Raw genomic sequence first — 110,502 nt, forward strand, 5'->3', positions numbered from 1 at the left:
AGGTGAGCTCGGCGACGGGGTTGAGGGTCTGGATGCGGCGCACCGGCGGCCCGACGGGAGCGGTCAGCCGCGTCAGGTCGAGTTCCTGTTCGGTCACCCCTGCCCAGGTGCGGTCGTCGAAGCCTGGCGATGACCAGCCGCGGTGTTCGTTTCGGGCGTCGTGGCGTTCGCCTTCGTACAGGCCGGTGGCGGTGATGGGGCTGGTGGTGCTGCGCCAGTTCCGGTCGGTGGCCACGACGGTGGTGGTGCCGTCGGGGTGGTGCAGTTCGAGTTGGGCCAGCAGCGCGGTGCGGGTGCCGTAGTGGTCGCGGGTGCCGCCGTTGAATCCGACCAGTCCCCGGTACCAGCCGTCGGCAAGCCACGCCCCGATCGTGTTGGCGCCATCGTGGAGCAGGTCGGTGACGTCGAAGGTCTGGTAGCGCAGCCGGTCGGGGTAGCTGGTCCAGCCCGGGGCCAGGACGTGGTCGCCGGCCCGCCGGCCGTTGATCTCCATTTCGTAGAGGCCGTGGGCGGTGGCGTACAGCCGGGCGGCGGTCACCGGTGCGGTGGCGGTGAAGTCGCGGCGCAGCAGCATCGCCGGACGCGGCAGCGGCCCTGCCGCGTCCGGGTGCGGGCTGATCGCCGTGGCCTGCCAGTCGTGCGGGTGCAGTAGTCCGGTCTCGATGACGGCTGGTGTGCTCCACTCCGACGGGTCGGGTCTGTCTGCGGACCAGGCCCGGACCCGTACGTGGCGGCGCTGCCGGGAGGTCAGCGGCGGCGCGGGCCAGGGTCGCAGGCTGCTGTCGGTGTCGTCGATGCGGCCGGTGGTGTACGGCTGCAGTCCGCCGTCGACGGCGATCTCGTAGGCGACCTGGTCGGTGCTGGTGTGCCAGGACAGCCGCGGCGTGGTGCGGTGAGTCCCGAGCGCTTCGCCGAGGTGCTCGAAGCGCAGGTGGTGCGTGTGCATGTCAGCCCTTCACCGATCCGGCCGTCAGGCCCTTCATGACCTTCTGGTTGAGGGCCAGGTACAGCAGCAGGGTCGGTACTACGGTCAGGCAGATGGAGGCGAAGGTGGGTCCCCACTGGCGCTGGCCGTACTGGCCGACGAAGTTGAGCAGGCCGGTCTGCACGGTGCGCAGGCTGTCGTCGCTGATGAATGTCAGTGACAGCAGCAGGTCGTTCCAGATGAAGAAGAACTGCACCAGGGCGATGGTGAGGATGGCGTTGCGGACCATGGGCAGCACGACGGTGGCGAAGGTCCGGAAGATGCCGGCGCCGTCGAGGAACGACGCTTCCAGGACCTCGGGTGGGATGGCGCGGAAGTACCCGGCCATGAGGAACACCGTCAGCGGCAGCCCGAACGCGGTGTAGGTGATGATCAGCGACCACAGCGAGTTGATGAGCTGGGCTTTGAAGTAGATGGTGAACAGCGGCAGCAGCACCATCTGCATCGGGACCATGATCCCGCCGAGGAACGCCAGCAGGACGGTGTTGCGCCCGCGCCAGACCATGACCTGCAGTGCGAATCCGGCGGCAACGCCGAACACGATGATCGCGGCCAGGGACGGGACAGTGGCCAGCAGGCTGTTGCGCAGGTAGCCGGACATGTTGCCGGTCGTCCACGCTTCGCTGTAGTTGGCCCAGTCGAAGCCTTCGGGTAGCGCCCAGACGGGTTTGAGGGAGAATTCGTCTTCCCGCTTGAGCGAGGACAGCATGAGCCAGACGAGCGGGTAGATCTCGATGACCAGCAGCAGCGCGACCGCGGCGCGCAGCGGTGTGCGGCGCAGCGTCTGCCCGAGGCTGAAGCGGCGCGGCCGGGGTTCGCGCTCGGGGGTTTCGGGGCGGGCGGCGTGCGCGGGCCGGGTTGCGGTGTGCGTGCTCATCGGTTCTGGTCCTTGCGCGAGTAGCGGAAGATCATCAGGGTGACGAGGAGGCTGAGCAGGGTCAGCTGCATGGCGATGGTGGAGCCGTAGCCGTAGTCGCCGAAGCTGAACGCGGTCTTGTACATGTACAGCGTCAGCGGGCTGGTGGTGTCGCCCGGCCCGCCGCCGGTCAGCGCCATGATCGAGTCGAAGACTTTGAGGGTGCCGTTGATGCTGAAGATCACTGACGAGAGCAGGATCGGTGTGAGCATCGGCAGGATGATGTGCCGGACCAGCCGCCAGCCCTGCGCGCCGTCCAGGCGGGCGCCTTCGACGATGTCGTCGGGGATGTCGACCAGCCCGGCGTAGAGCAGCACGGCGTAGAAGCCCATGGACCGCCACACGTCCATGAGGACCAGGACGATGAACGCGCTGCCGGAGTCGGCGAACCAGTCGCGGTCGCCGGACAGGCCCAGCATCGAGGCGATGGAGTTGACCAGGCCGGGCTGCGGGGCGACGGCGAACAGCTTGGTGAACATGGCAGCGACTGCGACCGTCGGCAGGACGACGGGGAAGAACGCCAGGGTGCGCACGAGCGCGGAGGCGCGCTTGAGGTAGAAGGTGTACAGCAGGGCCAGCAGCAGCCCGAATCCGACCTGCCCGATGGTGACGGCTGCGCCGTACTTGACGGTGAACCACGTCGAGTCCCAGAACGCCTGGTCGTCGAGCAGCTGCCGGTAGTTGTCCAGTCCGGTGTATGTGAACCCGCCGATGACGCTGCCGTCGAAGAAGGTGTAGCCCAGCGACCACACGATCGGGACGATCATGACGAGGGTGTAGACGAGCAGTGCGGGTCCGACGAACACGGCGATCGCCCGCTTGTCCCCGAGCATCGAGCGCACGGGAGTCCTCCTACGGATGGGGTGGTGGGACTTTGTGGGTGGGGCTGCCGCACCGGGTGCGGCAGCCCCGGGGCGGGTCAGCCCTGGTCGATGGCCTTCTGCAGGGTGCTCATGTAGTCGGCGGGCGACATGTCGCCGGTGACCAGTCGGGTCACGTTCTTGGTGGCGGTGTCGGTGGCCTTGGTGGTGAACTGGGCCTCGAACCACAGCAGCGGCTGCTTGGTGGCGCCGATCTGGGCGACGACGCCCTTGGTCAGGGCGCCGGCGTCGGCGGGCGGGTTGGCCGTGAAGCCGCTTACCAGCCCGATCTCGGCCAGGGCCCGGTCGCCGTAGTTGGTCACGATGTACTTGAGCCAGGCGCCGACTTCGGCGTTGTAGGCCTTCTTCGACACGACGGTGGTCAGGCCGGCGTTCATCGGGGTCTGGTCGGCGGTGCCGGCGCCGCCGGCGACGGTCGGGAACGGCAGGAACCCGATGTTGTCGGCGCCGATCTTGTTGGTCTGCGGGTTGCCGAAGTCACGCACCGCCCAGCTGCCCATGTAGAACATCGCGGCCTTGCCCTGCAGGAACAGGTCCTGGGCGGTGGCGTAGTCGAGGCTGCCGACGCCCTTGCCGAAGTAGCCCTTGGTGCCCAGGTCGGCCACCGCCTGCGCGGCGGCGACGTACTGCGGGTCGGTGAGCTTGGCCTTGCCGTCCTTGATGTCGGCCAGGGCGTTGGGGCCGACGGTGCGGAACAGGTGGTTGCCGATCAGGCGGGTCAGCGGCCAGCCCTGCTGCCCGGACGCGGCGAACGGCTGCACGCCCTTGGCCTGCAGCGCCGCAGCGGCGGCGGACAGCTGGTCCCAGGTGGTGGGGGCGGTGATGCCGTTGTCGGCGAACAGCTTCTTGTTGTACCAGATGCCTTCGATGTTCAGTTCGAGCGGCAGGCCGAGCAGCTTGCCGCCCTGGGTCTTCTTGACCAGCTCGACGGCGGCGGGGTTGAGCTTGTCGAAGACGCCGAGGTCCTTGAGGGTCGCCTCGAGGTCGAGGATCTGCCCGGCGTCGTACATCTGCTGCAGCAACTCGTTGCTGTTGGGGGCGTTGAAGATGGTGGGCAGGTTGTTCTGGCTGGCCAGCAGCTGCAGCTTCTGGTCCAGGTCGGCCTGCGGGGCGACCTCGACCTTCAGGGTGGTGCCGGGCTTGGTCTTGGCGTAGTCGTCGGTGAGCTTGCCGAACACCAGCGGCCAGCCCTCGGTGGGCTGCTGCACGGAGTAGTACTTGACCTCCAGCGGGCCGGTGGCGGCTGCGGGGTCGTCGGTGCCGGAGCTGCACGCGGCCAGGGCGAGCATGGCCGCCGCGGCGATCGCGACGCTGCGAAGCTTCACGCTGTTCTCCTCGAATGCGGGTGGGATGTGATGTGGTGTCGCCGGCCGAGCGCCGGCGAGGCAATGTGCTTTGTTGCGGTGGTGTGGCATACCGGTTTCGGCTGTGTCCGAAATGATGGTCGGCGGCCTGACCTGGGGCGTAGCCCGCAATGAACCGCCTGTAGCACGAAATTGACCTGTCGTGCGGTCAGCTCGTGCCGGTGAGTTCCCGCAGGAGCGGGTGGCCGTGCGGGCGTGGCGCGGTCAGCTGCTGGTGGGTGCGCAGCCGGCCGCTGTCGTGCCGGAACCGCTCCCGGTAGGCGCTGGCGGGCAGGCCGAAGTGGGCTTTGAAGCGACGGGCGAAGTAGTTCTGGTCCGGCCAGCCGATCGTGTCGGCGATGTGGCTGATCGGGTCGTCGGTGTACAGCAGCATCGCGGCGGCGTGCTCGACGCGCTGCCGCGACAGGTACGCCATCGGCGGCAGGCCGGTGGCGGCTTTGAACAGCCGCACCAGGTAGCCGGGGGCCAGGTGCAGTGCTTCGGCCAGCTCGTCGAGGGTCCACCGGTGGGCGATGTCCTGCTCGAGCAGCCGCATGGCCTGGATGACCGCCGGGTGGGTGGGCCCGGTCGGTTCGTAGCCCGATCCGGTGGTGTCGACGACGGCTCGGGCCAGCGCACCCAGGACCAGCGCCAGCCGGGCGAGGGTGTCGGCGCGGTAGCGGTCGGCGGGCCTGGCCCGCAGTTCGTCGAGTGCCTGCAGGTGCTGCAGACACTCCTCGAGCACCGCGGGGGGCAGGGTGGCGGCGAGGATGCCGCGGCGCTGCTGGGCGTGGGGTCCGGTCCACAGCAGGTAGCTCAGGAGCGGGTCGTGGCGCATCCAGCCGAGTTCGTTGCGCAGGATCTCCATGCTGATGCAGCAGTTGACCAGGTCGAGCTGGTGGCAGTCTTCGTAGCCGTGCCAGACGCCGGGGCGCAGCAGCACCACGTCGCCGCGGTGCATCGTGTGGCGTCCGGTGGCTGCGTGGTGGGTGCCGTGTCCGGCGACGGCGAACGCGATCTCCATGAAGCTGTGGGTGTGGACGCCGAAGTCGCCGTCGTGCCGGTATCCGCCGGCGTAGATCAGCGACCCGTCGGCGAAGTACATGCGGTTGTCGGTGTTGCCGACGGGGTGGCCTTCGAGCCGGTCGGGAAGGGTCGCGGTCATGCGGCCTGCCGGGTGAAGCGGTCGCTGATCCAGTCGGCGATGTAGGTGCTGACCAGTGGCAGGTTGTCCAGGCCGATGTGCTCGTTGCCGCCGTCGCGGGCGGTGTACACGGTCAGGTGCCGGTCGGGGCTGTTGACGGCCTGGTCGTAGGACTGGTGGGCGTATTCGAGGGGGATCTGGCGGTCGTTCTCGCCGTGCACGACCAGGAACGGGACGGTGATCTTGTCGACGACGCCGTCGAGGGTTACCTGCTGCGCGGTAGAGATGAAGTCGTCGATGGTTTGGCTGCCCCAGACCCACATGACGTGGTCCCAGTAGTGCGGGACGGGGTGTTCGCCTTCGCGCTGCAGGCGCCGTTGCTGCATCTGGCCCCAGTTGTGGTTGGCGCCCCAGGCCACGCACAGGCTGAACCGCGGCTCGAACGCCGCTGCGCGCGGGGCGTAGTAGCCGCCCAGCGACCAGCCCACGACGCCGATACGCGCCGGGTCGACCTCACCGGTGGCCAGCAGCCAGTCGACGCAGGCGCCCGCGGGCCGTTCGGTGTCGGCGACGGCGGTCACGCCGCGCAGGCGCAGGGCCTCGCCGGTGCCGGGGCCGTCGACCATGAGAGTGGAGATGCCGCGGGCGGCCAGCTCATGGCCGAACCCGGACTGGTACATCATCTCCTTGGTGCTGTCCAAACCGTTCCACAGCACGATGCACGGTGCAGGCCCGTCGACGCCCGCAGCCTTCACGTAGTAGGCGGGCAGGGACCCGTCGCCGTAGTGGATCTCCACGCGGGTGCAGTTGTCGCGGCCGATGGCAGTGGCGCGGGCGAACAGATCCAGGGCACGTTCGTAGGCCTTCTGCCGGGGAGCCCAGTGCCGGCTCTGCAGCCGTTCGGCGACCTGCACGTACAGAGCGGCGCGGTGCAGTTTCTGGCCGGCGCTGCGCCACCAGCCGCGGACCTGGTCCTGCCCGGCGAGTTCTTCCAGACGGTCGGCCACCGCGGTCCAGGAGGCGAAGAACTCCTCGGTACCGGCGTCGGCGCCGCGGGCCGCGGCTTCCCGTAGCGGCCGGCAGGCCCGGTCGACCTCGTCGATCAGCGCGCCGCTGTTGAGCGCGCCGATGACAGCGAGGTTCCACACGTAGTTGCCGGGAAAGTACTCGAACACGTCAGGCTCCTTGATCAGCCGGGTGGGTGGGGTGGTGCGCGGGCCGGCGGCGCGACGGTGTCCGCGCGGCGGGGATCGGGTGCGGGTCGCGGCCCGCCACGACGCGGTTGGCGATGGTGCCGATGCCGTCGACGGTCATCGACACGACGTCGCCGGGCCGCAACGGCGGCGGATCGGCGGTGCCGCTGCGGCCCCACAGTTCGGCCAGGCAGCCGCCGTTGCCGCACGTGCCCGAGCCGAGCACGTCACCGGACCGGACCTGCGTGCCGCGGGAGGCGTAGGCGACCAGGGCCTCGAACGGCCAGCCCATGTTCGACAGCAGGTCCACGCCGACGGTGCGGCCGTTGACGGCCACGCTCATACCGAGCGCCAGATGCCCGTCGGGGTCGCGCCACGGGTCGAGCTCGTCGGCGGTGACCAGCCACGGCCCGAGAGTGGTCGCGAAATCCTTGCCCTTGGCCGGGCCGAGCTGCACCTGCATCTCAGCGCGCTGCAGGTCGCGGGCCGACCAGTCGTTGAAGATCGTGTACCCGAAGATGTGGTCACGGGCCTGTTCGACCGTCAGGTCCGCGCCCGGTCTGCCGATGACCGCGGCGACTTCGAGTTCGAAGTCCAGGACCTGGCAGCCGGGAGGCACGGCGACATCGTCGTGGGCGCCGATCATCGCGTAGGGGTTGGTGAAGTAGAACGTCGGCGCGGCATACCACTGCTGCGGCACAGTGGCCGTGCCGCCGACAGACCGGACGACTCCTTCGACGTGCTCCTCGAACGCGACGAAGTCCCGGACCGTCGGTGGTTGCAGCGGCGGCAGCAGCCGCACCTCCGCGACGGGGATCTGCGGCCCGGCCGTGTCGGCGGGGTGGCCGGCGACTACGTCGGCGACGGTGAGGCCGCCGGCCAGCGGCTGGATCAGCTCGCCGACGACGACACCGGCTTTGACCTCGCCGCGGTGGCCGAAGGTGGCGAGTTTCATGCCGGAGTGCTGACCAATGCGGCGATGCGGCCCATCAGCGCGGGCACGTCGGCGTCGCGGCGGCCTTCCAGCAGCCACTGCCCCAGCTTCAGCGATGCGGCGACTACCTGTCCGGCGCGGTCGTGGCGGCGGTCCATGAACGATTCCCACAACCGGTCGTCGACCCGATCGGCGGCGACCAGGAGTTCGGCCAGCACAGCGGCGTCTTCCAGAGCCATAGCGGCGCCCTGAGCCAGGGTCGGCGGGCAGGCGTGGGCGGCGTCGCCGATGAGCACGACCCGGCCGCGGTGCCAGGGCCGGTCCAGCAGATGGGCCTCGAACCAGGTGTAGTTGACCTGGTCCGGGTCGGTGAGCCGGTCGCGGATCGCATCGAAGGGCCCGTGGTAGGCCGACGCCAGTTCCAGCATCGTGTCCAGGCGCTGCTGCGCCGACAGGCCGCTGCGGTCCTGGGCCTTTTCCACGATGTAGGCGTAGAGGCTGTCCGGGCCGGTCGGGCAGTACCCGGCGATGTAGCTGGGGCCGCCATAGAACAGGTCGGTTCGGGTGACCTGCTGCGGGCGCGGGGTGAACGACCGCCAGATGCCCATCCCGGTGGGTTCGGGCTTCAGGTCGATGCCGAGCAGGGACCGGGTGTGCGAGCGCAGCCCGTCGGCGCCGACGACCAGGTCGTAGCGACCCATGGCGCCGCCGGTCAACACGACGTCAACGCCGTCGTCATCGCTGGTCAACTGCTCGACGCTCGTCGCGGGCAGGATCCGTACTCCGGCTTGCCGGGCCCGGTCGTGCATGATCCGGGCCAGGTCGGGCCGGTACATGCCGACGGTCGCGGGCAGGTCACTTCCGCCGGTACGGTGGTCGGGCAGCTCGGCCAGCAGGGTGCCGTGCGGGTCGGGTGCACGCAGCCCGAGGGTGTCGAAGGCGTACCCGAACGCTTGGACCTGAGTCCAGACGCCGAGCTGGCGCAGCACCCGCAGCGCGTTGCCCTGCAAGGTGATGCCGGAGCCGAGCGCTGCGGCATCGGGTTTGATCTCGGCGAGGTCGACGGTGACGCCACCGTCGGCAAGCAGGATCGCGGTTGCGGCGCCGGCCAGGCCGCCACCGACAACCAGGACATGGTTCACTGCGGGCATCGTTGCCTCATTTCACGGCGATGGGGTTGACGGGGGCGCCCACAGCTCCGGTGACGGGGATGGGGGCGGCGGTGAGCCAGAAGTCGTAGACACCGTCGGCGGCGCAGTCGTCGGCAAGGGCGTCGAGATCCCACATCTCGCCGATGAACAGGCCCATGTGCGGGATGGCCACCTGGTGCAGGGGCTGGAACGCTTCGTCGAACTCGTTGGGCCGCACCTCGAAGCCCCACGTGTCGGTGGCGATCGCGGCGATCTCACGGCCGTACAGCCAGCCGGCGGTCGTGAACGACAGGCCCGGGGCCGGGCCGCCGGCGTACTCGCCCCAGCCGTCGCGGCGGGCGCGGGTCAGCTGCCCGGTCCGTACGACGACGATGTCGCCGCTGCCGACCTGCGAGCTGGGGCCTTGGGCGGCGATGGTGGCGTTGAGGTGCGCGGTGGTGATCGCGAACCCGTCGGGCAGTTCGCCGCCGCCGACGGCACGGCCGACGTCGAGCAGCACTGCTCGTCCGGCGATGACGGCAGCGACGGTTTCGATACCGGTGACCTGGTCGCCTGCGGAGGTGACGACGTCGCAGGCGCGGCGGCCGTTGTAGGCCATTCCATGGTCGAAGATGTGCCCGAGCCCGTCCCACTGGGTCGAGCACTGCAGCGGCATGAACACCACGTCGTCGGCGCCGCCGAGCCCATGCGGGAAGCCCTGGCCGCGTTCGGCGTCCAAGCCGGTGTCGAGCATGGTGTGCACCGGGTTGGTCCGCCGACGCCAGCCGCGCTGGGGCCCGTCGGTGTCGAACCGCTGCGCCAGGGAGAACGACACACCGCGGCGTACCAGCGCTGCGCCCTGCCGGCGTTTAGCCTCGGTCAAGAAGTTCATCGTGCCGAGCACATCGTGCTCGCCCCATCGGCCGCGGTTGGAGTACGCCTGCGCGGCTGCGGCGATGGCACCGGCAGGATCGGCGCGGTCCGGCATGGGCGGCGTCGCTGTTTCCATGAGGTTCCCTGCTGGTGACGGCGGTGTGACTTGACACACTCTGCGGGCCGCCGCACTATCCGGGAAGGCGATTGTGCCTATGGCCGTTATTCGCGACACGGATGGAAGGGCTGGTCGGGTGCCCCGCAACGCGGACCTGAACCTGCTGCTGCCGCTGCAGGCGCTGCTGGCCGAACGCAGCGTCACGCGCGCCGCAGAGCGCCTCGGCCTCAGCCAGCCGGCCACCAGCGCGGCTTTGGCGAAACTGCGCCGCCACTTCGGCGACGACCTGCTGATCCGCGTGGGCAACAGCTACCAGCTCACCCCGCTAGCCGTACAGCTGTATGAACGCGTCACCACCGCCGTGGCCGCCACCGATCGGGTGTTCGCCAGCGAACCCGATTTCGACCCGGCCACCTCCGACCGGCAGTTCACCGTCCTGATGTCCGACTACGCCCTGTCGATCCTCGGCCCTGCGGTCTCCGCGCTGCTCGACACCCTGGCCCCGAAGGTGAGGCTGTACGTCCAGCCCACCACCCGAGAGAACGTCGACGCTGCGCATGAAACGCTGCGTACCACCGACCTGCTGGTTCTCCCCCACGGCTTCGTCACTGACCTGCCCCACCAGGACCTGTACTCCGACGAGTGGATGTGCCTGGTCAGCGCCGACAACCCCAACGTCGGCGATTCCCTGAGCCTCGACCAGCTTGCCGCGATGCCGTGGGTGCTGACGTATCACCGCGGCACCGCCTTCACCACCGCAGCCCACGAGTTGCGCCGGCTCGGCGTCGAGCTCGACGTGCGGATGGTCGCCGAGAGCTACGCCCTGCTCCCCGCCATGATCATCGGTACTCGGCGGGTGGCTCTCGTCCAACGTCAGCTCGGACTGCAGCTCAGCACCACAGGTCAGGTCCGGGCCGTACCGTGCCCGTTCGAAGCCGCACCGCTGATCGAGGCGATGTGGTGGCACCCCATGCACGACAGCGACGCAGGCCACCAGTGGCTACGCCAGCGCTTCGCCGAAGCGGCACACCTCGTCCAGCACTGAGTTTCCAGGCATCCATGGCACGGATAGGCGCTATCGGCACATTCGCCTTCCCCGCCGCAGCCCCATCGGCCGACAGTGGGCTTCCGCCCCGCCGCCCGAGGAGGCCCCGTGACCCGACGACTCATCACCCACCTGCGCCACGTCGACCTGGCCGTACCCGACTTCGCCCGCCAACAGGCGTTCTACACCGCCATGTGGGGTCTGACCGAGGTCGCCGCCGACACCGGCATCACGTTCCTGGCCGCCGAGGGCTCACCCGAGCAGTACGTCGTGCGCATCCGCCAAGCCGCTGACAAGCGCCTGGACCTGATCGCCTTCGGCGCGGCCACCCCCGCCGACGTCGACACCCTCGCCGGCCGCCTCGCCCACGACGGCGTCGCCCTCATCACCGAGCCCGCCGCCATGGACACCCCCGGCGGCGGTTACGGCTTCCGGTTCTTCGACATCGATGGACGCACGGTCGAGATCTCCGCCGACGTGCAGACCCGCACCCACCGCCGCGTCGAGCAACGCGAGTCCATCCCGGTCCGGCTGTCGCACGTCGTGGTCAACTCCCCCGACCCGACCGCGACCGTCGCGTTCTACGACAAGCATCTCGCGTTCGCGCTGTCCGACACCCTCACCCACCCACATCTCGGCGACGTCATGTGGTTCATGCGCTGCAACACCTGGCACCACAGCCTGGCGATCGCCCGCGGCCCGCACGTCGCCCTGCACCACGCGTCGTTCGAGCTGCGCGGCATCGACGAGTTCATGCGCGGATCCGGACGGCTGCTGCGCGCCGGTGTCGAGAAGGTCTGGGGACCCGGGCGCCACACCGCCGGCGACAACACCTTCAGCTACTTCATCGACCCGCACGGCAACACCGTCGAGTACACCACCGAACTCGAACAGCTCGACGAAGACACCTGGCACCCCCACCTGTACGACTTCAGCGACCCGTCCGTAGCCGATCAGTGGGGCACCGCCAACCCCATGAACGAGTTCGTCGCCAAGCAGTCGTTCAACGACCCCGACCGAGGCCTCTTCATCGCGCCGCCTTGCTGACCGGCGAACAGCCACACGATCTGGATCACAGCGCCGAACCATCCGGTCGAGTACAGGGCTCCATCAACGCTGTACACGTTAGAGAGTGCGAAGACAGACGTTCCCAGTCCGGGGAAGAGGGAGGCGAGCGCTATCCGATGTCCCTGCCACCGTCGGTCGGCGCAAGGCGTGCCCGGTCTTGGCCGTGGTCAGCGGTGAGTTGGTGGGCTTGTCTTCGCGCCCAGAGCCTTTCGACGTGCACGCCATGCCAGCCGTCGGGCATGACGACGCGGTGACGCGGCCAGGTGTCCGGGTCTCCTGGGCCGACTTGCAGGCCGGTGAGGCCGTAGAGGCAACTGGTGAGGAAGCCTGCGAGGTTGGCGGTGAACGGTCCGGCCTTCGGCTGTTCGGGAAAAACGTCGGGGGCGTATTCCAGGGTGATGCGGAACGGGTCGGTGACGAAGTCGGCGTAGCCGCGCTCGAACATCTCCAGCGCCGCGCCGCGGTCGCCCAGCCGGGCCCCGTACACGCCCAGAAGCGCCGACAGCATCGGCGCCCCAGCGTATTTGTCGCCGAGGTCGAGGTAGTAACGCAGGGTCGCCTCGGCCACTTTCGGGTCCGGCTCCCAGCCCAACGGGAACAGCGCCGCAGCCGCCTCCGGCGTTTCGCCCTTCTCCTGGTCGGGGTGGTAGCCGTCATGGTTGGCGATCACGTCGCTGTCCTCGATCATGGGGATGAGGAGATGGTCGGCAATTTCACGCCAGTGGCTGGGCACGTGCTCGTGCAGTGCCTGGCCGAGGGCGGCTGCTTCGCGTAGGGCGAGGATCGCGGCGATGTTGGTGAAGGCGTCGTTGTTGTGCGGGGTGGCGGTCTCGGCGATGCCGGTGACGCGGCGGATCTCGTAGCCGCGGTCGCTGCGCTCGACCCGGCTGCTCACCCACTGCGCCACCCCGGACATCACGGGCCACGCGTGGTGGCGGGCGAAGCCCATGTCGCCTGTGGCGTGCACGTAGCGGGCGAACGCCAGGGCGATGTCGGGTCCGACGTGGTGTTCCAGCGAGGTCGCCGCGCCGATGCCCGGGCCGGCTTCGGCGCCGGTGCTGATGCTGCTTTCCCAGGGGAACTGCAGCCCGCGGTAGCCGTTCAGCGCGGCGTTGGCCGCGGCGGTGTCGGCTCGCACAGCGCGGTAGCGCAGGATCGTGGAGGCGGCTTCGGGGTAGGTCAGCAGCAGCGGCGGGACCGCGAACGCCTCGATGTCCCACATAACGTGGCCGCGGTAGTAGTGGTAGTCCGGCCAGTACGCCAGCCCGAAGATCGATGTGCTGGCCGGCGAGGATGGATGCACGGAGCTGTGCAGGTAGTAGAACGCCGCGTCGGCCATCGCCTGCCAGCGGGTGGGAGCGCCGTCCAGGACGATCCGGCCCTGCCACAGCTGGTCCCAGGCCTGGCGGTTCAGTTTGCGCAGGGTGTCGAAGCCGCGGATCTGCGCGCCGCGCAACAGCCGCCCGGCCTGCAGGTGCGGCTGCGAATGCAGCGTTTCAGCGACCAGGCTGGATATCTGTCGTAGCCGGTAGGAGGTCTTGGGCCGGGCGGTGAAGGTGTAGTCGGTGCGCAGCGCGGCCACGGGGCTGCGTTCGAGGTCGCGGCGCACGTCGTCGGTGCCGTCGAAGGAGGTCAGGTACGCCGCGCCGCAGCTGCTCAGCTGCCCGTAGCTGCGCCAGCGCAGCATCCCGTCGCAGCCGTCAGCGATCGTCTCGACTTCGCCCAGATGCCGGTCGGCCCACTCCCCCGCCACGCCCGCCGGGTCGATCCCCGCCGAGATGGTGATCTCGCACGGGCGCTCGGCCCGCAGGTGCGTCTCCTGCAGGATCAGCGTCGGATGGGTACGGCTGCAGAACGTCGTGACCTGCACATGCACGGGATGATCGCCGGGATCGAACACGAAACGGCTGTGCAGTTCTCCGCATGCGAAGTCGTAGCGCTGGCCGACGAAGGTGGCACGTTCGGGGGCGTAGTCCAGTGACTTGCCGTCCACCCGGATGTCACCGGAGAGCGGGTACGGGGCGCGGGCGAAGGTCTCCACCGCCGCGGCCGGATCCACCCCGTCGAACCCGCTGACGATGGCCACACCGTTCAGATAGGGAATGTGGCGCACCCGCAGCCCGACAAGCCCGTTGGACAGATACGGCGGAAGATCCCCGGCTCGCCACGTGTCGATCGGATCAGGGCTGATGGGATCACTGGCCATAGCGCGCAAATACCCTGAACTCGACTTTTCGAATCTCGCCGAGACTCACGGTAGGCCGGCTCGTTCGTAACCGTGTGGTGCCGCAACCGCGGCTGGCACCCGGCTGGTGCTTGGGACCGGGGGTGCCGGCTCTTCGGCGGCGGCGTCGCGGGCGATGCCGTAGGCCAGCTGCAGGAAATCGGAGCCCGCGACCGCTGACAACGCCGTGGCGACCAGACGGGTGAAGCGAGGCGCCAACACCAGACCGGCGGTCAGGGTGGTCGCGGTCCACACCGACACGCAGAACGGGCAGCTGACAAGTTCACCCACGGCATGTCTGACCTGCCCGCCGTCCTCGTGGACCTGCTCGCAGACCTCACCCTCTCCGGCAGGTTTCTCGTAGCGCGTGAACGGCGCTCGCAGCGGGCTTGTCACGGCGTCCTTCGTGATCAGCCTGCTCGCTTTGTGCGTGGCGACCGCGAGCAGGGCGACATCGCCCAGGGTGGGCTCGGGAAGCCGCCGGCCGGTGGCGCGCACGAACACAGTCAGGCCCGCGACAACGCTGCCGTAGGCCGCCAGCAGGGTCAGATAGCCTCTGAGGGGCCGGCGGTGTCCGGCTGCATAGTCATCGCGTAGTTCTTCGAGTTGCCTGGACATGAAACCTCCTCTGGTGCTGCCGCGGGCGACTGTCGACGCGACGGAAGCCGGTTGGCGGTCTACTAGACGCTGACGGGACAAGGTGGCACCGGCCCGCTACTGCATCACGGACCGCGGAAGACTCGTTGGCACAGCGGTCGTCACGGACCAGTGCTCGACGATCATGGCCAGGTCGAGGCGGTAGAGGTCGTAGAACACTGCGGGCTCGTCGTGCACGCCGCCCGTGCACACGGTCAGCACGAATTCGCCTTCGGCGACGGTCAGCAGGCGGTTGTGGTAGCACATGAGCCGGTTGGCCAGCACTGCGCACAGAGGAGCAATGCCGTCACCCAGTCCCGGCGCGTGGTGGGCAAGATCGGTGACGATGAATCGGCTGATGTGCGGCAGGTTCCCGCCGATCAGCACGTTGTCGGTGTAGTAGTCGACCAGTCGGCGGCTGAGCCGGGTCTGCTCGGGATGTTCCGCGTGGTCGGGCGCGTCCGTTTGCGTCGGCAGGCCGATCGCGGGTTGTAGAGCCAACCAGCGTTCGGCGACTTCATCGCCGCACAGTCTGATGATTTCGAACCCGGTGAAGTCCCCGCTCGCGGCGTGGCCAGGAAAATCGGCGTGGATTACCACCATGTCGTCGGCGGCTATCATCCGACGGCACCGCCCGCTGCTTTGTAGACCGAGAGCGCGTAAGCGTTGGTACGCGTCGCAGTCGACCCGGCTCCTCGTATCAGTGACCAAGTCAAGCATGATCAGTCCTCGACACTTGGCGACAAGATCATTAGGAGTACCCGGCCCGTACCCTCGCCAAACAGACGGTGTTCACCTCCGCCCTGCCCTTGGGCGGGCCCCGCCGGACGCCAAGGCCGCGGGCAGTGAACAGCTCGCTATGGTCAAGCGCTCGACGGCATCGCGAACTTCAAGAACAAAACCGTGACGAGATCTGTGCCGTTGTCTCTGCATGAGCACCAAGTGGGAGGCGCAGCACCGACCAGTACTGGTTCGGGTGGTCACTGCGCAGACAGCGGAGTCTGCGGCATCGACGTCATCGGCATTGCTACCGCCTTGCGGTTGAGCCCCCAGCAGGTCCATGAGTCGCTCGGCGCGCTCAACGACGGGGGGGTGATCGCGGTACACCACCGGCTCGACGCCGCGGGGGCGGCGATCACCGAGGTGTCATCGGTGTCCCCGATGGCGAGGACCATTCATGGTGCCGCCGGCAGGCAGGCTCCCGAAGCGTCGCGGGCGAACTCGTCCGGACACCCGCCCGGGGACATATTCGAAGAGGTCGTGCTACGCGCCACCACAGGTCCCTGATACCTGCCAGCCCACTTTCACGCGGGCCTGCCCGATCGCCCCCTATCCCGCCGCTGTGACCCGCCCCCTCCCAGACCCAGCCGCCTTGCCGCCGCTCGCCACCTTCGGGCCGTGGACTCGCACGTATTTGATCTTCAATTTTGCGTGATCAGGTTGTTTGGGCAGGTCATGCGGGAGGAACAGAACAAGAAAGGATCCGTGCGAGAAAGGAACCCAGCCTGATCGGCGTCTCGCCGGCCATCCACCAGCACGACAACGGGGGTACGAGATGAGCGTGGACGTTCAACGCAGCCAGAACGGCAGCATGCAGATCGAAGACAAGGTGCAGACCTTACAGAAGGAGCAGGCCGTTCAAGCGGCGACTCAGGCCGGAGAGCAGGCCACTCAAGCTGCCGCGCAAGCCGGGGCCCAGGCCACTCAGGCTGCGGCACAGGCGGGCCAAGCGGCGACGATGGGAGCCTCGATCACCGGACTGGCCGCCGCGGTGGCCTCCGGCGCAGCCGGGCTGATCATCGGAATCTTCCTGGGCATGTCGATCGCCCGGGGACGCAGCGAGAACTGGCGGTAAGCACGGCCGGTCACACCATAGCCACCGGCCGCCGACCTGGATTGGCATGAGGGACGGGGCGTCGGCCAGAGCATCTCGTCGGCGCCCCGTTGGTCCGTTGCCGTCAGCGGCCTGCTACCGCCGCGCCTGGAGCGACCACGGCTACCCAAGTCATGCGTCGTTTCGACCACGCCAGAATCTTCGTGTCCACCGCCGGCACCTATATGCCGCCCGTGTGTCCTACTGCTCGGCCAGGCAAAACGACATCCTGCTGATGATCAATCCGGGCCGGCGATCTGGCCGGGTTCAGCGCGTCGATGATCTGGCCGGGTTCAGCGCGTCGATGATCCGACCGGGCGACGCACCCCGATCGAAATTCGTTTGCTCTATCTGACACAGATCGGCGGCCGTAGCAATCCTGCCGGTGTCGCCCGGGTAGGCGGATTGGTCACTGGTCCTGATGGCTATCGGCGGGGTGGTCCACAGCGTCGGCGCCGCCCTGGTCGCCTACGCCGCCCTGACCCCGTCCGGGCCGTCTTCGGCCACCACGAGATCTTCCATGCCTGCACGCTGATCGCCGCTATGCCATCACGTCGCCATCTCTCGCCGTCTTCGCCAGCCCAGCACACCCCGCCAACGCGCCGCGAGAGCCCCCTCCAGGTCAGCGGCTCGACAGCTCGGGAATGCTGGACAAGTCGGTGGTGATGGTATGGGCGACCTCGCCCAGGCGCAGGTTGTTGCTCCGGCAGTAGGCGCGGATCAGGGTGAAGGCCTCGTCCACGCTGACGCCGCGTGCCTGCGCGATGGCTCCCTTGGCCTGCTCGATGACGATGCGGCTGTTCAGCGCGCCCTGCAGCTGCTCACCGAGGCGCTCTCCGCGGATGATGGCCCGCTCCTGCAGCAGACCGATCGAAGCGACGTCGGCCAGCGCCTGGACGATCTCCACATCGGTGTCGGCCAGGCGCCCACCGACCTGAGCACTGAACACGTTCATCGCCCCGATGCGCTCAGCGCGCAGCCGCAGCGGGAACGCGTGCACCGAACGGAACCCGGCCTGCACCGCCCGGGGCGCGAACAGCGGCCACCGGTCGGCGGCCCGGCTCAGGTCCGCGTTGACCACCGGCGTGCCGGTGCGGAATGCGTCTAGGCATGGCCCTTCGCGATTCTGCACCTGGAACAGCTCGAGGAGTTTGGCGTTCTCGTCGGAGGCCGCCATGAACTCCAGCCGTCCGTGCTGGTCGGCCAGCAGCAGCCCGACGGGCGAGGCGTCCAGCAGGTCTGCGGTGCGTCCGGCGAGCAGCTGCAGGAACTCGATGAGGTCGAACTCGTCGACGAGGGTGTCGGCGATCTCGACGAACACTCGAGCGAGCCGTTGCGCGGATACGGTCGGGGTGGTCATGGTTGGCTGCCCGCTTCCCTTCCCGGGATATCTGGTGCTCTCACGACTATGTGTCGAACCTGAGGCGGCGTGCCACCACGTCGGCGGCGACCTCGTAGAGGCGGCGGTCCTGGACATAGGCGTGGGCACGCATCCGCACCATCGCCTCGGCCAGGCTCACCCCGAGCTGGACCATGACCATCCCCTGGGCCTGGAAGAGCTCGGCCCGCGAACCCAGCGGGTCGTCCAGCCAGCCATCGGCCGGGCCTGTGCCGGTGTTGTCGTGCCCGTCGAGCAGGGTCGCGACCGCGACCTCGGCGAATGTCAACGCCAGGGTGTATTCGTCGGGCGACAGCATCCCCGTGTCGGCCCGGAACACGTCCATCACGCCGAGGCGCGCCGCGCCGACCTGCAGAGGGAACGCGAATACCGCCCGCACTCCGCGGGTGTGCACAGCCGGGACATAGACGGGCCAGCGAGACGGGGCTCCGTCCGTGACATCAGGGACCAGCACCGGGGACATGGACTCGAATGAGTCGATGCAGGGCCCCTCGCCGAGGGTGAGCTGGAGCTCCTCCAGGCGTTCGGTGGCCGCGTCGGAGGCGGCTGTCACGCCTCGTTGGCCGCCTTCGGCCATCACGGTCAGGCCGGTTCCTGACGCTGACAGCGCTCGTCCGGCGGCCGAGCACAGGCGCTGCATGCCGGCTGCCACGCCCCGCTCCGCACCGGAAGAGGGTTCTTGTCTAACGAGCGCTTCCACCTGGGCGTAGCGATCTGTCACGTCGTCACCCCAGTCCCGTGATGGCAAGATCATAAGAGAAGGGTGTTACGTATGCCTCGAAGCAAGCTGTCGTCGGCTGCAGCATCCGCCCCTCCTGGGCTTTTGCCACCTAGGGCCAGGGCAGCTTTATCGCCATGTACGACATCCGGGCGGCGTACCAGCCACAAGAACACCTTTCACACGGGTACCCACGCCGCGCCCGATACGAAACCTGAATATCGCAGCGGGGTTGCTGCAGGCGATACCGAACGGCTCCTACAGCCGCTCGTTGGCGCAACTTCTTACCGCGGTTCGATCTGCGCAGTCGCCCAGATGCTTCAGAGCCCTCGGCGCCGCTCGGTTCGTCGAAGTTGGGCCGACCGCGTCTGCACCCGTGTCACGGTTGCAGCAGCACCTTGATGTAGCCGTCCTTCTTCTCCTGGAACTGCTGGTATGCCGCGGGCGCGTCGGCCAGCGGCAGCCGGTGGCTGGCGAAGCCGGACACGCCGAGCGGGTCGGCGTCGGTGAGCAGGGGCAGGATGTCGTCGACCCAGCGGCGTACGTTGGCCTGGCCCATCCGGATCTGGATCTGCTTGTCGAACAGGGTCATCATCGGCAGCGGGTCGGTCATGCCGCCGTACACGCCGATGATCGAGATGGTGCCGCCGCGGCGGACCGCTTCGATGGCCAGGTTCAGCGCCGCGAGGCGGTCGATGCCGGCGTTCTCCATGAGCTTGGCGGCCCAGGCGTCCGGCAGGACGCCGGTCATCTGCTGCATCGCCTTGGCGATCGGCGAGCCGTGGGCCTCCATGCCGACCGCGTCGATCACCGCGTCGGGGCCGCGGCCGCCGGTCATGTCCCGGATGCGGGCGACCATGGTGTCCTGGTCCTCCAGGTCGAGGACCTCCACACCGCGGGCCATGGCCCGGTCGCGCCGCTCCGCCACGGGGTCGACGCCAATGACCCGGCCGGCACCGCGGTGCAACGCGATCCGGCAGGACATGTCCCCGATCGGGCCCAGGCCGAGGACCAGCAGTGTGCCGCCCTGCGGCACGGCCGCGTACTCGACCGCCTGCCACGAGGTCGGCAGCACGTCGGACAGGTACACGAACCGGTCGTCAGGCGGACCGGGCGGCACGGTGATCGGCCCGTACTGCGCCTGCGGAACCCGCAGGTACTCCGCCTGCCCACCTGGAACCCGTCCGTAGAGGCGGGTGTAACCGAACAGCGCCGCGCCCATCCCCTCGGCGCGCACCTGGGTCGTCTCGCACTGGGTCTGCAGGTTCTGATCGCACATGAAGCAGGAGCCGCAGGCGATCTGGAACGGCACCACCACCCGGTCGCCGGGCTTGAGCCGGGTGACCTGCGAGCCGACCTCCTCCACGATGCCCATCGGCTCGTGGCCGATGATGTCGCCCTCGGTCATGAACGGCGCCAGCACCTCGTACAGGTGCAGGTCGGAGCCGCAGATACCGGTGGAGGTCACCTTGATGACCGCATCGGTGGGTTCCTGGATCACCGGGTCGGCGACCGTGTCCACACGTACGTCACGCTTGCCGTGCCACACCACTGCCTTCATCGCGATTCCCCCTTCGTGCCCATCAGCCGCTGCCGCCAGCCTGCGGGCGACCAATTGTCATGTATGTCCGTTCCCTGATGGACCGACGGCAAACCAGCAGGCCAATCCGTTTGCGGGCTGGCGCCAGACGGGTAGTTGATCGGAATCGAATGCGAGCCACGAAGGGGGCTGAGCACAATGAGGTTCTGGAGACGGACGGCAGTCCTGCTGGCCGGTGCGGCCATGGCGCTCACGGCGAGCACCACCGCGGCACCAGCGGCTGTCGTACAGCCGTCAGAGCAGGACACCGCCTGGATGATCGCGGCGCACCAGGCCAATCTCGCCGAGATCGCGACCGGCAAGATGGCACAGGACAAAGGCAGTTCCGCCGAGGTCAAAGGCCTCGGCCAGCGGTTCGTCACCGACCACACCAAACTCGACGCATCGCTGACAGCCTTGGCGCAGAAGCTCAACGTGACCCTGCCGGCCGAGCCGAACGCCGAGCAGAAAGCCGTGGCCGACAAGCTTCAGGCCGCCGCGGCAGGAGACGCGTTCGACAAGATGTGGATCGAGCAGCAGCTCGCGGCACATACCAAGTCCATGAAGGCGACTCAGCAGGAAATCGACAAGGGCGAGGCCGCGCAGGTCAAGCAGGCCGCTGAGGCGGCGATGCCGGTCATCACCGCACACCATGAGGCCCTGATGAAGGCTGCGCCCGACTTTGGGGTGAAGCCGCAGTGACCTCGGCAATCACTGTCAAGCGCTGCCCCGTGCCCGCGACCCGCGCACGGGGCAGTGATCGGAGGTGGTGTGGTTTCACAGCACCCACATCGGGTAAACAAGACTATTACGGTAATAGGCGGCTATCGCCTCGTCCCGCTGCTGCGTCACGGCCGGTAGAAGTCGAGTAGCGCGTAGGGCGGTGGCCGATGTGAACTTGCTGACCCAACCTTTCGACCCACCTCCCGCTGGCGTTCCAGTGCTCATTTTCGATGCTGCCGGCGGCCTCAGCCGAGTACGGACATTCGGACGCTCCTCCGAATCGCCTGGCGGGTGGGGACTGAGGATCGCCGACGAGGTATGCGACCGGGTCGACCTCTACAGCCGACCGGGAACGAACGTATGGCGATTGGTACTACACCTGAACTGCTGCGCCCCCGCCGTCAACGCCTGAATCAGGCTCAACCGTCTATCAGCCCTGACGACGGCTTTCTGCCGCAGCGACAAACATCGACCTTCTTACGTGGCCGGTTGCGGCCTGACTGGTGTCGCCCGGTCCACGACCAGCCGCCGGTCGAGGGCAGGCGGCGTCTTGGCCGACGCCCAGTCCTGCGGCAGGGTGTCGCACATGGCGGCAAGGCGGTCCAGGCCCGCGATTTCGAGGACCTGGCGGGTGATCGCCGACGATCCGCACAGCGTTATCGGCACGTCCGGTAGCTGCTCCGACATGTTGTAGAGGTAGTGAATCAAGCCAGATCCGCCGAAGGTGACGCTGGCAAGATCCACGTACAGAATGTCGCAGGACATGCCGACCAGTTGACGTTGAGCGACGTCCACGTCGACGGGGTCGACCAAGTCGACGTCGCCAGCTATGGACATGCAGGCCACTCGCCCTTCGGGGCTGCGAGCGACGCTGATGCTCATGGGGTGCTTGTCCACGTCCTCACCTCTGGCTCGTCGAACACGCCTGCCGAGGTCTGGGGCAGTGGATGATCAATCAGTCAACACGAAATATTCTACTCGTACGGCCGGGATGTGTACCCCTGTCGATCGACCCCGTATGCGGTTTCTGACCCTCGTTTGACGCGCCCATGAGCCCCGGCGGCTACCGCGTCCCCGACGGCGGCCGGCCGCGGCGGCTTGGTTCGCAAGGCACCCCTATCAGCGCCTCGACCTGCCGTTTGAAGGCCGTCATATCTGGTAACGATCTTTCGGACATATTCGGCGGGAGGCCCGTGATGAGCACGGTGACAGAGTCGGTGGACGTCCATGTACCAGTCCGCACGGCCTACAACCAATGGACCCGGGTCGAGTCTTTCCCGAATTTCATGAAGGGTGTCGAGTCTGTCGAGCAGGTCGACGCCACGCACAGCCACTGGGTCGTCAACATGGCCGGGGCGGTCCGGGAATTCGACACCGAGATCACTGACCAGCACCCGGATGAGCGGATCGCCTGGAAGAGCACGAGCGGTCAGACCGAGCACGCCGGATTTGTCACCTTCCACAGGCTCGGCGAGTCCGACACGCGGGTGACGGTGCACCTGGATTGGAAGCCCGAAGGCTTCTTGGAAAATCTCGGCTGCGCAATCGGGGCCGACCGGCGCCAGGTCAAAGCCGACGCTCAACGGTTCAAGAAGTTCATCGAAGAACGCGGCAGCGATACGAGGGCCGGGCGAGGCGAGGTCGAGACTCCGAACAAGCGCGTCTGAAATCGCCACGCCACGGCCGGATGCAGCACGGGTGTGCGAGTTGCTCGCGTGCCGCGGTGAAGCTCGCTCGCGTGGTGCCTACTGGGCGTCGAAGACGAAGAGCGGCTTGGCACCATGGGCGGGCGACTCGGCAAGCACGAGGGCTTCGCCGAAGCGCTCGAGCGGGAAAGGCTGGCCTTCGGGGATGCTCAGCACGCCCTCGGCGACGAGGCTGCGCACCTCAGACAGCGCGCGCAGTGCATCCTCGGGCGAGGTGGCGCCGAACCAGCGGTTGAGCCAGAAGCCACGGACGGCTTTGGTCTCGTAGATGACCGACCGCGCCTGCAGCGGGATCGTCAGCGCCGCCGGGTCGGTCTGCCGATGGGTGGACAGTGCTCCATAGACCACCAGCTGTCCTCCCGGAGCCAGCGCCTGCGACACCTGGGCGCCCACGACACCCGCGACGCAGTCGACAGCCTTGCGCACGCCGTCCGGGCCTGCTATCTCGGCCACGCGGCGCAGCAGGTCCTCGTCCTCGGTGCAGATGACCTCGTCCCCGCCGAGTGCTTTGATCTCCGCAACGGCCTCGCGCCGCCGCACGACGTTGACGGTACGAATGCCAAGATGTTTGGACAGCGCGATGACCAGCCGCCCGACGGTGGAACCGGCAGCCGTCTGCAAGAGCCATTCACCCGGCTGTACGTCGAGTTCGCGCGTCACGAGCAGCAGTGCGGTCAGCGGGTTGACGGCGAGTTGGCAGGCGCTGTAGTCGCTCAGCTGGCTGGGGACCGGCAGGAGCCTTCGGGTATCGGCGACGAGGTATTCCTGCCAGGTGCCTGCCACAGAGGGTCCGGGCACTGCCGGGATGGCGACGGCGACCACGCGCTCGCCGATCTTGAAGCCGTCGGTGTCCGGGCCCAGGGCCTCGATATGGCCCACGCATTCCATGTGACCACCGACGGTGGGGAACTCGGGGGTGAACCCGTAGCGGCCGCGCAGTACGTGCAGATCGCTGGCGTGGATCGGCGTCGCCTTCACCCGGATCAGCGCCTGACCGGTTCGTGGCGCGGGGACAGGGCGGGATTCCAGTCGCAGGACGTCGGCAGGCTCACCGACCTTGCCGGCTACGAGCGCGCGCATGGTTTGAGGCATGACCGGCCTTTCGTCTCTCAGCAGTGTTCGCCTTGAACGATCCGTGGACCCAGTACGGGCTCCCGCCGACGACGACTCTGTTCGCCCCGGTTACGAGCCTGAGGAACCCCTGCGGGGCCGCCCACGCCGCCGCTGGGCCGCCTCCACGGTCACGGCATTTCCCGGTCAGCCGATGCCTGCTCTGTCTGAGGCACGAACGTTGGAGTGGTTTGGCGCAATAACCCACGTTATGCCGCGTAGCTTCTATCTCGGGATGTTACGCGATCCAGCGCGGGGTGGAACATGATCGAGCCGGGCACTGCACCGCTGTCGTACGAGGTGTTCGTATCCGAGCAGGTCCCCACGACCGCCACGCTGCCCAGCGGTGCTCCGCTGATGTGGTCGCCGATCTCGACCACCCTCGTCTCCGGCGCCACCGACGCAGTTCTGGTCGACCCGCCGCTGACTGCCGAGCAGGCCCGGCGGGTCGGTGACTGGGTCGAACGCTCCGGCAAGCGGCTGACCCACGTCTACATCACCCACGGCCACGGCGACCACTGGTTCGGCCTGTCGCCGCTGGCAGATCGGTTTCCCGGTACGACAGTCCACGCCACCGAGGGCACGATCCGCCGCATGCGCGCCATGGCCGCCGGCCGGGCGGCGACCTGGGACCAGATGCTGCCCGGCCAGATCGCCGACACCCCCGTGACCGCCCAGCCGGTCCCCGCCGACGGCCTCACCCTGGAGGGACACCCACTGCACCCGATCGAAGTCGGCCACAGCGACACCGACGACACGACCGTGCTGCACGTGCCGGCGCTGGGGCTGGTCATCGCCGGCGACGTCGCCTACAACAACGTGCACCAGTACCTCGCCGACGGCGGCTTCGACGGCGGGATCGACGCCTGGCTGCAGGCCATCGACATCGTGCGCACACTACAGCCGACAGCCGTGGTCGCCGGACACAAGGACCCCAGCCGCAGCGACGACCCCGCCATCCTCGACGAGACCGCCGAATACCTGCACACCGCCCGCCAGGTGATCGCCGGCAAGCCCACAGCGCGCGAGTTCTTCGATGAGATGACCCGGCGCTACCCCGATCGCGTCAACCCAGGCACCGTCTGGCTCAGCGCCCGACAGCTGCCATGAAGCATCGGGGATTGTGGCGAACTCAAGCCTGGTCGGAAGCGGTTGCTGGACCACGGTCCCGGGGCGAACAGCCCCGTGACCGCTCAGCTGGCATTGAACGATCCGACGTCGGCGAAGATCGCCTCCGGTTCGCAGCTGCGCCACGCGCGGTCAGGACATCGTCAGCACCATGCGGAAGCGTGCGGCGCCGCTCATCATGCGGTCGTAGGCCGCGGCGGCGTCGGTGAACGGCACCTGCTCGATCATCGCCGAGATGCCCTGATCGGCGGTGAAGCGCAGGTTGTCCTCGTTCTCGATCGCGGAACCGGTGAGCAGGCCGAGCACCCGCGCCTGGCCCATGATCAGCGCCAGTGGCGGGATCTCGATCGGCTCGTGGGAAGCGCCCAGGACCATCAGCGTGCCGGGCTTGGCCAGGCCGGGGATCAACCGCGTCATCGAGGCGCCACTGGCGGCCGTGGCCACGATCAGGTCCGCTCCGCCGAGATTCTGCAACTGCGCGCCGACGTCGGCGGCGACGCTGTCGATGTAATGGTGGGCGCCCAAGCGCCTGGCGAGTTCGGCCTTGTCGGTGCCGCGGGCGACGGCCACGACGCGGGCTCCCATCCGGCGCGCGTACTGCACGCCAAGGTGCCCCAGGCCGCCGATGCCCTGCACCGCGACGAGCGCGTCCGGTCGCACGGGCGCTTTGACCAGCCCGTTGTAGGTAGTGAAGCCGGCGCACAGCAGCGGCGCGGCTTCCTCGAATGACAGGCCGTCGGGTATCGCGACCAGCGCCGACTGGCGGGCGTAGGCGTACTCGGCGTAGCCGCCGTCGATGGTCACTCCGGTCATCGGCTGGTCGGTGCAGCTCGTGAAGTTGCCGCGCCGGCACTGGTCGCACACCGCGCAGTGTCCGCCGAGGAAACCGACGCCGACCCGGTCGCCGAGCGACCACCGGGTCACACCCTCGCCGACCGCGTCGATGCGACCGGCCAGTCCGTGTCCAGGCACGACGGCAGGCTCGCCGGGTTCGTGGGGATGGACGGCGAGGCTGTCGCTGTGGCAGATGCCGCAGGCCGCCGCACCTCGCACGTGTCTAACACGCATCTGCTGCACCCTCCCCCGTTTCGCACCTGCTCCAGCCGACTCGGTCCCGCCGTCGCTTGAGTCGGCCGTGGCGTAAGCGCCTGCCCTGACCACCCTGCCATCGATGATCGAAACGGTCGTCGGCTACAGCCTCAGTACCCCTTTGAAGAACCAGGACAGGTGGGTGATTCCGCCCTGAGGGCGCCAGGCGGCAGTAACCACGATCCGTCGAACGGTTCCAGCCGAGGTAACTGTTATCGGAGCGGCCAGCCGAAAGTGTTCTTCCCCAAGCTGGCCGAGTTGGTCTCCCACCACCACTTAAGGACCTTCGCTGCGCTCCAGGTCTGCCGATCGGTGTTCGACGTCGACCCGAACCCAGGGGTCAACGCTTCGTACTGGAACGGGCAGAACCCCTGGGTGCGGGTCCTAGAATGCTCACGAACGCTCAAGGGTTGACGAATGAGCTGGTCCGCAAGGATCAGGTGGTCGATCGTGGGAACCGTCGGGGCGCAGTGGATCGTGAGCCGCGGCGCTCCTGTTCCGGCGAACATCGCCCGACACGGCAGCAAATACCCCGCAAGCACGCCGTGTGCCTATAGCGTCACTTTCCGTATGGCTGACTGGGTACTGCGGGTGTTCCGCGGTCATCACCTACGGGGGTAGTTCATGTCCGTATCCAGAATCGCGCGATGGGCCGTCACCGTGGCCGCGGTCGCAGCAGCGGCAGTGGCCGGGTCGGCGGGAGCCGCATCGGCCGCTAAGCCCGGCGACAAGCCCAGCGAGCCGCCGACGGGACCGGTGAGCAGGTTCGAGGTGCCGCTGACCGGCCAGGCAACCTTCGCCGACCTGGGCACGCTCACCTTCGCTGGCAAGGTCCTGCTCGCCGTGCCGCCGAACCCGATCAGCCCGCAGGGCTTCCAGATCATCCACACCAGGCTCGTCGACGGCCTGGGCACCGGCACCGAGGTGTCCTGCGCCGCGCGGGGCAGCCAGCACTTCCGGCTCGCATCGGCGAGCACGCTGGAGTTCACCGGCACGTACAACATGGTGCCGCCGAACCCGATCCAGCCCGGCGACCCGGCTGAGGCCTGCTGGGGCAAGCGGCTGGACGTCGAGTTCACGGTGAACCTGGACGCCGCGGGCAACGTGGTGGGTCTGCCGACGGCGGTCGCGGTCGGTTCGCCGGAGCAGCCGCAGCCCTGAGTGGTTTCGGGTGGCGGGGCCGCACGGTCGGAGTGTCCGGCTGGTGCGGCCTCGCTGCCGTATGCGGCAGAATCGGCTGGTGATCTACCCTTGTCGGCAGGACGGTCACCGGATCCGGGTTGGCTGAGGTCCGGCGGGCGGCCGACGCGGTGGGCGCCGGGGCCGCGGTCGTGGCGATGGTCGATGTGCTGCCGTTCACCGCCGCGCTGACCGTCGCGGCGGACCGGGGCATCGAGGTGTTCCCGCACCTGTGGAGGGACGCGAGCGCGGTCGACCTCCGTCGCCGCAGCCGGCCACAGTGACGCCGCGGTCGCGTCGCGGCTACATCGGCTGCACCGTGGGGGCGCGCCAGGTGTGGTTCAGGTTGCGCGTGGCGAAGCGGTCGCTCGCCTCGATCAGGTGGTGCAGGATGCCGGGCTGGTCGAAGGCGTGTCCCGCGTCGTCGACGATGAACAGTTCGCTGTCGGGAAGGGCGCGATGCAGGTCCCACGCTGTGCGGGCGGGGCAGACGGCGTCATACCGTCCCTGCACCAGCACCACTGGGATGCCGGAGAGCTTGGCCGCCTCGTTGATCAGCTGCCCCTCCTCGAGGAAGGCCCCCTGCACGAAGTAGTGGTTCTCGATGCGGGCGATCGCGGCGGCGTAGTCGTCCTGCGAGAAGGTCTGCACCAGCTCCGGGTCGGGCAGCAACGTGAGGATCGTGCCCTCCCACCGGCCCCAGGCCACGGCCGCCTCGATCCGGGTGTCGCGGTCCGGGTGCGACAGGCGGCGCTGGTAGGCGCCGAGGAGATCGTGCCGCTCGTCCAGCGGGATCGGCGCGACGAAGTCTTCCCAGTGGTCCGGGAAGAGCCAGCTGGCGCCTTCCTGGAAAGCCCACAGGAGCTCGGCGCGACGAGCGGTGAAGATGCCGCGGAGGATCATCTCCGTGACCCGGTCAGGATGCTTCTGGGCATAGGCCAGCGCCAGGGTGACACCCCACGATCCGCCGGCGACCATCCAGCGCTCGATGCCCAGGCTCTCGCGCAGCCTCTCGATGTCGGCGACCAGGTGCCAGGTCGTGTTGGCGCTGAGGTCCACGCCGGCTTCACTGGCGTGCGGCACGCTCTGTCCGCAGTTTCTCTGGTCGAAGAGGATCACCGAATAGAAGCGTGGGTCGAACAGTCGCCGATACTCCGGCTTGGAGCCGGCTCCGGGCCCGCCGTGAAGGAATACCACGGGCTTTCCGGTGGGATTTCCGGAGATCTCCCAGTGTAGGGAATTGCCGTCTCCGACATCGAGGAAACCCTCCATGTATGGATTGGTCTCCGGATAGAACGTGCGCATGCTTGCCTCCCCGCAGGCGGTCGCGTGTCGTGCGTGCCAGACGTCCGAGAGTAGCCGAAGCCGCCGTGTCGTCAAGCGAGCAAAGTGGACAATCGGCTTTTGCAGAGGCCAGGACAAGGTAGTCGGATGATGCCAACATACCTGTTCAGGCCCTATCGCCAACAGCCGTCAAAGGTGCCACACCAAAGAGACCCGGGAGCGCGTCATCGACGTTGTGCTATGTGACGACGCTCACATGTCCTGTGTGGACAGTGCAGTGATAAGCATGGATTCATCGACAATCGTCATCCCCAAAGCGTTGCGGGCATAGATCGGCGTTTGGTAGCGTTCCCCCCGGCAACCGACCGGGGGAGGTTTCGGCGACGATCATTCGCGCCGATTCTCAGCCATGGTGTGGCACTGGGCCGCCCGATGCATTCCCCGATCTGCTGTCGATCGGTCAAGTAGGGGCCGAGTCCGCTCCAGAATGCGATAGAACTGAAACGGGGTTCTCTTGTCATGTCCGTTGACTCGACTCAATTAATCGTGTTCGTGAATGCCGCCGACACCTCAAGACACACCTCCAGCGCCAACGCCTCCATCTACCCCAATCTCGGCCTGTTGACGTTGATGAGCGCCCTGCGGGAGCAGCTCGGCGACGGGCCGGTGCGGGTGGCCTATTTCGACGGCACGGTGCACGGGAACCAGAAGCTGGCCGACTTCATCGACGGCAACGCCCACCGCATCCACGCGATGTGCTTCAGCGTGCTGACCGCCAACTACGGCGCATCGGTCGAGCTGGCCGCGCGGGCCAAGCGACGCAACCCCGCAGTCACCACGGTGTTCGGCAACGACCACTTCTCCGCCCTCTACGACAACGCGATGCGCAGCCAGCCCGCGATCGACTTCGGGTTCTACGGCAACGACGTCGTCACCGGGTTCGCCGACTTCATGCGCGACGGCGTCGCCGGATCGCGCGGGCCGCTGTCGGGGTACGCGGGGCTGGTGTACCGTGCCGCGGACGGCACCGTGCTGCGCAATCCCGAGCGCCCTGCGGAGTACGGTTCGCTGCCGCTGGTCGACTACTCCCTGGCGGACACCCTCTTCCCGCACCAGGAGCACTACCTGCGCGGGCAGCAGGACGTCTACTTCTTCATGCGGGATCGGGAGCTGCGCAGCCAGGTGGTCGACATCGGCCGCGGCTGCATCAAGTTCGCCGGCGAGCGGCTCGACGGCATCCCCCTGAACGCCTGCGACTTCTGCGGGATCATCCCCGGCAGCAGGGAGATCATCGCGCCGGAGGCCGACCGGGCCTGGCGCATCCTCGAGAACGTGTACCGGCAGGGCTTCAACTACTTCTACGTCACCGCCGACGAGCTGCCGCTGACGCTGTGGCGCATGCTGCGCGGCATGGCCGAGCACGTGCCGCCGTGGTTCGCCGAGCTGCCCCCGCACGAGCGGCCGAAGATGTTCGGGTACACCCGCGCGGAGGCCTTCGCCACCGTGCCGGACCGGGTGGCGACGCTGATCAACGTGCTCGGCTTCGACCACTTCTTCATCGGGTTCGACGGGCTGTCCGACATCTCCCTGCGGGTCATGAACAAGCAGTCGGCGGGCGGCAAGGGCCGCAAGGACGCGCCGATGGACCACAACCTGCGCGCGCTGGACAGCGTGGTCAGCCAGGGCGGCATGGTCACGGCGGGCCTGGTGCTGACCCACCTCGGCATCACGCCGAACCTGATGGCGGAGAACCTGGCGGTGCTGACCCGGATCGTCGAGAGCCACCCGAAGACGTTCGCGGCCCTGGACTTCGGCCCGCTGTGCCCGATCCCGGGATCGCAGTCCTTCCGCTACCTCACCCACCCCGAGCACGCCGAGAGCAGGGCGAAGGAGTTCGGGTTGCGGGTGGACCGCGACTACCTGGAGTCGGTCAAGGAGAAGTACCGCACCGGCGACCTGTTCGACATGGACGAGCTGATCAAGGACTTCATCCGCGGCTGCTGCCCGGACATCACCACCGACGCCGTCGACGAGCACGTCGACCAGATCTCGGCGCTGGCGAACAAGTACGAGATCGTCATCGGGGGCGGTGTGTGATGGCGGCGAAGCGGGACATGCTCGACGACCTCGCCGACGTGCGCTACACGCCGGCGGAGCCGGACGGCGAGCTGCTGGACGCGGCGGCGTACGCCACCGAGTCGCTGGTCAAGCTGGGGGTCAGTTTCACCGGCTCCGAGCGGGACAAGGCGCCGTGGCTCGTGGCGGCCCGGCCGTTCGCGCTGGGCGACGACCTGTGGGAGCGGCTGGAGCGGCTCGGCGCCGCGGTGTTCGCACTGGTCGACGCCGCACAGGACCTCTACCGGGAGGGCGACGCGGCGGTGCGCGGACACCTGGACACCGGTGTCCCGGAGGACCTGCGCGGCTTCGACCTGGCACGCTACATCGAGATGTTCCGGCTGGACGTCGTGGTGAGCGGGGGCAGGCCGCTGCTCACCGAGGTCGAGGAGATCTTCGGCAACGCCGGCAAGGCGCACGCGTTCGAGCGGGCGTACGGGGTGTCGGCGGCACCGCTGTTCGACACGTTCCGCCGGCTGGGGTTCGCCCACATCTGGCTCGACGACGGCTACCCGATGTACCGCTCGGAAAACGAGCTCGTCGCGCAGCGGATGGGCGAGGACTTCGGCATGGACGTCGACGTCGAGCCGTTCTCCCGGTTCCGCGACGACGGCCGGATCGGGTGGCGCTTCTGCTACGTCAAGGAGTTCCGCCAGTACGACGCCAGGCTCCGGGCGGAGATCCTCGGCAGCGCCGAGCAGCTGGTCAACCCGCTGTTCCACGGGTACGGCACGAAGGGGCTGCTGTCGCTGTCGTGGGACGAGCGGCTCGAGGACGAGCTCGCGGCGCGGATGGGCGCTGCGCAGCTGTCGGTGCTGCGTGAGGGCGTCCCCCGTTCGGCGCTCATGCCGAAGGATCCGACGCCGGAGTTCCTGGCCGACCTCAAGGCGCACGGCCGCCGCAAGGTGCTCAAGGTGGTGGACTCCGACGGCGTCGAGTTCACCTGGGGCAGCCGGGGCGTCTACTTCGGCGACCAGTCCGCGAGCCGGTGGCACGCCGCCGTGGACGCCGCGGCCGCCGGGCACATCCCCGGGCATCCCGAGCACGCAGACACAAGTTTCCTGATCAGCGACCTGGCGGACAGCGACCGCTTCGACGTGCAGTTCCTGCATCCGCACTCCGGTCAGCTGTGCCTGATGCCCCGGGCCCGGCTGCGGCTGACCCCGATCTTCACCCGGGCCGGCACCGGAAGCAGCATGCTCGGCGGCCACGCGACGTTCGTCAACACCAGCCGCAAGGTCCACCTCGGCAGGCATGCCGTCTGCACACCCTTCACCAAATGAGGAGCTCGGCAATGATGAGGCACAGGTCGTCGCGGTGGACAGCGGTGCTGGTCGCGGCCGGGCTGATCCTGTCCGGATGCGGCAACGGGCTGCTGGGCGATCCTGGCGGCGCGGCGTCCGACGACGGCCCGATCCGGCTGGGCATGCTCGCTCCGCGGACGGGCAGTGAGGCCGCGATCGGTCCCTACATGCAGAACGGCGCGCAGCTGGCGATCGACGAGATCAACGCCAAGGGCGGCGTGGACGGCCGCATGCTGGAGCTGGTCGTCGAGGACGACGCGTGCGACCCCAAGACGGCGGTCGCGGGCGCGAACAAGCTCATCGCCGCGGGCGTGCACGTGTCGGTGGGCGGCTACTGCTCCGGCGCGACGCTGCCGACCCTGCCGGTGTTCCACCGCGTCAAAATCCCGATGATCATCCCGGCGGCCAACTCGTACGAGCTGGTCGAGCAGAAGCTCGACAACGTCTTCCTGATCAACGGCACCGGCGACCAGCAGGCCGCGGCGGCGGCGACGTGGATCGGCAAGCAGCGCGCGGCCTCGGTCGTGGTGATGCACGACAACACCAGCGCCCCCCGGGACATGGCGGTGCGTACGCAGAGCCGCCTGGCCTCGACGGGAGTGAAGGTCGCGGTGGAGATCGTGACTCCGAAGGAGAGCGACTACTCCGCGAACGTGGCCGTCGCGCTGCGCGCCAAACCGGACCTCATCTACTGGACCGGCTATTTCCAGGAGGGCGGGCTCATCATCCGCCAGCTGCGCCACGCCGGCTACCGCGGCGCGATCATGGTGGGCGACGGCGCGGTGTCGGCCAAGCTCGTCGAGATCGCCGGTGCGACCGAGGCCGCAGGGGTGTTCGCCACCATGACCCAGACACCGGACACGCTGCCCGGGGCGCAGGGCTGGCTGTCGGCCTACAAGACCAAGTTCGGCCAGGAGCCGGGCCCCTACTCCAACCAGAGCTACGACGCGGTGCGGCTCGCGGCCGAGGCCGTCCGGGCGGCGGGCGGCACCGACGGCGCCAAGGTCATCGCGGCGCTGGCCAAGGTCGACGGGTTCCCGATGTTCTCCGGCCCGCTGCGGTTCACCCCGGAGCACACCCTCAGCAGCGGCGGCTTCCAGATCCTCGTCGTCAAGGACGGCAGGTTCACGCTGGCCGACCCGCTGACGTAGGGGGGCCCATGCTGCAGGTGCTCTGGAACGGGATCTTCGTCGGCTCCTTCTACGCGCTCGTCGCGCTCGGCTACGGGATGGTCTACGGCGTCATCAGGCTGCTCAACTTCGCCCACGGCGACCTCTACATGGTCGGCGCGTTCGTCGGCTTCATCTCGCTCAGCGCGCTGGGCGTACGCACCGGCGGTGTCGGCATCCCGCTGCTGATCCTCACGCTGGTGGCCACGATGCTGGTCACGGGGCTGCTCGGCGTGGCGCTCGAACGGCTCGCCTACCGGCCGCTGCGCGGGTCGTCACGGCTGTCACTGCTGATCACCGCGGTGGGAGCGTCGTTCGCGCTGGAGTACGGCGTCCGGATCGTGGCCGGCGCCGACCCGCAGGTCTACCCGGTGCGCTTCGACCTGGCGGCGCTCGAGGTGCTCGGTGTGCGCCTGTCCGGGCAGCAGCTGGCGCTCATCGGGTTCGCGCTGGCGCTGATGGTCGCGCTGCACCTGCTGGTGTCGCGGACCAGGCGGGGGCGGGCGATGCGCGCCATCGCGCTCGATCCGCGTGCCAGCGCGCTCATGGGCATCGACGTGAACGCGGTGGTGTCCCAGACGTTCTTCATCGGGTCGGCGCTGGCGGGCGCGGCCGGGTTCATGGCCGGCGCGTACTACGGCAAGATCGATTTCTTGATGGGGTTCGTCATCGGCCTCAAGGCGTTCACCGCAGCCGTCATCGGCGGCATCGGCAACATCTACGGCACCATGGCCGGCGGGATCCTGCTCGGCCTCGTCGAGTCGGTGGGCACCTCGGTGCTGGGCGGGCAATGGCGTGACGTGCTCACCTTCGGCGTGCTGATCCTGTTCCTCTCGATCCGGCCCACCGGGTTGTGGGGCGCCCCGGTCGCGGAGCGTGCCTGATGTCGCTGCCCGCGGTGCTCAACGCCAGATGGATCGGCTGGCTCGGCTTCGCCGCCGCGCTGCTGGCGCCGTTCGTCATCGCCACGCCGTACGCGATGTCCATCATGACCAGTGCCGCCGTGTTCGTGATGCTCGCGACCGGGCTGAACATCGTCGTCGGATACTGCGGGCTGCTCGACCTGGGCTACGCGGCGTTCTTCGCCGTGGGCGCGTACACGGCCGGCATCATGTCCACGCGGCTGGACCTGCCGCTGCTGGCCACGGTGCCGGCGGTGGTGCTGGTGACGGCGGGCGCCGGGGTCCTGATCGGGCTGCCCACCCTGCGGCTGCGCAGCGACTACCTGGCCATCGTCACCCTCGGGTTCGGCGAGATCATCCGGGTCACCGCCGGAAACCTCGACTTCACCGGCGGCCCGTCGGGGATCTACGGCATCCCGGGGCTGGCGGTGGGAGGCCTGGACCTGAGCGATCCGGTGGTCTTCTACTACGCGGTCGTCGTCGTGGTCTCGGTGGCCGTCGTGGGCGCCGCCCGGCTGTCCTCGTCGCGGCTGGGCCGGGCCTGGCGGTTCATCCGGGAGGACGAGGACGCGGCCGAGGCGTGCGGCATCGACACGTACCGGACCAAGCTCGCGGCGTACGTCGCGGGAGCGGTCTGGGGCGGACTGGCGGGGGTGCTGTTCGCGGCTCAGCTGTCGGCCATCTCTCCGGCGAGCTTCACCTTTCTGCAGTCGGTGCTCGTGCTGGTCGCGGTGGTGCTCGGCGGGCAGGGCGTCTCGCGCGGCGTGGTCGTCGGCGCGGTGTTCATCGCGCTCGGCCCCGAACTGCTGCGCGACGTGGCCGACTACCAGTACGCGGCCTTCGGCGTGCTCCTGATCGTGATCATGATCCTCCGGCCACGGGGGCTCTGGCCCGGCAGGGCGGGCCTCGGGAGGCGCGATGCTTGAGATCGACCAGGTGCGCCTGTCGTTCGGCGGCGTGCACGCCCTCGACGGGGTCTCGCTCACCCTCGGCCCGGCCGAGGTGTGGTCGATGGTCGGCCCGAACGGCGCCGGCAAGACCGCCCTGTTCAACTGCGTGACCGGGTTCGCACGGCCGCAGCAGGGCGCCATCCGCTTCCACGGGAGCGACCTGGTGGGGCTGCGCCCCTCGGCGATCGTGGCGCGGGGGGTGGCCCGCACGTTCCAGCACCTGCGCCTGTTCGGCGAGCTGTCGGTGCTGGAGAACGTACGCGCCGGCACCCACCGCGGCACCGGCCAGCACGTGCTCGACGCGCTGCTGCACACCCGCCGGTTCCGGCGTTCGGAACGCGACAGCACCGTCGAGGCCGAGCGGTGGCTGGACTTCGTCGGACTCCACGCCGATCGGGGCAGGGCGGCCGGCACGCTGTCCTACGGCAACCGGCGCATGGTCGAGATCGCCCGGGCGCTGGCGTGCCGGCCCCGCCTGCTGCTGCTGGACGAGCCCGCCGCCGGGCTCAACCACAGCGAGAAGGGCGCCCTCGCCGACCTGATCGCGCGCATCCGCGACCTGGGCACCGCCGTGCTCCTCATCGAACACGACATGTCGCTGGTCATGGACATCTCCGACCAGGTCGTGGTGCTGAACTTCGGCCGGCGGATCGCGCAGGGCACACCCGAGGACGTCAGCCAGGACCCGGTCGTGGTGGAGGCCTACCTGGGCCGCGAGCGCGATGACGAGACGGACGGTGAGCCTGGTGCTTGAGATCACAGGCCTGGAAGTCGGCTACGACGGGGTGCGGGCGGTCGCCGGCCTGTCCCTGGCCGTCCGCGAAGGAGAGATCGTCACCCTGCTGGGGGCCAACGGGGCCGGGAAGACCACCACCCTGCTGGCGGTGTCGGGGCTGGTCCGCCCGTCGGCGGGCACTGTCTGCTGGCAGGGGCGCGACATCACCCGCGCGCACCCCAAGGACATCGTCGCGGCCGGCATCGTGCACGTGCCGGAAGGACGCCGGGTCTTCAGCACGATGAGCGTGCACGAGAACCTCCAGCTCGGCGGGCACCTGGTCGCCCGCAACACGGCCGCCGAGCGGATCGCGCACGTCTACGAGCTGCTGCCGCGGCTGCGGGAGCGGCGCGCGCAGGCGGCCGGCACCCTGTCCGGCGGCGAGCAGCAGTTGCTGGCCATCGGGCGGGCGATGGTCGCCGGTCCGAAGCTGCTGCTGCTGGACGAGCCGTCGATGGGGCTGGCACCCCTCATGGTCGACCTGGTCATGGGCATCATCGACCGGCTGCGGGGCGAGGGTGTCTCGGTGCTGCTCGTGGAGCAGAACGCCCGCGCGGCGCTGCGTATCGCCGACTCGGGTGTGGTCATCGAGAACGGCGTGGCGACGACGTCCGGATCGGCTCGTGACCTTTTGGCCGACGAAGCCGTCGTCAAGGCGTACCTGGGACGTGCCAGAAAATCAACTCGTTTGGCATGAAACGTCACGCTTACGATGTCAGCCGTACCAGTCGACACCACAGTGAGGTTTGACATGTCCGACGCCGTCGCCCGAACCACCGCCGCCCTTCGCGACCTCAACGTCGCGGGCGAGATCCGCACCTTCATCGAGCCCGTCCCCACCGCCGCGGCGGCCGCGGCCCAGCTCGGCTGCGAGGTCGGCGCGATCGCCAACAGCCTCGTCTTCGACGCCGACGGGGAACCGCTGCTGATCCTGGCCAGCGGGGCACACCGCGTCAACACCGCCAAGGTGGCCGCGCTGCTGGGCGCCGCCCGGATCCGCCGGGCCACGCCCGCGTTCGTGCTGGCCGCCACGGGTCAGGAGGTCGGCGGCGTCGCGCCGGTCGGGCACCCGGCGGCGATCCGCACCGTAGTGGACACCTGGCTGGGCCGCTACGAGCAGGTGTGGGCCGGAGCAGGCGACGAGATGACGATGTTCTGCACCTCGCTCAGGGAACTGGAACGCATCACCGGCGGCAAGGTCGCCGACATCGAATGACGCACCCCTCGGGGCGTCGGAGAGGATGACTATGGCCACCAGCGCGGAGAACGCGATCACGCGACGTTTCCTGCACGAGTCGCGGGGAGACGGCCGGGTCGCGTCCGTCAGGTTCGCCGACTTCCCCGACTTCATGACCTACGGCAGCGACCGGAACTTCAACCGGCCGTTCTTCCTGGACGCCGGGCAGTACGCCGGGATCCGGGCCGATCTCGCCGCCATGTTCGCGCTGATGTGCTCCCTGCCGGACCGCCTGTTCGGCGGGAGCATCCAGGCGCTGGCCGACGCGACGGGCACGCCCGCGCTGCAGGCCGAGGCGATCCTGCGCACGGCGACCGACGAGCCGGTGTGCATCGGCCGGGCCGACCTATACCAGGAGCAGACCGGCTTCCGGATGCTGGAGTACAACCTCACCAGCGGGCTCGGCGGCTGGCACGGCACCCTGCTCAACCGGGTGATGCTGCACGACGATCACCTGCGCGCGTTCGTGGCCGACGAGTCCCTCGGATACGGCGACAGCCTGCGTGGGCTGGTGGACACGATGCTGGCCACCAGCCTGCCGAAGGACGCCCCGTCGCGCCCGTTCGTGGCGGTGACCGACTGGCCGACCAGCTTCCCCATCGAGGAGCAGCGCATGCGCACGATGGCGACGCTCATGGGCCCGATGGGCGTGGATGCCGAGGCGTGCCACATGGGACAGCTGGAGTACCGCCAGGGCGGCGTGTACCTCGCCGGGCGCCGCGTCGACGTCGTCTACCGCATGTACCTGCTGGACCACCTGCTGGAGGGCCCGCAGCCGGCGGAGCTGCTGCGCCCCCTGCTGGAGGCGGTCGAGCGCGGCGCGGTGGGGCTGTGCGCCCCGTTCGACATCGAGCTCTACGGGAACAAGGCGTGCATGGCGCTGCTCAGCGACGAGCGCCACCGCGGCGCTTTCGAGCCGCACGAACTCGACCTGGTCGAGCGGATGCTGCCGTGGACCCGGCAGGTGCGCCGGGAACGGGTCCGCGCCGACGGCGAGGAGGTCGACCTGCTCGACTACGCCCTGGCCCACCGCAGCGAACTGGTCCTCAAACCGAACTGCGCCTACGACGGCCACGGGGTGACCGCCGGTTGGACCGTCGACGACGAGCAGTGGGCCGACCTGGTGAAGGCGGCCGTCGACGGGTCGTACATCGTGCAGCGCCGCGTCGTGCCCGTACGGGAACGGGTGGTGGATCCGACCGCACCGGACGGCTACGCCCGCGCCATCCTCAACTGGGGGATCTTCGTCGGCGTCTCCCCCGCCGACGCGGGCGCCTACGTGAAGGGCACCACCGACCACGACGCGGGGGTCGTCAGCGTCGACCGGGGCGCCCGCTTCGGCTGCGTGTTCCACCACGCCGGGCAGCGATGAGGATCGGGCAGGCCCGGACCGCAACAGCCGCCGACTTCACCAAGCTGTGGTTCGGCGAGAGCGTATCCCTCGTCGGGGCGCAGGTCGCGCTGCTGGCCCTGCCGCTCACCGTGCTGGAGGTCCTGCACGCGTCGGTCCGCGAGGTCGGGCTGCTCAACGCCCTGAGCTTCGTCCCGTTCACCGGGGCGCTGCTGGTCGGGGTGTGGATCGACCGGGTGCGCCGCAGGCACGCGATGATCGGCAGCAACATCATCCGCGCCGGGGTGCTGCTCACGCTGCCGCTGCTCGCCTGGACGGGCCAGCTTCGCCTGGAGATCGTGTACGGCGCGGCGCTCGTCCTCGGCGCTTGCTCGGTGATCTTCGATGTGGCCTACCAGTCGTACCTGCCCGCGCTGGTCGCTCCGACGGAACTGGTGCGCGCCAACAGCCGGATGGAGGGCAGCGCGGCGCTGGCCCAGGTCGCCGGTCCGGGGGCGGCCGGAATCCTCGTAGACCTGCTGACGGCGCCGATCGCGCTGGTCGCCAACGGCCTGTCCTACCTGGTCTCGCTGTGGTCGCTGCTGCTGATCCGCCGCCCTGAGGTTCCGCCCGCCCCGCGGCGCGAGCGCGGCAGCCTCTGGCGCGACATCGGCGACGGCCTGCGGCTGACCTTCTCCAACAACCTGCTCCGCGCCTGCCTGGGCCAGGCCGCCACGTACAACATGTGCTGGCTGGCGCAGCAGACGGTGTTCCTGCCCTACGCGACCGAGCGGCTCGGCATGTCGCCGAGCCTGCTGGGACTGGTCATGGGCAGCGGCGCGGTCGGCTCGGTCGGCGGGGCCGTGGTGGCGGGCAGGCTCGCGCGCCGGCGGGGACACGGGCCCGCGATCCTCATCGCGACCCTGCTGAGCGGCGCGGCCCCGGCGCTGCTTCCGGTCGTGCACGACCAGCGGCCGGTGGGCCTGGCGTTGCTGGTCGTCTCGTTCTTCCTCGGCGGAGCGGGTCTCAGCATCGCCAACGTGCACATGGTCAGCCTGCGCCAGGCAGTGACGCCGCCGGACACGCTCGGGCGGGTCAACGCCAGCTACCGGTTCGTCGCCTGGGGGGTGATGCCCCTCGGGGCGCTGGCGGGCGGGTTCCTCGCCGACGCGGCCGGCCTGCGGGTCGCGCTGGTGGTGATCGCCGCGGTGTTCCTGTCTGCTCCGATGTGGATCCTCTTCTCGAAGGTCCCCGAACTCCGTTCCCTCGACGCGGCAACGCGGCCGAGCCGGCCGGATCCGGTCGAATCCGGCATGGTGTACACGGCCCGCGCGCCATACGACGACCAGCCCGGCAGCTGAGCGGGGTGCGATTGACAAAGCCGTGGCCCGCCGCGAACGGCCCGTCTCCGGCTGACGGGCCGACGTCGGGTTCGAACAGGGCGTCAGCTACCTCGGCGGCGTGACCGGGCAGACCTCAGCGGCCTGGGGGCAATTCATACGAGCCGGGTTCACCCGCGGGCGGCGCGCCAGGTCCACCCGTCACGCCGGGCGCGACCGGGCAGCTCGCCGCGGCCGGTGCACCACAGCAGAACCTCGGCGGGCTCGCCATCGGGGGCTTCCGGGAACAGCCGGGCCACGATCAGCGCAGCCTGGTCGGCGGGCGGGCGCCAAGCCGGGTCCAGGGTGCGGGTGATGTCGTGGGTGTGCAGCAGGGTCTCCGCCATACCCATGGCAGCGAAGCCGCTCGGGTCGCAGGGGCCCCAGTGCCAGGCGCGCAGGTCCGGGTCGGCGGCGGCGAGCGCGGTGGCCAGCAGCCCGCCCGCCGCGGTGATGATCTGCAGGAGCTGCGCGTTGGTGGCCTCGGGGCGCACCGTCAGGTCGCAGGGCAGGTAGGCGTCGTCGGGGGCGGCGGCGAGCTGGCCGGCGTACGCGGTGAGGTCGTGGGCGATGTGGGCGGCGGTGTCGCGGCAGCTCCAGTCGAGTGTGCCGGCGGGCGCGCCCCAGTCGGCCGCGAGGTGCGGGGCGAGGGCGGTTTGCAGGGCTTGCAGGGCCTGCCTGACGTCGTCGTGACCGGGATCGCGCATCGGTGCACTGTGTCACGTTCGGTGGGGGCGGCGACACCCGTTTCGCCGAGCTGCTGAAACTGTTAGCAAGGTCTGCCAATTGATTTCAGTAGATCACCAGGCTGTGAACGGCGTCACGCATGCATATTGTGGTGTTTTTACGGTTTTGTGGACGCCGTTTGGTAACGGGGCTGCAAGAAAAGGCGCAAGGACTTTCTGAATCAGAAACTTCTTGCTAACGTCGCGCGCTGGAAGGACAGGCATACCCCCGAGGAGCGAATAATGCGTCGCACCGCCAGAGGGATCGCCGTTCTTGCCTCCGCTGCCATCGCACTTGCGGTGACGGCCTGTGGCAACGACGCGACCGAGGCACCCACCACCAAGACCGACCCCGCGGCCCTGTCGGCCGAGCTGACGTGGTGGGACACGTCGGACCCCGCCAACGAGGGTCCGGCATACAAGGAGCTCATCACCGAGTTCAACAAGACCTACCCGAACGTGAAGATCAACTACCAGTCGGTCCCGTTCGGCGAGGCGCAGAACAAGTTCAAGACCGCCGCCGCGGCCAACTCCGGCGCTCCGGACGTGCTGCGCGCCGAGGTGGCGTGGGTGCCGGAGTTCGCGTCCCTGGGCTACCTGTACAACCTCGACGGCAGCGAGCTGCTGGCCGACGAGTCCGACTTCTTCGCCACCCCGATGTCGGCGAACAAGTTCGACGGCAAGACCTACGGTGTTCCGCAGGTCACCGACTCGCTCGCGCTGATGTACAACAAGAAGATCTTCACCGATGCGGGTATCACCGAGGCGCCCAAGACCTGGGCCGACGTGAAGACCGCCGCCGCGGCGATCAAGGCCAAGACCAAGAAGGACGGCCTGTTCATCAACGCCGGTGGCTACTTCCTGCTGCCGTTCATCTACGGCGAGGGCGGCGACCTGGTCGACACCGCCGCCAAGAAGATCACCGTGAACTCCGCGGCCAACGTCGCGGGCATCCAGGTTGCCGCCGACCTGGTCAAGTCGGGCGCCGCGGTCAAGCCGCCGGCGAACGACTCGTACGGCACCATGATGACCCTGTTCAAGGAGCAGAAGGTCGCCATGATCATCAACGGCCCGTGGGAGGTCAACAACCTCCGCAACGCCCCGACCTTCGGCGGCATCGACAACCTCGGCGTCGCCGCGGTTCCGGCGGGCTCGGCGAAGGCCGGCGCACCGGTCGGCGGCCACAACTACGTGCTGTACTCCGGCATGGCGCAGGACAAGGCCGCCGCGGCCATCGCGTTCGTGAAGTTCATGTCCTCGGCGTCCTCGCAGGCGTTCCTGGCCGACAAGCTGGGCACCCTGCCCACCCGCAAGTCGGCGTACGAGATCGACAAGGTGAAGAACAACGCGATCATCGCGGCGTTCCAGCCGGTCGTGGCCGCCGCCGTGGCCCGCCCGTGGATCCCCGAGGGCGGCCAGTTCTTCGGCCCGCTCGACACGATGGCCACCGAGGTCCTGATCCAGGGCAAGGACCCGAAGACCTCCCTCGACGGGGTCGCGAACAAGTACAAGACCGAGGTCGTCACCGCCTACACGGCGTCCTGACCCTCACCTGAGGCCGGTCCCCCGCGCGGGGGCCGGCCTCAGGCCCATCCCCCGCGCCCCGCTTTCACCCCTCGGAGCACGCCCGTGAGCACAGACACCGCCACGCCGGCCCGGACCAGCCCCCCGCCGCGTGAGACCCGACGACCCGGCCGGCTGCGGCGCAGCTGGGACAAGCACTGGTACGCCTGGGTGATGGTCGCCCCCGTCGTGCTGGTACTCGGCGTCCTGATCTTCTATCCGCTCGGCCGCGGCATCCTGCTGTCGTTCACCAACCTCACCGAGGCGAACCAGCTCGCCGAGATCTGCAGCAAGTCGATCACCGGCAGCGAGGTGTGCAAGCCCAACCCGAACGCGTGGGAGATCGTCGGCGTCGACAACTACGTCAACCTGCTCACCGGCAAGGTCGGCGAGTTCTGGCGGCAGTTCGGCGTCACGCTCATCTGGACGGTCACCTGCGTGGTGTTCCACTACGGCCTGGGACTGGGCCTGGCCGTGCTGCTCAACCGGCCGATGCGCGGCCGTGGCCTCTACCGGATGCTGCTGATCCTGCCGTGGGCGGTGCCCGCGTTCGTGTCGGCGTTCGCGTGGCGGTTCATGTTCAACGAGCAGTTCGGCCTAATCAACTCGCTGTTCGAGTCCGTCGGCCTGGACCGCGTCGAGTGGTTCGCCGACTGGAAGACCGCGCTGCTCACGGCGATCATTGCCAACATCTGGCTGGGCGTGCCGTTCATGATGGTCACCCTGCTCGGCGGGATGCAGACCATCCCCGGCGAGCAGTACGAGGCCGCCGAGATCGACGGAGCCACCCCGTGGCAGCGGTTCGTCAACATCACGCTGCCCGGCCTGCGCTCGGTCAGCATGACCGTCCTGCTGCTGGGCTTCATCTGGACGTTCAACATGTTCCCGATCATCTTCCTGGTCACCGGCGGCGAGCCGGCCGGGCAGACCGAGATCCTGGTGACCGGCGCGTTCCGGTCGGCGTTCGAGGGCATCCGCAACTACTCGCTGTCCTCGACGTACGGCGTGCTGATCCTGTCCATCCTGCTCGTCTTCTCCGTGTTCTACCGGCGGGCGCTGCGCAAGCAAGGCGAGGTGTGGTGACATGACGATGACCATGGCCCCCGGCACGACGGCCGGGCAGTCCGCGCCCACCCCGCAGACCAACAAGCAGAGCCGGGCCAAGCGCAGCCCGCTGGCTTCGCTCGGGCTGCACGCCACGCTGATCGGCGCGTCGCTGATCGCGGTGTTCCCGATCGCGTGGGTGGTGCTGAGCTCGTTCAAGCCCAAGCAGTGGGTGCAGAGCAGCGAGCTGTCGCTGGTCAAGGAACCAACCCTGGGCAACTACGAGTACGTGCTGTTCGAGACGAACTTCCCGACCTGGATGCTCAACTCGGTGATCATCGCGCTGTGCACGATGGTGATCGGCATCCTGATGTCGGCGACCACCGGGTACGCGCTGTCGCGGTTCAACTTCCCGGGGCGGCGCAAGCTGATGATGGTGTTCCTGGTGACGCAGATGTTCCCGGTCGCCATCCTGATCGTGCCGATTTACCAGATCATGGCGACGTTGGGGCTGATCAACACGCATGCGTCGCTGGTGATCGCGTACCTGACGATCGCGGTGCCGTTCTGTTCGTGGATGTTGAAGGGGTACTTCGACTCGATTCCGACGTCGCTGGACGAGGCGGCGTCGATCGACGGGTGCGGGCCGTTCCAGACGTTCTGGCGGGTGATCATGCCGCTGGCGCGGCCGGGTATCGCGGTGACGGCGTTCTACACGTTCCTGACGGCGTGGGGCGAGGTCGCGTACGCGTCGGCGTTCATCCAGACCGACGACCGGTTCACGCTGGCGTACGGCATGCAGCAGTTCGTGCCGCAGTTCAACGCGCAGTGGGAGTACCTGACCGCCGCGGCGGTGCTGGTGACGGTGCCCGCCGGGCTGGTCTTCCTGTACGCCCAGCGCCACCTGGTGTCCGGCCTGACCGCCGGTGGAACGAAGGGCTGAGGTGGGTACGCAGACGCGGGCACGCCTGGCCGACATCGCCGCACAGGCGCAGGTCAGCCAGGCGACCGTGTCCCGGGTGCTCAACGACCGGCCGGGGGCGTCGGCGAGCACGCGGCAGGCGGTGCTGACGGCGCTGGACGTGCTGGGCTACGAGCGGCCGGGTCATCTGCACCGGACCGGGGCGGGGCTGGTCGGGCTGATCCTGCCGGAGCTGGACAACCCGATCTTTCCGGCGTTCGCGCAGATCGCCGAGTCGACGCTGGCCCAGCAGGGGTACACGTCGATGCTGTGCACGCAGACGCCGGGCACGGTCAGCGAGGACGAGTACGTCGACATGATGCGTGAGCGGGATGTCGCCGGGATCGTGTTCATGTCGGGTATGCACGCGGCGGCTGACGGCGATCCTGCGCGTTATCACCGGCTGACCACTGACGGGGTGCCGTTCGTGCTGGTCAACGGGTTTCTGCCGGGGGTCGCGGCGCCGTTCGTGTCGTGTGACGAGCACGGGGCGGCGGAGCTGGCCGTCGCGCATCTGGCGTCGCTGGGGCATCGGCGGATCGGGCTGCTCTGCGGGCCGCGGCGGTACACCCCGACGCGGCGCAAGGTGGCCGGGTACGCCGCGGCGATGGCCGGGTTGTACGACGGGGACCTGGAGGAGCTGATCGAGATCGCGCCGTTCGGCGTCGAGGGCGGGCACGGGGCGGCGCTGCGGCTGCTGGAGCGCGGCGTGACGGCGATGCTGTGCGGGTCGGACCTGATGGCGCTGGGCGCGATCCGGGCGGTGCGGGCCAACGGGCTGTCCGTGCCGGGGGACGTGTCGGTGGTCGGGTTCGACGACTCGCTGCTGATGGCGTACACCGATCCGCCGCTGACCACGCTGCGCCAGCCGGTGCGGGCGATGGCCCAGGCGGCGGTGCGGGCGCTGCTCGACGAGATCGGCGGGTACGCGGCCCCGCACAGCGAGTACATGTTCCGGCCGGAACTGGTCGTGCGGGGGTCGACGGCGGCGCTGCGCTGACAACGTTCTCCGGGCCCCGCCTAGGATGGCTTCATGACCTTGAGCAAACCGACTGTGGAATTCCCCGGGGGCGAGGCCCCGACCGACCTGGTGATCACCGACCTGGTGGTCGGCACCGGCGACGAGGCCGTACCCGGCCGCCAGGTCGTCGTGCACTACGTGGGTGTGACCTTCGACGGCGGCGAGGAGTTCGACGCGTCCTGGAACCGCGGCTCTCCGTTCACGTTCCCGCTCGGCGGCGGGCGTGTCATCGAGGGCTGGGACAAGGGCGTGGCCGGCATGAAGGTCGGCGGCCGCCGCCAGCTGATCATCCCGGCCAAGCTCGCGTACGGCAACCGCGGCGCCGGCGGCATGATCAAGCCCGGCGACACCCTGGTCTTCGTCGTAGACCTCCTCGAGGTCCGCTGACCCACTCCCCCGACGATCTTGCGCGTACGGTGGGGACGACACACTCGTTCCGGGCGTATCGCCAACAGTTCGCGCAAGATCGTCGGGATCATAGCGGGGCCACGGCGAGGGATCTTGCGGGTTAGACTCGCGCGGTGCCCGTTTTGACCGTCGATGATCTGCTGCCGTGGGAGCCGCGGCGTGTCCTGGTCACGGGCACGTCCGGGGCGGGGAAGACCACGCTGAGCAGGGAGATCGCCGCGGCTTTGGCGATGCCGCGGGTCGAGCTGGACGCGCTGCACCACGGGGCCGGCTGGGTGCCGAGGGCCGCGTTCGCCGACGAGGTCGGCGTCTTCGCCGCGCAGCCGCGCTGGGTGACCGAGTGGCAGTACACGGACAAGCTGGGCGACCTGCTGTCCGGCCGCGCCGACACGGTCGTCTGGTTGGACCATCCGCGCCCGCTGGTGATGTGGCAGGTCACCCGGCGCACGGTGCGCCGCAGGTGGCAGCGCGAGCAGCTGTGGAACGGCAACGTCGAGGGGCCGCTGTACACGATCCTCACCGACCCCGAGCACGTGATCCGCTGGGCGTGGCGTACCCACGGCAAGCCCGCCGGGCGGGTGGCGGCGCTGCTGGAGCAGCGCGGCGAGCAGGTCGCGGTGGTCCGGCTGCGCGGCCGGGCCCAGGTCCAGCGGTGGGTACGACGGTTGCGGGAAGGTTCTCTGCTCGGCTAGCGGTCAGCCCTGGCCGGGGGTGACGATCACCGGCTCGTGGCGTACCGGGAAGTTCACCGAGTTGGCGATGAAGCAGGCCCGGTGCGCGTCGTGGTGCAGGGCGAGCGCCCGCTCGGTCATCGCGGCGTCGGCGACGGTGACGTGGGGGCGCAGGACCGCCTCGGTGAAGCGGCCGCCGCCGTCGTCCTCGGTCATCGTCGCCTGCGGCTGGTCGGTGTAGCCGGTGACGACGACGCCGTCGACCGCGCACAGGTGCAGGTACCAGAGCAGGTGGCATTGGGACAGCGACGCCAGGAGCAGCTGTTCGGGGTTCCAGCGGCCGGGGTCGCCGCGGAACGCCGGGTCCGACGAGCCGGGCAGGGTCGGCAGGCCGGGCGCGCTGACCTCGTGGGTACGCCGGTAGGTGCGGTAGCTGTCGGTGCCGGTGCCCTCGTTGCCGGTCCATTCGACGGTCAGCTCGTACCGGTGCTCGCGCATGGCGGCAGCCTAGTGCACGCGGTAGAGGTCACGTATGCGGTCAAAGCGACCTAAACTCGGCCTATGGAGCTCTCGCTGGCCGAGCAGCTGGTCCTGCTCAGTTATGACGATGTGACCGGCAGGGCGCTGGTGCCCATCAACCATCTGGACTGCGGCATCGAGGGTGCGGTCCTGCTCAGCCTGGCCAACGCCGGGCGGATCGCGATACGCCGCGGGCATGTGGAGGTCGTGGACCACACGCTCACCGGCGACCCGTCACAGGACGCCGCGCTCATGGAGATCAGCGACGACGCCAAGGGCCACGCGCCCGACTGGTGGATCTACCACCTGGCATCCCCGCACCACCGCCAGCGGCTGCTGGACAACCTCGTGGCCAAGGGCGTGCTGCGGCACGAGGACCACCGGGTGGTCGGCGTCTTCCACCGGCCCCGCTATCCGCTGGCCGACCAGGCGGTCAAGAAGGAACTGGTGGACCGGCTGCGCAACGTGGTCAACCGGATCGCCGAGCCCGACCGCGACTCGGTCAGCCTGCTCGCGCTCACCCACACCATGATGCTGGACCGCCACTACTACCCCGAGGTCAACCACGACGACATGCGCCACCGCGTCATGGAGCTGGCCGAGGGCGAGTGGGCAGCCCCGGCCCTCGGCAAGGTGATCTACGCGATGAACATGGCCGTCATGGCCGCGGTCACCGGCGGCATCGCGTCGTCGTCCACCGCCGCGGTCTCCGGCAGCTGACAGCCGGCGCGTGTCATGTTGATCACGATGCGCCGCGGCGGGTAGGCGGCCTACCGTACCGACATGCACGGCATCCCCCGTACCGATGAGGACCTGGCCCACACCTACCGCGACTTCGCACTGCGGGAGGCGGCCGGAAGGTCTCCGGCCTACGAGCGGCTGTGTCTCGGGGTGGCCGCCGACGCCGAGGTGCTCGGCCTCGTCGGCGCGCTGCCGCTGGCCAAACGCCAGCCGAACCTGCTGCTGGGCGCGGTCCGGCTGCTCGGCGGGCCGGTCGGCGACTACGCAGCGTTCCGGGACTGGGTGGTCGCGCACTGGGCCGCGGTACGCGAGCAGCTGCTGGCCCGCAGCACGCAGACCAACGAGGCCGCACGGTGCGCGACACTGCTGCCGGTGCTCGCCGCGCTGCCGCAGCCGCTCGCACTGATCGAGGTCGGCGCGTCCGCGGGGCTGTGCCTGTACCCGGACCGGTACCGCTACCGGTATGGCGACCGCGCGCCGCTCGGGCCGGCCGGTGCGCCGCTGCTGGAGTGCTCCGTCGACGGGTCGGTGCCCGTGCCGGACCGGCTGCCGCAGGTCGTGTGGCGTACGGGCATCGACCTGAACCCGCTCGACGTCACCGACCCTGACGACGTGCGCTGGCTGCAGAGCCTGATCTGGCCGGAGCACACCGAACGCCGCGAGCGGCTGACCGCGGCCGCGGCGATCGCCGCCGCCGAACCGCCACTGCTGGTCCGCGGCGACCTCAACGAGTCCCTGGCACGGCTGGCCGAGCAGGCCCCCGCCGAGGCGACGCTGGTCGTGTTCCACACCGCGGTGCTCGCCTACCTCGACGCGGCGGGCGTGGATCGGTTCGCGGCGCAGATGGGCGAGCTGGCTGGGCGGCGGCCGGGCACGGTGTGGCTGAGCAACGAGGCACCCGGAGTGGTGCCGCAGGTGGCCGCGCGGTTGCCCGGCGAGGCTCCACCGGGCCGGTTCGTCCTCGCCGTGGACGGGCGGCCGGTCGCCTTCACCATGCCGCATGGCCAGGGCGTCGCATGGCTCTGAGCCGCACCGTCCAATCTCTACATGACCTGCGGCCGCGTCGGCCATAGAGTGTTGCCGTCGAAGGGACAGCGATGGCGCAGCACGACGGTGGCCCGGCGGGGCGGACCGAGAAGGACAACACGGCGCTCGACGTCGCCGCCAGTTCGGTCGCAGGGCTTGGCCTGCTGGTGGGGGCGCTGGGCGCGGCCGGGCTGGTGCTCGTGCTGTGCACCAATTCGCTGGCCGGGGTCGGTCTGACCCTGGTCAACATCGCGGTCCCGGCGATCGCGTTCGGGTACGCGCTGCTCGACGCCGCCCCGCGCGGCTCGGCCCGGCCGCGGCGGATCGGGGCGATCACGCTGGCCGTGCTCATCGCGGCGGGCGCGACCGGGCTCAGCTGGGGGCTGTCCGGGGTGGCGATGCGCCAGTTCGCACCCGCGGACTACATCGGCCGCTACGGCGAGCGCGTGCAGGTGACCGTCATGGACGCCGACTGCCGCCACGGGACCATCTGGCGGCGCGGGCCGCGGGCCGACTTCTACTGCGAGGGCGCGACGTGGCGGGCCGGCGGCCGGGACGAGCGCGGCCGGTTGACCCTGTTCTACCAGGAGATGGAGCCGCGTTCGCAGAGCCGCTCGATCGACGCGTACGTGCTCGGCAACGAGGGGTACAGCGTGGAGCGGGTCGGCGAGGTCGAGTCCTGGGCGTGGTGGGCCGGGCGTCCGCTGTGGCTGCTGCTGGGCCTGCCGGTGCTGGCCCTCGGCGTGCTGCTGCGACGGGATCTGGTCGCCCCGCGGGCCTGACCGAATGGGCGCGAACCCGCCCGGCGGCCGCGGCACCGACCCTGCGGTGAGTTCCGCGGCGGGACCGTCGGCCACGTCGAGATGTTCCTTCTACAGGTCCAGGTACTGGTCCTGGCCGAGGAGGCGTCCGCCGCGCTCGCGCGCGACCGACGGGAGCGGGTTCACCGTGCGCTCGGGCGGCCCGAGTGGGAAGCTGTCTCGATGGCGCGTATCCGATCGATCGTCCTGAAGGTGAACGACATCCCCAGAGCGGCCGCATTCTGGACCCGGGCGCTGGGCTACGAGGCCTCACCGGCCGACCCGGCGTTCCTCGTCCCGCCGGACGGCGACGGCCCCAGGCTGCACCTCGACGCCGACGACCGGACCCACCTCGACCTGTGGGCGGCGAGCGCCGCCGAGCAGCAGGCCGAGGTCGAGCGCCTGGTCGCGCTCGGCGCGGTGCAGGTCGACTGGGACTATCCCGAGGACGCGGACTTCGTGGTGCTCGCCGACCCGGAGGGCAACCTGTTCTGCGTGGTGAACACCGCCGCTTGACCGGCGCGCTACCGTGCGGGTCGTGATCAGACCGGTCTCCGCCCCATACCGTGTCACGGCCACCGTCGTGGCGCTGCTCGGGCTGTCCGCCGCCGCGCCTTTCCTGTACCGGACCGGGCCGGTCGGGTACGCCGCGCTGCTGGTTCCGCTGGGGCTGCTGCTGGCGCTGGCGTGGGCGGTGCGGCTCGGGCAGTGGATGCTGGCGGCCGGTGCTCCTCCGTGGCCGGCCCGGCTGACCCTGCATCTGGCGCAGGGCGCGCAGGCGGGGCAGCGGGGGCGGGCGGTCCGGGTCGCCGACGCGGTCGCCCGCGCGGGGGACGCGGACGTCACGCCGGCCGGGTACGCGGTGTGGGCGGTGCTGCGTCGTGGCAGCGCCCCGCAGCTGCACCAGCGGGTGGTGTGGGAGCGGTGGCTGCGTGAGCTGACCGGTGAGCAGCGGGTGCTGGTGCGCCGCCGCGCGGGGGTGGCCGTGCTCGACGTCGAGGGCCAGGGCCGGATCTGGCCGTCGAGCTTCACGCTGCGCCGTCGACCCTGGGGTGTGGTGCTGACACCGCTGGGCGGCACGTCGGCGTCCGGCGACCTGTCGGTGTGGCGGCTGCTGACGGTGCTCGTCATGGTGGTGGCGCTGCTGGCCGGTCCGGCACTGGGACGCCGGGACTACCTGGACGCGGTGTGGGCGACCGCTTACATCGTCGTGCTCGCATTCGCCGTCGGGCAGTGGTTCGGGGTGATGCCGCCGGGGCGGCAGAGCCGGGAGCGGCCTGCCAGCACACGAATCCCCGGGGCGCGCACCAAAGCCGCCAAGCCACACCGCGGCGGCCGCTTCAGCGGCACATCGAAGACCCGTAAGCGTTAGAAAGGTCACCTTCTACATCGCATGCCATGTAGAGGGAAGGAAGAGAAAGGGGTGCCCTTCCTTCCCTACCGTTACCTTCAGTGTGCTCTAGTGAGCGCGCTGTTGGCAGTCCCGCCTTGCGGTGGGACGGTCCCGGTGTTACCGGCTGATGCCGTGCCGGGTTGACGTTTCACGGCCTCCTGCCCGCTGGTGCGGGTCTTCTGGATGGCTCCACGTCCTGCCACCGGGCTACTCCCGGCGGGGTCGATCTCGGCCACGAGGGCGGCCAGGTTCCGGGCGGCGTTGAGGTCGCGGTCGATGACCAGGCCGCACGCCTTGCAGTCGTATACGCGCTTGGACAGGGCGAGTTTGGTTTTCACCGCGCCGCAGCCCGAGCAGGTTTTCGAGGATGGATACCAGCGGTCGGCCACGTGTAGCCGGCCACCGTTCCAGGTGGTCTTGTAGGTGAGCTCACGGCGCAGCTCGCCGAACCCGGCGTCGGCGATGTGCCGGGCCAGTTTGCGGTTGCGCAGCATGCCGGACACGTTGAGGTCCTCGACCACGAGTGTGCCGTGTTCGCGGGCCAGGCGGGTGGTGAGTTTGTGCAGGCCGTCGCGGCGTAGGTTCGCCACCCGGGCGTGGGCGCGGGCGATACGGACTCGGGCGCGCTGCCACCGGTTCGACGGGTGCGCGCCGGTGCGCCGGTCCGGGCCGCTCTTGCGGGACAGGGCGCGGCCGAGTGCCCGCAGCCTGTGCTGCGCCTGGTTCAGGTGGCGCGGGTTGGGCACGAACTTGCCGGTCGACAGGACGGCCAGGTGCGTGATCCCGACGTCCACGCCGATGATCGAGTCGGGGCGGGCCGGGGTGCGTACGGTGCGTTCGATCTCGACGGTGAACGCGACATGCCACCGGCCGCCGTCGCGGCGCACCGTGGCCGACATGATCCGCGCAGTGCCCGCTTCCAGGCGGCGGGCGAGTTTGCGGGCGGACTCGTGCAGTTTCAGCCGGCCCAGCCGGGGCAGTACGACGTGCTTGCGGTCGGGCTCGACCCGGATCGTGCCGGTCGTGAACCGCACCGAGGGTGTCGATCGGCGGCGGGACTTGAACCGCGGGAACCCGACCGGGTGCCCGGCTCGCTTGCCCGTGCGGGAGTCCGACCAGTTCTTCAGAGCGCGGGCGAGCGCGTCCAGGCCGGTATTGAACGCCTCCTTCGAGCACTCGTTCCACCACGGCGCGACGTCGGGCTTTGCGGCGTTCCACGCCTTGCGCAGGGCAGGCAGCGACCATGACACCGACGCAGTGAGCTGCTCGTGCGGCACGCCGTATGTGCGCTCAGCCGCCCGCTGGTCCATAACCGCCTTCACCCGGGCCAGTGCCCAGTTGTGCGCGAGCCTGGCCGCCCCGGCGTGGGCGAGTACGTCACGTTCCTGGGCGGGGGTGAGGTCGAGGGCGAACCGGTACGCCTGGATCTTCTTCATGCCGGGCTGTCCTGCATGGCGGCTTCGACCGCGCGCCGGGCGCGGTCGGCCGCCGCACGGGCACCGTACAGGCGGGCGCACAGCGCCGTCAGGATCTCGGTAACGTCACGCACCAGGTCGTCGTCCACCTCGGCCGGGTCGACCACCAGCAGCCGACGGCCCTGCGCGGCGAGGGCGGCTTCGACGTACTCGGCGCCGAAGCGGGCGAACCGGTCGCGGTGCTCGACCACGATCGTCGTAACGGCCGGGTCACGCAGTAGGGCGAGGAACTCCTTGCGGTGCCCATCGAGCGCCGAGCTGACCTCGGTCACCACGCGCGACACCGAATGCCGCTGACTCGTGGCCCACACGGTGACCCGGGCGACCTGCCGGTCCAGGTCCGCTTTCTGATCCGACGAACAGACGCCGGCGTACACCACGACCTGCCCGGCGCCAGCTTTCGCCCCGGTCACCGGCTCGCCGACCATAATGAGCCGGCCCAGCCGGTACGTGGGAACGGGCAGCGTCCCCGCCTCATAGCGCCGCCGCGCGGTCGCGTACGAGATACCGGTGGCCGCTGCCCACCCCTTCAAGTTCACGCGTCACTTTAGCAAACTAGAGAGCACTAAAGCAGATCGATGCTGCCGCCAACTGTCCCTAGGGAAGGAATGCTTGCGGCGGTTCGGTCAGGTGGTGGTGTTGCGGCGGCGGCGACGGCGCACCGGGCCGTCGTCGGCGATGAAGGTGCGGGTGAGGGCCATCGCGATGATGATGCCGATGACCGCGCAGGCCACCTGCACCAGCAGCTCGGACCAGCTCCAGGTGAAGTGCCAGCCTGCCCAGTTCCAGTCCAGGCGGGCCGGCCACATGGTCTCCCAGCCCATCTGGCGCGAGACCCAGGTGCCCAGCAGTGCGGCCAGAATGCCTACCACGAAGGTAGCGATGATTCCGATGTCCTGGCGGCCGGGGAGAACCAGCCGGCCGAGGGTGCCGATCACGATTCCGATAAGGATTGCGCTCAGGATTCCGGTCGCCGTCATGGCGGGCGACTACCCATCCGCTCGGCCTTTAATCCTCGCCGCGATACCGGTTCCGTGCGGCCCGGGACAGGCCTATCCCGACGGTGCCGCAACGGCTGTCAGGACCAGGGTTTTTCCAGCTGGATGGTGGTGACCGAGTCGACGATGACGGTGTAGCGCTCGGGGCGGTCGGTGAGGATGTAGGCGTCGGTGCGCACCGCGAGCATGGTCAGGTCGGAGTCGGCGAGCTCGTGCAGGCGGTCCGGGCCGGGGCGGGTGAGGTCCATGAACCTGCCCAGGCTGCGCCAGTCGGCGGTGGACTCGACCACGACGCAGTTGTCGTTGGTGCGCAGCACGTCGACCAGGTGGGCGTCGGCGCCGCGGGCGAGTGCCTCGGCCAGCGACGCCGAGGTGACGGCGAAGAGCTCGCCCTCGTCGTCGAACTCGCCGATGATCTCGCCGACGGTCTCGTGTGCGCCGAACGCGCAGATCGCTGAGGCGTCGAGGATGAGGCGGATCGGCGGGATGCCGATCTCGCCGTCGCCGGTTTCGGTCACGCCGCCCAGCCCATGCGCCGGCGCAGTTCGTCACGGTCGGCGCTGCCGTGCTCGGCGCGCCGGGCGGCGTCGTCGAGCTGCTCGCGGGCCCACAGGCGGGCGCGGCGGCGGCGTTCCTCGGTCAGCGGCTCGCCGTGGTGGCGCTGGTAGGCCTCCGCCTCCGCGTCCTGGGCGATCTTGCGCCGGACCAGGCGGTTCACCTCGGCGGAGGCGTTCTCGTGCGTCTTGAGGTACGCGACGACGTCGTCGGCCAGGTAGAAGCTTTTGGTCTCACCCATGTCCAATAGAGTAGCGCGCATTCTCTGATAGGGCCATGCGGTGGTAATCCATTGGCTCCGGCGGGCGTGGGACGGCTACAACATACGGCGTGATCGTGAAGTATCCGCGGACGCCGCATCTGGCCGGATCGCGCCTGCAGCCGGGTGACGAGGACCTGGCCCAGGTGCCGTTCGCGCGTATCCGCGGCCGCCACGTGGTCGCCGAGGAGAAGCTCGACGGGGCGAACGCCGGGATCAGCTTCACCGCCGACGGCGCGCTGCGGCTGCAGTCGCGCGGGCACCACCTGTCCGGCGGGCCGCGCGAACGGCAGTTCGCGGTGCTCAAGTCGTGGGCGGCGACGATAGCCCCGCTGCTGTGGGAGCGGCTGGGCGACCGCTACGTCTGCTACGGCGAGTGGATGTACGCCAAGCACACCGTCTTCTACGACGCGCTGCCGCACTACTTCTGCGAGTTCGATGTGCTGGACACGGCGACGGGCGAGTTCCTGGACACGCCGCGGCGGCGTGAGCTGCTGGACGGGCTGCCGGTGCGCAGCGTGCCGGTGCTGGCGGCGGGGCCGTTCGAGCGGCTGGAGCAGTTGACGGCGCTGGTGGGGCCGTCGGTGTGCCGTACGCCTGGGTGGCGTGACGGGCTCGCGGCGGCCGCGGTGGAGGCCGGGGTCGACCCGGCGCGGGCCGCGGCGGAGAGCGACCGGGCCGACGAGATGGAGGGGCTCTACCTCAAGGTCGAGGAGGGCGGGCGGGTCGTCGAGCGGTACAAGTGGGTGCGGCACAGCTTCCTGACCGCGGTGCTGGACTCGGGTTCGCACTGGGCGGACCGGCCGATCGTGGCCAACCGCCTGGCCGACCCGGAGGTGCTCTATGCAGGTCTTTGAGCGGCTGTGCCCGGCCGGGCCGGGCTGGGTGCTGGACTGGGCCGCGGTCGAGCAGGCGTTCGCCTGGGTGCGGCGGCTGGCCGGGGTGCCGCAGGATGCGGTGCATCATGCCGAGGGCGACGTGCTGACGCATACCCGGATGGCGGCCGAGGTGCTGGTGTCGCTGGCGCAGTGGCGGGACCGGCCGCGCGACGAGCAGGTGCGGCTGTTCGCGGCGGTGCTGCTGCACGACGTGGCCAAGCCCGACTGCACCCGGCACGAAGACGGGCGGATCACCGCGCACGGGCACTCGCGGCGCGGCGAGCTGACCGCCCGGCGGGTGCTGTGGGAGCTGGGCGCGCCGATCGAGTGGCGCGAGCACGTGGCGGCGCTGGTGCGCCACCATCAGGTGCCGTTCTGTGCCCTGGAGCGTCCCGATCTGGAGCAGATCGTGCTGCGGGTGTCGCTGACGGCGCGCAACGACGACCTGGCGCTGCTGGCCACCGCCGACATTCTCGGCCGGGTCTGCGCCGATGCGGACACGGTGCTGGAGAACGTCGGGCTGTTCCGGGAGTACTGCGCGGACCTGGGGGTGCTGGACCGGCCGTGGGAGTTCGCGTCGGACCATGCGCGGTTCGTGTACTTCCGTACGCCGGGGCGCGATCCGCGCTATGCCGCGTTCGACGACACCCGGCTGACCGTGACGGTGCTGTCGGGGCTGCCGGGCGCGGGAAAGGACACCTGGCTGGCGGCGAACCGGCCCGAGTTGCCGGTGGTCAGTCTGGACGCGATCCGGGCGCAGTCGGGGGTGGACCCGGCCGGTGACCAGCGGGCGGTCGCCGCGGCGGCGCACGAGCTGGCACGCGGGCACCTGCGGGCGGGGCGCTCGTTCGTGTGGAACGCGACGAACGTGTCGCGCCAGCACCGGGAGATCTGCATCGGGCTGGCGGCGGCGTACCGGGCGCGGGTCGAGGTGGTGGCGCTGGAAGCCCCTGGTCCGGTGCTGCGGGCGCGCAACGCGGGCAGGCCGGTGCCGGTGCCGAACGCGGTGATCGATAAGCTGATCGGCAAGTGGGAGACCCCGGACGTCACCGAGTCGCACACCCTACACCGGCTGGACACGAATGATCGTGCACTTCACGTGATCACACGGTCACGGATGGCCTAGAGTAGGCAAGTGATCGAATCGCAGAGCGTCACTGACGCACTACGTATAGCAGCCGAAAGACGTCAAAACTGCGGTTTCTTCTTCGACTTCGACGGAACCCTGTCCGAGATCCGCGACGACCCCGCCGGGGTCGAGCCGGTGCCGGGCGTCGTCGCGGCCATCGCCGAGATCGCCGAGCACATCCGCACCGTCGCGGTCGTGTCGGGACGCCCCGTCGAATTCCTGCGCAAGCACTTCGGCGGCCTGCCGGTGCGGCTGTACGGCCTCTACGGCATGGAGTCCCTCGACGAGAACGGCACCCTGTGGACCGACCCGGAGGTCGTGCCATGGATCTCCGCGGTCGCCGACGTGGCCAAGCGGGCCGTCACCGAGCTGGACCCCGACGTGCTGGTCGAGGACAAACGGCTGTCGGTCGCCCTGCACTACCGCACCGCACCGCACCTGCGCGCCCAGGTCGAACGCTGGGGCGGCGACCGGGCCGCCGAATACGGCCTGGCGCCGCTGCCCGGCCGCATGGTCCTCGAACTCAAACCGCCGATCCGGCGCGACAAGGGCGGCGTCATGCACAGCGCCACCCGCGACCTCGACTGCGTCTGGTACTTCGGCGACGACCTCGGCGACCTGCCCGCGCTCACCGCGCTGGCCGACCGCGCCAAGGCCGACCCGGACTTCGCGGTGTTCCGGGTCGGGGTGTCCAACCCCGAGACCGGCGACCAGGTCGCCGCCATGATGGACGTCATCGTCGGCTCGCCGCGTGACCTGCTGCCGCTGCTGCGCCAGGCCGGGCAGGCCTTCACCCCCTCGCACACCTGACCGGCCCTCCGGCGGCGCAGGATTGAGTTCCGCGCCGCCGGGGTAAGCGCTGATCATGCCCGAATCAGTCATGGTGTTCTCACCGTCCCCGCAGCTCACCGTCACCATCGAGCAGGTCGGCGACGAGGAGGAGATCCATCTTCACGCCGGCGGGCAGGGCGTCTGGGTCGCCCGCATGATCAAATCCTTGGGCGTACGCGTCGTGCTGTGCTCCGCGTTCGGCGACGAGACCGGCCACGTGGTGCGCACCCTCATCCTCGACGAGGGCCTGGAGGTCGGCGCGATCGACGTGGCGGCCCGCAACGGCGCGTACGTGCACGACCGCCGCGACGGCACCCGCAACGAGATCGCGCAGGCCCCCGGGCAGCCGCTGAGCCGCCACGACCAGGACGAGCTCTACAATGTCGCGCTCGCCGAGGGCCTGCGCGCCGAGGTCGCGATGCTGGCCGGGGTGGCCGACCCGCAGGTGCTGCCGCCTGACATGTACCGGCGGCTGGCGGGCGATCTGCGCCGCAACGGCACCAAGGTCGTCGCGGACCTGTCCGGCGAATACCTCAACGCCGTCCTGGAGGGCGGCGTCGACGTGCTCAAGGTGTCCCACGAGGAGGTGCTGCGCGACGGCCGGGCCACCGAGGAGACCATCCCCGGCCTGGTCGCGGCAATGTACCGGCTGCGGGAGGAGGGGGCGGCGAACGTCGTGCTCAGCCGCGCCGAGCACCCGGCGCTCGTGCTCATCGGCGACGAGGTGCGCCAGGTCGAGCTGCCCCGCCTGGAGCCGGCCGACCACCGCGGCGCGGGGGACTCGATGACCGCGGGCGTCGCCGCCATGCTGGCCCGGGGCCGCGACCTGGAGGAGGCCGTACGCACCGGTGCGGCCGCGGGCGCGCTCAACGTCACCCGGCACGGGCTGGGCACCGGCCGTGCCGACGTGATCAGCCAGTTCACCACCCGAGTGAAGCTGACGGCGCTGCCGGGCGCCAGCTCCGGCGCTCCCCCGCCCGCGTCCGGCGCCGCCAGAAGCGGCGGTCACACGTCCCCTGAACAGCTCGCAGATGAGGTGAAGCGGTCATGACCCGGGTTCTGGTCACCAACGACGACGGCATCGAGGCCCCCGGCCTGCACCGGCTCGCGCTGGCCGCGGCCAAGGCGGGCTACGACGTGGTGGTGGCGGCCCCGGCCCGCGACTCCAGCGGCGCGAGCGCCGCCATCAGCGCCGTCGCCCAGGACGGGCGCGTCGTCGTCGAGGAGCGCAAGCTGCCGGGCCTGGACGGGGTGCCCGCGTATGCGGTCACCGGCACGCCGGCGCTGGCCGCGCTGATCGCCACCCGGGGCGCGTTCGGCGACCCGCCCGACGTGGTGCTGTCGGGCATCAACCGGGGCGCGAACGCCGGACCGGCTGTGCTGCACTCCGGCACCGTCGGCGCGGCGCTGACCGGGGCCACGTACGGCTGCAAGGGCCTGGCCGTGTCGCTGAACCTGGCCGACGGGGACCTCACCGACGACGACCGGTACTGGGACACCGCCGCGCTGTACGCGGTCGCGCTGCTGTCGCTGCTGGATGGGCTGCCGAAGGAGACCGTGCTCAACCTGAACGTGCCCGACCTGCCCGCCGACCAGGTGCGCGGGCTGTGCCGGGCCCGGTTCGGCCGGTTCGGCCAGGTGCAGATGCGTATCGCCGAGCGCGGCAGCGGCTTCGTGCGCACCGCGCTGGAGGACACCGGGGCGCGGCTGGAGCCGGGCACCGACATGGCGCTGCTGGCCGACGGGTACGCCACGGTCACGCCGCTGCAGCCCCTCGGTGAGGCCGCCGTCGACCTGCCCGACCTGTCCGGCGTGCTCACCGCGGCCTGAACGGCCGCCCCCGCCCGGGTCGATCATGAAGTTGAGGGTGTCGACACGCGTCGAACCCCATGAGGTCATGATCGACCCGGGCGGGGCGGCGCGCTACGGGGTGTTGGAGAGGCTGGCGAGCAGGGCGCTGCCGCCGCAGCAGACCAGCAGGATCGCCGGCAGGACGACGAGCATGATGGCGTAGTTGGACCACATGCCGAACGTGGTGACGTCGTTGCCCTGGCCGTCGTGGACGCGGTTGCGCCAGCCGCCGAACCGGAACGCGAGCTGGTGGCCGGCACCGGGATGCACGGTCAGCTTCGTCTTGATCATCGGCATGCCGAACGGGTCGGTCACCTTCACCTCGTGCGGCCCCGCGGGGACCACGACGTGGTAGGTGCCCTCGCCGCCGAACGGCACCTGCCGACCGTCGACCTTGAGCTTGGAGGTGGACGCCGCCGAGACGAGGTACGGGCCGCGGTTGAAGCTCACGACCAGCACACCATGGCCCTCCGGCACGGGCACGGGCATCGGGTACGCGGTGAAGGGCATGACAGGGCCGGGGTGGAAGGGCTGCACCATGCGGGAGATCATGCCAGAACGTGCCGAACCTGCGCGACCATCCACATACGACAAAGCATCCGTCGCCGGATGCCTGTCGTATGGGGCTTTGGCTCAGTGCGCCGGGTTCGCGGTGTGCGGTTTGCGGCCGAGCTGGCGCCAGCCGGTCTCGGCGACGTCGACGCCGTAGTGTCCGGCGGCAGCCAGCAGGTTGGCGAAGGCGAGGTCTCGTTCGTCGTCGTTGACGTCCTTGACCTGGTCGAAGCGGGCCAGCGCGTTACGGACGTGATCGGCGTCGGTCAGCGGCAGCTTGCGCTTGTCGGGAAACGCGAACACCGACTCGGGCAGGCGGTTCTTGTCCGCCGTGCTGAGCTCGCCGTCGACCTCGTGCGCCCGCCACGTGGCTTTGGTCTTGGTTGTCATGATTGGTGATTACCCGGTGCTGGACAGGGGCCAAACGTCACATCATGAGCTGGTCGATGGTCATGGGCAGGTCGCGCAGGCGGCGGCCGGTGGCGTGGAAGACGGCGTTGCCGATCGCCGCCGCGATGCCGACCAGGCCGATCTCCCCGATGCCCTTGGTTCCCGACGGGGTGTAGCGGTCCGGCTCGCCGACGAAGACGGCCTCGATCTCGGGCACGTCGGCGTTGACGGCCACCAGGTAGTCGCCGAAGGTGCCGTTGGCGACCCGGCCCGTGCCGGGGTCGGTCAGGGTGTCCTCGAACAGGGCCTGGCCGATGCCGCCGACGGTCGCGCCGAGGATCTGGCTGCGGGCCAGCTTCTGGTTGAGGATGCGCCCGCCGTCGGTGACGCTGACGACCCGGCGCACCCGCAGCCGGCCGATCATCGGGTCGATGGCGACCTCGACGAACCGGGCCCCGTACGCGCCCGCGTGGACCATGCCCGCGGCGGCCGCGTCCGGTGGCCGCAGGCGGCCGTCGCCGGACGCCTCGACCAGGCTCTGCCCGGCGAGCAGGTCGGCGATCGGCACCCGCACCGACAGGTCGTCCCGGCGGCACAGCGCGCCGTCGCGGCAGACCACGTCGTCGGGGCCCAGACCGTGCAGCGGAGAGTCCTCGGCGGCCAGGTCGAGCAGTGCGCCCTGCAGGTGCGACACGGCGTCGATGACGGCGTTGGACAGTGACGAGGCCAGCCCGGAGCCGCCGGAGTGGGCCGAGGCGGGCAGGTCGCTGTCGCCGAGCTGGAAGTCGACCTGCTGCGGGTGCAGGCCGAGCAGGTCGGCGGTGAGCTGCGTGATGATCGTGTAGGTGCCGGTGCCGATGTCGGTGGCGGCGGACCGGACCGCGGCGGTGCCATCGGCGTACACGGTGACCCGCGCCTGGGACATGGGCATGTAGGCGAAGAAGCCCGCGGTGGCCATGCCCCAGCCGATGAGCAGGTCGCCCTCGCGCATCGACGACGGCCGCGGATCGCGCCGCGACCAGCCGAACAGCTCCGCGCCGACCCGGCAGCACTCGATCACGGCGTTGGACGACCAGGGCTTGCCCGTGGCCGGGTCGAGTTCGGTGGCGAGGTTGTGCAGCCGCAGTTCGAGCGGATCCATGCCCAGCTCGTGCGCGAGCTCGTCCATGGCGGTCTCGATCGCCCAGTTGCCCTCGGCCTCGCCGGGCGCGCGCATGGACGTCGGGTAGCGGCGGTTGAGGCGTACGGTGCGTTCCACCGTCGCGACGTTCGGGCACTGGTAGAGGTGCGGTGTGCCGCTGGTGAGCAGCCCGACCGCCGGGAAGTCGATCGACGACAGGCAGGTCGCCCGGTGCTCGATCATGGTGAGCGTGCCGTCGCGGGCGGCGCCTATACGCACCTGGTGCTCGCTGCTGGGCCGGTGCCCGACCAGCTTGAACATCTGCGGGCGGGTCAGCATGAGCTTGACGGGGCGGCCGAGTTCCCGGGCGGCACCGGCGGCCAGCAGCTTGTACGGCCACTGGTTGAGCCCGGCGCCGAAGCCGCCGCCGAGGTAGGGCACGTGTACGCGTACGCCCGACTCGGGCACGCCGAACATGACGGCCAGGGTCGTCCGCAGCGCGTTGGTGCCCTGCGTGCTGTCGTGGATCTCCAGGTGGTCGCCGTCCCACGCGGCGACGCAGCCCATCAGGCCGAGCGGGTTGTTGGTGTTCTCGGGAGTGGTGTAGGTCGCGCCGACGCGCACGTCGGCGGCGGCCCAGCCGGCCTCGGTGTCACCGCGTGACGTGTCGGGCGACAGCGCCAGCGTCTCGAGCCGACCGCCGGCGGGGTCGAGCAGCGGCGGCTCGGCCGCGTAGGTGACCTCGATGAGCCGGGCGGCTTCCGTCGCCTCCTGCGGCGTGTCCGCGACGACCACGGCGATCTCCTGGCCGTGGAAGGTGATCCGGCCGTCCTGCATCGGCGCGACCGGGGCCTCGCCGAACAGCACGGGCGGCGGGGCGTTCAGGCGCGGGAAGTTCTCGTGCGTGAACACGGCCCGTACCCCGGGCAGGGTCAGCAGCGCGCTGGTGTCGATCTTCGTGACGGTGCCGGCCGGGATGGTCGAGGTGACCACCACGGCGTGCAGCATGCCGGGCAGCGCGATGTCGCTGGAGTACGGCGCGCTGCCGGTGACCTTGTGCGGTCCGTCGACCCGGTCGATGCCCTTGCCGACCCAGGTGCCGAGATCGGGCTTGGTGGCGGTCATCGCGACGCCTCCGTCATCGTGAGCAGCTGGCGCGACAGCGTGCGCACCGCGAGATCGACCTTGAACGCGGTGCCGGGCACGGTGAACGCCGAGGCCATGACGGCCCGGCCGGCCTGCTCGAAGCGCACCGGGTCGACGTGGGTGCCGCGCAGCATCTCCTCGGCCTCGCGGGCCCGCCACGGCACGGAGCCGACGCCCCCGAGCGCGATCCGGATGTCGCCGATCATGTCGCCGTCCATCTGCAGCGCGACCGCGGCAGAGGTCAGCGCGAACTCGTAGGAGGCCCGGTCGCGGACCTTCAGGTAGCCCGAGCGCCAGCCCTGGGGCAGCAGCGGGATGTCGATCTCGGTGATCAGGTCGCCGTGGCCGAGCACGTTCTCGATGGACGGGCCCTCGTCGGCGCGTACCCAGAACTCGGTCAGCGGGATGCGCCGCTGCCCGGACGGCCCGTCGACCAGCACGGACGCTTCGACGGCGATCAGCGGCACGGCCACGTCCGAGGCGTGCAGCGCGATACAGCGCTCGTCGACGCCGAGCACGGCGTGCATGCGGGCGACATTGTCGACGGCGGCGCAGCCCGAGTCGGGGCTGCGGCGGTTGCAGGCCGACACGGTCGGATCGCGGAAGTACCGGCAGCGCGTGCGCTGCAGCAGGTTGCCGCCGATGGTGGCCATGTTGCGCAGCTGCACCGACGCGCCGAGCAGCAGGGCCTCGCGCACGAACGTGAGGCGCTGCTCGACCACGGGCTCGGCGGCCAGCTGCTCCATCGTGGTGAGCGCGCCGACCTTGAGCTGCTGGCTCTCGACGAGGATGCCGCGCAGCGGCAGCCGGGTGATGTCGACCAGCCGGTCAGGGGTCCACACGCCGTCCTTCATCAGGTCCACCTGGGTGGTGCCGCCGGCCAGGAACGCGGCCTGCGGGTCGGCGGCCACCGCGGCGACGGCCTCGCCGACGGCGGTGGGGCGGTCGTAGAGGAAGGCGCGCATCAGTCCGTTCCCTTCGCCACGTCACGGATGGCGGCGACGATGTTGTCGTACGCGCCGCACCGGCACAGGTTGCCCGACATGTACTCGCGGATGTCGGCGTCGCTGCCCGCGCGGCCCTCGCGCAGCAGGCACGCCGCGGACATGAGCTGACCGGGGGTGCAGAAACCGCACTGGAACGCGTCGTGGCGCATGAACGCCTCCTGCAGCGGGTGCGGCCCCAGCTCACCGGCCAGCCCTTCGACCGTGGTGACCTGCCTGCCGTCGACCTGCGCGGCGAGCATGAGGCACGACAGCACCCGCTGCCCGTCCACGTGGACCGTGCACGCGCCGCAGGCGCCCTGGTCGCAGCCGCGTTTCGTGCCGGTCAGCCCAGCCGTGTCGCGCAGCGCCTCCAGCAACGTGGTACGGGTGTCGACGCGCCACTGCGCCGGTGCGCCGTTGACGACGGTGAACACGTCGACGGTGTACTGATCCTGCGCAGATGGGGCGCGTGCGGTGGTTCGGGTGGTTTTCACGGGACGCCTCCGGCCGCCGCCCGGTCGCCGTATGGCCCTGCCGCGCCGGCGACCGGCATGGAATGGACATCTCAGAATGCCATTGGACGCCGCAGCTCAGAGCCGCTTTCGCACAACCCGCACACGGCGCGCTGACGGTCTCCGGCGCGGCGCAGGTCCGTGACGACCTCGAACGGGGTGGGGTGAAACGGTGTAAAGGGTGGTGTAGGGGGCATGGGGGCTTAGGGTGTTGATGGATCACCCCCGACCGTGTGGATCGAGTACGGGAGGGAACGTATGGGAGACAAGCAGTTCTTTCGCAAGGTCGCCGAGTTGTCGGGGCTGACCGTGGAGGAGGCCGCCGACACCACGCGCGCCACGCTGGAGTGCCTGGCCGCGCGGCTGAGCAACGGCGAGAACCGGCATCTGGCGATGCACCTGCACGAGGGCCTGCGGGACTCGCTGCCGCCCAACGAGCGCATCCAGTGTTTCGACCTGCCGGAGTTGCTGCGGCGGGTCAAGGAGCGCACCGGGCTCAACGAGCGCGACACCGACGCCGGGGTGCGCGGCGTGCTGACGGCCCTGCGGGAGGACCTGGGCGACGAGACGTTCGACCACGTCATGCAGCAGCTTCCCAACGATTTCCGGACCATGGCCCGGGCCCGGGCCGCAGCCTAGGGCTTGCGGTAGGCCACCAGGCTGGTGCGGTCGGCGGACCCCGCGGTCTCCGACCGCACCAGTCCCACCTCCGGGGCGTAGTAACGGTGCAGCCGTACGTTTCGCAGCAGCGGCGAGGTCTGCTCGATCGCCACCACGTCGCGGTACGCACCCCCGGGCACGCTGACCTGCTGGTCCACGGCGAGCACCCGGGCGGAGTCCTCGGCCCGGCCGCGGCTGTACCCGATCCGCCAGCGTTGCCCGGCCACCGGCCGGGCGGACATCGCGATGCCGGGCTGCGCGCCCTCGGTGCCGGCCCGCCAGCCGTCGACGCCGGTGAGGGTGCCGTTGACGTAATCGCGAGCGGCCTCGCCGAGCAGCCACACGTTGCCGGCGCTGTCCTGGGCGTACCAGCGGGTCTGGTCGCTGACGAGGCCGCCGCCGGCATCCGTGACCTGCGCGCGGGCCGCCACCGTGGCGATGCCGGCCACGGCGGGGCCGGGAGCGACGGTGACCTCGGTGCGCACGTCTCCGTCGGGGCCAGGAGCGCTGTAGCTCCAGCGGGCGCCTATGGCCAGCGGCAGGTACGGGTTGTCGACGCGGTCGGTGAAGTCGGCCGGGTCGAGCCGGACGGGTTGCGCGCCCTGCGGCAGCGGGGACGGGGCCGGGGTGGGCGCGGGCGTGGGCCCGGCGGCCTGCTGGACGGCGCCGGGGCCGACCAGCAGGCTCGCGGTCAGGGCCAGCGCGAGGGTGAGCGGCTGCAGGTGGACCACTCACCCATGCTCGCAACGCACCTGCACCAGAAATGTGCGTTTGGCAGTAACCGCCCGCCTACATCCCGATATTGGAAGGATGAGCGGCGTGAACGAGCGCAGCACGCATGTGATCGTCATCGGCGGCGGGTTCGCCGGCGTGGCGTGCGCCAGGACCCTGACCGGGCAGCCCGACATCCGGGTGACGCTGCTGGACCGCAACGGCTACCACCAGTTCCAGCCGCTGCTCTACCAGGTGGCGACCGCCGAGATCGACCCTGCCGACGTCTCCTACGACCTGGCGGAGATGTTCGCCGAGTACGACAACGTCGAGGTCCGCACCGCCGATGTCGTCGCCGTCGACCCGCACACCCACACCGTGTCGCTGGCCGACGGCAGCACCGTCACCGGCGACGTGCTGGTGCTCGCGGCCGGTGCGCAGGCGAACTTCTTCAACGTGCCCGGCGCCGCCCAGCACGCGTTCCCGCTCTACACCCTCGACGACGCGCTGACGCTGCGCGAACGGCTGCGCTCGGTGTACCAGGAGGCGGCGGCCGAGGGGCCCGCCAGCGCCGGCGAGATCACGTTCGTGGTCGTCGGCGGCGGGGCGACCGGTGTGGAGACCGCGGGGGCGCTGGCCGAACTCGTCGGCACGATCCTGCCGCGGCAGTTCGAGAAGCTGGCGCTGATCCGGTCCCGGGTCGTGCTCGTCGACCACGGCCACGCGGTGCTCGCGCCGTTCGGGCCGGGCGCGCAGGCCTACGCGGCCGAGCAGCTGCAACGACGCGGGGTGCGGCTGCGGCTGGGCGTCACCGCGACGGAGGTGGCCGCCGACCACGTGGTCCTCGACGACGGCACCACCGTGCCGACGAGGGCGACCATCTGGGGCGGCGGCATCTCCGCGGCGCAGCTGGTCGGCGAGTGCGGCATGGCCACCGGCCGGGGCGGCCGCATCGACGTTCGTCCCGACCTGACCGTGGACGGCTACCCCGGCGTGTACGCCGCCGGCGACGCCGCGAACGTCGCCGGCAGCGACGGCCTGCCCCTGCCGCAGCTCGCGTCGGTGGCGCAGCAGGCCGGACGGGCCGTCGGGTTCAACATCATCGCCGATGCGTGCGGGCGGCCGCGCAGCCCGTTCGCGTACCACGACAAGGGCATCATGGCGATGATCGGCCGGGACGCGGCCATCGCCGAACTCGGCGCGCGCCACCACGAGCTGCACGGGCGGATCGCGTTCGCGGCCTGGCTCGGCATCCACGCCTACCTGATGGCCGACGCCCGCGCCGAGACCAACGCGTTCATCACCTGGGCCGAGGAGTTCTACCTGCATCCCGGCCACTGCCCGGAGCGGCTGCTCACGCCGCCCGCCACCACCGCTGCCGCCAGGAGCGCATCATGACCGCACCCGCGACGCCCGCGCCCGCGGACGTGTTCGTCATCTTCGGCATCACCGGCGACCTGGCCAAGGTCATGACGTTCCGGTCGCTGTACCGCCTCGACCGGCGCGGGCTGCTCGACTGCCCGATCATCGGCGTCGCCGGTCAGGACTGGAGCATCGAGCAGCTGCGCGACCACGCCCGCGAATGCATCGCCGGCACCGGCGAGCCGATCGACGACGCCGTGTTCGAACGGTTCGCGGCCCGGCTGTCGTACCTGTCGGGCGACTTCACCGACGCCGCGCTGTACCAGCGGCTCGCGACCGCCGTCGGTGACGCGCGGACCCCGGTGTCGTACCTGGAGATCCCGCCGTCGCTGTTCGCGACCGTCGTCAAGGGGCTGTCCGAGGCCGGGATCGTGCGCGGCGGGCGGGTCGTGGTGGAGAAGCCGTTCGGCCACGACCTGGCCTCGGCCCGGGAACTGGCCGACCAGCTGCACCAGTACCTCGACGAGAAGCAGCTGTTCCGCATCGACCACTTCCTCGGCAAGATGGGCACCGAGGAGCTGGTGTACCTGCGGTTCGCGAACACGATGCTGGAACCGGTGTGGAACCGCAACTTCATCGACAGCGTGCAGATCACCATGGCCGAGAGCTTCGGTGTCGAGGACCGCGGCCACTTCTACGACCCGGTCGGGGCGCTGCGCGACGTCGTCGTAAACCACCTGATGCAGGTGCTGGCCGGCGGGGCGATGGAACCGCCCGCCGGGCGCAACCCCGCCGCGCTCAAGAATGCGAGCACCGCGCTGTGGGGCGCCGTGCTCGACGCGGACCCCGCGAACTACGTGCGCGGGCAGTACGACGGCTACCAGAGCATCGACGGGGTCAAACCCGGCTCGACCACCGAGACGTACGCCGCCCTGAAACTGGAGATCGACAACTGGCGCTGGTCCGGGGTGCCGTTCTTCATCCGCACCGGCAAATGCCTGCCGGTGACGCAGACCGAGTTCCGGGTGGTGTTCAAGCGCCCGCCGCGGCTGGGCCTGCCCGCGTTCGCCGGGCGCACCCCGGAACCGGACCAGTTCATCATCAAACTCGACCCCACCACGGGGACCCGGCTGCGGCTGGACGCCCGCCGCGCCGACGCCGACGGCGCCGAGCCGATCACCCTGGACATGGAGTTCGCGACCGAGGGCGGCGAGGGCCCGACCCCGTACGAGGTGCTGCTGCACGCAGCCCTGCTCGGCGACGCGAACCGCTTCACCCGCCAGGACGGCGTCGAGGAGACCTGGCGCATCCTGCAACCGCTGCTCGACAAGCCGTCGGCGATCGAGTCCTACGCTCCCGGCACCTGGGGCCCGCCCGGCGCGGAGCAGCTCGTCGCGGGTCACGGCTGGCGCGGCCCGTGGATCGTCGACGAGAACCCGCCCGGAAAGATGCCATGACCATGGCTTTCTCACATCCGGCGTGCGTCGGAGCACCCGGGATGATCATCCTTGCGGAGCTGTTGGGGGAACTCTGATGGACGCCTACGACGTGATCATTATCGGGACCGGCGCCGGCGGCGGCACCCTGGCCCGCTACCTCGCCCCGTCCGGCAAGCGCATCCTGCTGCTCGAACGCGGCGACTGGCTGCCCCGCGAACCCGAGAACTGGGACACCGCCGAGGTCTTCATCGACAGCCGCTACATCTCCCCCGACACCTGGTACGACCGGCACGGCTCGGCGTTCCAGCCGCAGGTCCACTACTTCGTCGGCGGCGCCACCAAGCTCTACGGCGCGGCCCTCTACCGGCTGCGCCGCGAGGACTTCGGCCAGCTCCAGCACCACGACGGCATCAGCCCGGCGTGGCCCATCTCCTACGAGGAGATGGAGCCCTATTACACGATGGCCGAGCAGCTCTACGAGGTGCACGGCAACCGCGGCGAGGACCCCACCGAACCGCCCGCGTCCGGGCCGTACCCGTTCCCGGCGGTGTCCCACGAACCACGTATCCAGCAGCTGTCCGACGACCTCGCCAACGCCGGCTACCGCCCGTTCCACGCCCCCGTCGGGGTGCGGCTCAACGAGCAGAACATGCCCTACAGCATCTGCGTACGCTGCCAGCACTGCGACGGCTTCCCCTGCCCGCTGCACGCCAAGTCCGACGCGGAGACCCTCGCGGTGCGGCCCGCGCTGCAGGCGCCCAACGTCACCCTGCTGACCCACGCCCACGTCACCCGGCTGGAGACCAACGCCGCCGGGACCGCGGTGACCCAGGTCGTCGTCGACCACGAAGGCCACGAGGAGCGCTACGCCGCCGACATCATCGTCGTGTCCGCCGGCGCCGCCAACTCGGCGAAACTGCTGCTCATGTCGGCCAACGACCGCCACCCGCGGGGCCTGGCCAACGCTTCGGACCAGGTCGGGCGCAACTACATGTACCACCTGTCCCAGGCCGTGCTCGCCCTGTCCCGCGAACCGAACAACACCCGGTTCCAGAAGACGCTGGGCCTCAACGACTTCTATTTCCGCGGACCCGACTTCGACTACCCCATGGGCAACATCCAGATGATCGGCAAATCCGAGGCCGACATGTACCGCGGCGAGAAGCCCTTGGCGACGAAACTCGCGCCGAGCTGGGCACTGGCCGACGTCGCCCGGCACGCCGTCGACTTCTGGCTGTCCACCGAGGACCTGCCGCAGCCCGACAACCGGGTCACCGTCAGCCGGGACGGCAGCATCGTGCTGGACTACACGCCGAGCAACCCGACCGCCGCCAAACGCCTCTACCACCAGCTCAAGTCGATGCTCGGCACGATGCGGCTGCACGAGGACCACCTGATCCACCGGTTCGCCTACATGAAGACCGACATTCCCATCGCCGGAGTCGCCCACCAGGCCGGCACCTGCCGCTTCGGCGCCGACCCGGCCACCAGCGTGCTCGACGCGCACTGCAAGGCGCACGAACTCGACAACCTGTACGTCGTCGACACGAGCTTCTTCCCGAGCATCGGCGCGGTCAACCCGGCGCTCACCGCGATGGCCAACGCTCTGCGCGTCGGCGAGCACCTGGCCGGACGCCTCGGCGTCAGCTACGCCGCATCCGCCGCCACGGCCCCGGGAGCGCCCCGGTGACCGACCCGACCGCCGACTACTTCCAGAGTCTCGGCGAACACGGCCGCTACCCGCTGCTGCGCGCCACCAAGGGCACCATCCGGTTCGACCTCGGCGGCGACGGCCACGCCGAACACTGGCGCGTCACCATCGACAAAGGCCGCATCGAGGTCGGCCGCGGCAGCGAACCCGCCGACTGCGTCGTGCACGTCGCCAAGAACCTGTTCGACGGCATGGTCACCGGCCAGGTCAACACCATGGCCGCGGTGCTGCGCGGCCAGATCGACGTCGAAGGCGAGCTGCACCTCATCGTCATGCTGCAACGGCTGTTCCCCGGGCGGCCGTCGCTGCCCGCACCGGCAACCCGGAGGCACCGGAAATGACCACCACCGGCTCTGTCAGCACCCTGGACGGCAACACGTTCGTCGTCAGCGACACCGCCGGCGACATCGACGCCTCACCCACCGAACCCAACGGCCTGTTCTCCTGGGACACCCGCTACCTGTCCCGGTGGGTGCTCACCCTCGACGGCCACCGCCTCAACCCGCTGTCCACCGACGACCTGCACTACTTCGAGACCCGGTTCTTCCTCGTGCCCGGCACCGGCACCGTGTACGTCGACGCGACCCTGTCGATCATCCGCCGCCGCGAGGTCGTCGACGGGTTCCGCGAGGAGCTCACCATCCTCAACCACAGCGCGACCCCCGTCGACCTCACCCTGCGGCTCGACGCCGCCGCCGACTTCGCCGACCTGTTCGAGGTCAAGGACCACCTCAAGAAGAAGGGCAAGTACTACACCCGCATCGAGGACAACCTGCTGCTGCTCGGGTACGAGCGCGAGACGTACCGCCGCGAGACCCTCATCAACACCGCCGCCTCCACCCACGTCGACGCGCACGGTCAGACCGCCGAGGCCCCCGCCGCCGCCATCGACGACGACGGCGTCACGTTCACCGTGCACCTCGGCGGGCACAGCAGCTGGACCACCGACCTGCATGTGCGCTGCTCGCTGTGGGGCTGGGCGGCCAACCAGCGCGTCACCGCCCGCACCGAGTCCGGGCACACCCGCAAGGACATGGAAGAGGATCTCGAGGAGTGGTTCGCCGGGGCCCCGAAACTGGAATGCGACTGGGAACCCCTCAAGCACACCTACCGGCGCAGCCTCACCGACCTGGCCGCGCTGCGGTTCGCCCCGATGACCTCCGGTGAACGCACCCTGCCCGCCGCCGGGCTGCCCTGGTTCATGACCATGTTCGGCCGCGACAGCATCCTCACCAGCCTGCAGGCGCTGCCGTACGCGCCGTCGCTGGCCGCCACCACGCTGGCCGAGCTGGGAGCCCGCCAGGGCAGCCGGATCGACGACTTCCGCGACGAGGACCCCGGCAAGATCCTGCACGAGATGCGCTACGGCGAGCTCACCGCCTTCGAGGAACGCCCGCACTCCCCCTACTACGGCTCCGCCGACAGCACCGCCCTGTTCCTCATCCTGCTCGACGAGTACGAGCGCTGGAGCGGCGACACCAAGCTGGTCCGCGACCTCGAATTCGAGGCCCGCGCCGCCCTCGACTGGATCGACCAGTACGCCGACCTGCGCGGCGACGGCTACGTCTGGTACGAGACCCGCAACCCCGACACCGGCCTGGAGAACCAGTGCTGGAAGGACTCCTGGGACTCCATCTCCTACTCCGACGGCCGCCTGCCCGGCTTCCCCCGCGCCACCTGCGAACTGCAGGGCTACACCTACGACGCCAAGAAACGCGCCGCACGCCTGGCCCGTACCGTCTGGCAGGACCCGACCCTGGCCGACCGGCTCGACGAGGAGGCCGCCGACCTCAAACGCCGCTTCAACCGCGACTTCTGGATCGAGGACCGCAAGTACTACGCCCTGGCGCTGGACGCCGACGGCACCCAGGTCGACTCCCTGTCCTCGAACATCGGGCACCTGCTCTGGTCCGGCATCGTCGAGCGCCGCCGCGCCCACCACGTCGTCGAACACCTGCTCGGGCCACGCCTCTACTCCGGCTGGGGCATCCGCACCCTCGCCGAGGGCGAGCAGCGCTACAACCCCGTCGGCTACCACGTCGGCACCGTCTGGCCGTTCGACAACTCGTTCATCGCCTGGGGCCTGCGCCGCTACGGCTACAAGAACGAAGCCGCCCGCGTCGCCGCCGGCATCCTCGACGCCGCCGAGTTCTTCAACGGCCGGCTGCCCGAAGCCTTCTGCGGCTACGACCGCGCCGTCACCAAATACCCCGTCCCGTATCCCACCGCCTGCAGCCCGCAGGCCTGGTCGACCGGCACCCCGCTGCTGCTGCTCGGCACCATGCTCGGCCTGCAGGCCGTCGACGACCACCTCGTCGTCGACCCGGCACTGCCCGTCGGCATCGGCCACCTCGCCCTGCTCGACGTGCCAGGCCGCTGGGGACACCGCGACGCCTACGGCCGCGGACGCGTCCAGGTCCGCGCCGACGACCGCCTGCGCAAACTCCGGCCGCAGCTGTCCACCCTGCAGACCCTCGTCAACCGGCGCGAATCCTGATGGCCACACGCACCCAGACGACCGTCGTCGACATCGCCGGGGTCGTACAGGGCATCGTGCTGGTCACCATCCCCGCCGCGAGCACGATCCTCACCGACCCGGCCCACTACGGGCTGTCCACCGCCCAGTACGGTGCCATGTTCGCCCCGCAGGTCGTCGCCGCCATCGCCGCCTCGCTGGCCGGCGCGGGCCTGGCCCGCCGCCACGGCACCCACGCCGTCTACCTCGCCGGCCTGGCCTGCTCCCTGACGTCCATGGTGCTGCTGCTGGCCAGCGCCGCCGTCATGCACCAGCAGGACATCGCCTACCCGCTGCTGCTTGCCGCCACCGCGTTCCTCGGCGCAGGCTTCGGCCTCGCCGTGCCCGCACTCAACTCACTGGCCGCCGCGTTCCACCCCGGCGCCGTGGACAAGGCCGTGCTCATCCTCAACGCGCTGCTCGGACTCGGCACCGTCCTGGCGCCCGTCTTCGTCGCGCTGTTCGTCGGGCTCGGCTTCTGGTGGGGGCTGCCCGTGCTGTCCACGCTGCTGCTCGTCGGCCTGCTCGCGGTCAGCCTCGGGCTGCCCATGCACACCGGCGCGCGTGCCGCCGCGACCGCCGCCCGCGGCCGACTGCCCGCCCGGTTCTGGCTCTACGCCGCGTTCGCGCTGCTCTACGGCATCTGCGAGACCGTCAACGGCAACTGGGCCCAGCTCGACATGACCAGCAGCGTCGGCGCCAGCACCACGACCGCCGCGCTCGCTCTCACCGCGTTCTGGGCCATGGTCACCCTGGGCCGGCTGCTGTTCGCCGCCATCACCCGGTGGCTGCCCGCCCGCGCCACCTTCCACCTGCTGCCCTTCGCCCTCGCCGGGATCTTCGGCGTCATCGCCACGCTGCCCCACGGCCACGATGTCCAGGGCGTCATCGCCTTCGGGGCGGCCGGGTTGTGCTGCTCGGCCCTGCTCCCGCTGACCATCAGCTTCGGGCAGGGCGAGCTCACCGGGTTCTCCGCCGCCGTCGCGGGTGGCGTCATCGCCGCCTACCAGCTCGGGTACGGCATCGCCGCCTTCGGCGCGGGCCCGCTCGTCAATTCCGGCACACCGATATCACACCTCTACGCCATCGCCGCGTTCGTCGCGATCGCCATGGGCCTGCTGTCGTTCGCCGTCGCCCACCGCCAGCGCTCACCACGCGCCCTGCACCCGGCGCCGGCACCGGTACACGCACAGCCGACGGCATGACCTCGACCCTCCACGCCTAGGCCGTGCTCGCCCCCGGCTGCAGCACACCCCGGCCCGCCGGCACCTCACCCAGCAGCTGTGACAGCTCCGCCAGCGAACCCACCACCGGGCCCGCCCACACCCGGGAACGGTCGACGAACTCCGCCGTACGCACCACAGCCGCGCCGACCGCGGCCGCGCCCGCCAGCTCGCCGTCCGCGCCGTCGCCGACGAACACGCAGCCGCTCGGCGCCACCCCGAGTGCCGCGGCGGCGGCCCGATAGATCCCCGGCTCGGGCTTGGCGACCCCGGCCTCGCAGGAGAACACCGCCGCGTCGAATCGGCGGGACAGGCCCGAACCCGGCCATGCCTCGGCGACCTCCGCCGTCGCGTTGCTGACCAGCCCCAACCGCCATCCCGCCGCCCGCAGGCCGTCGAGCGCCACCAGGGTGCTCGACGGCGCCGAGTTCAGCAGCCACGACGCCAGTTCCAGCCGCAGCGCGGCCGCGCGGGCCACCTGCTTCGCGCTGGGGGCTACGCCGAGCCGACCGGCGAGCACCCGTACCGTCTCCTCGGCCGACCACCGGACCAGCCGCTCGGGCCAGGAGTCGTGATATGCCCGGACCAGCGCCGACGGATCCACGCCGACGATCTCTCCCATCCTGGCCACGACCCGGTCCCGCTGCGCGTCAGCGCCGTCCAGCAACGTATGGAACAGGTCGAACAGAATGGTCCCGGGCACGGCCGAAGGCTACCAGCCCAGGTCGGCGCCCTGTCCGTGATCGGTTCCGGCGTCACCACCGCCACCCGCCACGACAGTGGCGGATGCTGCGGCCACTCAGCGAGGTATGTGACCAGGTCCGCCCGTGCCGGCCGCCCGGCCGGCAAGGCGCATGGTGAGGGACTGGAACCGGAACTCCCCGACGGGGACCACGTGGAAGTCCTCGACCTCGAAGAACCTGCGCGCGTAGGCCAGCAGCACCTCGTCGGTGCGCCAGGCGAAGAACCGCTTCGGCTCGTGCTGGTCGGTGTCGAGCACGCCCTCGCGGTGGTGGCCGCCCCACACACCGACGTAGCACAGTCCGCCGGGCACCAGCACGCGGCGGATGCCGTCCAGGACCTCCGCCAGGTCGGCGTCGGGCACGTGCAGCAGACAGTTCATCGCGTACACCGCGTCGACGGACTCCGCCGGCAGGCCGAGGTCGAGGAAGTGGGCCACCCGGGCGTCCACGCCCTTGGCCCGGCACCGGGCCACCATTTCCGGGGACAGGTCGACGGCGACGACCTCGTAGCCGGCGTCCATGAAGTGCCGGCTGTCCTGGCCGGTTCCCGCCCCTATCTCGAGCAGCCTGCGCCGCCCCTCGGCGCGCAGCCGCGCCTCGAATTCCGCCCGCTCGGCGACCTTCCAGGGCTCCTTGTCGAAGGTGTCGCGCTCGGCCGCGCCACCGTCGTACGCCTGCCGCAGCCCGGCGAGCACGTCGCTGTATCGAACGCTCATGTGGTCCCCCCGAAGGCCGAATCCGGCTCAGCGTAGGGCCTCGCATCAGCCCATGGCAGCCCCGCCCGCCAACGACTACGCTGCGCACTTGATGTCCACACCGCACCCCGAAGAGACGACCCGGCCCTGCGCATACTGCGGCAAGCCGGTCACCCAGCGTGCCGCCGCGGGGCGGCCGTTCCGGTACTGCCGCGACAACGACGGCGCGTGCCAGGCCTCCGCCCGCAACAGCCGGCTGCGTCACCGTAACTCCCCCGGCCTCGCGGGCCAGGTCGCCAAGGCGTTCGAGGTCGTCGAGAAGCTGGAGCAGGTCGCGGAGACCCTGGCCGAGGCGCTCGACGCCGAGCTGTCCCCCACCGGGGTCGAACGGCAGCTCGCCGAGATCCGTGCAGCGGCCGCGCACCAGGTCGCCGACGCTCACGCGGAACGCGACCAGGCCCGTGACGAGGCCGAACGGGCCGCCCAGGCCACCCGGGAGGCCGTCGAGGCCGCCGCACGCGCCAGGGCCGACGCCGAGGTGGCGGTACGCGAGGCGGAGCAGCGCGCCGAGACGGCCGTCCGCGAGGCCCGCGAAGCCGCCGAGGCGTCGGTCGCCGCCGCCGAAGCGCGCGCCGCCGAGCAGCGTGAACTCGCGCAGAAGGCTGCCGCGTCGGCCGTCGAGTCCGCGCGGACCGCAGCCGCAGCGACCGACGAGCGCGACGCCGCCCGGCGTGACCACTCGGCCGCGGAGGCGCTGCGGGCCGAGGCCTACCGCGACCGTGACGCCACCCGGGCCGCCGCCGACCAGGTGCAGGCGGCGTTCGACCTGGCCCGTGGCGTCGCCGAGGAGGCCGGGCGCGAAGCCGAGGCGTCGAAGGCCGAGCTGGTCCGCGCGCAGCAGCAGGCCGCGTCGATCCAGGCTGAGGCTGCGACGGTACGCCAGGAGCAGGCGCAGCAGCTCACCGCGCTGCGGTCGGAGCTGGGCGAGGCGCGGACCGCAGCCGCGACCGCGGAGGCCGCACGGGCGGCCGCGGAGACGCTGGCGCAGCATCGGCAGACCGACGTGACCGTGCTGACGGTGCAGCGGGACGCCGCCGTGGCCGAGGCGGCGGCGCTGCGGGCGCGCGTCGACGAGCTGACCGGCCAGGTCGGACAGCTCGCGGGCACGCTCACGCAGCTCACCGCCAAACTGACCGCCCCCGCGCAGGCCGAGGTGGCCACCTGACGCACTGACCTGCACCGGCCGGTCGGCCTCCTGCTGTGGGAGGAGGGGCGGCCGATGGCAGGAGGGCGGTCCGGGCTCGTGGCAGGAGGTTCGGCGGCGCCGCATCCGCGAGCGTCGAGGTATGAATCCACTCCTGCGCACCACCGCTCCCGTGCGCGCGGCGCTGCACGGCAGCCGCGTCCTCACCTGGCTGTCCGCCCTGATGGGGGCGCTGCTCCTGGTCGCCCTGGTCGGCCTGGTCGTCGACGACCGCACCGTCGGCGGCCAGGCCGCGTGGTTGAAGCCGGCCAAGTTCGCCATCTCGTTCGCGGTGTACGGGCTGACCATGGCCTGGCTGCTCGGCCAGCTGCGGCGGGGGCGGCGGCTCGCGCGGTGGGCCGCGTACGCCATCGTGGTCACCGGCACGCTGGAGGTCGGCATCATCGTGTTCCAGGCCGCGCGCGGCCGGGCCAGCCACTACAACGAGGCCACGCCGCTGGACGAGGCCCTGTGGCAGGTCATGGGCCCGACCATCATGGTGCTGTGGGTCGCGACGGTCGTGCTGACGGTGCTGCTGTGGCGCGACGGGCTGCCGGACCGGGCGAGCACCTGGGCCGTCCGGCTGGGCATGCTCCTGCTGCTGCTGGGACTGCTGCAGGGGTTCACCATGGTGGTGCCCACGGCCGAGCAGCTCGCGCTCGACGAGCAGGGTGTGGAGACGCTGATGGGCGCGCATGCGGTCGGGGTGCGCGACGGCGGCCCTGGCATGCCGCTGACCGGCTGGAGCACCACGGGCGGCGACCTGCGTATCGGGCACTTCGTCGGCATGCACGGGCTGCAGGCGGTGCTGCTGTTCGCGATGCTGCTGCCGGCACTGGTCGCGGACGTGGCACGGCGTGCCCGGCTGGTGGTGGTGTTCTCGTTCGGCTACGCCGGGCTGCTGGTCCTGGTCACCTGGCAGGCGCTGCGGGGTCAGCCGCTGCTCGCACCGGACGCGCTCACGCTCGCCGCGGCAGGTGGGCTGTTCGCGGCCACCGTGCTCGGTGCGGTGATCACGATACGGTGGCCGCACCGGGTGTCCGGTTAGGATGGCGGCCATGCTGTGGGTGGGACGGCTGTTCGAGGAGCGGTACACCGCGGTCCGCCTCACCCTCGTGGTCCTCAGCGGCGTCGGCTATCTCACGATGACGCCGGAGGGCCGGTCGGTGAGCCCCGTCGACCTGACCCTCGCGATCGGCGTGCTGCTGTTCTCCTACGTCGGGGTGCGGTGGCCGTTCGCCGCCGTGGTCTGGGTGTCGCTGGTGCTCGGGCTGGGGTTCGTCATCGGCGGCGACAACGACACCTTGCCGACGGTGGGGCTGGGGTGGGCGATGTTCGAGCTGGGCGCGCGCCGGGGCGGCTGGCCGGTGTGGACGGGCCTCGGACTCGGGCTGGCCGCGCACGTCGTGTCCGATCTGAGTGAGTTCATCGCCGACCCGCAGACCGTGGCGTACGGCGCGGCTGCGGCGGTGGCCGCGCCGCTGCTGCTCGGTATGCACGTGCGGGCGCTGGGCGAGCTGAACCGGCAGGCCGCCGGCAGGGCCGCGCAGGAGCAGGCCCGGGTGCGCGACGACGAGCGCACCAGCATCGCCCGCGAGCTGCACGACCTGGTGGCCCACCATGTGGCCTCGATCGTGCTGCGCGTCGCGGTGGCCCGCGACGTGCTGCGGCCGTCCGATCCGCGGGTGCGCCAGGTGCTCGACGACGTGCACGCGACCGGTTCGAGTGCGCTGGCCGACCTGCGCAAGCTGGTCACGGTCCTGCGTGATCCGGGCACCGCGCAGCAGGTGTTCTTCGTGGACCCGGAGGGCCTGCCCGTGGCGCTGCAGGCCGCCGTGGACCGCTGCCACGGCATCGGCCTGAGCGTGCAGGCCGACATCGACCCGGAGGTGGTCGGGCTGGACTCGCGTACGGCGCTGGCGTTGCTGCGCCTGACCCAGGAGGGGCTGGCGAACGTGGCCCGGCACGCGGGGACGGCGGCGCGGGCGCGGCTGTCGATCCGGCTCGGCGGCGAGCAGGTCGCCTTCGAGCTGCGGGACTTCGGCGGCCCCGCCGCACCGGGCGGGCCGGGCGGCGGACACGGACTGGTGGGTCTGCGGGAGCGGGTCGAGGTGCTGGGCGGCAGGCTGCAGGCCGGTCCGGCGGACGCCGGATGGCTGCTGTCGGCGTCGCTGCCGACGGCGGGGGTGGCCGTGTGATCCGGGTGCTGCTCGTGGACGACCAGCGGCTGGTCCGGGCGGGGCTGCGGATGCTGTGCGAGTCGGTGCCGGACATGCAGGTCGTGGGCGAGGCCGCGGACGGCGCGGCCGCGGTGCGGTTGGCCGAGCAGGTGCACCCCGACGTGGTGCTGATGGACCTGCGGATGCCCGGGATGGACGGCACGACGGCGACGTCGCGGATCCTGGCGCAGCGTCCCTCGGCGCGGGTCGTCGTGCTGACGACTTTCGACGACGACGAGCACCTGTATCCGGCGCTGGCCGCGGGCGCGTGCGGGTTCCTGGTCAAGGACGCGAGCCCGGACGAGCTGCTGGACGGGGTGCGCCGGGCGGCCGCGGGCGACAGCCCGTTCAGTCCGGCGGTGCTGCGACGGCTGGTCGAGCAGGCGGTACGCCACCAGCAGGCCCCCGTGGCGGTGCCCGCCCTGCCGGGAGTCACCGAACGCGAGCGGGAGGTGCTCGCCCTGGTCGGCCAGGGGCTGTCGAACCCGGAGATAGCGGCGCGGCTGCACCTCGGGGTGACGACGGTCAAGACGCACGTGGCGAACCTGATGGCGAAGACCGGCAGCGCCAACAGGGTGCAGCTGGCGGTGCACGCGGCTTCGGGCACCCGGTAGCCGCGGACGCGGATCAGGACCGGCTGTCGCGCGCCGCCCGGTCGGGGCGCTGGTCCAGGGCGGACACGAGGCGGTCGGCGAGGGCGGCGAAGGTGTCGAGTTCGGCCTCGGACAGGGCGGTGAACCAGCTGGCGACGGCGGCGTGGTCGCCGTCGTCGCGGGCGGCCCAGTAGGACCGGCTGGCCTCGGTGACCGCGAGCAGCTTGCGGCGGCCGTCGGCCGGGTCGTCGCGCACCTCCAGCATGCCTTTGCGCTGCAGGGCCTGCACGAGCTGGGTGACGTTCTGGTGGGTGCTGCCCAGACCGGCGGCGGCCTGTTTGAGCGACGGGGTGCCCAGCGCGCTCACCAGGGTGAGCAGGGCGGCTTGCTGGGTGGTCAGGCCGTCGGCGCGCAGCCGCTCGTCCATCAGGTATCGCAGCCGCTGAGCCAGGTAGAGGGTGGCGCGGAAGGCGCGGACGGGCGGGGTGAGGTCGTCGCCGAGGAACGGGGTCTTGTCGGGAGTGGACATGCGCAATATATTACCTAACTATGGCCGCCGAACACCAGATCGCGCTGATGCCGCACTGCGGCTACCTTTCCGAGACCTCGCGGATGATCGAGATCTACCGGGCGCTGGCGCAGCGGGGCGCGAGCGTGCGCATGGTCACCCACGGGGGCACCTACGAGACGCTGCTGCGCGCGGCGGGCATCGACTACGACATCGTGGGGCCGCACATGAGCCCGGCCCGCTCGGCACAGGTCGTGGCGAACGCGACCGGGCTCGGCGACCCGCGGCAGGGCATCTACCCCGACGACGAGCTGGAGACCTACGTCCGCGCCGAGGGGGCGTACTGGCGCGAGCACGGGGTGCGGACCGTCGTCACCGGATACACCCTGACGACCATGCTCTCCACCCGCCTGGCCGGTGCCGCGCTGGTGACCGAGCACGCCTGCTGCTGGGTGCCGGCCGCGTTCGAGCGCAGCCTGGTGCCCGCTCCGACGTGGCGCGCGACTCGACGCCTGCCAGGCTGGGCGGGGCGGATCATCGCCAACCGGATGCTGCCGCGCACCCGGCTCTACTGCGGCGGCTTCAACCGGGTCGCGGCCCGGCTCGGCGTCGAGGGCGTGCCGAGCCTCGGTGCGCTGGTGCTGGGCGATCTGGCGCTGGTGCCCGAGGTGCCGGAGGTGTTCGGCGTGCCCGCCGCCGAACTGGAGGCATGGCGGCCGCGCGGCCGGCGCCTGCGCCCGTCGACCCGGCTGCGCTACAGCGGCCCGCTCTTCGCCCACCTCGACGTGCCGCTGCCCGGCCACGTGGCGGACTTCCTCGACCGGCCCGGCCCGATCGTCTACGTCGCGGTCACCTCGACCTCGCCGCGTTTCGTCCGCCGCGTCGTGCAGGCGCTGCGCCCGCTCGGGGTACGCCTGCTCGTCGCCGGGACCGTGCACGACCTCGGCGACCTCGCCGACGAGCGGACCTGCATCGGTGGTGTGCTACCCAGCCACCTGGTCATGCCACGCGTCGACCTCGCCGTCACCGCGGGCGGGCAGGGCAGCGTGCAGACCGCGATGGCCTGCGGCACGCCGCTGCTCGGCCTGCCCCTGCACGCCGAGCAGGACCTCAACGTGGCCCTAGTCCAGGCCCGCGGCGCGGCCTGCGCCGTCTCACCCCACCTGGCGGGCACGCCACGGCTGACCCGCGCCGCGGCACGGATGCTGGCCGAACCGTCGTACCGGGCCGCGGCCGGGCGCATCCGGGAGGTGTACGCAGGCGTGGACGGTCCGGGCAACGCGGCCGCCGCGGTAATGCAGCTGACCGCGCGCTCGGCCGTCTAGGTTCCCGGCATGACCTCCATCAGAAACCTCGCCCTCGCCGTGCCCCGACGCGGCGACGACGTCCTCGTGTTCCGCGGCCACGACCCGGCGCGCGACCAGACCTTCTACCGGCCGCTGGGCGGCGGCATCGAGTTCGGCGAGACCGCGACGCAGGCCCTGCACCGGGAACTGCGCGAGGAACTGGCCGTCGAGCTGACCGGCGTACGGCTGCTCGGCGTGCTGGAGAACCTGTTCCAGGCCTTCGGCCGGGCCGGGCACGAGATCGTGTTCGTGTTCGCCTGCGACCTCGCGGATCGGACGCTGTACGAACACGACCATGTCGGCGAGATCCTCGACGACGCCGGCACCCCCGTCCTGTGGCGGCCGCTGAGCAGCTTCGACGACACGACGCCGCTCTACCCGGCCGGCCTGTCCGACCTCCTCGCGAAGTGAACGGGGGCGCGAGGCGGCGGTGCCGGTCCCGCCACCCGGCGGGACCGGCGCCGTGTCCGCGCGGGCGCTAGTCGAGCAGCCAGTTGCGCAGCTGGGCGCCGTACGGCGTCAGCATCACCAGCGCCGTCGACGCGCACAGCACCGTGGCGACCAGCAGGTTCACCGAGGCGCCCCGGGTCAGGCTCCCCCGCTGTCCGGCGAACTGCACGAACCCGATCAGCGCGCCGATGAAGCCGAGCACGACGATCAGCGACGTCATCACGATCCACCGGCAGATCTCGACCAGCCAGGCCAGCGGATTCCACACCGAGTCCGGGCCGAGCGGCGGGTTCCAGTCCTTCGGGTCGCCGTAGCGCTCCAGGCCCGGGTCGGCCAGACCAGCCCAGTCACCGGTGCCCGCCGCCGCGGCGACCAGCAGCGACACCGCTCCGAGCAGGAACACCGCCACCACGGAGTACTGGAACCACCCGATGAGGTGCCGGCCAGGTCGGGGTGATCCGGCGTCCTGCGACTGCACGTCCATCCGCGCGAGGCTACGCGACGCCCGGTGGCCGTGCTGCCCCGGTTCCGGCATCCGCATCGGCAACCTCAGTCGAAGTCGAAGATCGAGTTCTTGTCGTAGAAGTGCAGGATGTAGCGGCAGTTGGTGCAGATCAGCAAGGTCATCCGGTGCGAGGTCAGGCCCCACCGGCTGTCGAGGCGTCCCACCTCCTGCTGGAAGTCGACGCCCTGGCACAGAGGGCAGCGCAGCGTGGGGATCTCGGAGGTCGTCATGGTGTGGCACGGTAGCCAGCGTCGTCCACTACCGGATCAGCCGGCCAGCGCCGTCACCAGGCTCGCGGTGTCGGTGATCTCGTTGGCGACGGTCGGTCCGTTGATCTCGTGGGCGGCGTGCATCGCCTCGAAGCTGAACGCCGCCGTCGCGTCCCGGACCAGCGTGATGTGGTAGCCGGCCTCCATGCCGAACCGGGCCGTCGACTCCACGCAGGTGTTGGCGATCAGGCCGATCAGGATCAGCTTGCTGACGCCGTGCTGCTTGAGCTGCACGTCGAGGTCGGTGTTGGCGAATCCGCTCTGCGCCCAGTGCTCGTGCAGCACGACATCGCCGGGCAACGGCTCGAAGTCGGGGTGCCACTGCCCGCCCCAGGTGCCCTTCGCGAACAGCTGTATCCCCGCCGCGCGCAGCAGGTACGGCGTCGCGTTGCGCCACTGCTCGTAGTCGCCGGGCCGCCAGCGGCGGTGCCGGGAGTAGAAGATCTGGATCCCGGCGGCTCGCGCCGCGGCCATCAGCTGCCGCATGTGCTCGTGCAGGCCCACCGCTTCGGCGACCTCCTTCAGCTGCGGCCAGCGTTTGCCGCCCTCGCTGATGAAGTCGTTGTACGGGTCCGTGATGATCAGACCGGTCGTCCCGCTGTCGTACGCGACCATGGCTCTCCCCCGAAAGCTCCGGCTCCATCGAGCCTACGCCGCACGAACGCGGCCCACTCCGGGGTTCGGCAGGCAGGTCACCAGCGCGCCTTGGTCCACAGCACCACGTCGAGCAGGCGCAGCGGCGGGTCGAGCTGCGGCAGTCCGTCCAGCAGCCCGCGGATCTCCGGGTCGAGCATCAGGCGCCGGTACGTGTCCCAGTCGGTCCGGAAGCTGTACGGCGGCTCGATCCCCAGGTAGCGCCGCACCAGCGCGTCGCGCACCGGCAGCAGCTCGGGACGTTTGCGGGCGGCCAGCTTCGCCGGGGCGACCCACGGCTCGGACTGCCGGGCCGTCGGGTCCACGAACAGCTGCTTGATCCGCTCGTAGAACACGCCCGCCAGGACGAGGGTCTCGTCGTCGGCATGTTCGAGCGCCACGTCGGCGGGCACCGCCTTGAGGTCCACGGTGAGCTGCTCGTCGGCCAGGACGGCGCGGGTGGCGCGCGGGCCGACGGCGGCGTTGAGCAGCGTGACGGCGAACAGGTCGGTGGCGGTGATCCGGAACGGGTCGTTGGGTCCGACGGTCAGGAAGGTGTGGCCGGTGTAGTCGCTGTCCGGCCGGTAGTAGGCGGTGACACGGGTCGCGGCGTTGCCGCCGAGAGCTTTCAGAGCCGCCTCGCGGGCGCGGGTGTACTGGTCCACTCGCGCCACGCTATCGACAGCGGCCCTGCTCCGGAGTGGACCGATCGGGCGGCGCTGCCCGCCGGTCCGACCTCAGCTCGTGGCCGGGACGGTGGCGACCGGGTACGGCGCTTCGCGCAGCAGGTCCGTCAGCAGCGGCCAGGCCGCGTCCCGCCGCCGCGCGGGCGTACGCAGCACCGCCAGCCCCGCCGCAGCCGTGGACAGGCCGCTCCGGGCCTGGTGACGTACCTCGACCGACGGGTGGCGGTCCGCGGCCCGCACGACGGCGTCGGCGAAGGCGCCGGTGGCAGGTCCGAGATCGCAGGCGAGCACGGGCACGCCCCGGGTCGAGGCCTCCGCCATGGCGAACTCGGCCGCCTCCCCCGGAGCGTCGGCTCCCACGAGCAGCACGGGCGCGTCAGGCGCCGGGACGGCCTCGCCGGGCACGCTGAGCACCGGGCAGGCGGCGCGCCCCACCAGACGGGTCGCCGCACCCGGATGGGCCAGGTCGCGGCCGGTCACCAGCATGGACGCCGTGGACGCCTCCCGCAGCAGCGCCTGCGGCAGCGAGCGGCCGGTGCCGTACAGGGTGACGGCGGTGCCGGGGTGGTCGTGCCGCACCGACGCGACGGCCTCGCGGGCGCGTTCGGCCGTGGCCTCGTCGTCGTCGAATGCTCCGGGCGGGTACGCGCCCATGGCGAGATGGCTGGTCCACACGGGCAGCGGCCGGGGCACGAGCACGCGCAGCCCCGTGTGGTGTGCCGCGGCCTGGTCGGCGGCCATGCCCAGCGCCGCCGAGCCGGCGCCGCCGAGCTCGTATCCGGCGACCACCGGGCCCGCCCGGTTCGTCTCTGTTGTGATCATGGGTGCTCCCCTTTCGGCAGGTGAAGCCCTCCACGCTGCCTACCTGGGGTTTCCGGCAGGTTAACCGCCGGACAAAGGCGGACTAAGGGCGGTCACATCAGCCGCAGGGACCGCCCAGGCCACGTCCGCCTCACCCCATGGTGCGCTGGCCGTCGATCGTCTCGCGGATGATGTCGGCGTGCCCGGCGTGCTGGGACGTCTCAGCGATCAGGTGCAGCACCACGCGGCGCACCGACCAATGCGCGCCGGGCTCGAACCAGGGAGCTTCCGGCAGCGGGTGCGCCGAGTCTAGGTCGAGGGTGGTGAGCAGCCCGTCGGTGTGCCGGGCCACCTCGTCATACGCCTTGAGCAGGCCGTCGACCGTCTCCCCGGCCGTCATCCGGAACCCGTCCGCCCAGTCGACCTCGCCGTTGTCGTCGGCGCCCATGCCGGCGGCGCCCTCGACGGCGAAGCCCATCCACTGCTTCTCCATCGCGGTGACGTGCTTGACCAGGCCGCCGACGCTGAGCGCGCTCGCGGTCGGGGTGGCGGCGGCCTGCTCGTCAGTGAGGTTCTGCGCGGTGTAACGCAGGAAGAAGCGGTGCTTGCCCAGCGTCTCCAGCAGGTCGGCGCGCTCGCCGGTGACGGTCTTGGCGGATACGGACATGGTGCTACCCCCATCGTTCGTTGATACGGCCTCACCCTAAGGGCGGCGTCCGACAATCCGGGCGAGGTCGACCGCACGAACGGGTTGCATTGTCACAATGCATGGGACAGGATGCCAACCATGTTTCGGATCATCCTGGCGCAGCTGCGCCGCCGTGCCGCCCGCTCGGTCGCGCTGCTGACCGGGGTGCTGGTGGCGACCACCGGTTTCACCGTCCTCACCGGAACCGTCGACACCGCCCGGCTGCAGGTCACGCAGCAGGTGAGCGAGAACTACCGGGGCGCTTACGACATCCTGGTCCGCCCGAAGGACTCGCGGCTGGAGCTGGAGGACACGGCCGGGCTGATCCGCCCGAGTTTCCTGTCCGACCACTTCGGCGGGATCTCACTGGACCAGGTGGCGGCCATCCGCGGGGTGCGCGGTGTCGAGGTCGCCGCGCCGATCGCGATGATCGGCATCAGCTTCGCCCCGGCATCGGTGGATCTGGACCTGTCGGCGGTCCTGCCGCGAGACAGCCGCAGCGTCTACCGCTTCACCCGTACCCGGATCACCGACGGCGGCACGACCCGGATCACCACCCCGCCGTGGTACCACTACTTCACCCCGAACGAACTCGCGATCTCGGACGATCCGGCCCGGCAGCAGGATCCGTTCATGGAGATCGTGGACGGGCGGGAGGTCCCGATCTGCACGGGCGGCGAGTTCGACTTCGACGCGCTCTCCGAGCTGACGGGCACCGCGGTGCAGCTCGGCTGCGGCTCGCAGACCCGGCAGTACGGTCGCGACGTCGACCACCCTGGCATCACGTCCTCGGTCTGGGGCCTGCCGTTCCTGCTGGCCGCGATCGACCCGGCGGCCGAGGCCGCGCTGGTGGGCCTCGACCGTGCCGTGGACAGCGGCGAATACCTGACCGGCCCGACCACCACCCTGCCGGTCGACGACGAAGGGGCGGACCTGGTGACCGGGGTGCCGGTCCTCTACAGTTCCCAGCCGTCGGTGGACGCCACCGACCAGGTCGTCGTGGAGCGGCTGCCGGCCGAACTCGCCGCGGCCGTGCCCGGTGCCGACGTCTCCGAACTCGCCCCACGCCTGTCCGCGGCCCGGGGCACCGTCGTGTGGACCGGCACCGTCTCAGCCGCGCAGGCGCATCAGGAGCTGGCGACGTCGTTGCGCAACGTCTACCTGGGCAAGGTCGGCGCGTACTTCACCCCGCAGCCCGTGCGGTACACCCGCGACGCGGCGGGGCGGCTGACCCCGGTCGCCGTGCCCGACCCGCAGTCCCAGGAGTGGGGTGTCACCGACCACCCGCAGTTGCCGCCCGAGGTCCTCGACACGGCGTTCCGCGGGCTCACCAGGCAGCGCCGGATGGACCCCGAGTCGGTCCGCAAGCCGCTCGTACAGCTGCGCACGATCGGCACCTTCGACCCGCGGGCGCTGCAGGACTTCTCCATGCTGGCGGGCGTGCCGCTGACGACCTACCGGCCGGCGCGGCTGGCCTGCGGCGACAGCGCGTCGTGCGCGGCGCTCGGCGGGCGCGACCTGCTGCCCAGCCTCGCCCCGGGTGGCTACCAGCAGCAACCGCCGCTGATGCTGACCACGATCGACGCGCTGCCGAAGTTCTACAGCGCCCAGTACCGCCAGGCCGATGCGGGCCGCACCCCGGTGTCTGCGGTGCGGGTGCGGGTCGCCGGGGTGACCGGCTTCGACGACCTGTCGCGCGAGATCGTCCGCCGGACCGCCGAGGAGATCGCCACCAGCACCGGACTCGACGTCGACATCATGCTCGGCTCGTCGCCGACGCCGCAGCAGATCGCGCTGCCCGCGGGCCGGTTCGGACGGCCCGCACTGGTGCTGGAGGAGGGCTGGTCCCGCAAAGGCGTGGCGGCGGCGATCGTCAAGGCGGTCGACCGCAAGAGTCTCGTCCTGTTCGGGCTGATCCTCGTCGTGTGCGTGCTGTTCCTGGCCAACGCGACGGCCGCGGGGGTGCGCAGCCGGCAGCGGGAACTCGCGATCCTGGCGTGCACCGGCTGGCCCCGTGGCCGGCTGGCCGGCCTGATCGCCGGCGAGGTCGCCTTGCTGGGGCTGGTCGGCGGCGTGCTCGCCGGCCTGCTGGCCGTTCCGCTGGCCGGCGCGCTCGGCGTCACGCTGTCACCGGTGCACGCCGCCTCGGCGGTGCCGGTTGCGCTCGTCGTGGCGTTGCTCGCCGCACTGCCGCCCGCCTGGCGCGCCTCCCGGGCCAGGCCCGGCACCGTGCTGCACGCCCCGGCCCGGCCCCACCGCGGGCGGCCGGCCCGCCGCCGTACGGTGTTCTCGCTCGCGATGGCGAACCTGTTCCGGGTGCCCGGCCGCACCCTCATCGGGATCGTGGCGCTGGCGCTCGGCGTCGCCGGGCTCACCCTGGTCGCCGCGGTCACCTGGGCGTTCCACGGTTCGGTCACCGGCACCCTGCTCGGCGACGCGGTGTCGGTGCGGGCCCGCGGCGTCGACCAGGTCGCGGTGGCCGCGGTGCTGCTGCTGGGCCTGGCCGCGGTGGCCGACGTGCTGTTCGTCAACGTGCGCGACCGCTCCGCCGAGCTTGCCGCGCTGCGCGCCATGGGCTGGTCCGCCGGGGCGATGGCGCGGCTGGTGGCGTACGAGGGGCTCGGGATCGGACTCATGGGCGCCGCGCTCGGCGCGGCAGCGGGCCTGGCGGGCACGGCCTGGTTCGCCGGGTCCACGCCACCGGCCCTGGTCGGCACGGCGCTGTTCGCCGCCGGGGCGGGCGTGCTGTCGACCGGGCTGGCGGCGGTCGCGCCCGCGCTGGCGCAGCAACGGATCCCGATGCGACGGTTGCTCGCCGAGGAGTGATGTCCTGATTGCTGTGGGTAGAGGGGGTTTCGCGCAGGGCGAGACCCCGCTACCCTCCTCCGAATGACTGTCTCGGTACGACGTTTGGCCGTACTCGTACACGCCCTTCTGGTGATACCGCTGGTCGCGGTGTTCGTGGTGGTCGGCTCGGGGGATCCCGACGCCGGCTTCGGAACCGTGCTGCTCAGCATCCCGGTGCTGCTCGGCGGGGCGCCGTGGAGCATCCTCACCGCTCAGTTCACCGAGAACGCCTCCCCGGGCCTGTTCGAGTTCCTCGTCGCCTTCCCGGCCCTGCTCAACCTCGGCCTGCACGTGGGCATCGGCGAGTACCTCGCCCGCAAGCGCGAGGCCGTCGCCGCCTGATCCGGCATCGCCGGCCGGGGTCGCGCCCACGACCCCGGCGGGCGAGGCGACCTCGGGGTTGACTAATCGGGTTGTTTCGATGAGTCTGTCGGGAGAGCGCTCTCCAGCAGGTCCTGCCGACCGTGGCCGTCCCCCACCCGGCAAGGGCCTGTCCCGTCCCGTCTCCATCAGGAGCAGCCCATGTCGCTCAGAACCACCGTCCGGCTGCCGTGGCGCAGCCGCGCGGGCCTGGCGGCGGCAGTCGCCGTCGTGCTCGCACTGCTCGCACAGTCCCTCGCCGGTGTGCCCGCGCAGGCCGCCGGCCCGCTGATCTCGCAGGGCAAGCCGGTCCTCGCCTCGTCGGTCGAGGGGGTTGGCACCCCGGCCGCCGCCGCCGTCGACGGCGATCCCGGCACCCGCTGGTCCAGCCAGTTCAGCGATCCGCAGTGGATCCGCGTCGACCTCGGCGCGACCGCCGCGATCGACCAGGTGAAACTGGTCTGGGAGGCGGCGTACGCGACCGCCTTCCAGATCCAGGTGTCACCGGACGGCAACAACTGGACCAACATCTACACGACCACCACCGGCGCCGGCGGCACGCAGACCCTCGCCGTCACCGGCAGCGGCCGCTACGTGCGCGTGTACGGGACCGTGCGCGCGAACGGCTACGGCTACTCGCTGTGGGAGTTCCAGGTCTTCGGGACCATCGGCGGACAGCCCAGCCCCAGCCCCAGCCCCAGCCCGAGTCCGAACCCGAACCCGGGCGGCACGCCGATCTCGGAGTTCAAGAAGGTCGAGGCGTCGTCGTACGAGGGCGGCAACGCCCCCGCCGCCGCCCTCGACGGCCGCACCACGACCCGCTGGTCCAGCCAGTTCAGCGACCCGCAGTGGATCCGGATCGACTTCGGCGGGGCCGCGACGATCTCGAAGGTCGTGCTGAACTGGGAATCCGCGTTCGCACGTGGCTACCGGATCGAGACGTCCAACGACGCGACGAACTGGACGACGATCCACTCGACCACCACCGGCCCCGGTGGCGTCGAGACGCTCAACATCAGCGGCAGCGGCCGCTACCTGCGCCTCTACGGCACCGCACGGGCCACCGGCTACGGCTACTCGCTGTGGGAGCTGCAGGTGTTCGGCACCGTCAGCACGTCGGCGACGACGCCGCCGATGCTGTCCGGGCCGACCCGTCCCCCGGCGACCACCGGCCAGTTCGCACTGACCGGCCCGGCCGACGCGGCGATGGTCACCGCCACCCGCCGACCGGCACTGAGCTGGAACGCGGTCGGCGGCGCGGCCCGCTACCAGGTATGGACCAACATCAGCCGCACCGACTACGACTTCACCCAGCCCGGCAACCTCATCGACCTGTACACCAAGGTCGCCGAACCGACCGGCACGACCTACACGCCGACCTGGGACCTGCCGGACCGGTGGACCTACAAGTGGTACGTGGTCGCGGTCAACGCCTCCGGCGGCACGATCGGAGTGTCGAACATCCGCCGGTTCAGCGTCTACCTGCCGGTGCTGGAGAACGTCGCCGACGGCGTCAACGTCGTCAACGGCAGCCGCGACCTCAACAAGAACGGCGCCATCGAGCCGTACGAGGACTGGCGGCAGCCGGTCGAGACGCGGGTCAACGATCTCCTCGGGCGGATGACGCTGGAGGAGAAGGCGTACCAGATGTTCTACAACGCCCAGACCTTCAACCGGTCGGGCTGGCACTTCGGGCCCGCCGAAGGCCCGGACCTGCACGGGTTCCTGACCTCGTCGGCGTCGACGCGGCTGGGCATCCCGTTCGTGTCGGCGGGTGACACCATCCACGGCTACAAGACCACCTACCCGACGCAGAGCGCGCTGGCCGCGACCAGGGACTACCCACTGGCGTACAAGCTGGGCGACATGCAGCGGCGCGAGCAGCTCGAAGTCGGCACCCGCGGGGTGCTCGGGCCGCTGGCCGAGGTAGGCACGAAGGTGCTCTACCCGCGCATCCAGGAGGGCAACGGGGAGAACGCCGACGTCGCCGCGGCGCAGGTGCGGGCCCTGGTGGCCGGTCTGCAGGGCGGTCCGGAGCTCAACCCGGCGTCGGTGCTGGCCACGGTCAAGCACTGGCCGGGCGAGGGCGCGGGCGGTGAGGCGCTGATCGTGTACGACGCGGTCACGATCAAGTACCACATGATCCCGTTCCGGGCGGCGATGGAGGCCGGCGCGGTCAACATCATGCCGGGGTACGCGGGCAGCTCGCTGCTCGACCCGGGCGGCCCGGGGGCCGGCGACAGCGCGCCGATCCTGGCGTACCTGCGCAACAACCTCGGGTTCACCGGTCTGATCACGACCGACTGGCTGCCCTCGGGCTCCTGGGTCGGCGCGGCCAAGGCCGGCTCGGACGTGATGGGCGGGGCCGACCCGGGCGCGCCCGGCTACTCCATCGCCACGTTCACCGCCGGGGTCCCGGCGGCCCGCATCGACGACGCGGTCCGGCGCATCCTGCGGCTGAAGTTCCAGCTCGGCGTGTTCGAGGCGCCGTACGGGGACCCGGTCAACGGGCCGTACCGGATGCACCAGCCCGCGTACACGGCGCTGGCCAACCAGGCCTCGCGGGAGGCGATGACGCTGCTGAAGAACAACGGCGTGCTGCCGCTGCGGCTCAACGCCGGTGACAACATCGTCGTCGCCGGTCCCCGGGCCACGGACGCGCTCGCGTGCTGCATCTGGACCAGCTATTTCCACCAGGAGCACGGGTCCAAGAACATCATCGACGCGATCCGTACCCGGGCCGCGACCGCCGGAGTCAACGTCTACCAGGACACCGGTCCCGCGCCGAAGGTGGCGGTCGTCGCCGTCGGCGAGGGCTCGTACACCCACGCCACCAGCTGGGTGAAGGAGCAGCCGTACCTGCCGGCCGACCAGCTCGCGGTCATCCAGAACTTCCGCAACCAGAACATCCCGGTCGTGGTCGTGCTGGTGATGCCCAGGCCGTACGTCATCACCGAGTGGGACGGCCTGGCCGGGGCGACCGTGGTCACCTACCGCGGCGGTGAGGAGATGGGGCCGGCGCTGGCGTCGCTGCTGTTCGGCGACTACACGCCGAGCGGCAAGCTGCCGTGGCAGCTGCCCCGGGCGCTGAGCGACGTGCTGCGGCCGGGCGGCACCGACGTGCCCGCCGACGCGACCGAGTTCTGGGACCTGCCCTACGACCTGGGCGCGACCGCGGCCCAGCGCAACGAGATCCGGGCGCGGATCGACGCCGGACAGCCGGTGCCGACCACGTACGGCAACCCGCTCTACCCGTACGGAGCCGGCCGAACCGGCTGGTGAACGCGTTACCGGACGGCCGCCCCGCGACATGGGGGCGGCCGTCCGGCCGGGTGCGCGCCCGGATCGGGCGAGCGCGAATCGGCCTCACGGCTGAGCTTCGGGAGCGTCGCACGCGGTGTGCGACCTTGGCGGAACCGGCGTTGTTACAACGGGTCACGACTTCGCGTGAACACCCCGTCGCGGCCCCGTTCACTCGCGGGACGCGAGCACCACACGCCACCACCTCCACAGCGTCCTCTCCCGAGCGGGTGCCATGAACGATTCCGACCCCCGACCGCCCCGCAACCCCGGCCTGCGCAACAAGATCTTCGCCGTGCTCGCGTCGCTGGTGGCGCTGTGGGCGTTCGCCGCGTACGTCACCGTGGGGCAGGGGCTCAGCCTGGTCTGGCTGGCCGCGCTGGAGCAGCAGGTCGCCAAGCCGACCGAGTCGCTCATCGCGGCGATCCAGGCCGAGCGCCGCGAGTCGGTCACGTTCGCCGCGTCCGGGGCCGCCGCCGACCGGGGCGCGCTCGACGCCGCCCGCGCCGGCACCGACCAGGCCGTGCACCGGATGCGCGTTGCGCTGGAGGGGACCGTCGCGCAGTGGTCCACCAGCGAGGCCAGCGACGCCCGGCTGGCCGACCTGCTCACCGCGCTGAACGGCCTGCCCGACCGCCGTCTCGAACTGGACCGCGGCAGCCTGGACCGGGTGCGGGCGAACACGTACTTCACGGGATTGGCCCAGCTCGGCTTCGACGTGTACGGCACGTACACCGCCTGGGACGACTCGGACGTCATCTTCCATACGTCCACGCTGGTGCTGCTGACCCACTCCCAGGAGATGATCTCCCGGGAGGACGCGGTGCTGTCCGGCGTGATCGGCGCGAACCTGTTCGCCGAAGCCGACCGGGCCGCGTTCACCGAGCTGGTCGGCGCGCAGAAGTACCTGTCGACGCAGGTCGCCGAGCGGCTGCCGCAGCCGGAGAAGGCCCAGTACCTCCGGTTGCTGGACAGCCCCGAGATGCTGGCGCTGCGGACCCTGGAGGACCGGGTGATGCGGGCCCCGCCGGGCGCCGCCCCGGTCACCGACGCCGTGCAGTGGCGCGCCGCGGTCACCGGAGCCATCGACGCGACGCGCACGCTGGTGCTCGACCTGGCCGACCAGACCGTGGTCCGGTTCCGCCCGGCGATGATCGGCATCGTCGTCCAGCTGGTGCTGGCCGCCGGGCTCGGGCTGATCGCCGTGGTGCTGTCGATCCGGTTCACCATCCGGTCGCTGCGCTCGCTGCAGGCGCAGCTGGCACAGCTGCGGGCCGCCGCCCTGGACCTCGCGCACGTGCGGCTGCCCCGGGTCGTGGAGCGGCTGCGGCTCGGCGAGCAGGTCGACGTGGGCAAGGCAGCCCCGCCGCTGGCGTTCGGCGACGACGACATCGGGCAGGTGGGCCGCGCGTTCGACGTCGTGCAGCAGACCGCGATCCAGGCCACCGTCGACCAGGCAGAGCTGCGGCGCGGCGTACGCGATGTGTTCCTGAGCCTGGCGCACCGCATCCAGGCGCTGGTGCACCGCCAGCTGAAGATGATCGACCTGATGGAGCGGCAGGCCGCCACCGACGAGGAGCTGGCCAAGCTGTTCCAGATCGACCACCTGGCCACCCGCATGCGGCGCAACGCGGAGAACCTGGTGGTGCTGTCCGGTGTGCCGGCCAGCCGTACCTACCGCGCCGCGGTGCCGATGGTCGACGTGCTGCGCGGCGCGCTGGCCGAGGTCGAGGACTACCCGCGGGTGCGGCTGCGAGCCGCAGAGCCGGCCGCGCTCGCGGGTCACGCCGCCGGTGACGTCATCCACCTGCTGGCGGAGCTGATGGAGAACGCGGTGTCGTTCTCCCCGCCGCACACCGACGTCGACGTGATCGGCCGCGCCGTGCCCGGCGGCTACCTGGTGGAGGTCAGCGACCGGGGCCTGGGCATGACCGACCTGGACCTGCAGGAAGCCAACCGGCAGCTGGCCGACCCGCCGGAGTTCCAGCTCGCCGGGGCCGCCCGGCTCGGCTTCTACGTGGTCGGCCGGCTGGCGCAGCGCTACCAGCTCGTGGTGCAGCTGCGCCGGTCGCCGCACGACGGGGTGACGGCCGCGGTGGTGATCCCCGCCGAGCTGATCGCGCGGACCGCGCCGGAGGTCGGCGACCGTCCCCGGGAGCGGCTGCTGGCCACCGTCGCGGCCGCGGCCGCGCTCAACCCGCACGCCCGCCGTCCCCTCGACCAGCCGGCCGGCGCGGACCCGGCGGCTGCCGCGCAGCCGGTCGGCGGCGACGACGACACCAAACTCACCCCCGCCGGGTTGCCGTGGCGCGAGAAGCGGCCCAAGCGGGTCGTGCCCCGCCCGCGCGACCTCGCCGAGGCCGAGCAGACCCGCGACCTCGGCCGGACCGGGCCGTCGTATCCCAACGGCCGCGAGCCGCAGGAGGTCAGCCGGTTCCTGGCGGCCTACGCCGACGCCGCGCGGCAGGGCCGTGCGCACGCCGAGCTGACCGGACAGTCCCCGACCGCAGCACATCCGGAAGGACACCCATCGTGACGGAGAAGACCGCAGCGACCGTCGACCTCGCGTGGCTGGTGGACGACCTGGTCCACCGGGTCGTCGAGGCCAGGTACGCCATCATCCTGTCCACGGACGGGCTGCTGATCGCCGGCTCGGCGGGGCTGGCGAAGGCCGACGCCGAGCACCTCGCGGCGGCCGCGGCCGGGATGAGCAGCCTGGCCCGGGGCGCCGGCCGGCACTTCGGCGACAGCGTGGTGCGCCGCACCATGATCGAGTTCGGGACGGGGTATCTGTTCGTCACGTCGGCGGGCAACGGGGCCTGCCTGGCCGTGGTGTGCGGCAGCGACATCGACGTGGGCGTGGCCGCGTACGAAATGGAGATGCTGGTGGTCCGGGTGGGCCAGTACATCACCACACCGGTCCGCCAGCCCGCCGCGGCGCAGGGCTGACCTGGTGGAGGCGCCACAGGAGCAGTGGCCCGACGCCGTGCCCGTGGTGCGGCCGTACGCGATGACGTCCGGCCGGACCACCCCGGTGCGCGGCGCGTTCGACCTCATCTCGATCGTGCTGGCCACCCGGCCGCCCGAACCTCACGACGGTCTGCACCCGGAGTCCGCGCAGATCATCCGGCAGAGCCAGGAGCCCGTGTCGGTCGCCGAGCTGGCTGCAGAGCTGGACCTGCCCGCGGGCACGGTCATGGTGCTGCTCGGCGACCTGCTGTCGCAGCGGCTCATCGTCACCCGTTCCCCTACCCCGGCCCGCGGTGTGGCGAGCCGACCTGTACTCGAGGCGGTCATCCATGGACTCCGTACGCTCTGACGCGGCACCGGTCGTGCTGCCCACCGCCGTGAAGATCCTCATCGCGGGGCACTTCGGCGTCGGCAAGACCACGATGGTCGGCGCGGTCAGCGAGATCCGCCCGCTGCGCACCGAGGAGGTGCTCACCGACGCCGGGATCGGGGTCGACGACCTGTCCGGTGTGGAAGCCAAGACCCACACCACCGTCGCGATGGACTTCGGCCGCATCACCATCAGCCGCGACCTGGTCCTGTACCTGTTCGGCACCCCCGGCCAGGACCGCTTCTCGTTCCTCTGGGACGAGCTGGCCTCCGGCGCGATCGGCGCGGTGGTGCTGGCCGACACCCGCCGCCTCAAGGAGAGCTTCGCCTGCATCGACTACTTCGAGGAGCGCGAAACCCCGTTCGTGGTCGCCGTGAACTGCTTCGAAGGAGGCGAGCGCTTCACCCCGGCGGACGTCCAGCTGGCCCTGAACCTGGACCCCGGCACCCCCGTGCTGATGTGCGACGCCCGCGACCGCACCTCATCCCGCGCCGTCCTGGTCGCCCTGCTCCAACACGTGCTGTCGCTGCCCGTCTGAGGCACGATCTTGCGGGAACCGTGGGTGCGACACGCGCCGTTCGGACGTATCGGCAACAGTTCGCGCAAGATCGTCGCGATCTTGGGCCGTCAGGAGAAAAGGGCGCTGACGGACTCGCCGTTGTGGATGCGGCGCATCGCCTCGGCCAGTGCGGGGGCCACGGAGAGCACCTTCAGCTTCGGAACGTGCTTTTCGGCGGCGATCGGCACCGTGTTCGTGCAGACGATCTCCAGCACGCCGTCCTGCTCGCTGAGGCGCTTGAGGGCGTTGTCGGAGAAGAGGCCGTGGGTGCAGGCCAGGCGGATGGAGCGCACGTTGAGGCCGCGCAGGTGCTCCATCAGCTCGATCACGGTGCTGCCTTTGGCGATCTCGTCGTCGAGGACGATCACGTGCTTGTCCGCGACGTCGCCGATGACCGCGCTGATCTGCACCCGGTCGTCGCTGTAGCGCTGCTTCGCGCCGGCCGCCACGGGTGTGCCGAGCAGCCGGGCGAACGCGGCCGCCTCCTTGGCGTTGCCGAGGTCGGGCGAGACTACGACGGTGTCGGCGAGGTCGTATTGCTTGAAGTAGGTCGCCAGTTCGCGCAGGGCGTGCAGGTGGTCGACCGGCATGCTGAAGAAGCCGTGGATCTGCGGCGAGTGCAGCGTCATCGCGAGCACCCGGTCGGCCCCGGCGGTGCGCAGCAGGTCGGCGACCAGCCGCCCGCCGATGGAGATGCGCGGGGCGTCCTTCTTGTCCGAGCGGGCGTAGGCGTAGTGCGGCATCACCACGGTGACCCGCCCCGCCGACGCGCCCCGGGCCGCGTCGAGCATCAGCAGCAGTTCGACCAGGTGTTCCTGCACGGGCGGCACGAGCGGCTGCACCAGGTACACGTCGCGGTCGCGGCAGTTCGCGCCGAGCTGCACTTCCAGGCAGTCGTTGGCGAAGCGCGACACCCGCACGGGGTGCAGCGGCACTTCCAGATGGGCACAGATCTCGGCCGCGAGTTCGGGATGGGCACTACCGCTGAACACCGCGATGTCACGCACGCCGGAATGGTAACCAGCACGTGGCCGTGCCGGGCGCCCAGGTGGGCCGCGCCGTCATCCGATCGGGAATCCGACGACCCGCTCGGCTAGGGTCGATCACCGGGAACGGCGGAGGGGACGGCCACGGATGGATCGGCAGGCGGAACTGCGCCGGGTGTTGGAGGGCCCGCTGCCCGGCGAGGTGAGCGAGCACTTCCTGCAGCGGTTCACCTTCACGGCCGACGACCCGCGTTCGGTCATCGCGCTGGCCCGCGACGCGCTCGCCACGGTGCTGGACCCCGGCCTCGTCTGGCCCGACCTGGTGCAGTGGCGGGAGCGGCTGCCCGAGCGCTTCGTGGCGGCGTGCGCACCGGAGCCGGATCCGGCCGCCGAGGACGAACAGGCACGGCGGCCTTCGACGACGCCGGAGCAGCGGCACCGGTATGAGACCACCGCCGCCTGGGAGCTGTCCGGCTGGCTCGGCTGGTTCGAGCCGGAGGAACTGGGCGACTCCCGCGGCTGGCAGTGGTGGGACGCCGGCCTGGACGGGCCCGCCGGGGGCTGGGTCGACGTCGAGATCGAGGGTCACCCGTTCCCCTCGGGTGCGCTGGAGTGGCTGCTGCGCGCGTCCGGCGCACACGACCTCGACAGCTGAGTCGCGCCGCGGGTGCGGTTCCGGACGAAGATCGCTGTTTGGTGACAAATTCCGTAGCCTGACCGCAGATTTTGACCTCAAACAGCGATCTTCGCCGGGCAGCGGCAGGACAGCGCGGCCAGGGGCCGCGACATGGCGCGGAGACTTCGCGTCGGGCGGTAACGGCAACCTCGGGCATGGTGGTCGGCTAGATTATGTGAGTCCGATTTATGTGCAAATACCGGGCGTGCGCTCGGTGTGTCCGCAGGTAGGCGGCCCACCGACGGTTCCGCCACGCGCAGGACGCACGCGCCGGCAGACAGCGGATGTGGAGCTGCGCCATGGCCAAGGCAGTGGGTATCGATCTGGGGACCACGAACTCGGTGATCGCGGTGTTCGAAGGCGGTCAGCCGACGGTGATCCAGAACGCGGAGGGCGCGCGGACCACACCGTCCGTGGTCGCGTTCACCGACGCGGGCGAGCGCCTGGTCGGGCAGCTGGCCCGGCGGCAGGCGATCCTGAACCCGAAAGGCACGATCTACTCCGCGAAACGGTTCATCGGCCGGCACTTCGACGAGATCAGCGAGGAGGCCAAGGCCGTCGCGTTCGACGTCGTGCCCGGCCCCGAGGGGCTGGTCCGCTTCGACGTCAAGGGCAAGATGTACTCCCCCGAGGAGATCAGCGCGCAGGTGCTGCGCAAACTCGTCGACGACGCGTCGAAGTTCCTCGGCGAGAAGGTCACCCAGGCCGTCATCACGGTGCCGGCGTACTTCAACGACGCCCAGCGCACCGCGACCAAGGACGCCGGGCGCATCGCCGGGCTCGACGTGCTGCGCATCATCAACGAGCCGACCGCCGCCGCGCTGGCGTACGGCCTGGACAAGAAGGGCCACGAGACGGTCCTGGTGTTCGACCTCGGCGGCGGCACGTTCGACGTGAGCATCCTCGACGTCGGCGACGGTGTGGTCGAGGTACGCGCCACCGCGGGCGACTCACACCTCGGCGGCGACGACTTCGACCGCCGCCTCGTGGACCACCTGGCCGACGAGTTCAAGAACGACAACGGCATCGACCTGCGCACCGACCCGCAGGCCCTGCAGCGGCTGTTCGAAGCCGCCGAGAAGGCCAAGGTCGAGCTGTCGTCGGTCACCCAGACGCAGGTCAGCCTGCCGTTCGTGACCGCCGACGCGGCCGGCCCCAAGCACCTCACCACGACGATCACCCGGTCGAAGTTCGAAGACCTGACCAAGGACCTGGTGCAGCGCTGCCTGGGCCCGGTCGAGCAGGCCATGACCGACGCGAAGGTCACCGCCAACGACCTGGACGAGGTCATCCTCGTCGGCGGGTCGACCCGCATCCCCGCCGTGCAGGCCCTGGTGCGCCGGCTGACCGGCGGCAAGGACCCGAACATGAGCGTCAACCCCGACGAGGTCGTGGCGCTGGGCGCGGCGATCCAGGCCGGTGTGCTCACCGGTGAGGGGCCGGACGTGCTGCTGCTCGACGTCATCCCGCTGTCGCTGGGTCTGGAGACGCTCGGCGGGCGGATGACCAAGGTCATCGAGCGCAACACCACGATCCCCGCCCGCCGGGCCGAGACGTTCTCCACCGCCGAGGACAACCAGCCCGCCGTGGACATCCACATCCTGCAGGGCGAGCGCGAACTCGCCGGTGACAACCGCACGCTGGGCAAGTTCCGGCTGGAGAACATCCGCCCGGCGGCGCGCGGCGTGCCGCAGATCGACGTCACCTTCGACGTCGACGCCAACGGCATCCTCAATGTCTCCGCCAAGGACAAGGACACCGGGGTAGAGCAGGCCGTCACCATCACCGACAGCGGCAACCTCGAGCGCAGCGACGTCGAGCGGATGGTCGCCGACGCCGAGTCCCACCGCGAGGAGGACACCCGCACCCGCCAGCTCATCGACACCCGCAACGAGCTGGAATCGCTGACGTACCAGGTCGAGCAGCGCCTCGGCGAGCTCGGCGAGGCCGCGCCCGCGCACGAGAAGGCCCGCGCGGAGCTGCTGGTCGGCGACGCCCGCCAGGCCATCAAGGAGGAGGCGCCGGTCGACCGGCTGCGCTCGCTCATCGGCGACCTGCAGCAGGTGGCGCAGGGCCTGATGGCGCGGCCCAGCGGACCGCCGCCCGGCGGCGACGCGGGCCAGGGCGGGCAGGGCGGCCCGACCGCCGGCGCGGGCGCGCGCACCGGTCAGGGCCAGGGTGACGACGACGTCATCGACGCCGAGTTCTCGCCGAGCTGAGGGCCGCGATGGCACACCACCCGCACGGCGGCAGCGGCCCGCAGGCCGACACCGAACCGGAGGAACAGGCCGGGCACGACCACGTGGCCCGGCACGGCCTCGACCCGCCGGGCCCGGTCGCCGTGGACCCCGACGAGGTCGCGGTCCCGGCCGGGCATGCCGGGGAGCCGTCCGCAGAGGCGCCGGACATCGAGGCACCCGCCGGGCCGTCGGCTGCCGAGCTGGAGGGCCGGTTGCGTCGGGCGCTGGCCGACCTCGACAACATGCGCAAGCGGTACGAGCGCCAGCTCGCCTCCGAACGCGAGGCCGAACGGGCCCGTACGGCCGCGGTGTTCCTGCCTGTCGTGGACAACCTGGACCTGGCGCTCGCGCACGCCGACAGCGACCCGGCCGCGGTCGTCGACGGCGTCCGGGCGGTCCGCGACCAGGCCGTGAACACGCTGTCCACGCTCGGCTTCCCGCGCCGCGAGGACACCGGCATGCCGTTCGACCCGGTGTGGCACGAGGCGGTCAGCGTGGTGCCGAACACCGGCGAGCCGGACGGGACGGTGCTGCAGGTGATCCGCCCGGGTTACGGCGAGGTCGACCGGCAGCTGCGCCCGGCCACGGTCGTCGTCGCCGGCAACACCCAGGGGTGAGCCGTGGCCCGCGACTTCTACGACGTGCTCGGGGTCTCGCGGAGCGCGTCGGCTGACGAGATCCAGCAGGCGTTCCGCAAGCTGGCCCGCAAGTTCCACCCGGACGTCAACAAGAGCCCGGACGCCGAGGACCGGTTCAAGGAGATCAACGAGGCGTACCACGTGCTGCACGACCCGAAGCAGCGCGCCCGCTACGACCGCTTCGGCGAGGACTTCCGCAAGGTCCCCGAAGGGTACGAGGAGATGGCCGGCGCGGGCGCGGGCGGTTTCCGCGGACGCGGCGCAGGTCAGGGCGGCTTCGGCGGCGGTTTCCCGGGCGGCGGGTTCCGGGGCGGGGACACCGGCGAGCCGTTCTCGTGGTCGTACGACGGCGGCGACGTCGATCTGGAGGACCTGCTCGGCGGCATGTTCCGCGGTGGCGGCCGGGGCGCGGGGCGGGCCACGGGCCCGATCGCGGGCGCGGATCAGGAGGCCGAGCTGCCGCTCAGCGTCGAGGAGGCGTACCAGGGCGGCAAGCGGTCCATCACCCTGTCGGGAGCGCAGGGTGAGCGCAGCTACGACGTGAACATCCCGGCCGGGGTCACCGACGGACAGCGCATCCGGCTGGCCGGGCAGGGCGGCAAGGGCCGGGGCAACGGCCCGCCCGGCGACCTGTACCTGGTGGTGCGGCTGGAACCGCACCAGCGCTACCGGCTCGACGGCCGCCACATCCACGTGCCGCTGCCGGTGAGCCCGTCCGAGGCGGCGCTGGGTGCGACGGTGCCGCTGACGACCCCGGGCGGCGAGACCAAGGTGACAGTGCCCCCCGGCACGTCCAGCGGCAAGCGCCTGCGCCTGCGCGGGCAGGGCATGCCGCACCACCGCGGCGAGCACGGCGACCTGTACGCCGAGGTGCGCATCATGGTGCCGCGCAGCCTGAGCGATCGCGAACGCGAGCTGTACGAGCAACTGGCCGAGGAGTCCACGTTCGACCCGAGGAGCGCCCGATGAAGGTGTACGCGCTCGCCGTCCCGACCCGGCTCAGCCTCGACCACTTCGCCCGCCGGGCGGGCCTGCACCCGGTGCTGGTGCAGCGGTACGTGGCGCTGGGCCTGCTCGACGCCGACCGGGACGCGGGCGGCGGCCTGTGGTTCTCCCCCACCGAGCTGCACCGGGTGGCGCGGGTGCAGCGGCTGCACGCCGACCTGTCCCTGAACTACACCGCGATCGGCCTGGTCATGGACCTGCTCGACCGCGTCGACGAGCTGCAGACCGCACTGCGAAGGAGCGAGCGCCGTGGACATGAACAAGCTGACGCAGAAGTCGCAGGAGGCGCTGCATGACGCGCAGACGATCGCGCTGCGGATGGGGCACACCGAGGTGGACGGCGAGCACCTGCTGCTGGCGCTGCTGGACCAGCCCGACGGGATCGTGCCCCGGCTGATCGCCCAGACCGGGGCCGACCCGAGCCGGCTGCGCGGCGAGGTCGAGCAGGACCTGCAGCGCCGCCCGAAGGTCAGCGGGCCGGGCGCGCAGCCCGGCCAGGTCTTCGTCACCCAGCGCCTGTCCCGGGTGCTCGACACGGCTGAGCGCGAGGCCAAGCGGCTCAAGGACGAGTACGTGTCCACCGAGCACCTGCTGCTCGCCCTGGCCGACGAAGGTTCGGCGTCGGCGGCCGGACGACGGCTCAAGGAGAACGGGGTCACCCGGGAGGCGTTCCTGGCCGCGCTGACCCAGATCCGCGGCAACCAGCGCGTCACCTCCGCGATGCCCGAGGTGACCTACGAGGCCCTGGAGAAGTACGGGCAGGACCTGGTCGCCGACGCCCGCGCGAACCGCCTCGACCCGGTCATCGGCCGCGACGCCGAGATCCGCCGCGTGATCCAGATCCTGTCCCGCAAGACGAAGAACAACCCCGTGCTCATCGGCGACCCGGGCGTCGGCAAGACCGCCATCGTGGAGGGCCTCGCCCAGCGCATCGTGCGCGGCGACGTGCCCGAGGGACTGCGCGACAAGACGGTGTTCGCACTGGACATGGGCTCGCTGATCGCCGGGGCCAAGTACCGCGGCGAGTTCGAGGAGCGGCTCAAGGCCGTGCTCAACGAGGTCCGCGCCGCCGAGGGACGCATCCTGCTGTTCGTCGACGAGCTGCACACCGTCGTCGGTGCCGGCGGCGGCAGCGAGGGCGCGATGGACGCCGGGAACATGCTCAAGCCCATGCTCGCCCGCGGTGAGCTGCACATGATCGGCGCGACCACGGTCGACGAGTACCGCAAGCACATCGAGAAGGACGCCGCCCTGGCCCGGCGCTTCCAGCAGGTGACGGTCGACGAGCCGTCGGTCGAGGACACCATCTCGATCCTGCGCGGGCTGCGCGAACGCCTGGAGGTGTTCCACGGCGTGAAGATCCAGGACTCGGCGCTGGTGGCCGCGGCGACGCTGTCGCACCGGTACATCACCGACCGGTTCCTGCCCGACAAGGCGATCGACCTCGTCGACGAGGCCTGCGCGCGGTTGCGTACCGAGATCGACTCGATGCCCGCGGAGCTGGACGAGATCACCCGCCGGGTCATGCGCCTGGAGATCGAGGAGGCGGCCCTGGCCAAGGAGACCGATCCGTCCAGCCTCGCCCGCCTCGACCAGCTCCGCCGCGAGCTGGCCGACCTGCGCGCCGAAGCCGACGCCAAGCATGCCCAGTGGGAGAGCGAGCGCCAGGCCATCCGCCGCGTCCAGGACGTGCGCGAGGAACTCGAACGGCTGCGCCACGAGGTCGAGGAGGCCGAACGCGCCTACGACCTCAACCGCGCCGCCGAACTGCGCTACGGTCGCATCGCCGACCTCGAACGGCGACTGGCCGCCGAGGAGCAGAAACTAGCCGACCGGCAGCAGGGCCAGCCCGGCCTGCTCCGCGAGACGGTGACCGAGGACGAGATCGCCGAGATCGTCTCCGCCTGGACCGGCGTCCCCGTGTCCCGGCTGCAGGAAGGTGAGCGCCAGAAGCTGCTGCGCCTCGACGAGATCCTGCACGAGCGCGTCATCGGCCAGGACGAGGCCGTCCAGGTCGTCGCCGACGCCATCATCCGCGCCCGGTCCGGCATCAAGGACCCGCGCCGCCCGATCGGGTCGTTCATCTTCCTGGGCCCCACCGGCGTCGGCAAGACCGAGCTGGCCAAGGCCCTGGCGGCGGCCCTGTTCGACTCCGAGGACAACATCGTGCGCCTGGACATGAGCGAGTACCAGGAACGCCACACCGTCAGCCGCCTGGTCGGCGCGCCGCCCGGGTACGTCGGCTACGAGGAGGGCGGGCAGCTCACCGAGGCGGTGCGGCGCAAGCCGTACTCGGTGGTGCTGTTCGACGAGATCGAGAAGGCGCACACCGACGTGTTCAACACGCTGCTGCAGGTCCTCGACGACGGCCGGATCACCGACTCGCAGGGCCGCACCGTCGACTTCCGCAACACCGTCATCATCATGACCTCCAACATCGGCGCGGAACACCTGCTCGAAGGGTCCGATGCCGACATCTCCGAGCAGGCCCGCGCGAAGGTCCTCGGTGAGCTGCGCGGGCACTTCCGGCCCGAGTTCCTCAACCGCATCGACGACATCGTGCTGTTCCACCGGCTCACGCTGCCGCAGATCGAGAAGATCGTCGACCTGCAGTTCGAGGACCTGCGCCAGCGGCTCGCCGAGCGCCGGATCAGCCTCGACCTGACCGAGGACGCCCGCAAGCTCATCGCCGAGCACGGGTTCGACCCCGTGTACGGCGCACGGCCGCTGCGCCGCTACATCGCCCACGAGGTCGAGACCCGCATCGGCCGCGCCATCATCGCCGGTGACCTGCGTGAGGACGCCGTGATCCACGTCGGGGTGCGCGACGGCGAATTGGCGGTAACCTTCGACGCGGCACCGGCTCCGCAGATGGCGGAGGCGGGCGCGGGAACGGGAGTTTGACGATGGCACAGGCACCGCAGCAGGACACCAGGGCCGACCTGGTCACCTGCCCGCACTGCGGCAAGCGCAACCGGCTGCGGGCCGCCGCGGCGGGGCTGGCCCGCTGCGGGAGCTGCCGCGGCATGCTGCCATGGCTGACCGACGCCACCGACGACGACTTCGACGCCGTGGCGGTGCAGTCGTCGCTGCCGGTGCTGCTGGACCTGTGGGCGCCGTGGTGCGGGCCGTGCCGCATGGTCGCGCCGGGCGTGGAGAAGGCGGCGCTGGCGTACGCGGGACGGTTGAAGGTCGTCAAGGTCAATGTGGACGACTCGCCGGAGACGGCGAGGCGTTACCGGGCCCAGTCGATCCCGCTGCTGCTCATGCTCAGCGGCGGCGAGGTGACGGCCCGGCAGCTCGGCGCGATCCCGCCGGACGCGCTGCTGCAGTGGGTGGAGCGCTCGCTGCCGCCGGTGAAGTGACGCCGCCGCGGCCTTGCCTGCGGTGCCTACGCTGCGGCGATGGAGACGCCTGAGCCGACGCGGACGCCGCTGGGCCCATGGACGCGGCAGCAGCACCGGGGAACGGTCCTTTTCTGCTGGGCTCTGCTGGTGGGCGGCTTCGCCCTGCTGTGGCGGTACGCCAGGCACGTCGCCGCCGCGGAGTCCGTGAGCGTCGGCGAGGCCGCCTTCAACTTCGCCCAGTTCCTGGGCGTCGCCTGCCTGGGGCTCCTCGGCCTGCTGACGATCCTGCGGGGCGGCACGTGGTTGCACGGTTCCGTGCTCAGCGTGCGAGGGCCGTTCCGCACCCGGTCCGTGGACCTGGCCGCGGCCACGGTTCGCGGAGAGATCGACGATCCCGCTGACGGACGGGTGACGCTGGTCGCCCACGACGACGCGGCGGGGCGGCGGGTCTCGTTGAATCTGGGCACCGTCGACCGCATCGAATTCACGCCTGAGGAGCTGGACGCCCTCGCCGACGCGATCGACACCGTCCGCAGCGGGCCGCCGGCGGACGAGGAGACCCTCCGGATCGCCGGACGGCTGCGCCTGTTCTACCGCCGCCCGTACCCGGTGGGCCGGTACCTCTGGGCGGACCCGCCCATCCCGCCCCTTCGCAGGTTCACGGAGGTGGACGAGAGCGATCGCCCCGACCACCCTGGACACTTCGACTCCGGTCCGGCTCGCCGATGATGCGGTGTGTCCGGCGGCCGGTGGTGAACACCGGAAGCCGGACACACCGCATTCCGCTGCGACCGGACTCGACGCCGACGCCGACGCCGACGCCGACGATCTAGCGGGACAGCCAGTCGGTGACGATGGCGTCGACCTGGGCGGCGTGCGCGGTCTGCGGAGCCGCCTCGATGCCGGGCTCCTCGGCCAGGGCGTGGCCCATGCCGGGGATCGCGACCAGCGAGGATCCCTCCGGCAGCGCCGCCCACAGCCGCTCGGCCGGGTCGCGGAAGCCGTCCCGGTCGTCCTCGTCGCCGATCACCATCAGCACCGGGCGCTCGATCTCCGCGGCACGGGCCACGAAGTCGAGCCGGTCGGCCACGGCGCGGCTCTCGTCGGTCCACGCGTACGGCATGCCGAACATCCGGGAGTTCGCGTCCACCAGGGCGGACAGCTGCACCGCGGGGCTGACCAGCGCCACCCGGTCGACCTTCACGGCCGTCTCGGTGAGCAGCCGCAGCGCCGTCATCGAACCGATGGAGCCGCCGACCACGCTGAGCGGACCGTGCGCGTCCAGCAGCGAGCGCAGCTCGGCCAGCGCGGGCGGGAACTCCGCCACCGCCTGCCGGGTCAGCGGCTCGAACACGTTCATCACCGCGTCCTCCATGGCGAGCTTCAGCAGCGCCTCCGGGCCGCCGGGCACCATGCGGTCGCCGGTCATCGGCAGGCCCAGGTACACCCGCCAGGCGTTCAGGCCGGACAGGGGCAGGGCGGCGGCCATGGCGGCCTCGCTGCGCGGCGGGTCGAGCAGGTGCCACGCCACGACCAGCGGGGCGGCCGAGGTCGGGTCGGCGGGCGGCAGGGCGACGTACGGCACTCCGGCCGCGGTTCCTCTGAGCGTCATGTGCACCAGTCAAGCCCGCGAGCGGGGTGGAGTCGAACAACCATGCCCATCGACTGGACAACCGTTGGTTGTCGGACCAGGCTGTGCGCTGTGGATCTAGATCTCGCTCAGGTCAGGGCGTTCGTGCGCGCCGCCGACGAGCTGCACTTCGGACGGGCCGCGGCCGCGCTGTACCTCACCCAGCAGGCGCTGTCCAAACGCGTCCGCCGGCTGGAGGAGACGCTGGGCACGACCCTGTTCGTGCGCGGGCGCGGTCCGGTCGAGCTGACCGCGGCCGGGACCAGGTTCCTGCCGCACGGCCGGGAGCTGCTGGCGCTCGGCGCGACCGCGGCCCGGTCGGTGCGCGGCGAGCCGCTGCCGCTGAAGGTCGACGTGTGGGGGCCGGTGCACCGGCCGCTCGCGCTGCTCGGCGAGCTGGTCTCGGCGTACCCGGACCTGCTGCTGGAGCTGAGCATGCGGCGCAGCCTCGGCTCGGCGCTGGACGCCGTGGTCCGCGGCGATCTCGACGTCGCCTGGGGCAGGGCGCACGACCTCGGCCGCCCGTGGCCCGCCGGACTGCGGCGGCGGCTGGTGTGCCTGGAGCCGATCGCGGCCGGGGTGCTCGCCGGGCATCCGCTCGCCGACGCCGTCGCGCTCGGGGCGTCCGAGCTGCGCGAGCACGGGCTGTGGATGCCGTTCGAGGACCGGCCGCCGGAGCTGACCGGGCTGCTGCGCGCGTACGCGGCCGCGCTGGACGTGCCGATCACGGGCACCGCGCTGAACATCGGCGTCGAGCACACGCTCGCCGAGCTACGGCGGCATCCGCACCGGGTCACCCCGCTGGGCGCGTGGTGGCAGCTGCCCGCCGACGTCGTACGGGTGCCGCTGCGGCCGGTGCCGTACCTGCCCTGGTCGGTGGTCTGGCGGGCGGACAACCCGCATCCGCTGCTCCCCCGGCTGCTCAAACTGCTGCCCGGTCCCGGGACGATCCGGTTCGATCCGGACCGCGACTGGCTGCCGGAACCGGACCGCGCCGACCTGCCGCGCGTCATGCCGCGTCCGGGTGAGCAGCGCCGGTTGCCGGTGTCCTGAGCCGACTATACAGATTGACTGTATATACAGATGGTCTATATTGCTGCCATGACGATGCAGGAACCCACGTTCTTCATCCTGACCGCCCTGGTCCGCTCCCCATTGCACGGATACGGCGTCATGCAGGCCGTCGAGCAGCTGTCCAGCGGCCGGATCATCCTCAAGGCCGGCACGCTGTACGCCGCCCTGGACCGGCTCACCTCGGCCGGGCTCATCGCCGTGGACCGGGAGGAGGCCGTGGGTGGGCGGCTGCGCCGCTACTACGTGCTGTCCGACGACGGCCGCGCGGCCCTGGAGTCCGCGGTGGAGCGGATGCGGTCGGACGCCACCGTCGCCGCGACCCGCCTGCGCGAGGCGTACGGCTTCGGCATGGCGGTGCAGCATGCCTGAGCAGGACGAACTGGAGCGCTCGTACCAACGCCTGCTGCGCGCCTACCCGGGCTTCTACCGCCGCGAGCGAGGGCTGGAGATCCTCACCACGCTGCTCGACGCGGCGCGGCCGGGGCAGGTCCGGGCGACGTTCGGCGAGGCGGTCCACCTGATCGCGTCCGGGCTGCGCCTTCGCCTCGTGCCGCCTGGGTGGGCCGGGAAGACGGCGGCGGGCATCGCCACGCTCTGGATGGCCGTCGTGCTCGGCGGGGTGGGCGCCTACCTCGCCTGGGACGACCCCTCAGCACGGCCCGCACTCGACGATCCCCGGATCGCCGCCCTCGGCGACGCGCTCGTCGGGCAGCCAACCAGCCGGGTCAGCATCGACGCGAGCGACCCCCTCGACATGGCCTACAGCTACAAGGCCCATGGCCTGTTCCAGACCCTCGCCGCAGAAGACCTGCCCGAGGTGACACCGGTGCCGGCCGGCCATCTCCGCATTTACGAACATGTCGCGACCGGTGGCGTGTTGACCGCCGCCCAGCGGCGTCTGCAGGAGGAGGGCTGGCAGACCGGCGCCGTCACGCGGCCGGAGGGGTGCGGCTGCGGCGCCCTCTGGGCCGTCCGTGACGGTCTCCTGCTGCGCGTGTCGGACTACCGCCCCGACGGTCGGGAATCCACCGTGCTCGTGGACGTGTACCAGGTCGAGCCGAACGGTGTGCTCGCCGCCGCGCTCGCCGGGTTCGCCGTCGGTCTGGTCGTGCCCTGGCCGGTGACGGCCTGGCTGGCCCACCGCTTCGCGCGGCTCGGGCGCGGCGACCAGGCGCTGGTCCTCCTCTTCGGAGCCGCAGTCCTGTACGCCTGCTTGGCGAACACGGTCGACAACGTGCTGAGCATGGTGCCGGATCCGGACACCGACAGCATGCTGCTCGCCACCGACCTCATGTACCCGCTGGCCAACCAGGTTGCCAATCCGCTCGCCGCGACCGTGATCGCGGTCGGCCTGGCCGGCTGCGTGGGCATCGTCCACTTCACTCCGTGGCAGCGCCGGCGTGCGAACTCCGCGACCGCCGAGAGCACGATCGCGGAGGTCTGAGCCGACGCCGGGGGCTGCGCCGCTCGCCGGGCAGCCCTCCGGCTCGACGGCCAACGCCCGCGATCAGCGGCCCGGAGCGCGCCCGTCAGCGCTCGGTCAGCGCGGCCAGCAGGCGGGCGCGGACGCCGTCCGGGTCGGGGCGGCCGGGGTACCAGGTGCAGGCGATGTCGACGGCCGCGACCCGGCCGGTGTCCAGCACCCGCCGCGCCGCCGCGAGCACCCCGGCCGCCGTCGGGCCACCGGGCACCGGAAAGCGCAGGTCCGGCAGCTCCGCGGCGTCGATCACGTCGAGGTCGAGGTGCAGCAGCAGCGGACCGGGCGGCAGCATCGCCTCGTCGAGATCGTCGACGCCGCAGCGGCGTACCGCGGCGGTGGCCAGGTAGTCGGCCTCCGGCGGGTCGAGGTCCCGGGCGTCCACCAGCAGCGCCCGGTCTTCGGCCAGCGGGCGCAGGCCCAGCCGTGCGGAGATCAGCTCGGGCCGGTAACCGACGATGATCCGCAGCGGCATGCCGCCGACGTAGCCCGACGCGGTCGTCTCCAGTGTCTGCACGTCGCCGTGCGCGTCGAACCAGACGATCGCGGCGTCCACGCCCGCCTGCTGCAAGCCTGCCAGCGTGCCGAGGGACACGGTGCAGTCGCCGGACACCACCGTCGGCGTCTCGCCGGCCTGCACGGCGTGGGCGACCTGCCAGACCACCGACTCGTAGAGGTGGCCGAGCCGGGCCCAGACGTCCCCGTCGGGAAGCTGCTCGGTCACCGTCCTGACCTGGTGGCCGGGCGGCAGGGGAAAGTCCTCATCGGGCAGTCGTTCGTCGAGGTGGTACGGCACAAGGATGATCGTCACGCGGCATACGTTACCGATCTACGTCCCTCGGCGGTTCCACCCGCATGCGGATCTTCGTCGATCGGCGTCGGGATCGACGACAGGGCAACCCAGCCACCTGATACCGACGGTACAAACGCCCTGGGAGTTGCGATCCTCGCCGGCCGCGCGACGAAGGCACTGCGCTGCCGTGCCGTGATGAATTCAGCCGTGCGCCGATCGGGCTTGGTTGACAGGGTTGACGGCTCGGGCTCCCGTGATCACATCTGCTGGCCCGGCGTCGGCGGGAAGCGTTGACGCGCGTGCAGTGGCTCGTGGGAGGCGGCTGGGCGCGGCGCACCACCTGGTCTGCGGCACCGCGTTCGCCCTGCGAATCGGTGACGATCCGACCAAACGCATCGACCAGTACCTACAGGTGCTACTCGACGGCATCCACACCAGGCAGACCTAAGCCGCAGATAGCTACGTACGGCCGCCGCTCCGGCAGTGCGGTCGAGTCGTCGAAATGGCCCGCGCCGACGTCGCGTCGCGTACGGCACCGTCCGTGGTGATGCGCCGGTCCGTTGGCTACGCCACGCGGGCTTGCCGGCGGCGAGTGTCGAGGTCCAGTCGGACAGGCAGGTTCGGCCGGCCCAGGACCTGGCGGGCGTCGGCTAGCGCGCCGTGCTCGATGCGCTCGCACAGTGCCGCGATGTCACCCTGGTCGCCGGTGTCGACGGCGACCGTCATGGTCGGGTTCTCCGGCTTTCCGAGCAGGCGGACCTTGGCCGATGTCACCCCGCGGTACCGCTCGATCTGGTCGCGTACCGCCCCTTCCAGTGCTGTTGCAGCCACGGTGGTGTGCTCGTCGCTCTGCTGGTCGGTGCGCAGTACCAGCGTGCGCAGCCGGTCGCTGGACAGCAGTACGGCGAGCAGCCAGCGCACGGCCAGTAGCAGCAGGATCAGGGCGGCGGCTACGGCAGCGGGCCGCACCCAGGTGTTGGCGGACAGGTAGCGGTTCACGGGATCGCCGACGAGAGGCTGCTCGGTGGCCGACCAGCCCAGGGCGTCGGTGTGGGCGAGCACTCCGGCGGTCCCGGCGCCCAGGAGGAGGAGCCCTGCCACGAGCAGTGCGATGCGGTTGAAGCGGTCGACGTTCATCAGGCCCTCCGTGACAGTTTCACGGCCAGGCGCGGTGGCCGACGCAGGTGCAGCCGCTCGAGCCGCTGGACGATCGCGGTTTTGACGTCGTCGGTCAGGGCCGACCTGTCATCGGTGGCGGGTGCGGCTGCTCGGACGGCGATCCGGGTTCGCCCGACCTTCACCCGCTGCGGGACCACGCCGTCTACCTGCCGGACTGCGTCTGTCACATCCTGGGCCACCGAGCGTCGGCTGACGGCGACGTCGGTGTCCGGATCGGCTCTGTCGACGGCCAGGCGGGTGAGCCCTCCAGGCCACAGCTGCCCGATGACGAGTGCGGCGCCGACGGCGAGCAGCAGCAGGCTGATCGCGAGCGGCTGGCTGTCGCCCCAGGTGGTGCCCTGCGCCCAGCGGGTCGCCGCCGGCCAGTCGACCAGTAGCGGTGCTCTGCCCAGCAGCGCGGCGATGATCTCGATGAGGACCAGTGCCGCGAAGGCGATGAGTGCGAGGCTCACGGCCAGCGCGAGTAGGCGGTTGACGACCCGTCTCATGTTGCCTCCCCCGGTCAGTGCACGCGGGCTCCGGCGTGAGTGTCGTCGACCAGGTCGGCGACGTAGATGTTGACGGTGTGGACGTGCAGGCCGGCCAGGTCTTCGATCCTGGTGCGGACGTGTTCGCGTAGCGCGGAGGTGACCTGCGGCAGCAGGGCGGGCCAGCGCACGCTGACCACCAGGTCGACGTACGCGTTGTCCCCGTCGATCTGTGCGGACGCCTTGGGTCGGCGGCGCAGATCCGCCTTTGTGCCGAGCGTGTCCGCTCCCATGTGGCCGAGCCCGCGGGTGGGGCAGCCGACGTCGGGTAGTTCGCTCGCGGCATGCGAGGCCATCTTCGCGATCACGTCTTCGTTGATGTGGATCGTCCCGCCGAGGCGGGCGGCGCTGTCCGCGGTCGGGGCGGGCACCGGCTTTTCGGTGGGCCGCCCGCTGAGTACCTGGGTCATCGTGGGCTCCGGCGCTGCGGGCTGACGACTTCGCCGAGCCGGGTGAGGTCGAGTTCGCCCGCCAGGACCTTCGCCACCGCCCAGCCGACGAGTCCGAACAGTGCCACCACCAGCATCGGCC

113 protein-coding genes and 1 pseudogene (2 of these 114 only partly in view) are annotated in these 110,502 nt (G+C 70.7%); 66 read left to right on the forward strand and 48 right to left on the reverse strand.

From position 1 onward, the window contains the following. The 9 genes from F6W97_RS10435 to F6W97_RS10475 all read right to left on the reverse strand — a co-directional run. Window positions 1-946: the 5' end (the start) of a glycoside hydrolase family 78 protein gene (locus F6W97_RS10435; RefSeq protein ID WP_155370029.1), read on the reverse strand. The gene continues 1,667 nt to the left of window position 1, outside the view; the window shows 946 of its 2,613 coding nt (coding positions 1-946); the start codon lies at window positions 944-946; its stop codon lies beyond the left edge, outside the window. Between the two features lies 1 nt (window position 947). After that, window positions 948-1,862 (reverse strand): carbohydrate ABC transporter permease, encoded by a 915-nt coding sequence (locus F6W97_RS10440; protein WP_155370030.1) that lies wholly within the window; start codon window positions 1,860-1,862, stop codon window positions 948-950. Next, a complete protein-coding gene (locus F6W97_RS10445) occupies window positions 1,859-2,734 on the reverse strand; it encodes a carbohydrate ABC transporter permease (RefSeq protein WP_230686602.1) in 876 nt (291 codons plus the stop codon). The genes F6W97_RS10440 and F6W97_RS10445 overlap by 4 nt, the downstream gene beginning before the upstream one ends. 86 nt (window positions 2,735-2,820) lie before the next feature. Further along, window positions 2,821-4,107, reverse strand: coding sequence for an ABC transporter substrate-binding protein (locus F6W97_RS10450; protein WP_230686565.1), 1,287 nt, complete (start codon window positions 4,105-4,107; stop codon window positions 2,821-2,823). A 187-nt stretch (window positions 4,108-4,294) separates the two neighbouring features. Then, window positions 4,295-5,290 (reverse strand): AraC family transcriptional regulator, encoded by a 996-nt coding sequence (locus F6W97_RS10455; RefSeq protein ID WP_155370033.1) that lies wholly within the window; start codon window positions 5,288-5,290, stop codon window positions 4,295-4,297. Beyond that, complete coding sequence (locus tag F6W97_RS10460; protein ID WP_155370034.1) at window positions 5,287-6,444, reverse strand: alpha/beta hydrolase family protein; 1,158 nt, start codon at window positions 6,442-6,444, stop codon at window positions 5,287-5,289. Before F6W97_RS10460 ends, F6W97_RS10455 begins: the two co-directional genes overlap by 4 nt. 1 nt (window position 6,445) lies before the next feature. Then, window positions 6,446-7,417: a fumarylacetoacetate hydrolase family protein gene (locus F6W97_RS10465; RefSeq protein ID WP_155370035.1), complete on the reverse strand. Its 972-nt coding sequence runs from the start codon at window positions 7,415-7,417 to the stop codon at window positions 6,446-6,448. After that, window positions 7,414-8,547 carry an FAD-dependent monooxygenase gene (locus F6W97_RS10470; RefSeq protein ID WP_155370036.1) on the reverse strand — a complete coding sequence of 378 codons (1,134 nt, stop codon included), beginning with the start codon at window positions 8,545-8,547 and terminating at the stop codon, window positions 7,414-7,416. The genes F6W97_RS10465 and F6W97_RS10470 overlap by 4 nt, the downstream gene beginning before the upstream one ends. 7 nt (window positions 8,548-8,554) lie before the next feature. Beyond that, entirely contained in the window at window positions 8,555-9,535 is a 981-nt protein-coding gene (locus tag F6W97_RS10475) for a cyclase family protein (protein ID WP_230686566.1), read from the reverse strand. Window positions 9,536-9,653: 118 nt separating this feature from the next. Here F6W97_RS10475 and F6W97_RS10480 point away from each other — a divergent pair, with 118 nt between their 5' ends. Further along, window positions 9,654-10,562, forward strand: coding sequence for a LysR family transcriptional regulator (locus F6W97_RS10480; RefSeq protein WP_230686567.1), 909 nt, complete (start codon window positions 9,654-9,656; stop codon window positions 10,560-10,562). Window positions 10,563-10,670: 108 nt separating this feature from the next. Then, window positions 10,671-11,609, forward strand: coding sequence for a VOC family protein (locus tag F6W97_RS10485; protein WP_155370038.1), 939 nt, complete (start codon window positions 10,671-10,673; stop codon window positions 11,607-11,609). A 130-nt stretch (window positions 11,610-11,739) separates the two neighbouring features. Here the strand turns inward: F6W97_RS10485 and F6W97_RS10490 are convergent, their stop codons facing one another. The 3 genes from F6W97_RS10490 to F6W97_RS10500 form a co-directional block, all read right to left on the reverse strand. Further along, entirely contained in the window at window positions 11,740-13,836 is a 2,097-nt protein-coding gene (locus tag F6W97_RS10490; RefSeq protein WP_155370039.1) for a glycoside hydrolase family 65 protein, read from the reverse strand. Window positions 13,837-13,881: 45 nt separating this feature from the next. After that, window positions 13,882-14,472, reverse strand: a complete 591-nt coding sequence (locus F6W97_RS10495; protein WP_155370040.1) for a DUF1360 domain-containing protein — start codon at window positions 14,470-14,472, stop codon at window positions 13,882-13,884. A 96-nt stretch (window positions 14,473-14,568) separates the two neighbouring features. Further along, window positions 14,569-15,111 carry a nuclear transport factor 2 family protein gene (locus F6W97_RS10500; protein WP_155370041.1) on the reverse strand — a complete coding sequence of 181 codons (543 nt, stop codon included), beginning with the start codon at window positions 15,109-15,111 and terminating at the stop codon, window positions 14,569-14,571. A 934-nt stretch (window positions 15,112-16,045) separates the two neighbouring features. Here F6W97_RS10500 and F6W97_RS10505 point away from each other — a divergent pair. Further along, window positions 16,046-16,345: a hypothetical protein gene (locus tag F6W97_RS10505; RefSeq protein ID WP_155370042.1), complete on the forward strand. Its 300-nt coding sequence runs from the start codon at window positions 16,046-16,048 to the stop codon at window positions 16,343-16,345. A 640-nt stretch (window positions 16,346-16,985) separates the two neighbouring features. On the opposite strand, the gene F6W97_RS10510 is transcribed toward F6W97_RS10505, so the two are convergent. From F6W97_RS10510 to F6W97_RS10520, 3 genes are all read right to left on the reverse strand, one after another. Then, the gene (locus tag F6W97_RS10510) at window positions 16,986-17,723 is read right to left on the reverse strand and encodes a GAF and ANTAR domain-containing protein (protein WP_155370043.1); all 738 of its coding nucleotides are present in this window, start codon (window positions 17,721-17,723) and stop codon (window positions 16,986-16,988) included. A 46-nt stretch (window positions 17,724-17,769) separates the two neighbouring features. Beyond that, complete coding sequence (locus F6W97_RS10515) at window positions 17,770-18,483, reverse strand: GAF and ANTAR domain-containing protein (protein ID WP_230686568.1); 714 nt, start codon at window positions 18,481-18,483, stop codon at window positions 17,770-17,772. Between the two features lie 376 nt (window positions 18,484-18,859). Continuing rightward, window positions 18,860-20,041, reverse strand: coding sequence for a zinc-dependent alcohol dehydrogenase (locus F6W97_RS10520; RefSeq protein WP_155370045.1), 1,182 nt, complete (start codon window positions 20,039-20,041; stop codon window positions 18,860-18,862). Between the two features lie 222 nt (window positions 20,042-20,263). On the opposite strand from F6W97_RS10520, the gene F6W97_RS10525 reads away from it, so the two are divergent. Further along, complete coding sequence (locus F6W97_RS10525; protein ID WP_196279069.1) at window positions 20,264-20,761, forward strand: DUF4142 domain-containing protein; 498 nt, start codon at window positions 20,264-20,266, stop codon at window positions 20,759-20,761. 498 nt (window positions 20,762-21,259) lie between these two features. On the opposite strand, the gene F6W97_RS10530 is transcribed toward F6W97_RS10525, so the two are convergent. Next, window positions 21,260-21,679 carry an STAS domain-containing protein gene (locus F6W97_RS10530; protein ID WP_155370047.1) on the reverse strand — a complete coding sequence of 140 codons (420 nt, stop codon included), beginning with the start codon at window positions 21,677-21,679 and terminating at the stop codon, window positions 21,260-21,262. Window positions 21,680-21,978: 299 nt separating this feature from the next. Here F6W97_RS10530 and F6W97_RS10535 point away from each other — a divergent pair, with 299 nt between their 5' ends. After that, on the forward strand, window positions 21,979-22,449 hold the full coding sequence (locus F6W97_RS10535) for an SRPBCC family protein (RefSeq protein ID WP_196279070.1): 471 nt from the start codon (window positions 21,979-21,981) through the stop codon (window positions 22,447-22,449). Between the two features lie 78 nt (window positions 22,450-22,527). Here the strand turns inward: F6W97_RS10535 and F6W97_RS10540 are convergent, their stop codons facing one another. After that, the gene (locus F6W97_RS10540; protein WP_155370048.1) at window positions 22,528-23,568 is read right to left on the reverse strand and encodes a zinc-dependent alcohol dehydrogenase family protein; all 1,041 of its coding nucleotides are present in this window, start codon (window positions 23,566-23,568) and stop codon (window positions 22,528-22,530) included. A 294-nt stretch (window positions 23,569-23,862) separates the two neighbouring features. On the opposite strand from F6W97_RS10540, the gene F6W97_RS10545 reads away from it, so the two are divergent. Next, window positions 23,863-24,708 carry an MBL fold metallo-hydrolase gene (locus F6W97_RS10545; RefSeq protein ID WP_196279071.1) on the forward strand — a complete coding sequence of 282 codons (846 nt, stop codon included), beginning with the start codon at window positions 23,863-23,865 and terminating at the stop codon, window positions 24,706-24,708. Between the two features lie 150 nt (window positions 24,709-24,858). Here F6W97_RS10545 and F6W97_RS10550 read toward each other — a convergent pair whose 3' ends face one another. Beyond that, the gene (locus F6W97_RS10550) at window positions 24,859-25,794 is read right to left on the reverse strand and encodes a zinc-binding dehydrogenase (RefSeq protein ID WP_155370049.1); all 936 of its coding nucleotides are present in this window, start codon (window positions 25,792-25,794) and stop codon (window positions 24,859-24,861) included. Between the two features lie 645 nt (window positions 25,795-26,439). On the opposite strand from F6W97_RS10550, the gene F6W97_RS10555 reads away from it, so the two are divergent. After that, window positions 26,440-26,976, forward strand: coding sequence for a hypothetical protein (locus tag F6W97_RS10555; RefSeq protein WP_155370050.1), 537 nt, complete (start codon window positions 26,440-26,442; stop codon window positions 26,974-26,976). A gap of 119 nt (window positions 26,977-27,095) precedes the next feature. Beyond that, a complete protein-coding gene (locus tag F6W97_RS40040; protein ID WP_196279072.1) occupies window positions 27,096-27,278 on the forward strand; it encodes a hypothetical protein in 183 nt (60 codons plus the stop codon). Window positions 27,279-27,297: 19 nt separating this feature from the next. On the opposite strand, the gene pip is transcribed toward F6W97_RS40040, so the two are convergent. Then, window positions 27,298-28,299: a prolyl aminopeptidase gene (gene pip / locus F6W97_RS10565; protein ID WP_155370051.1), complete on the reverse strand. Its 1,002-nt coding sequence runs from the start codon at window positions 28,297-28,299 to the stop codon at window positions 27,298-27,300. A 498-nt stretch (window positions 28,300-28,797) separates the two neighbouring features. On the opposite strand from pip, the gene F6W97_RS10570 reads away from it, so the two are divergent. The 10 genes from F6W97_RS10570 to F6W97_RS10615 are packed head-to-tail and all read left to right on the forward strand — an operon-like array spanning window position 28,798 to window position 39,421. Continuing rightward, complete coding sequence (locus F6W97_RS10570; RefSeq protein WP_155370052.1) at window positions 28,798-30,375, forward strand: B12-binding domain-containing radical SAM protein; 1,578 nt, start codon at window positions 28,798-28,800, stop codon at window positions 30,373-30,375. Then, on the forward strand, window positions 30,375-31,676 hold the full coding sequence (locus F6W97_RS10575) for a hypothetical protein (RefSeq protein ID WP_155370053.1): 1,302 nt from the start codon (window positions 30,375-30,377) through the stop codon (window positions 31,674-31,676). Before F6W97_RS10570 ends, F6W97_RS10575 begins: the two co-directional genes overlap by 1 nt. Before the next feature lie 11 nt (window positions 31,677-31,687). Then, entirely contained in the window at window positions 31,688-32,848 is a 1,161-nt protein-coding gene (locus F6W97_RS10580; protein WP_230686569.1) for a branched-chain amino acid ABC transporter substrate-binding protein, read from the forward strand. Window positions 32,849-32,856: 8 nt separating this feature from the next. Next, the gene (locus F6W97_RS10585; protein WP_155370054.1) at window positions 32,857-33,750 is read left to right on the forward strand and encodes a branched-chain amino acid ABC transporter permease; all 894 of its coding nucleotides are present in this window, start codon (window positions 32,857-32,859) and stop codon (window positions 33,748-33,750) included. Further along, the gene (locus tag F6W97_RS10590; RefSeq protein ID WP_155370055.1) at window positions 33,750-34,694 is read left to right on the forward strand and encodes a branched-chain amino acid ABC transporter permease; all 945 of its coding nucleotides are present in this window, start codon (window positions 33,750-33,752) and stop codon (window positions 34,692-34,694) included. Before F6W97_RS10585 ends, F6W97_RS10590 begins: the two co-directional genes overlap by 1 nt. After that, a complete protein-coding gene (locus F6W97_RS10595) occupies window positions 34,687-35,472 on the forward strand; it encodes an ABC transporter ATP-binding protein (protein WP_155370056.1) in 786 nt (261 codons plus the stop codon). Before F6W97_RS10590 ends, F6W97_RS10595 begins: the two co-directional genes overlap by 8 nt. Then, complete coding sequence (locus F6W97_RS10600) at window positions 35,462-36,190, forward strand: ABC transporter ATP-binding protein (protein WP_269059681.1); 729 nt, start codon at window positions 35,462-35,464, stop codon at window positions 36,188-36,190. The genes F6W97_RS10595 and F6W97_RS10600 overlap by 11 nt, the downstream gene beginning before the upstream one ends. Window positions 36,191-36,244: 54 nt before the next feature. Further along, entirely contained in the window at window positions 36,245-36,709 is a 465-nt protein-coding gene (locus F6W97_RS10605) for a YbaK/EbsC family protein (protein ID WP_155370058.1), read from the forward strand. A gap of 31 nt (window positions 36,710-36,740) precedes the next feature. Further along, on the forward strand, window positions 36,741-38,102 hold the full coding sequence (locus tag F6W97_RS10610; protein WP_155370059.1) for a hypothetical protein: 1,362 nt from the start codon (window positions 36,741-36,743) through the stop codon (window positions 38,100-38,102). Further along, on the forward strand, window positions 38,099-39,421 hold the full coding sequence (locus F6W97_RS10615) for an MFS transporter (RefSeq protein WP_155370060.1): 1,323 nt from the start codon (window positions 38,099-38,101) through the stop codon (window positions 39,419-39,421). The genes F6W97_RS10610 and F6W97_RS10615 overlap by 4 nt, the downstream gene beginning before the upstream one ends. A 149-nt stretch (window positions 39,422-39,570) precedes the next feature. On the opposite strand, the gene F6W97_RS10620 is transcribed toward F6W97_RS10615, so the two are convergent. Beyond that, window positions 39,571-40,146: a maleylpyruvate isomerase N-terminal domain-containing protein gene (locus F6W97_RS10620; RefSeq protein WP_155370061.1), complete on the reverse strand. Its 576-nt coding sequence runs from the start codon at window positions 40,144-40,146 to the stop codon at window positions 39,571-39,573. A 261-nt stretch (window positions 40,147-40,407) separates the two neighbouring features. On the opposite strand from F6W97_RS10620, the gene F6W97_RS10625 reads away from it, so the two are divergent. The 6 genes from F6W97_RS10625 (at window position 40,408) to F6W97_RS10650 (ending at window position 45,853) form a co-directional block, all read left to right on the forward strand. After that, window positions 40,408-41,709, forward strand: coding sequence for an extracellular solute-binding protein (locus F6W97_RS10625; protein ID WP_155370062.1), 1,302 nt, complete (start codon window positions 40,408-40,410; stop codon window positions 41,707-41,709). Between the two features lie 84 nt (window positions 41,710-41,793). Continuing rightward, complete coding sequence (locus tag F6W97_RS10630) at window positions 41,794-42,810, forward strand: carbohydrate ABC transporter permease (protein WP_155370063.1); 1,017 nt, start codon at window positions 41,794-41,796, stop codon at window positions 42,808-42,810. 13 nt (window positions 42,811-42,823) lie between these two features. Continuing rightward, window positions 42,824-43,714, forward strand: coding sequence for a sugar ABC transporter permease (locus F6W97_RS10635; protein WP_230686603.1), 891 nt, complete (start codon window positions 42,824-42,826; stop codon window positions 43,712-43,714). A gap of 1 nt (window position 43,715) precedes the next feature. After that, complete coding sequence (locus F6W97_RS10640; RefSeq protein WP_155370065.1) at window positions 43,716-44,732, forward strand: LacI family DNA-binding transcriptional regulator; 1,017 nt, start codon at window positions 43,716-43,718, stop codon at window positions 44,730-44,732. Window positions 44,733-44,765: 33 nt separating this feature from the next. Further along, window positions 44,766-45,140 (forward strand): FKBP-type peptidyl-prolyl cis-trans isomerase, encoded by a 375-nt coding sequence (locus tag F6W97_RS10645; protein ID WP_155370066.1) that lies wholly within the window; start codon window positions 44,766-44,768, stop codon window positions 45,138-45,140. A gap of 134 nt (window positions 45,141-45,274) precedes the next feature. Then, the gene (locus F6W97_RS10650) at window positions 45,275-45,853 is read left to right on the forward strand and encodes a P-loop NTPase family protein (protein ID WP_155370067.1); all 579 of its coding nucleotides are present in this window, start codon (window positions 45,275-45,277) and stop codon (window positions 45,851-45,853) included. Window positions 45,854-45,856: 3 nt separating this feature from the next. Here the strand turns inward: F6W97_RS10650 and F6W97_RS10655 are convergent, their stop codons facing one another. Beyond that, a complete protein-coding gene (locus F6W97_RS10655; protein ID WP_155370068.1) occupies window positions 45,857-46,330 on the reverse strand; it encodes an OsmC family protein in 474 nt (157 codons plus the stop codon). A 63-nt stretch (window positions 46,331-46,393) separates the two neighbouring features. On the opposite strand from F6W97_RS10655, the gene F6W97_RS10660 reads away from it, so the two are divergent. From F6W97_RS10660 to F6W97_RS10680, 5 genes are all read left to right on the forward strand, one after another. Continuing rightward, the gene (locus tag F6W97_RS10660; RefSeq protein ID WP_155370069.1) at window positions 46,394-47,071 is read left to right on the forward strand and encodes a GOLPH3/VPS74 family protein; all 678 of its coding nucleotides are present in this window, start codon (window positions 46,394-46,396) and stop codon (window positions 47,069-47,071) included. 63 nt (window positions 47,072-47,134) lie between these two features. Then, the gene (locus F6W97_RS10665; protein ID WP_155370070.1) at window positions 47,135-48,118 is read left to right on the forward strand and encodes a DUF2332 domain-containing protein; all 984 of its coding nucleotides are present in this window, start codon (window positions 47,135-47,137) and stop codon (window positions 48,116-48,118) included. A 71-nt stretch (window positions 48,119-48,189) separates the two neighbouring features. Then, window positions 48,190-48,900, forward strand: a complete 711-nt coding sequence (locus F6W97_RS10670; protein WP_155370071.1) for a hypothetical protein — start codon at window positions 48,190-48,192, stop codon at window positions 48,898-48,900. Between the two features lie 201 nt (window positions 48,901-49,101). Continuing rightward, window positions 49,102-49,434 carry a VOC family protein gene (locus F6W97_RS10675; RefSeq protein ID WP_155370072.1) on the forward strand — a complete coding sequence of 111 codons (333 nt, stop codon included), beginning with the start codon at window positions 49,102-49,104 and terminating at the stop codon, window positions 49,432-49,434. Window positions 49,435-49,456: 22 nt separating this feature from the next. Next, window positions 49,457-50,290: a hypothetical protein gene (locus F6W97_RS10680; protein WP_155370073.1), complete on the forward strand. Its 834-nt coding sequence runs from the start codon at window positions 49,457-49,459 to the stop codon at window positions 50,288-50,290. Window positions 50,291-50,367: 77 nt separating this feature from the next. On the opposite strand, the gene tnpB is transcribed toward F6W97_RS10680, so the two are convergent. The 5 genes from tnpB to F6W97_RS10705 all read right to left on the reverse strand — a co-directional run bounded on the left by tnpB (window position 50,368) and on the right by F6W97_RS10705 (window position 53,580). Continuing rightward, window positions 50,368-51,747, reverse strand: coding sequence for an IS607 family element RNA-guided endonuclease TnpB (gene tnpB / locus F6W97_RS10685; RefSeq protein WP_155370074.1), 1,380 nt, complete (start codon window positions 51,745-51,747; stop codon window positions 50,368-50,370). Then, window positions 51,744-52,325: an IS607 family transposase gene (locus F6W97_RS10690; RefSeq protein ID WP_155370075.1), complete on the reverse strand. Its 582-nt coding sequence runs from the start codon at window positions 52,323-52,325 to the stop codon at window positions 51,744-51,746. Before F6W97_RS10690 ends, tnpB begins: the two co-directional genes overlap by 4 nt. Before the next feature lie 87 nt (window positions 52,326-52,412). Next, the gene (locus F6W97_RS40555) at window positions 52,413-52,658 is read right to left on the reverse strand and encodes a hypothetical protein (protein WP_230686571.1); all 246 of its coding nucleotides are present in this window, start codon (window positions 52,656-52,658) and stop codon (window positions 52,413-52,415) included. Window positions 52,659-52,864: 206 nt separating this feature from the next. Then, window positions 52,865-53,302 (reverse strand): hypothetical protein, encoded by a 438-nt coding sequence (locus tag F6W97_RS10700; protein ID WP_155370076.1) that lies wholly within the window; start codon window positions 53,300-53,302, stop codon window positions 52,865-52,867. Next, a complete protein-coding gene (locus F6W97_RS10705) occupies window positions 53,299-53,580 on the reverse strand; it encodes a hypothetical protein (protein WP_155370077.1) in 282 nt (93 codons plus the stop codon). Before F6W97_RS10705 ends, F6W97_RS10700 begins: the two co-directional genes overlap by 4 nt. 89 nt (window positions 53,581-53,669) lie before the next feature. Here F6W97_RS10705 and F6W97_RS10710 point away from each other — a divergent pair, with 89 nt between their 5' ends. The 5 genes from F6W97_RS10710 to surE are packed head-to-tail and all read left to right on the forward strand — an operon-like array spanning window position 53,670 to window position 58,266. Further along, window positions 53,670-54,455 carry an RNA ligase family protein gene (locus F6W97_RS10710; RefSeq protein ID WP_155370078.1) on the forward strand — a complete coding sequence of 262 codons (786 nt, stop codon included), beginning with the start codon at window positions 53,670-53,672 and terminating at the stop codon, window positions 54,453-54,455. Next, on the forward strand, window positions 54,442-55,602 hold the full coding sequence (locus tag F6W97_RS10715) for an AAA family ATPase (RefSeq protein WP_155370079.1): 1,161 nt from the start codon (window positions 54,442-54,444) through the stop codon (window positions 55,600-55,602). The genes F6W97_RS10710 and F6W97_RS10715 overlap by 14 nt, the downstream gene beginning before the upstream one ends. A gap of 9 nt (window positions 55,603-55,611) precedes the next feature. Beyond that, a complete protein-coding gene (gene otsB / locus F6W97_RS10720; RefSeq protein ID WP_230686572.1) occupies window positions 55,612-56,415 on the forward strand; it encodes a trehalose-phosphatase in 804 nt (267 codons plus the stop codon). Between the two features lie 55 nt (window positions 56,416-56,470). Then, window positions 56,471-57,487 (forward strand): 1-phosphofructokinase family hexose kinase, encoded by a 1,017-nt coding sequence (locus F6W97_RS10725; RefSeq protein WP_230686573.1) that lies wholly within the window; start codon window positions 56,471-56,473, stop codon window positions 57,485-57,487. Beyond that, a complete protein-coding gene (gene surE, locus F6W97_RS10730) occupies window positions 57,484-58,266 on the forward strand; it encodes a 5'/3'-nucleotidase SurE (RefSeq protein WP_155370080.1) in 783 nt (260 codons plus the stop codon). Before F6W97_RS10725 ends, surE begins: the two co-directional genes overlap by 4 nt. A gap of 93 nt (window positions 58,267-58,359) precedes the next feature. On the opposite strand, the gene F6W97_RS10735 is transcribed toward surE, so the two are convergent. The 5 genes from F6W97_RS10735 to F6W97_RS10755 form a co-directional block, all read right to left on the reverse strand. Then, window positions 58,360-58,827, reverse strand: coding sequence for a hypothetical protein (locus F6W97_RS10735; RefSeq protein ID WP_230686574.1), 468 nt, complete (start codon window positions 58,825-58,827; stop codon window positions 58,360-58,362). Window positions 58,828-58,920: 93 nt separating this feature from the next. Next, window positions 58,921-59,229 (reverse strand): DUF6582 domain-containing protein, encoded by a 309-nt coding sequence (locus F6W97_RS10740; protein WP_155370082.1) that lies wholly within the window; start codon window positions 59,227-59,229, stop codon window positions 58,921-58,923. Between the two features lie 37 nt (window positions 59,230-59,266). Continuing rightward, window positions 59,267-61,474 carry a xanthine dehydrogenase family protein molybdopterin-binding subunit gene (locus tag F6W97_RS10745; RefSeq protein ID WP_155370083.1) on the reverse strand — a complete coding sequence of 736 codons (2,208 nt, stop codon included), beginning with the start codon at window positions 61,472-61,474 and terminating at the stop codon, window positions 59,267-59,269. Beyond that, the gene (locus tag F6W97_RS10750; RefSeq protein WP_155370085.1) at window positions 61,471-62,460 is read right to left on the reverse strand and encodes an FAD binding domain-containing protein; all 990 of its coding nucleotides are present in this window, start codon (window positions 62,458-62,460) and stop codon (window positions 61,471-61,473) included. The genes F6W97_RS10745 and F6W97_RS10750 overlap by 4 nt, the downstream gene beginning before the upstream one ends. Continuing rightward, window positions 62,460-62,975 carry a (2Fe-2S)-binding protein gene (locus F6W97_RS10755; RefSeq protein ID WP_196279073.1) on the reverse strand — a complete coding sequence of 172 codons (516 nt, stop codon included), beginning with the start codon at window positions 62,973-62,975 and terminating at the stop codon, window positions 62,460-62,462. The genes F6W97_RS10750 and F6W97_RS10755 overlap by 1 nt, the downstream gene beginning before the upstream one ends. Window positions 62,976-63,251: 276 nt before the next feature. Here F6W97_RS10755 and F6W97_RS10760 point away from each other — a divergent pair, with 276 nt between their 5' ends. Beyond that, window positions 63,252-63,632, forward strand: a complete 381-nt coding sequence (locus F6W97_RS10760; RefSeq protein WP_155370089.1) for a DUF2267 domain-containing protein — start codon at window positions 63,252-63,254, stop codon at window positions 63,630-63,632. Here the strand turns inward: F6W97_RS10760 and F6W97_RS10765 are convergent. Next, the gene (locus F6W97_RS10765; protein WP_196279074.1) at window positions 63,629-64,384 is read right to left on the reverse strand and encodes a hypothetical protein; all 756 of its coding nucleotides are present in this window, start codon (window positions 64,382-64,384) and stop codon (window positions 63,629-63,631) included. The genes F6W97_RS10760 and F6W97_RS10765 overlap by 4 nt on opposite strands. 88 nt (window positions 64,385-64,472) lie before the next feature. Here F6W97_RS10765 and F6W97_RS10770 point away from each other — a divergent pair, with 88 nt between their 5' ends. The 6 genes and pseudogenes from F6W97_RS10770 (at window position 64,473) to F6W97_RS10795 (ending at window position 72,596) form a co-directional block, all read left to right on the forward strand. Continuing rightward, window positions 64,473-65,762, forward strand: coding sequence for an NAD(P)/FAD-dependent oxidoreductase (locus F6W97_RS10770; protein WP_196279075.1), 1,290 nt, complete (start codon window positions 64,473-64,475; stop codon window positions 65,760-65,762). Continuing rightward, window positions 65,759-67,183, forward strand: coding sequence for a glucose-6-phosphate dehydrogenase (zwf, locus tag F6W97_RS10775; protein ID WP_155370093.1), 1,425 nt, complete (start codon window positions 65,759-65,761; stop codon window positions 67,181-67,183). Before F6W97_RS10770 ends, zwf begins: the two co-directional genes overlap by 4 nt. Window positions 67,184-67,259: 76 nt before the next feature. After that, window positions 67,260-68,855, forward strand: coding sequence for a GMC oxidoreductase (locus F6W97_RS10780; RefSeq protein WP_155370096.1), 1,596 nt, complete (start codon window positions 67,260-67,262; stop codon window positions 68,853-68,855). Beyond that, entirely contained in the window at window positions 68,852-69,217 is a 366-nt protein-coding gene (locus F6W97_RS10785; RefSeq protein ID WP_196279076.1) for an SCP2 sterol-binding domain-containing protein, read from the forward strand. The genes F6W97_RS10780 and F6W97_RS10785 overlap by 4 nt, the downstream gene beginning before the upstream one ends. Then, window positions 69,214-71,298: pseudogene (locus tag F6W97_RS10790) on the forward strand (amylo-alpha-1,6-glucosidase); the annotation flags it as partial. The gene F6W97_RS10785 and the pseudogene F6W97_RS10790, both read left to right, overlap by 4 nt. 74 nt (window positions 71,299-71,372) lie before the next feature. Continuing rightward, window positions 71,373-72,596: an MFS transporter gene (locus F6W97_RS10795; RefSeq protein ID WP_155370100.1), complete on the forward strand. Its 1,224-nt coding sequence runs from the start codon at window positions 71,373-71,375 to the stop codon at window positions 72,594-72,596. A gap of 16 nt (window positions 72,597-72,612) precedes the next feature. Here F6W97_RS10795 and F6W97_RS10800 read toward each other — a convergent pair whose 3' ends face one another. After that, a complete protein-coding gene (locus F6W97_RS10800; protein WP_155370102.1) occupies window positions 72,613-73,317 on the reverse strand; it encodes an HAD family hydrolase in 705 nt (234 codons plus the stop codon). A 96-nt stretch (window positions 73,318-73,413) separates the two neighbouring features. Beyond that, complete coding sequence (locus F6W97_RS10805) at window positions 73,414-74,073, reverse strand: class I SAM-dependent methyltransferase (protein ID WP_155370104.1); 660 nt, start codon at window positions 74,071-74,073, stop codon at window positions 73,414-73,416. Between the two features lie 52 nt (window positions 74,074-74,125). Here F6W97_RS10805 and F6W97_RS10810 point away from each other — a divergent pair, with 52 nt between their 5' ends. The 4 genes from F6W97_RS10810 to F6W97_RS10825 all read left to right on the forward strand — a co-directional run bounded on the left by F6W97_RS10810 (window position 74,126) and on the right by F6W97_RS10825 (window position 78,128). Then, on the forward strand, window positions 74,126-75,277 hold the full coding sequence (locus F6W97_RS10810) for a serine/threonine protein kinase (protein ID WP_230686575.1): 1,152 nt from the start codon (window positions 74,126-74,128) through the stop codon (window positions 75,275-75,277). Window positions 75,278-75,398: 121 nt separating this feature from the next. Further along, window positions 75,399-76,343: a hypothetical protein gene (locus tag F6W97_RS10815; RefSeq protein ID WP_155370109.1), complete on the forward strand. Its 945-nt coding sequence runs from the start codon at window positions 75,399-75,401 to the stop codon at window positions 76,341-76,343. Between the two features lie 10 nt (window positions 76,344-76,353). Then, complete coding sequence (locus F6W97_RS10820; protein ID WP_155370110.1) at window positions 76,354-77,493, forward strand: sensor histidine kinase; 1,140 nt, start codon at window positions 76,354-76,356, stop codon at window positions 77,491-77,493. Continuing rightward, window positions 77,490-78,128 carry a response regulator gene (locus F6W97_RS10825; protein ID WP_155370111.1) on the forward strand — a complete coding sequence of 213 codons (639 nt, stop codon included), beginning with the start codon at window positions 77,490-77,492 and terminating at the stop codon, window positions 78,126-78,128. The genes F6W97_RS10820 and F6W97_RS10825 overlap by 4 nt, the downstream gene beginning before the upstream one ends. Window positions 78,129-78,141: 13 nt before the next feature. On the opposite strand, the gene F6W97_RS10830 is transcribed toward F6W97_RS10825, so the two are convergent. Beyond that, window positions 78,142-78,636: a MarR family winged helix-turn-helix transcriptional regulator gene (locus tag F6W97_RS10830; RefSeq protein WP_155370113.1), complete on the reverse strand. Its 495-nt coding sequence runs from the start codon at window positions 78,634-78,636 to the stop codon at window positions 78,142-78,144. 20 nt (window positions 78,637-78,656) lie between these two features. On the opposite strand from F6W97_RS10830, the gene F6W97_RS10835 reads away from it, so the two are divergent. Further along, a complete protein-coding gene (locus F6W97_RS10835; protein WP_155370115.1) occupies window positions 78,657-79,940 on the forward strand; it encodes a glycosyltransferase in 1,284 nt (427 codons plus the stop codon). Between the two features lie 9 nt (window positions 79,941-79,949). Next, window positions 79,950-80,372, forward strand: a complete 423-nt coding sequence (locus tag F6W97_RS10840; RefSeq protein ID WP_155370116.1) for an NUDIX hydrolase — start codon at window positions 79,950-79,952, stop codon at window positions 80,370-80,372. Window positions 80,373-80,439: 67 nt separating this feature from the next. On the opposite strand, the gene F6W97_RS10845 is transcribed toward F6W97_RS10840, so the two are convergent. The 6 genes from F6W97_RS10845 to F6W97_RS10870 all read right to left on the reverse strand — a co-directional run bounded on the left by F6W97_RS10845 (window position 80,440) and on the right by F6W97_RS10870 (window position 83,972). Next, window positions 80,440-80,895 carry a hypothetical protein gene (locus tag F6W97_RS10845; protein WP_155370118.1) on the reverse strand — a complete coding sequence of 152 codons (456 nt, stop codon included), beginning with the start codon at window positions 80,893-80,895 and terminating at the stop codon, window positions 80,440-80,442. 65 nt (window positions 80,896-80,960) lie between these two features. After that, a complete protein-coding gene (locus F6W97_RS10850; RefSeq protein ID WP_155370120.1) occupies window positions 80,961-81,146 on the reverse strand; it encodes a hypothetical protein in 186 nt (61 codons plus the stop codon). Window positions 81,147-81,182: 36 nt separating this feature from the next. Continuing rightward, window positions 81,183-81,800, reverse strand: coding sequence for a cysteine hydrolase family protein (locus F6W97_RS10855; RefSeq protein WP_155370121.1), 618 nt, complete (start codon window positions 81,798-81,800; stop codon window positions 81,183-81,185). Window positions 81,801-81,877: 77 nt separating this feature from the next. Next, a complete protein-coding gene (locus F6W97_RS10860; RefSeq protein WP_155370122.1) occupies window positions 81,878-82,483 on the reverse strand; it encodes a DUF6308 family protein in 606 nt (201 codons plus the stop codon). A 72-nt stretch (window positions 82,484-82,555) separates the two neighbouring features. Further along, the gene (locus F6W97_RS10865) at window positions 82,556-83,326 is read right to left on the reverse strand and encodes a hypothetical protein (protein WP_155370123.1); all 771 of its coding nucleotides are present in this window, start codon (window positions 83,324-83,326) and stop codon (window positions 82,556-82,558) included. 130 nt (window positions 83,327-83,456) lie between these two features. Continuing rightward, a complete protein-coding gene (locus F6W97_RS10870) occupies window positions 83,457-83,972 on the reverse strand; it encodes a DinB family protein (RefSeq protein WP_155370124.1) in 516 nt (171 codons plus the stop codon). 120 nt (window positions 83,973-84,092) lie between these two features. Here F6W97_RS10870 and F6W97_RS10875 point away from each other — a divergent pair, with 120 nt between their 5' ends. The 7 genes from F6W97_RS10875 (at window position 84,093) to F6W97_RS10905 (ending at window position 94,378) form a co-directional block, all read left to right on the forward strand. Then, on the forward strand, window positions 84,093-86,819 hold the full coding sequence (locus F6W97_RS10875) for an FtsX-like permease family protein (protein WP_155370125.1): 2,727 nt from the start codon (window positions 84,093-84,095) through the stop codon (window positions 86,817-86,819). A 63-nt stretch (window positions 86,820-86,882) separates the two neighbouring features. Next, the gene (locus F6W97_RS10880; protein ID WP_155370126.1) at window positions 86,883-87,182 is read left to right on the forward strand and encodes a hypothetical protein; all 300 of its coding nucleotides are present in this window, start codon (window positions 86,883-86,885) and stop codon (window positions 87,180-87,182) included. A gap of 180 nt (window positions 87,183-87,362) precedes the next feature. Further along, the gene (locus F6W97_RS10885; RefSeq protein ID WP_155370127.1) at window positions 87,363-90,482 is read left to right on the forward strand and encodes a discoidin domain-containing protein; all 3,120 of its coding nucleotides are present in this window, start codon (window positions 87,363-87,365) and stop codon (window positions 90,480-90,482) included. Window positions 90,483-90,735: 253 nt separating this feature from the next. Then, the gene (locus F6W97_RS10890; protein ID WP_155370128.1) at window positions 90,736-93,036 is read left to right on the forward strand and encodes a sensor histidine kinase; all 2,301 of its coding nucleotides are present in this window, start codon (window positions 90,736-90,738) and stop codon (window positions 93,034-93,036) included. Next, window positions 93,030-93,449 (forward strand): roadblock/LC7 domain-containing protein, encoded by a 420-nt coding sequence (locus F6W97_RS10895; RefSeq protein ID WP_407924566.1) that lies wholly within the window; start codon window positions 93,030-93,032, stop codon window positions 93,447-93,449. Before F6W97_RS10890 ends, F6W97_RS10895 begins: the two co-directional genes overlap by 7 nt. Window positions 93,450-93,453: 4 nt before the next feature. After that, on the forward strand, window positions 93,454-93,819 hold the full coding sequence (locus F6W97_RS10900; RefSeq protein ID WP_230686576.1) for a DUF742 domain-containing protein: 366 nt from the start codon (window positions 93,454-93,456) through the stop codon (window positions 93,817-93,819). Further along, window positions 93,800-94,378, forward strand: coding sequence for a GTP-binding protein (locus F6W97_RS10905; protein WP_155370130.1), 579 nt, complete (start codon window positions 93,800-93,802; stop codon window positions 94,376-94,378). The genes F6W97_RS10900 and F6W97_RS10905 overlap by 20 nt, the downstream gene beginning before the upstream one ends. Before the next feature lie 89 nt (window positions 94,379-94,467). On the opposite strand, the gene F6W97_RS10910 is transcribed toward F6W97_RS10905, so the two are convergent. After that, entirely contained in the window at window positions 94,468-95,406 is a 939-nt protein-coding gene (locus F6W97_RS10910) for a ribose-phosphate diphosphokinase (RefSeq protein ID WP_155370131.1), read from the reverse strand. Window positions 95,407-95,533: 127 nt separating this feature from the next. On the opposite strand from F6W97_RS10910, the gene F6W97_RS10915 reads away from it, so the two are divergent. From F6W97_RS10915 to F6W97_RS10950, 8 genes are all read left to right on the forward strand, one after another. Then, complete coding sequence (locus F6W97_RS10915; RefSeq protein ID WP_155370132.1) at window positions 95,534-96,040, forward strand: hypothetical protein; 507 nt, start codon at window positions 95,534-95,536, stop codon at window positions 96,038-96,040. Window positions 96,041-96,360: 320 nt separating this feature from the next. Beyond that, on the forward strand, window positions 96,361-98,280 hold the full coding sequence (gene dnaK, locus F6W97_RS10920) for a molecular chaperone DnaK (protein ID WP_155370133.1): 1,920 nt from the start codon (window positions 96,361-96,363) through the stop codon (window positions 98,278-98,280). Between the two features lie 8 nt (window positions 98,281-98,288). Next, complete coding sequence (locus tag F6W97_RS10925; RefSeq protein WP_155370134.1) at window positions 98,289-98,918, forward strand: nucleotide exchange factor GrpE; 630 nt, start codon at window positions 98,289-98,291, stop codon at window positions 98,916-98,918. 3 nt (window positions 98,919-98,921) lie between these two features. Next, a complete protein-coding gene (locus F6W97_RS10930; RefSeq protein WP_155370135.1) occupies window positions 98,922-99,908 on the forward strand; it encodes a DnaJ C-terminal domain-containing protein in 987 nt (328 codons plus the stop codon). Continuing rightward, window positions 99,905-100,240 (forward strand): chaperone modulator CbpM, encoded by a 336-nt coding sequence (locus F6W97_RS10935; protein ID WP_155370136.1) that lies wholly within the window; start codon window positions 99,905-99,907, stop codon window positions 100,238-100,240. Before F6W97_RS10930 ends, F6W97_RS10935 begins: the two co-directional genes overlap by 4 nt. Next, window positions 100,194-102,848, forward strand: a complete 2,655-nt coding sequence (clpB, locus tag F6W97_RS10940) for an ATP-dependent chaperone ClpB (protein ID WP_155370137.1) — start codon at window positions 100,194-100,196, stop codon at window positions 102,846-102,848. The genes F6W97_RS10935 and clpB overlap by 47 nt, the downstream gene beginning before the upstream one ends. Before the next feature lie 2 nt (window positions 102,849-102,850). Then, on the forward strand, window positions 102,851-103,309 hold the full coding sequence (gene trxA / locus F6W97_RS10945) for a thioredoxin (protein WP_155370138.1): 459 nt from the start codon (window positions 102,851-102,853) through the stop codon (window positions 103,307-103,309). Between the two features lie 39 nt (window positions 103,310-103,348). Then, a complete protein-coding gene (locus F6W97_RS10950) occupies window positions 103,349-104,020 on the forward strand; it encodes a hypothetical protein (protein ID WP_155370139.1) in 672 nt (223 codons plus the stop codon). A gap of 100 nt (window positions 104,021-104,120) precedes the next feature. On the opposite strand, the gene F6W97_RS10955 is transcribed toward F6W97_RS10950, so the two are convergent. Next, window positions 104,121-104,903 carry an alpha/beta hydrolase gene (locus tag F6W97_RS10955; RefSeq protein WP_155370140.1) on the reverse strand — a complete coding sequence of 261 codons (783 nt, stop codon included), beginning with the start codon at window positions 104,901-104,903 and terminating at the stop codon, window positions 104,121-104,123. A gap of 90 nt (window positions 104,904-104,993) precedes the next feature. Here F6W97_RS10955 and F6W97_RS10960 point away from each other — a divergent pair, with 90 nt between their 5' ends. From F6W97_RS10960 to F6W97_RS10970, 3 genes are read left to right on the forward strand one after another with little or no spacing between them, the layout of a single operon-like run. Continuing rightward, window positions 104,994-105,974, forward strand: coding sequence for a LysR family transcriptional regulator (locus F6W97_RS10960; RefSeq protein WP_196279077.1), 981 nt, complete (start codon window positions 104,994-104,996; stop codon window positions 105,972-105,974). 48 nt (window positions 105,975-106,022) lie between these two features. Then, on the forward strand, window positions 106,023-106,364 hold the full coding sequence (locus F6W97_RS10965; RefSeq protein ID WP_230686577.1) for a PadR family transcriptional regulator: 342 nt from the start codon (window positions 106,023-106,025) through the stop codon (window positions 106,362-106,364). Next, window positions 106,357-107,439: a hypothetical protein gene (locus F6W97_RS10970; protein ID WP_155370142.1), complete on the forward strand. Its 1,083-nt coding sequence runs from the start codon at window positions 106,357-106,359 to the stop codon at window positions 107,437-107,439. Before F6W97_RS10965 ends, F6W97_RS10970 begins: the two co-directional genes overlap by 8 nt. A gap of 85 nt (window positions 107,440-107,524) precedes the next feature. Here the strand turns inward: F6W97_RS10970 and F6W97_RS10975 are convergent, their stop codons facing one another. Next, window positions 107,525-108,283 (reverse strand): arginase family protein, encoded by a 759-nt coding sequence (locus F6W97_RS10975; protein WP_230686578.1) that lies wholly within the window; start codon window positions 108,281-108,283, stop codon window positions 107,525-107,527. A 286-nt stretch (window positions 108,284-108,569) separates the two neighbouring features. On the opposite strand from F6W97_RS10975, the gene F6W97_RS10980 reads away from it, so the two are divergent. Beyond that, window positions 108,570-108,713 (forward strand): hypothetical protein, encoded by a 144-nt coding sequence (locus tag F6W97_RS10980; protein ID WP_155370143.1) that lies wholly within the window; start codon window positions 108,570-108,572, stop codon window positions 108,711-108,713. A 116-nt stretch (window positions 108,714-108,829) separates the two neighbouring features. Here the strand turns inward: F6W97_RS10980 and amaP are convergent, their stop codons facing one another. The 4 genes in view from amaP to F6W97_RS11000 are tightly spaced (at most 14 nt apart) and all read right to left on the reverse strand, a layout consistent with a single transcriptional unit that may run on beyond the window. Beyond that, a complete protein-coding gene (amaP, locus tag F6W97_RS10985) occupies window positions 108,830-109,402 on the reverse strand; it encodes an alkaline shock response membrane anchor protein AmaP (protein ID WP_155370144.1) in 573 nt (190 codons plus the stop codon). Next, complete coding sequence (locus F6W97_RS10990; RefSeq protein WP_155370145.1) at window positions 109,402-109,932, reverse strand: DUF6286 domain-containing protein; 531 nt, start codon at window positions 109,930-109,932, stop codon at window positions 109,402-109,404. Before F6W97_RS10990 ends, amaP begins: the two co-directional genes overlap by 1 nt. A gap of 14 nt (window positions 109,933-109,946) precedes the next feature. After that, a complete protein-coding gene (locus F6W97_RS10995; RefSeq protein ID WP_155370146.1) occupies window positions 109,947-110,381 on the reverse strand; it encodes an Asp23/Gls24 family envelope stress response protein in 435 nt (144 codons plus the stop codon). Then, window positions 110,378-110,502, reverse strand: the 3' portion of a protein-coding gene (locus tag F6W97_RS11000; protein WP_155370147.1) for a DUF2273 domain-containing protein. 70 nt of this gene lie beyond the right edge of the window; only the last 125 of its 195 coding nucleotides appear in the window; its start codon lies beyond the right edge, outside the window; the stop codon is at window positions 110,378-110,380. Before F6W97_RS11000 ends, F6W97_RS10995 begins: the two co-directional genes overlap by 4 nt.

This window comes from Catellatospora vulcania (assembly GCF_009720385.1).
GTDB lineage: Bacteria > Actinomycetota > Actinomycetes > Mycobacteriales > Micromonosporaceae > Catellatospora > Catellatospora vulcania.

Excerpts from the sequence above, each read along its gene's own strand:
- F6W97_RS10615 (WP_155370060.1), top strand. The coding sequence starts at position 38,099 with ATGAGGATCGGGCAGGCCCGGACCGCAACAGCCGCCGACTTCACCAAG.
- F6W97_RS10725 (WP_230686573.1), top strand. The coding sequence starts at position 56,471 with ATGCCCGAATCAGTCATGGTGTTCTCACCGTCCCCGCAGCTCACCGTC.
- F6W97_RS10870 (WP_155370124.1), bottom strand. The coding sequence starts at position 83,972 with ATGTCCGTATCCGCCAAGACCGTCACCGGCGAGCGCGCCGACCTGCTG.
- F6W97_RS10845 (WP_155370118.1), bottom strand. The coding sequence starts at position 80,895 with ATGGACGTGCAGTCGCAGGACGCCGGATCACCCCGACCTGGCCGGCAC.
- F6W97_RS10890 (WP_155370128.1), top strand. The coding sequence starts at position 90,736 with ATGAACGATTCCGACCCCCGACCGCCCCGCAACCCCGGCCTGCGCAAC.
- F6W97_RS10625 (WP_155370062.1), top strand. The coding sequence starts at position 40,408 with ATGCGTCGCACCGCCAGAGGGATCGCCGTTCTTGCCTCCGCTGCCATC.
- F6W97_RS10540 (WP_155370048.1), bottom strand. The coding sequence starts at position 23,568 with ATGCGCGCGCTCGTAGCCGGCAAGGTCGGTGAGCCTGCCGACGTCCTG.
- F6W97_RS10495 (WP_155370040.1), bottom strand. The coding sequence starts at position 14,472 with ATGTCCAGGCAACTCGAAGAACTACGCGATGACTATGCAGCCGGACAC.
- F6W97_RS10535 (WP_196279070.1), top strand. The coding sequence starts at position 21,979 with ATGAGCACGGTGACAGAGTCGGTGGACGTCCATGTACCAGTCCGCACG.
- F6W97_RS10670 (WP_155370071.1), top strand. The coding sequence starts at position 48,190 with ATGGCGCAGCACGACGGTGGCCCGGCGGGGCGGACCGAGAAGGACAAC.
- F6W97_RS10500 (WP_155370041.1), bottom strand. The coding sequence starts at position 15,111 with ATGATAGCCGCCGACGACATGGTGGTAATCCACGCCGATTTTCCTGGC.
- F6W97_RS10635 (WP_230686603.1), top strand. The coding sequence starts at position 42,824 with ATGGCCCCCGGCACGACGGCCGGGCAGTCCGCGCCCACCCCGCAGACC.
- F6W97_RS10830 (WP_155370113.1), bottom strand. The coding sequence starts at position 78,636 with ATGTCCACTCCCGACAAGACCCCGTTCCTCGGCGACGACCTCACCCCG.
- F6W97_RS10875 (WP_155370125.1), top strand. The coding sequence starts at position 84,093 with ATGTTTCGGATCATCCTGGCGCAGCTGCGCCGCCGTGCCGCCCGCTCG.
- trxA (WP_155370138.1), top strand. The coding sequence starts at position 102,851 with ATGGCACAGGCACCGCAGCAGGACACCAGGGCCGACCTGGTCACCTGC.
- F6W97_RS10840 (WP_155370116.1), top strand. The coding sequence starts at position 79,950 with ATGACCTCCATCAGAAACCTCGCCCTCGCCGTGCCCCGACGCGGCGAC.
- F6W97_RS10660 (WP_155370069.1), top strand. The coding sequence starts at position 46,394 with ATGGAGCTCTCGCTGGCCGAGCAGCTGGTCCTGCTCAGTTATGACGAT.
- tnpB (WP_155370074.1), bottom strand. The coding sequence starts at position 51,747 with ATGAAGAAGATCCAGGCGTACCGGTTCGCCCTCGACCTCACCCCCGCC.
- F6W97_RS10815 (WP_155370109.1), top strand. The coding sequence starts at position 75,399 with ATGAATCCACTCCTGCGCACCACCGCTCCCGTGCGCGCGGCGCTGCAC.
- F6W97_RS10585 (WP_155370054.1), top strand. The coding sequence starts at position 32,857 with ATGCTGCAGGTGCTCTGGAACGGGATCTTCGTCGGCTCCTTCTACGCG.
- F6W97_RS10965 (WP_230686577.1), top strand. The coding sequence starts at position 106,023 with ATGACGATGCAGGAACCCACGTTCTTCATCCTGACCGCCCTGGTCCGC.
- F6W97_RS10590 (WP_155370055.1), top strand. The coding sequence starts at position 33,750 with ATGTCGCTGCCCGCGGTGCTCAACGCCAGATGGATCGGCTGGCTCGGC.
- F6W97_RS10455 (WP_155370033.1), bottom strand. The coding sequence starts at position 5,290 with ATGACCGCGACCCTTCCCGACCGGCTCGAAGGCCACCCCGTCGGCAAC.
- F6W97_RS10605 (WP_155370058.1), top strand. The coding sequence starts at position 36,245 with ATGTCCGACGCCGTCGCCCGAACCACCGCCGCCCTTCGCGACCTCAAC.
- F6W97_RS10780 (WP_155370096.1), top strand. The coding sequence starts at position 67,260 with ATGGACGCCTACGACGTGATCATTATCGGGACCGGCGCCGGCGGCGGC.
- F6W97_RS10915 (WP_155370132.1), top strand. The coding sequence starts at position 95,534 with ATGGATCGGCAGGCGGAACTGCGCCGGGTGTTGGAGGGCCCGCTGCCC.
- F6W97_RS10905 (WP_155370130.1), top strand. The coding sequence starts at position 93,800 with ATGGACTCCGTACGCTCTGACGCGGCACCGGTCGTGCTGCCCACCGCC.
- F6W97_RS10865 (WP_155370123.1), bottom strand. The coding sequence starts at position 83,326 with ATGATCACAACAGAGACGAACCGGGCGGGCCCGGTGGTCGCCGGATAC.
- F6W97_RS10510 (WP_155370043.1), bottom strand. The coding sequence starts at position 17,723 with ATGACCACCCCGACCGTATCCGCGCAACGGCTCGCTCGAGTGTTCGTC.
- F6W97_RS10735 (WP_230686574.1), bottom strand. The coding sequence starts at position 58,827 with ATGGTGCAGCCCTTCCACCCCGGCCCTGTCATGCCCTTCACCGCGTAC.
- F6W97_RS10675 (WP_155370072.1), top strand. The coding sequence starts at position 49,102 with ATGGCGCGTATCCGATCGATCGTCCTGAAGGTGAACGACATCCCCAGA.
- F6W97_RS10645 (WP_155370066.1), top strand. The coding sequence starts at position 44,766 with ATGACCTTGAGCAAACCGACTGTGGAATTCCCCGGGGGCGAGGCCCCG.
- pip (WP_155370051.1), bottom strand. The coding sequence starts at position 28,299 with ATGCGCACGTTCTATCCGGAGACCAATCCATACATGGAGGGTTTCCTC.
- F6W97_RS10760 (WP_155370089.1), top strand. The coding sequence starts at position 63,252 with ATGGGAGACAAGCAGTTCTTTCGCAAGGTCGCCGAGTTGTCGGGGCTG.
- F6W97_RS10595 (WP_155370056.1), top strand. The coding sequence starts at position 34,687 with ATGCTTGAGATCGACCAGGTGCGCCTGTCGTTCGGCGGCGTGCACGCC.
- F6W97_RS10705 (WP_155370077.1), bottom strand. The coding sequence starts at position 53,580 with ATGGGTGAGACCAAAAGCTTCTACCTGGCCGACGACGTCGTCGCGTAC.
- F6W97_RS10855 (WP_155370121.1), bottom strand. The coding sequence starts at position 81,800 with ATGGTCGCGTACGACAGCGGGACGACCGGTCTGATCATCACGGACCCG.
- F6W97_RS10950 (WP_155370139.1), top strand. The coding sequence starts at position 103,349 with ATGGAGACGCCTGAGCCGACGCGGACGCCGCTGGGCCCATGGACGCGG.
- F6W97_RS10490 (WP_155370039.1), bottom strand. The coding sequence starts at position 13,836 with ATGGCCAGTGATCCCATCAGCCCTGATCCGATCGACACGTGGCGAGCC.
- dnaK (WP_155370133.1), top strand. The coding sequence starts at position 96,361 with ATGGCCAAGGCAGTGGGTATCGATCTGGGGACCACGAACTCGGTGATC.
- F6W97_RS10620 (WP_155370061.1), bottom strand. The coding sequence starts at position 40,146 with ATGCGCGATCCCGGTCACGACGACGTCAGGCAGGCCCTGCAAGCCCTG.
- F6W97_RS10795 (WP_155370100.1), top strand. The coding sequence starts at position 71,373 with ATGGCCACACGCACCCAGACGACCGTCGTCGACATCGCCGGGGTCGTA.
- F6W97_RS10655 (WP_155370068.1), bottom strand. The coding sequence starts at position 46,330 with ATGCGCGAGCACCGGTACGAGCTGACCGTCGAATGGACCGGCAACGAG.
- F6W97_RS10445 (WP_230686602.1), bottom strand. The coding sequence starts at position 2,734 with ATGCTCGGGGACAAGCGGGCGATCGCCGTGTTCGTCGGACCCGCACTG.
- F6W97_RS10990 (WP_155370145.1), bottom strand. The coding sequence starts at position 109,932 with ATGAGACGGGTCGTCAACCGCCTACTCGCGCTGGCCGTGAGCCTCGCA.
- F6W97_RS10880 (WP_155370126.1), top strand. The coding sequence starts at position 86,883 with ATGACTGTCTCGGTACGACGTTTGGCCGTACTCGTACACGCCCTTCTG.
- F6W97_RS10580 (WP_230686569.1), top strand. The coding sequence starts at position 31,688 with ATGATGAGGCACAGGTCGTCGCGGTGGACAGCGGTGCTGGTCGCGGCC.
- F6W97_RS10525 (WP_196279069.1), top strand. The coding sequence starts at position 20,264 with ATGGCGCTCACGGCGAGCACCACCGCGGCACCAGCGGCTGTCGTACAG.
- F6W97_RS10505 (WP_155370042.1), top strand. The coding sequence starts at position 16,046 with ATGAGCGTGGACGTTCAACGCAGCCAGAACGGCAGCATGCAGATCGAA.
- F6W97_RS10715 (WP_155370079.1), top strand. The coding sequence starts at position 54,442 with ATGCAGGTCTTTGAGCGGCTGTGCCCGGCCGGGCCGGGCTGGGTGCTG.
- F6W97_RS10555 (WP_155370050.1), top strand. The coding sequence starts at position 26,440 with ATGTCCGTATCCAGAATCGCGCGATGGGCCGTCACCGTGGCCGCGGTC.
- F6W97_RS10570 (WP_155370052.1), top strand. The coding sequence starts at position 28,798 with ATGTCCGTTGACTCGACTCAATTAATCGTGTTCGTGAATGCCGCCGAC.
- F6W97_RS10995 (WP_155370146.1), bottom strand. The coding sequence starts at position 110,381 with ATGACCCAGGTACTCAGCGGGCGGCCCACCGAAAAGCCGGTGCCCGCC.
- F6W97_RS10955 (WP_155370140.1), bottom strand. The coding sequence starts at position 104,903 with ATGACGCTCAGAGGAACCGCGGCCGGAGTGCCGTACGTCGCCCTGCCG.
- F6W97_RS10885 (WP_155370127.1), top strand. The coding sequence starts at position 87,363 with ATGTCGCTCAGAACCACCGTCCGGCTGCCGTGGCGCAGCCGCGCGGGC.
- F6W97_RS10440 (WP_155370030.1), bottom strand. The coding sequence starts at position 1,862 with ATGAGCACGCACACCGCAACCCGGCCCGCGCACGCCGCCCGCCCCGAA.
- F6W97_RS10545 (WP_196279071.1), top strand. The coding sequence starts at position 23,863 with ATGATCGAGCCGGGCACTGCACCGCTGTCGTACGAGGTGTTCGTATCC.
- F6W97_RS10470 (WP_155370036.1), bottom strand. The coding sequence starts at position 8,547 with ATGCCCGCAGTGAACCATGTCCTGGTTGTCGGTGGCGGCCTGGCCGGC.
- amaP (WP_155370144.1), bottom strand. The coding sequence starts at position 109,402 with ATGAACGTCGACCGCTTCAACCGCATCGCACTGCTCGTGGCAGGGCTC.
- F6W97_RS10520 (WP_155370045.1), bottom strand. The coding sequence starts at position 20,041 with ATGAAGGCAGTGGTGTGGCACGGCAAGCGTGACGTACGTGTGGACACG.
- F6W97_RS10465 (WP_155370035.1), bottom strand. The coding sequence starts at position 7,417 with ATGAAACTCGCCACCTTCGGCCACCGCGGCGAGGTCAAAGCCGGTGTC.
- surE (WP_155370080.1), top strand. The coding sequence starts at position 57,484 with ATGACCCGGGTTCTGGTCACCAACGACGACGGCATCGAGGCCCCCGGC.
- zwf (WP_155370093.1), top strand. The coding sequence starts at position 65,759 with ATGACCGCACCCGCGACGCCCGCGCCCGCGGACGTGTTCGTCATCTTC.
- F6W97_RS10970 (WP_155370142.1), top strand. The coding sequence starts at position 106,357 with ATGCCTGAGCAGGACGAACTGGAGCGCTCGTACCAACGCCTGCTGCGC.
- F6W97_RS10805 (WP_155370104.1), bottom strand. The coding sequence starts at position 74,073 with ATGAGCGTTCGATACAGCGACGTGCTCGCCGGGCTGCGGCAGGCGTAC.
- F6W97_RS10740 (WP_155370082.1), bottom strand. The coding sequence starts at position 59,229 with ATGACAACCAAGACCAAAGCCACGTGGCGGGCGCACGAGGTCGACGGC.
- F6W97_RS10575 (WP_155370053.1), top strand. The coding sequence starts at position 30,375 with ATGGCGGCGAAGCGGGACATGCTCGACGACCTCGCCGACGTGCGCTAC.
- F6W97_RS10745 (WP_155370083.1), bottom strand. The coding sequence starts at position 61,474 with ATGACCGCCACCAAGCCCGATCTCGGCACCTGGGTCGGCAAGGGCATC.
- F6W97_RS10925 (WP_155370134.1), top strand. The coding sequence starts at position 98,289 with ATGGCACACCACCCGCACGGCGGCAGCGGCCCGCAGGCCGACACCGAA.
- F6W97_RS10820 (WP_155370110.1), top strand. The coding sequence starts at position 76,354 with ATGCTGTGGGTGGGACGGCTGTTCGAGGAGCGGTACACCGCGGTCCGC.
- F6W97_RS10475 (WP_230686566.1), bottom strand. The coding sequence starts at position 9,535 with ATGGAAACAGCGACGCCGCCCATGCCGGACCGCGCCGATCCTGCCGGT.
- F6W97_RS10850 (WP_155370120.1), bottom strand. The coding sequence starts at position 81,146 with ATGACGACCTCCGAGATCCCCACGCTGCGCTGCCCTCTGTGCCAGGGC.
- F6W97_RS10750 (WP_155370085.1), bottom strand. The coding sequence starts at position 62,460 with ATGCGCGCCTTCCTCTACGACCGCCCCACCGCCGTCGGCGAGGCCGTC.
- F6W97_RS10610 (WP_155370059.1), top strand. The coding sequence starts at position 36,741 with ATGGCCACCAGCGCGGAGAACGCGATCACGCGACGTTTCCTGCACGAG.
- F6W97_RS10810 (WP_230686575.1), top strand. The coding sequence starts at position 74,126 with ATGGCAGCCCCGCCCGCCAACGACTACGCTGCGCACTTGATGTCCACA.
- F6W97_RS10835 (WP_155370115.1), top strand. The coding sequence starts at position 78,657 with ATGGCCGCCGAACACCAGATCGCGCTGATGCCGCACTGCGGCTACCTT.
- F6W97_RS10935 (WP_155370136.1), top strand. The coding sequence starts at position 99,905 with ATGAAGGTGTACGCGCTCGCCGTCCCGACCCGGCTCAGCCTCGACCAC.
- F6W97_RS10550 (WP_155370049.1), bottom strand. The coding sequence starts at position 25,794 with ATGCGTGTTAGACACGTGCGAGGTGCGGCGGCCTGCGGCATCTGCCAC.
- F6W97_RS10665 (WP_155370070.1), top strand. The coding sequence starts at position 47,135 with ATGCACGGCATCCCCCGTACCGATGAGGACCTGGCCCACACCTACCGC.